A 115343-nucleotide genomic window follows, 5' to 3' on the forward strand; every position below is an offset into this window, starting at 1 on the left:
GGCGGGGCGCTTCAGCGCGCGCGCGGTGGCCTCCCGGAGCGCCGCGGGATCCTGCGCGTCGTCGAGCCCCAGCGTGAGCTCCACCGAAGCGGGCAGCCCACCGGCGCCCACGACGGGACGCGCGGCGGCAGGCCTCCGGGCGGGCTTCGGACGTGGGGGACGGTTCCGCGGTGGCATGAGACAGGGCCGAGCATGAAGATCCGCGCGCGACACGCAAGCCGGACGGGGCGAACCGCGCGTGCGCAGCGCTTCTACGAGCGCGCGGGGTTCACGCTCGAGGGCGAGCCTTTCGTGGAGGACGGCCTCCCCCAACGGGCCATGCGGCGCGTGTCACGGCCGGAGGACGACGACCAGCCCGCCTGATGCCCCGAGCGTCACTTGCAGGCTGTCGGCCGACGTCACGCTCGACGTGCTCTGCGTAAACGCGTCGGGGGTCGCTCCCTGCCCGATGACCTCCATCTGGAAGCTCCCCGCCCCCAGGAAGTCGAGCGGGACGCTCAGGTCCACGCTGTCCTCCGTGCCCGTGATCGCCGCGACGTACCAGGTGTCCCCCTTGCGGCGCGCCAACACGGCGTGCGTGCGCGGGTCCCCCGAGAGCAGGCGCGTCTCGTCCCACGTGGCGGGCACGTCGCGCATGAACGCGCCCACGTACGGGTACGCCGCGAACACGGCGCGGTACCCCTCGGCCGGGTCCGCGTCCGCACGCCCGCCGAAGTGCGTGATGCCGGACTCGAACAGCACGGCCTGCGCCAGGCTGCACACATAGGGCAGCCCCACGTCGGCCAGAGCCTCCTGGAACACCACGGGCGTGTAGTCCATGGAGCCGACCACGTTGCGCGCGAACACGTACATGAGGTGCAGATCGGGGTCGGCGCTGGCGATGGGGAAGCGGTGGGACTCGGCCCCACGCACCGCCTCGGTCGTCATCAGGTGCGGGAAGGTGCGCTGCCAGCCGCGCGGCAGCGTGGCCCCGTGGAAGTTCACCATGATGTGGTGCGCGGCGGCGTCCTCGAGGATGCCGAGGTACTGCTGGATGCGGTCCTGCTTGTCGCTCTCGAAGAAGTCGATCTTGATGCCGGCGACCCCCCACTCCTCGAGCTGCGCCATCTCGGCGCGGCGGATCTCGGGGTCCAGCATGCGGTCGCGCGGCGGCTCGGGGCTCGCGTTGTGGGGTCCGCCCGAGTTGTACCAGAGGTGGACGCTGACCCCGAGCGCGGCGGCGTCCTCGACCAGCTGCGGGATGGCGTTCTCGAACTCCTGCCAGTGCGCGTCGATCAGCAGGTGCTCCCAGCCGAACTCCGCGGCGCTGGCCAGGTACTCGCGCTGCAGCGCCTCGTCCCCCGTGTCCTGCGTGAGCCACGACCACGCCGCACGCCCCGGCCGCACCCAGCTCGTGTCCGTGAGTGTGCTGGGTGGGCTCAAGTCGTCGACCAACGTCGACTCGACCACCGTGTGCAGGTCGCCTGCGATCAGCACGCGCCAGGGCGTGGTCATCGGCAGGGTCGCGGTTGGCTGTACCTCCCCCACGCGCGCCCCCTCGCGCGCGTTCGGGAAGATCATGCTGTACAGGTTGTTCGGCACCGTGCGGTCGAGGCGCGAAGCGCAGTAGCTCCCGTCGAGGTCCGCCTCGGTCAGCAGTACCCAGCCGGCTCCGTCCGGGCTCTCGAAGAGGGCAGGGAAGGCCCAACCCGACGCGCTGGTGCCATCGCCCACCGTCACCTCCTGGAACGGCTGCTCATACACGCCCATGAACAGCACACCGTTCAGGTCGTAGGGCATCATGAAGCCCGCCCCGCCGCCCGGCATCTGGAAGCCCGTGTGCTCGGCCTGGACCGTGACGGCCCCCTCCCCCAGCAGGCGATAACGAAACGCGGCGCCATCGTCCTGCGCGCGCACCACCAGCTCCATCACGGCGCCCCGCGGGTTGCGGAAGCGCAGCGTCTGCTGGTTCGCCTGCGCGTGGCGCGCGAGCCGCTTACCGACGAGGGTCGTGTAGCTGTCGTCCACTGTCTCCGCCTGGTCCGACACGAAGCGCAGGCCATCGACGAACGACTGCTCCGTGGTCTCGAGGCCGAGGGGGCTCTCGGACACCAGCGTCTGCTCACCGCGCAAGAGCGTGAACGTCAGGTGGTCCGCCGCGCGCCCATCCGCCGTGGCCTCGGCCTGCAGCGTGACGCGGAGCTCCAACGACCCATCGGGCGATCGCGTCGACCACTCGCGCGGGCTGGCCGGACCGCCGCAGCTGGGCATGGTCAAGAGACCGAGGGTGAGGAGCAGACCGCGCGACACGCGCGCGGCGCGCGCCTCGAACAGAGGGCGGAATCGTACCATGACGCGACGCTCTCACAGCCACGCCGCCGTGTCTGCGGGTATCGCGAGCGCGGCGGCGGCGTGACGTAACGGCGCGAGCGACTACACTACCAAGCTGTCAGATGAAGGTGACCGGCCGACCCCGTCAGTTCGACGAGAACGAGGCGCTCGAGCGCGCGCTCGAGGTGTTCTCGGAGCGTGGCTATGCGGCCACCAGCATGGCCGATCTGGTCGAGCGCACGGGCGTGTCCAAGCAGAGCCTGTACAACACCTTCGGTGACAAGCGGAGCCTCTTCCTCGCCGCGCTGGACCGCTACTGCGAGCGCACCGACGCAGGGCTGGCCGGCGAGCTCGCGCGCGAAGAGGTCGACGCGTGCGCCCTGCGCGGCCTCTACCGCAAGCTGGCCAAGGCCATCGCGGGCAAGAACCAGAACGCGTGCCTGGTGGCCACGACCTCCATGGAGGTGGGCGCGACCGACTGCGAGATCGCGGCCCGCCTGCGCGCTCACATGGAGCGCACGCGCGGTCGCTTCGAGGCCGCCATCGAGCGCTGCGTCGCGTCGGGCGACCTGACCCGCGTGAAGAGCCCCCGCGCCGTGGCCGGCCACCTCACCAACACGCTCAACGGGCTGGGTGTGCTGCGTGGCGGGGGCGCCACCGACGAAGAGCTGGAGGAGGTCGTCGACGTGGCCCTCTCCGTGCTCGAGTAGCGGTCTCGCGCCGTCCTGCGTGCGGCGGGAACGGCCGTGGATTGGGGGCACCCCGGCCTTCAGGGGCTGTCTCAGAGACACCGCCAGTCCCCATTTATGCGCACGCCGGACTAAAGTACTAAAGTCCGGGGCAGCATCCTTCCGAGCGCCCGGCTACCGCCAGGCACTCGGAAAAGTCCTCCCCACAAGGGGGAGGACTGTCTTGCTCGGCGCCACCATGAATCCAAGAACGCCGCCGTCCCGCCAAACACCCGACTGCCGTTCACGAGACGCAGTCCGCCTCCGCAGGGGGCGGACTTCGAGCGGGCGATCACCTGAGATCGCTGCCCCGGACTTCAGTCCGGGGTGCCCCAAAACAGGGATAACCGACTACTTGGAGACAACCTCTTCAGTCCGGGGCGCCCCCTATCCTGGGACACACCCAGCTCTTCTGAGACCCGGTCCGCTCCGTGCCAGGTATCATGTTGTCTAAGTTTTTTCTTAACAAACGGTTGACACAACGCCGCCAGCTGCGCAGATTCCGTGCATGACACGCCTCGCGATCCTCGATGAGCTCCTGCCCGCCCAGCTGCGCGAACGCCCGGAGGAGCTGAGCCCCGTGGAAGTGGTCTGGAGCGGGACCGACCCGCAGCAGCTGCTGCGAGACGCCCCCGAGGTGAAGCCCACCCTACTGGCGCTCGATCTCAACCTGCTCGGTGGCGAGACGGACGGCGCCCGCCTCGTGAAGCAGCTGGTCGACGAGACGGGCGCCGAGCTGGCCATCGTGCTCTACAACTTCGCCAAGCGGGACGTGCTGCGCGAGGTCACCCAACCCGGCGTGCGCACCGTGCGCGCCCCCATCAGCCTGGCCTCGCTGCGCGCGCAGATGACCAGCGTCATCGTTCGGCACATGCTCAGCGGCGCACCGAGTGAGACGAGGTCGGCGGCCCCGCCTGCGTCTCCTCGGACGGAATCGAACGCGCCGCCCGTGGGCCAACGCACGCCGCGCATGTATTCCCGTGAGCAGCTGGCGCGCCTGCGCGAGATCCAGTCGAGCGTGGACTGCGAGTGTCCCAACCATCTGTCGGAGTTGCTGATCGGGCTCACGTCGTTCGAGGACTATTCGGCCGCGTGCCGGAACAAGAACCAGGCGGACGCGGCCGTGCACGCGGCGCTGTACGAGAGCACGGTGCGGGCGCGCGTCATCATGGAGGAGGCCCTCGCGGGCTTGCTCGTACACGAGAAGATCACGCTCTGACGCATCGAGCTACGGGACCCATCACGCGCGGCGGCCGCGGCGCCGTGAGCGATGCAGCTCGTGTCCGAGGCGAGGGGATCACGCACGAGCTCACCTCGTGCGTGGCGGTGTCAGAACTTCACGCGCCGCATGACGGCCCGCGGTAGGTTGCGGATCACACCCATCACCAGCGCCCAGGGCGCGGGCGCGTAGACCACCGGCGTGCCGCGATCGATGGCGCGCACCACGGTGGCGGCGACGGCCTCGGGCTCTCCCGCGAAGGGCGGCGGGCTGAGCCCCTCGGTCATTCCGGTCTTCACGAAGCCAGGCTTCACGGTGACCACGCGCAGCCCGGACGCGCGGTAGCGGTGGTCGAGCCCCTCCAGGTAGGCGCTGAGCCCGGCCTTGGAGGCCCCGTAGATCACCACGGGCTTGCGGCCGCGCTCTCCAGCCACCGAGCTGAACACGCACAGCGTGCCTCCACCGTTCGCGAGCAGTCGCTTGCGGACGCGCTCGCAGAACGCGACGGTGTTCGCGAAGTTCGCGGTGACCAGGCGCTCCATCAGCGCCTCGTCCTCCTCGAGCTGCTCCTGTGTCGCGAACAACGCCGCCGTGACGATGACGCAGTCCAGCCGGCCCAGCCCGCGCTCGGCTGCGTCCAGGGCTGCGTCGAACGTCGTCGGGTCCTCCAGGTCGCAGGTGGCGCTACCCGTCTCCACCCCCGCCCCGGTGGGGGCGCGCGCGTCGAGGTCGTGTGCGCTGCGGGTCAGCTCGCGCGCGTCCCGACCGAGGAGGAACAGCCGGTCCCCCCGCTCCGCCAGCTGCCGCGCCAGCGCGCGCCCCATACCCTTGGTGCCTCCGAGGATCACGACGTTCATGCGCCGCACCATCGCGTCCCCGGCGCCCCGAGGCAAGCGCCACGTGCCTTGTCGCGGCGGGGCAGGGGCTGCTACACGTGCGTCGATGCGCAGCGCTCGTCGCCCACAACCCGATCCATGGCGCATGCTCGCGCTGGCGGTGGCGGTGGGCTCAGGTGTCCTCGGGGCGCCCAGCGCAGCGCCCAGGGTCCGCTCACAGCCCGCGCTCCGTGCGGAGCTGAGCGACGTCGTGCGCATTCACGGCGGCAGCTTTCATCGCGGCGCCAGCGAACGCGAGCTGCGGGAGGCCTTTCAGCTGTGCTTGCGGGGCACGCGCATCGGGGGCGGCAACGAGTTCCGCTGCTCGGAGCAGGTCTTCGAGCTGGAGGCACCGCGGCGCACCATCCAGCTCACCGCCTACGGCATCGACCGCATGGAGGTGAGCCACGCGAACTACCGCCGCTGCGTCGCGGCCGGCGTGTGCCTCCCCGCGGGCGTCAGCCCCGACGACCCGCGCCTGGGCCGCCCCGAGCTGCCCGTGGCCGGGGTCACGTACACGGACGCCGAGCGCTACTGTGCGTTCGTGGGCGGACGGCTACCCACGGAGAGCGAGTGGGAGCGCGCCGCAGCCGGGCCCAGCGGGCGGCGGCGCTTTCCGTGGGGGCGCCAGTACAACGGCCGGCTCGCCAACCACGGCGACGACGGCCGACCCGACGCCACGGATGGCTACCGCTACGCGGCCCCAGTCGACGCTTACCCGCACGGGCAGAGCGCCGATGGCTTGCTGAACATGGCCGGCAACGTGTGGGAGTGGACGCAGGACCGCTTCGACTACGACGCCTACGGCAACGGCCCCAGCGTGAACCCGCGCGGCGCGGACACGGGCGGCCAGCGCGTGGTGCGTGGCGGGTCGTGGCGCTCCGACGCGTACTCGCTGCGGGTCACGCACCGCGTCCCAGTGGGCGAGGGCTCGCGCTTCCCGGACCTGGGCTTCCGCTGCGCATACGACGTCCCCCCGGACGTGGCCTCTCCGTGAAGCGCCTCGCCTGAAGCACCGCCCTGGGTGGCCGCGCTCGGCCGGACCGGGTCGGGCTGAGCGGGGACGCTGCACATCGACGGGGGCAAGTAGCGTCCGGGCATTGCCCAGCTACACTGCGGCCCATGCCTCGCGCGGACGAAAGCCAAGACGCGACGCCCACCGAGAGCGACCCCGACGCGGTCGTCGCCCGGTCCGGGCGTTGCGCGATCGTGGGGCGGCCCAATGTCGGCAAGTCCACGCTGCTGAACGCGCTCCTGCGCCAGAAGCTGGCCATCGCCACGCCGCGCCCCGGCACCACGCGCTCCGCCATTCTGGGCGTGTACACCCAGGACGACCCTCCCACGCAGATCGCCTTCGTGGACACCCCCGGCCTGCATCGCCCGAAGAGCGCGCTCGGCAAGGTGCTGCTGGAGCAGGCCGAGCTGGGCCTGGCGAACGCGGACGTGGTCGTGTTCATGACCGAGATCCCCAGCAAGCCAGCGCGCTCGGGCGAGGTGGACAACGTGCGCGACGACGACAAGCGCGTGCTGGAGCTCATCGCGTCCACCAAGGCCCCCAAGATCCTGGCCGTGAACAAGGTGGACCTGCTCAAGGACAAGTCGCGCATGCTGCCGCTGCTGCAGTCCTACCAGGACGTGATGAGCTTCGACGCGGTGGTGCCGCTCTCCGCCCGCAAGCGGCTCAACTTCGAGGCGCTGGTGGGCGAGATCCGCAAACACCTGCCCGTCGGCGCCATGTACGACGAGGACTTCTTCACGGACCGGCCCGAGCGCTTCTTCGTCGCCGAGCTCATCCGCGAGGCGGTCATCACGCAGACGCGCCAGGAGGTGCCGCACGGCGCCGCGGCCGTCATCGACGACTACGTGGTGGACGGAGACCTGGTGCGCATCAAGGCCACCATCGTCGTGGAGAAAGCCTCGCACAAGGGCATCGTCATCGGCGCGCGGGGCGCCCGCATCAAGACCATCGGCACGCACGCGCGCCAAGAGATCGAGAAGATGCTCGACCAAAAGGTCTTCTTGGAGCTGTGGGTCAAGGTCATCCCCGGCTGGACGGGCGACCCCAACGAGGCGCGTCGCCTGGCAACGGAAGTGGAGCAGTCGTGAGTCGCAAGAGGAGACCCCAGGGCAAGGAGCTGCCCGCCGGCGCCGCCGGTGCACGCCCCATGGTGGCCATCGTGGGCCGCCCGAACGTGGGCAAGAGCACGCTCTTCAACCGGCTCGCGGGGCAGCGCATCGCCATCGTGGAGGACATCCCGGGCGTCACGCGCGACCGCCACTACGCGGACTGCTGGGTGCTGGGGCACGACTACGTGCTGATCGACACGGGCGGCTTCGACCCCGAGAGCGACGACCCCATGCAGGAGGGCATCGCGCGCCACGTGCGTCTCGCGCTCGACGAGTGCGACGTCGTGCTGTGCGTGGTGGACGCCACCACCGAGCCGCTGCCCGCCGACCGCGAGGCCATGCGCCTCTTGCGCGAGACGGACAAGCCCGTGCTCTACGTGGCCAACAAGGCCGACACGCCGGCCATCGGGCATCACGCCGTCGCGTACTACGAGCTCGGCATCGACCAGCTGTACAACATCTCCGCGCTGCACGGGCGCGGCCTCGGCGAGCTGAGCGACGCGCTGGCGGCGGCCCTGCCCGAGATCGGCGGGCCCACGCTGGAGATCGACGAGGAGACCGCGCGCGTCGCGATCATCGGGCGCCCCAACGCGGGCAAGTCGTCGCTGGTGAACCGGCTGCTGGGCGAGGACCGCCAGTTGGTGGACGACCGCCCCGGCACCACCATCGACACGGTAGACTCGCTGCTCGAGCGCGAGGACGGCACCTTCGTGCTGATCGACACGGCCGGCATCCGGCGCAAGCGCGCCATGCAGAAAGCCAGCACGATCGAGACCATGAGCGTGTTCCAGGCCATCCGCGCCATGGAGCGCGCCGACATCGTGGTGCTCATGATCGACGCCAGCGAGGGCGTGGGCGAGCAGGACGCGAAGATCGCGGGCTTGGCCGAGGACCGCGGCTGCGCCGTGCTCATCGCGCTCAACAAGACCGACCTGATGTCGCAGGACGAGCAGAAGCAGGCCATGGACCGCGCGCGCGAGGTGCTGGCGTTCATCCCCTGGGCGCCGATGGTCACGCTCAGCGCCAAGACGGGCAAGGGCGTCAACGTGCTGCTCTCGCGCGTGGCCGACGCCGTCGCCGAACACAGGAAGCGCGTGCCCACGGCCGAGATCAACCGCTTCTTCGAAGAGGTGCTGGCCACGCACCCGCCGCCCACCATGAAGGGGCGCGCGGCGCGCTTGTACTACGTGACGCAGGCCCGCTCGCGGCCGCCCACCTTCGTCATCAGCTGCAACGATCCCGAGCGCATCCACTTCAGCTACCAGCGCTACGTGCTCAACCAGATCCGCGATCGCTTCGGCTTCCGGGGCACGCCCATCCGCATGCGCTACCGGGGCAAGAAGAAGCGCGAGGAGTAGCTCCGTGTCCGCGGACCCCACGGCGGCGCCGCTCGCGCAGGTGCACGGCTTCACGCCCGAGGGCTTCATCGCCGCTGCGCGTGAGCTCGTCCCGCGTGGCTTCGGCGCGGCGCGCGACCTGTACAAGCAGGCGGTGCTCGAGGGGCGCTTCGAGCCCGAGGCGCTGGGGCTCTCGGCCGAGGCGTGCGGGCTGTACCGCGCGGCCTTCCGCTTTGCCCTGCCCGCCGTGGCCCACACCGTCTCGGAGGACGGCGACACGGGCACCACCGCCAAGGCCGTGCTCCGATTGGACGACGGCTACGAGGTGGAGTGCGTGCTCATCCCGATGGGGCGCGGCAAGCACACGCTGTGCGTGTCCAGCCAGGTGGGCTGCAAGATGGGTTGCACCTTCTGCGAGACGGCACGCATGGGCCTCCTGCGTCATCTGCGGCCGGACGAGATCGTCGGGCAGCTGTTGGTGGCTCGGCACGTGCTCGGCTGGGACTTCAAGAACGTGGTGTTCATGGGGATGGGGGAGGCGCTCGACAACCCGAGCCTGTTCCATGTGCTGCGCCTGCTGAACGACCCGGGCGGGATGAGCATCGCGCAGGAGTGCCTGACCGTCTGCACCGTGGGCTCCATCGACGGCATCGAGCGCTTGAAGGCCGAGGGCTTCACGCGCCTCAACCTCTCCGTGAGCCTCAACTCGGCCGACGACGCCACACGCAGCCGCGTGATGCCGGTGAACCGCAAGAACCCGCTGGTGGACCTGCAAGCCGCGCTCGCCGCGTATCGCCCGCGCCGCAACTTCGCCCTCGGCGTGAACTACTGCCTCATGCCGGGGCTCAACGACACGCGCGAGGACGCCGCGCGCGTCGCCGCGTTCTGCGCGCCCATCGCCCGCACGCTGGTGAACGTCATCCCGTACAACCCGGGCAACGCGCCGCTCACACGCGCCCCCAGCGAGGACGAGGTGGACACGTTCATCGGCTGGCTGCGGGAGGAGGGCCTCGCCGTGCGCCGCCGGGTGACCAAGGGGCGCAGCGTGATGGCCGCGTGCGGCCAGCTGGGCAACGCCGAGCTGCGGCGCGGCAAGTCGCTGCCAGTCGCGCGCTGATTCACCGTGGCGAGCCGGCCCGTGGCGGTCGGGCGGCTGCACAAGTGCGTGCATGTTCGCCCGAACGCCTGCGGCGTGAGGGTCGGCGAGCGGTCTGGGCGACCCTCACGCGTCCCCCGCGGTCGATAGCGCGACACCAAAGAAAAAGCCCCGCCGAAGCGGGGCTCTCTCCTCAGGCGCTCAGCGAGCGATCAGCCCTCGTCGGGGCAGCCCTCGTCCACCATGCCGTCGCAGTCGTTGTCGAGGCCGTCGCAGATCTCGGCCGACTGGTTGCCGTCGCAGGTGACGCAGTTGTCGTCGATCATGCCGTCGCAGTCGTTGTCGATGCCATCGCACAGCTCGATGAACGGCGTGCAGATGGGGCCGCAGCCCTCGTCCACCATGCCGTCGCAGTCGTTGTCGATGTTGTCGTTGCAGACCTCGTTGTAGGGCACGCAGCTCCCGCCACAGCCCTCGTCGATGGACCCGTTGCAGTTGTTGTCGACGCCGTCGCACACCTCGAGCGCCGGAGTGCAACCCGACGTCGGGCAGCCCTCGTCCTCGAGACCGTCGCAGTCATCGTCCATCATGTTGCAGACCTCGGGGCCCGGCGTGCAGCCCGCCATCGGACAGCCCTCGTCGATCATCATGTCCATGTCTTCGTCGGCGCCGAGCGGGTTGCACAGCTCGACCGGGGGCAGGCTGCCCGGACCCTGACAGGTGAAGTCGGCCATCATGTCGCAGTTGGTGTCGATCATCTGGCCCGCCATGGTGCACAGCTGGGGCTGGCAGGTGGTCCCGCCACAGCCCTCGTCCACCATGCCGTCGCAGTCGTTGTCGAACATGTCGTTGCAGACCTCCGTGACGGGGGTCTGACCCGGCATCGGGCACGGGCCGGTCGGGCAGACGCCCGCCTCTTGGTTGTCCGGCGTGCCGTTGCAGTTGTTGTCCTGCGCGTTACACGCCACGGGGCCCGGGATGCAGGCGCTGAAGCAGCCTTCATCGACCTGCATGTCCATGTCGTCGTCCACACCGGGCGGGTTGCACAGCTCGGGCAGCGTCGCGACGCAGTCGTTGTTGAGGCGGCCGTCGCAGTCCTCGTCGATGGTGTCGGAGCCGCAGTCCGTGCCGCCCGTGGGAGTGCAGGAGCAGGCCAGTCGGATGTTCACGTTCGCGGTCGGGTCCGTGTTGACCTTCTGCGTCAGGTAGGTGCACCACGTCCCACGCAGCCACAGGTCCGTGCCGCCCATGCCGTCCGACACGAACTCGTAGCCGTTGGTGGCGTTCTCCGGGATGTTGCAGTTCCCGGTGGGGGAGTCGGCGCAGCTCACCGCGCTGAAGTCCACATCGACGATGCCCAGGTCGGCCCCGGCGGCGTCGGTGTCACCGAGGGGCAGGCGACAGGACACGAGCGTGATGCGGATCGCGTCGAGCGCGTCGATGATGTCCTGGGTGTTGCTGACCTGATACCAGGTCCCGGTGGGCGCAGCGGCCAGCGTCTGCGGGTTGTTCCAGGTCGTGTTGGGGTCGCCGGCGCCCGCGATGGCCGCCATGATCGACGGGTTCACGCCGGTGAAGCCGATGACGTAGACGGGGATCCCCAGATCGGCGAGGTTCTTGGCCTCACGGATCGAGCCGTAGATCTCGTCGCCGTCGCCGGAAGCGCCCGAGGGCTCCCAGTTCGAGTCGTTGCCCGGCGCCTCCCACCCCTGGTCGCAGTTCGTGGGCTGACCGTCGGTCACGAGGACGACCGCGGAGGGTCGACCCGCCTGCGTGTCTCCGGCGAGCGAGTACAGGTTGCGCGTACGCACACCCTGGAGCGCGGCGGGCGTCGGTGTGCCACCACCTGCGTTGTTGCCGATGCTCGCGGCGTTGTGGAAGTTGGTGCCCAGGTTGGCCGTGCCTGCCGCCGTCATCGCGAGCGCGAGGGTGGGCACGGTGTTCGTGGAGGTCGTGCTGCCGCCACACGTTCCCGAGTCGGTGGTGAAGTAGCTGACGCCCAGGTTGAAGTTGGAGGGCAGCGTGTTGCGCAGCGTGTCGACGGCGCCGTCCCAAGCCTCCGCGCGCGTCCCGCAGTTGGTGCACGCGTCGAAGTCCATGGAGCCTGAGAAGTCCACCACGAAGTGGAGGTTGGGGGCGATGGGGTTGGCCTGGGACGACTCGCTGACGCACGCCGCCGCGGTGTCCGGGATGACCACGCTCTGGCAGTGGTCACCGATGCCGTCGCCCGCGCCGTACGCCATGGTCGCCGCGATGTAGCGGTCCTCCTGCGAGGGGTTGGAGACGTTTACGCAGTTGTCGCAGGCGTCGCCCACCCCGTCGCCGTCCACGTCCTCCTGCATGGGGTTGGCGTCGTTCGGGCAGTTGTCAGACGCGGAGGGGATGCCGTCCATGTCGTCGTTCGGGTTGGTGTCACCCAAGTCTGGGCAGCTCATGGCGTCCAGCTGCGGCGGCTGCGCGTAACCCGTGATGGGCGCGCCGGTGGCGCTGGGCACGTCCACACAGTTGTCGCAGAGGTTGCCGATGCCGTCGCCGTCGCCGTCGATCTGCGCCGGGTTCGGCGTGTTGGAGCAGTTGTCCTGGTAGTTCGGGACGCCGTCCATGTCGTCGTCGCCCAGCTGCACCGTGGAGCCGCCGCAGGTGGCGTCGGTCCCCTGCGAGCCCGCGTTCGCGAAGAAGTCGCAGTCGTCACAGGCGTCGCCCAGGCCGTCGCCGTCGCTGTCCAGCTGCACGCCCATCACCGCGGGGTTGGACGTGGTCGGGCAGTTGTCGGTCCCGTTGGTCACCCCGTCGCCGTCGAAGTCGCCGGAGGGGTAGTTCAGGTTCATGTCCGAGCAGGCGAAGGGATCCTGCGTGTTGTTGGCCACGGTCGGGCACACGTCGCACTCGTCGCCCACGCCGTCGCCGTCCACGTCCGACTGACCACCCATGCCCACGATGGGGTTCGCGAGGTTGGGGCAGTTGTCCTGGAACGCGAAGACGTTGTCGCCGTCGAGGTCGTTGTACGCGCAGGTCGCGCCGCACGCGTTGCGCAGGGCGAGGGACGCCATCGGGTGGCAGACGCAGGTGTCGCAGGCGTCGCCGATGCCGTCGAAGTCGAGGTCGATCTGGGCGGCGTTGGACACGCTGTTGCAGTTGTCGATGCCGTTCGCCACTCCGTCGCCGTCGAAGTCGCCGAGCGGGTTGCTGAGGTCCGGGCGGCAGGCGTCGCCGATGCCGTCGTCGTTCGCGTCCGCCTGGCCGAAGTTGGCGATGGTGGGGCAGTTGTCGCACACGTCGCCCACGCCGTCGCTGTCCGCGTCCGCCTGGTTCGTGTTCGGGTCGCTGACGCAGTTGTCGAGCTCGTTGTTGACGCCGTCGTTGTCGCCATCCAGACCCGGCGCGGTGTTGGGGTCACACACCGCCACGTTGGCCTGGTTCGCGTTGGCCGCGTTGGGGCAGGTGTCGCACACGTCACCGTAGCCGTCGCCGTCCGCGTCGGCTTGGTCGTTGTTGGAGATGGTCGGGCAGTTGTCGACGGCGTCGTTGAACCCGTCGCTGTCGCCGTCGGTCGTGGTGCTCGGGAGCATCGCGCACATGCTCGGATCGGTCTGCGTCTGCGCCGCGTTGGCCTGCATCGGGCACACGTCACACACGTCGCCCACGCCGTCGCCATCCGTGTCCGTCTGATCCGCGTCCGGCAGGGCCACGCCATTGTCGTTGCGGCGACCGTTCGGGCAGTTGTCCGCGTTGTTGGGCACGCCGTCCATGTCGTTGTCGGCCGTCGGGTTCCCGTTGTCCGTCGGGCAGGTCACCGGCGGCACCTGCTGATCCGAGTTGGCCGAGTTCGGGCACGTGTCGCACGCGTCGCCGAAGCCGTCCATGTCCGTGTCCAGCTGGTCCGCGTTGCTGACGCGGCGACAGTTGTCCGTGCCGTCCAGCACGCCGTCTCCATCCGTGTCGGCGTTGCTCGGCAGGCCCTCCTGGCACGCATCGCCGATGCCGTCGCCATTGCCGTCGAGCTGGTCGTTGTTGGCGATGTCCACGCAGTTGTCGCACGCGTCCCCGACGAAGTCCTCGTCCTCGTCCGCGTTGGTCGGATCGAAGTCGTCCGGACAGCGGTCGTTGCTGTTGGTGATGCCGTCGCCATCACGGTCGAACGGATCGACGACGCCGTTGTCGGTGTCGTCCCCGAGGTCCACCGGCATGCCGTTGTCCGTTCGGATCACGCCGGTGTCCGACATGTTCATCCCCGTGTCACCACCGACGCCCATGTCGCGGGTGGGGTCTCCGCCTCCGCCGCCGCAGCCACTCGCGACGACAGACAGGACCAACAAAGCACTCAGGCTCGCTCGATTGAACATCATAGCGCTCATCACCATACCCTTGTTTGGGGGCATAAACATCCAAAAGCGGTCTACCCAGCAACGATAAACCAGGTCCACACTAACCGATCGCCTAAGAGATTGGCTAGCGCTGGATGCATTTTTATTCCCGGACCGTCCCGTTTGTGCGGGATACGGACAACGCGAGCGCGAATCGACAGCCGTCTAGCGAGCCGTCGAGCAAGAGCCTGCCCGTGAGAGGGGAGCGAACGCCGGCTGCTACAGAAGCATGGCGATCGGTCGCTCGATGTAGCCGCGCAACGCCTGGAGGAAGCGCGCGCCGATGGCCCCATCGATGACTCGATGGTCAGCACTCAAGGTGGCCTTCATGCGACGTCCGACGACCACCTGACCGTCACGCACGACGGGCTCCTCGCGCAGCGCGCCGACCGCGAGGATGGCTCCCTCGGGCGGGTTGATGACTGCCGCGAACTCCTCGATCCCGTACATCCCCAGGTTGCTGATGGAGAAGGTGCCCTCCGAGATCTCCTCGAGGCGCAGCTTCTTGTCCTTCGCGCGCTGAGCGAGCGAACGGACCTCCTCTGCGATGACGCTCACCCCCTTCTTGTCGGCGTCCCGCACCACGGGTGTAATGAGGCCATCGGGCACGGCCACCGCCACCGAGATGTCGACCACCTGGTGGAAGCGGATGACGTCGCCTCCCCAGCTCGCGTTGCACTCCGGCACGTCGCGCAACGCGAGGGCGCACGCCTTGATCACGAGATCGTTGAAGGACACCTTTCCGGCCCCCGCGAGCGCTTCGTTCAATTGCGTGCGGGCCGCCACCATGGCGTCCATGTCGAAATCCACCGTCAGGTAATAGTGAGGCACCTCACGCTTGGACTCCGTCAGACGTCGCGCGATGGTCTTGCGCGTGCCGCTCGCCTTCTCGACGCGTGGGGGCCTGCGCTCCCACCCTGACCCGGCCGTGCGCGACGGCCCTGCGGCGTCCGTGCTGGCGTGTCCCGCGCTGGAGAGCCCTTCGAGATCACGCTTGATGACTCGCCCCCTGGGCCCGCTGCCACGGACGGTGTGCAGGTCGATGCCTTGCTCGCGGGCCATCTTCCGAACGAGGGGGCTGGAGAGGACGCGCCCCGTTGCAGCCCCCGTGTGCTCGTCTGCGTCGGAGACGGGGCTCGCCAGAGCCGCGGTGCCCGGCTGGGACGCCGTCGTCGTGGTCTCCTGAGCGCCGCTCGCCCCTGCCGCCGCCGACCCTTGCGATGCACCCGCCGCGGGCTTCGCCCCGCCCTTCCCGGCGGCGACCTGCTCGAGCAGGGCCGAGATGTCCTCCCCGGCCTTGCCCAGGATGGCGACGGGGGTGTCGGGGGCCAGCGTCTCGCCGACGGGCACCAGGATCTTGAGCAGCACGCCCTTGTCGAACGAGCGGAACTCCATGGTGGCTTTGTCGGTCTCGACCTCCGCGAGGAGCTCGTCCACGTCGACGCTGTCGCCCTCCTGCTTGGTCCACGCGACGAGCGTGCCCTCCTCCATGGTGGGCGAGAGCTTGGGCAGTCCGATGATCTTGGCCATGTTGACGTTGTCTCTCTCTGCTCGGGATTACTTCGCGTAGCTCACGCGCTCGACCGCCTCGACCACGCGCGCCACGCTCGGCAGCACGTAGTCCTCGAGGTTCAGCGCGTAGGGCATGGGCACCTCGAGGCTGGCGACGCGCAGGATGGGCGCGTCCAGGTAGTCGAAGGCCTCGCGCTGGATGCGGTCCACCAGCTCGGCGCCCGGGCCGCCGTACGGCCAGTGCTCGTGCACGATGACGCAGCGGTTCGTCTTCTTGACGCTCTCGACCACCGTCTCGTGGTCGAAGGGGCGCAGCGTGCGCGGGTCGATCACCTCGCAGGAGATGCCCTTCTTGGCGAGCTCGTCCGCCGCCTCGAGCGCCGTGTAGTACGGGCGCCCCCACGCGACGAGCGTGCAGTCGCTGCCCTCGCGGGCCACGCGCGCCAGGCCGAACGGGATGGTCTCGTCCGCGTCCACCTCGGGCACTTCGCCCTTCACGTTGTAGAGCGTCTCGCCCTCGAGGAACACCACGGGGTTCTCGCAGCGGATAGCCGTCTTGAGCAGGCCCTTCGCGTCGCGCGGCGTGGACGGGATGACCACGTGCAGACCCGGGATGGACGCGTAGAACGGGCTCACCTCGTGGCTGTGCTGCGCGCCCACCTGCTTGGCCGCTCCGTCGGGCCCGCGGAACACCACCGGCGAGCGGTACATGCCCGCGCTCATCGGGTAGATCTTCGCCGCGTTGCTGATGATCTGGTCGAACGCGACGAAGCTGAAGTTCCACGTCATGAACTCGATCACCGGCCGCAGGCCCGTCATGGCCGCGCCGATGCCGATGCCCGCGAAGCCCGCCTCGGCGATGGGCGTGTCGATCACGCGCTTCTCGCCGAACTGCTCGAGCAGCCCCTCGGACACCTTGTAGGCGCCCTGATAGTGGCCCACCTCTTCGCCCATCAGGAACACGCGCTCGTCGCGCTCCATCTCTTCGCGCAGCGCCTCGCGCAGCGCCTCTCGGTAGCGGATCTCACGCATCGCCATGGATGACTCCTGGTGCCTCGGGGGCGACCGCCGTGCTGAACATGACCTCGGCCTTGGCCGGCTCGGACTCGTCTGCGAACTTCACCACCGCGTCGATGCGCGTGTCCACCTCGGCGTCGATGTCGTCGAGCTGGTCCTCGCTGACGCCCAGCTCCATGAGGAAGCGGCGCGCCACCACCACCGGGTCGCGCAGCTTGCGCTCCTCCAGCTCGGCCTGGGAGCGGTACTTGGCCGGGTCGCTCATGGAGTGCCCGCGGAAGCGGTAGGTGCTGATCTCGATGAACGTCGGCCCCTCGCCCTTGCGCGCGCGGTCCACCGCGACGCCGATGCGCTCCGCCGTGACGCGCACGTCGTGCCCGTCGAAGTGGTCGCCGGCCATGCCGTAGCCCTGCGCCTTGAGCGTGAGGTCGGAGATGGCGCTGGTGCGCGACATGGGCGTGCCCATCGCGTACTGGTTGTTCTCGCACACGAACACGATGGGGAGCTTCCACAGCCCCGAGAGGCTCATGGCCTCGTGGAAGCCGCCGATGTTGGTGGCCCCCTCTCCGAAGAAGCAGATGGTGACCCGCCCGTCGCCCGTGTACTTGCTCTTGAACGCGGCGCCGGCCGCGAGCGCCAGGTGGCCGCCGACGATGCCCCAGCCGCCCATGAAGTTGGTCTCGGCGTCGAAGAAGTGCATGGACCCGCCGAGCCCACGCGCGCAGCCCGTGTCCTTGCCGAACAGCTCGGCCATGCCCGCCTCGGGCGCCATCCCGCGAGCCAGCGTGATGCCGTGGTCGCGGTAGGTCTGGAACACGTAGTCCTCGGGCTGCAGCGCCGCGCTGGCTCCGACGGCGATGGCCTCCTGCCCGATGTAGAGGTGCAGAAAGCCCCCGATCTTGCCCTGCGCGTAGGCGCGGGCCGCCTCTTCCTCGAAGCGGCGAATCAACATCATCGTCCGGTATTGCTCGATCAGCGTGTCGGTGTCCGTGGGCACGTTCGGCCTCCTGCTGCCGCGGTGTCAATTTCACAAAAACGTGTAAAGCGCAGCCGAGCGGGTTCTACTCGCACCCGGGGGACAGCGCTACGACGTCTGGACGCAAACACGTCCACCGGCCGTAATGTTTCACCCAAAGCAAGAGCCCGAGCCTATCAGGGGTCCCCAGCGGCACGCAGTGAAATCGCGGTGAAAGGACCGCCGTCGCGGGCTCAGAGCACGCGCTGCAGGAACGCCTCGAAGCTCTTGAGCACGTCCATGGGGATCTCGTGACCGCCACGGAAGGGCACGAACTGGACGCTACAGCCCGCGTTCGTGAGCTCGTCACGCAGCCGCTCGGCGAAGCCGAAGCCCAGCATGGCGTCCGACGTCCCGTGGCTCTGGAAGACGGGTACGGCGCGGCGCGCGGCCATCCCCGGCACCCAGCGCTCGCTGGCAAGCAGCGTCCCGGACAGCACCGCGAGCCCCGCAAAGTCGCGGCCCCCGGCGAAGGTCACGTCGCAGGCCAGCATGGACCCCTGCGAGAACCCACCGAGGACCGTCTGGGCGTCCGTCACGCCGAGCTCCGCCTGCAGCGCATCGAGCATGGCGACGACCGCGTCGTGCGCGCCTGTCAGGCCCGGGGGCAGCTCGTGGGTGAGGTCACGCGGCTGACCGCTGCTCAAGGCGCGCTCCACGGCGGCCATGTCGATCTCCCACCAGGCGCGCGCCCCGAACATGCCGGGCAGCGCGTGAGGCGCCGCAGGGAACGCGAAGCGCACGGCGCGGTCCACGCCGAGGACACGGTAGAGGCCGACGAGGTCGTCCCCCGAGGCCCCGAAGCCGTGCATGAGCACCACCAACGGACCGTCACCCCCACCTTCGCGGTCGGTGCCGCCAGCGAGGACCACGTCAAGGGGACCGAATCGCGCGCGCTTCATGGGTCGGGTTGTAGCAGGCCCGACGCGGGATGCCGGCTGGGGCCCCCAGCGCTCGTGTCGACGCCGCTGCCGCTCGGGCTGCCAGCGCCGTTCGCACCGAGTGATCCGCTGAGGAGTGGCCAGAGCAAGAGCAGCAGCAAGCAAGCCGCCACAGCCAAGAGCAGGCGCAGCTCGAGGCCAGACCGATCCGAGCTGCCGCCCGCGCCTCCGCCCGCCTTGGGGCGGGCGAGGTCCATCACAGCCTCGAGCTCGCGGGTGAGCGCCTCGTGCTCCGGGTGGTCGTCCGGTACGAGCTGGAGCGCGCGTTGGTATGCGCGGGTGGCCATCTCGAAGTCGCGCGACATCTGGCCGATGCGCGCCCGGGTGCGCAGCTCGGCGAGGGTGCTGGCATGCACGAGCGCGCCGCAGTCGCACACGCGGTCGTAAATGCTCAGGGGCGCGCCACACGCTTGGCAGGAGCCGTTGCTCACTGCGAGGTTGTAGCGCGTCACGGCGCGTGCGCGAACCCCGTTGCGCACTCGGAGGGGATGCTTAGCTTGGCAAGGCCTGTGTGACGCGGAGCCGAGAGAACCGCTCGACGCCGCAACGCATGGGACAACCCCGACACACTGGGCACGGCGAGCAGAGGCTCCGCCGTGAGATGGAGACACGAATGCGTATCGACCGCCTGACCACCAAGACCCGCGAAGCCCTCATCGCCGCGCAGCAGAGCGCGGCGCAGCTGCGGCACCCGGAGCTCTACCCCGAGCACTTCCTCGCCGCCCTGCTCGCGCCTGCCGACGGCGTCGCCGCGGCCATCCTCACCAAGGCGGGCAGCGATCCACGCGCCGTCGCCGCGGAGGCCACGCGCGCGCTGAACAACCGCCCCACCGTGCAAGGTGGAGACGAGCCCAGCATGTCCCGCCGCCTGCGCGACGTGCTGACCGAGGCGTGGGCGCAGACGGAGGCGTTCGGCGACGAGTACACCTCGGCCGAGCACGTGCTGCTCGCCATCGCCAAGCTGGAAGGCAAGCTGCTCCCCGTGGACGCGAAGACGCTGCGCGCCGCCATCGACCAGGTGCGCGGCAGCGCGAAGGTCACGGACGCGGACCCCGAGGGCAAGTACCAGGTCCTCGAGAAGTACACGCGCGACCTCACCGCCGCGGCGCGCGCGGGCAAGATCGACCCGGTCATCGGGCGCGACGAAGAGATCCGCCGCGTGCTGCAGGTGCTCAGCCGCCGCACCAAGAACAACCCCGTCATCATTGGTGAGCCGGGCGTGGGCAAGACGGCCATCGTCGAGGGCATCGCGCACCGCATCGCGCAGGGCGACGTGCCCGAGGGGCTGAAGAACAAGTCCGTGCGCGCGCTCGACCTGGGCGCGCTGATCGCGGGCGCCAAGTTCCGCGGCGAGTTCGAGGAGCGCCTGAAGCAGGTGCTGAAGGAGCTGGAGGGGGCCGAGGGCTCCATCATCCTGTTCATCGACGAGCTGCACACGCTGGTGGGCGCGGGCGCGTCCGAGGGCTCGATGGACGCGAGCAACATGCTCAAGCCGGCCCTCGCGCGCGGCGAGCTGCGCTGCATCGGCGCCACCACGCTCAACGAGTACCGCAAGCACATCGAGAAGGACGCCGCGCTGGCGCGCCGCTTCCAGCCCGTGTTCGCGAACGAGCCGAGCGTGTCGGACACCATCGGCATCCTGCGCGGCCTGAAGGAGCGCTACGAGGTGCACCACGGCATCCGCATCCAGGACAGCGCCATCGTGGCCGCCGCGACGCTCAGCAACCGCTACATCACGGACCGCTTCATGCCCGACAAGGCCATCGACCTGGTGGACGAGGCAGCGTCACGGCTGAAGATGGAGATCGACTCGCTGCCCGGGCCCATCGACCAGGTGGAGCGCAAGGTCATGCAGCTCGAGATCGAGCGGCAGGCCCTGAAGAAGGAGAAGGACGACGCCAGCAAGAAGCGGCTCGAGCTGCTGGAGTCCGAGCTGGCCGACCTGCAAGAGCAGCGCAGCGGCATGCGCGCGCAGTGGATGCGCGAGAAGGAGGCCATCAGCGACATCCGCGACAAGAAGGCCGAGGTGGAGCAGCTGCGGCTCGACCTGGAGCGCGCCCAGCGCGTGGCGGACTTCGACCTGGCCGCGCGGCTCCAGTACGGTGAGATCCCGGCCGCCGAGAAGGCGGTGAAGGCCGCGCAGGACGAGCTCAAGCTGGTGCAGAAGGACCAGAGCTTCCTCGAGGAGGAGGTGACCGAGGAGCACATCGCCGCGGTGGTGTCGCGCTGGACGGGCGTGCCCGTGAGCAAGATGCTCGAGAGCGAGAAGGCCAAGCTGCTGCACATGGAGGAGCGGCTGGGGCAGCGCGTGGTCGGTCAGCGCGAGGCCGTGGTGGCCGTGTCGAACGCGGTGCGCCGCTCGCGCGCGGGGCTCGGTGAGCCCAACCGGCCCATCGGGAGCTTCTTGTTCCTGGGACCGACTGGCGTAGGCAAGACCGAGCTGGCGCGCGCGCTGGCGGAGTTCATGTTCGACGACGAGCGGGCCATGGTCCGGCTCGACATGAGCGAGTACATGGAGAAGCACGCGGTGTCGCGCTTGATCGGCGCGCCCCCCGGCTACGTGGGCTACGAGGAGGGCGGTCAGCTGACCGAGCCCGTGCGCCGTCGGCCGTACAGCGTGGTGCTGTTCGACGAGGTCGAGAAGGCGCACCCCGACGTGTGGAACGTGCTGCTGCAGGTGCTCGACGACGGGCGCCTGACCGACGGCCAGGGCCGCACGGTGGACTTCAAGAACGTGGTCATCATCCTGACGAGCAACATCGGCAGCCACCACATCCTCGAGAGCTCCGGCGACGGGGCCGACGAGACCGCCATGCGGGAAGCCGTCACGCGCGAGCTGCGCGCGGCGTTCCGGCCCGAGTTCCTGAACCGCCTGGACGAGACGGTGATCTTCCACCGGCTCGACAAGGAGGAGGTCGGCCACATCATCGACATCCAGCTGAAGCGCTTCGCGGCGCGCCTGGCCGAGCGCGACCTCGGGCTCGAGCTGAGCGACGACGCGCGCGCCTTCCTGCGCAACGTCGGGTTCGACCCGGCCTACGGCGCACGGCCGCTGAAGCGGGCCATCCAGAAGCACCTGGAGAACGGTCTCGCCGAGGCCATCCTGGCGGGCACGTTCAAGCCCGGACAGGTGGTGCACGTCGACGCGAAGGACGGTCGGCTGGTGTTCGAGGGGCGCGCTGGCGCGCCCCGGGAACGCAAGAGCAGCCCGCCAAACGTCGCCCAAGCGTGAGCGCAGCTCGCGCCGCTTCGGACGGGGCGTCAGCTCGGAGGGGGGAGGTTGTCGCGAACGGGAGAGGGGAGCGCCAGGCACGGGCCCGGTCGCGCAGGCGCTCCCTGCGGTGCCTCCCCGTTTTCGGCGCGTCGCTGCGCGACGCTTGAAAACGGGACCCCCCGACACCCGTCGCCTGGCGCTCCCCTCTCCCTTGGTGACGTCCTTGGCCGGGGTTGGCGCGACCAAGTCTCGTGGGGCCTCGAGGTTCGCTCTTTGGGCGAGGAAAGCTCAGCTGAACGCGACGCGGACGGTTGGGGGCCAGGGAAGCCAGACTGAGCGCGACGCGCACGGTGTGGGGTGATCGGGTGCACGACCATGTCCCGCGCGCGGCGGCGCCGCGTGTGGCCTCGACCGGATGGTTGCGCGCGCGCTGGTGGCGGCGCGGTGGTCGACGAGGTGGTGGGGGCCTGATAAGGGGTGGGCGTGAGCGCGGCGCCCCCGAGCCAAGAACGCCCCGACACGGACGACCATGCCCCGACGCTGAGTGTGCCGGCGTCCGTCGGGCTGACGGCGCTGGCGTTCGTGCTGACGCACGGGTTGTTCTACGTAGCGGGGGCGCTGTACGCGCTGCGCGAGGGGGACGCGCTGCCCGAGGGCTTGGCGCATGGGGTCGTGATGGCGCGCGCCGACGCGCTGGTGCATGGGCTCGCGCTCGCGTTCGGGCTCGGGACCGCGACGCTGTTGGCCACGCTGCGTGGGGGCGCTGGGGCCCTCGGTGTGCGGGAGCGAGTCGGGCTCGTTGCCGTCGGGCGGGCCGCCCTGCCCTGGGCCGCATTGCTGGGCGCGAGCGTGCACGTGGCGGGCGCGGAGCTGGTGAACGTGCTGCGTGAGGTCTGGCCGCTCACCCCAGCCGCGGACGTAGCGCAGCAGCACTTGCTGACGCCGCGCACGTGGCAGGACGGCCTGGGTGCCGTGCTGGCCTTCGTCGCGCTCGCTCCGTTGGCGGAGGAGGTGCTCTTCCGCGGAGTGCTGTTCCCGGGGATGACGCGCCACTATGGACACGCGTGGTTCGCGATCGCGCTGTCGTCGCTGCTCTTCGGGGTCACGCACGTGGAGCCCGTCGCCATCTTCTACGCGACGCTGATGGGCGCGGGGCTGGCGTGGCTGACCGTACGCGCACGCTCCGTGGTCCCGGCGCTGGTCGCGCACGCGGCGCACAACGCGGTGCCGCTGCTGCTGCCCGAGCGGGTCGTACGCATCGAAGGGCTCAACACGTTGGCGCAAGCGGGCTACCATCTGCACCCGTTGATCGTCCTGACCGCGACACTGAGCGCCCTGCTCGCCGCGCGCGCCCTGCTCCACAGCCTCACGAGCCCTCCCTGACGCATGTCCGCACCTGACCTCCCCAAGCTCGGCCTGTCCATCCTCGGCGGAGGCGTGACCGGCGCCATGTACAGCGTGGGCGTGCTCGCGGCGCTCGAGGAGCAGCTCGAGGACTTCCGCGCGAGCGAGCTGGACGCCTACGTGGGCGCGGGCACCGGCGCCGTGCTCGCCGTGGGGCTCGCCGGGGGGCTCACGGCGCAGCGACTGTACCGCGCGCTGCTGAACCCGGCCGACGACCTGTTCCCCATGAAGCGGCACCACCTGCTGCGCCTCGAGCGCCGGGAACTGCGGCGTGCCTTCGGGGCCACGGTGGCTGCGACCAAGAAGCTGTTCGGCAGCGTGCGCAAGCACCCCCTGGACGTCGACCTGTGGCACGAGGTGGACCGCTTCTTCGATGCACTCCCCGCGGGCGTGCTCACCATGGATGGCTTCGAGCAGTTCCTGGCCAGCGTCGTGGACCGGCGGGGCATCCCGGCCACGCTGGACGCGTTCGAGCGCCCAGTGCGGCTGATGGCGAACGACCTGGACGCCGGCACGCGCGTGGTCTTGGGCGAGGCGCCGCACGAACACACCAGCGTGGCGCGGGCCATGGTGGCGTCGTGCGCGGCCCCCGTGCTCTTCGCCCCCGTGGAGCTCGATGGGCGCGACTACATCGGCAGCAACGCGGGCGAGATGGGGCACGTGGACGTCGCGGCGCAGCTGGGATGTGCCCACGTGCTGGTGCTGAACCCGCAGGTGCCCATCCGCGTGGGCCCGGACAGCTCGCGCGTGCAGCGCCTGCGCCAGCGCGGCCTCTTGTGGGTGTACTCGCAGAGCTGGCGCATCGTGACCGAGTCGCGCCTGCTGCAGGGGCTCGAGCGCTTCGCCAAGGCGCACCCCGAGGTGGCGCTGCACCTGATCGAGCCCGAACGCGACGACACGACGATGTTCACGCACTCACCGATGAACTTCGCAGCCCGGCGCGAGATCCTGGAGGACGCCTACCGTCGCACCACCCTCGCGCTCCGGAACCCGCAGCACCCCCTGCGGGCGGCGCTCGAGGCGGCCGGGAGACAGGTGCGGGAGTCGCAAGGCGACGCGGGCTGAACCCGACGCGTGCGGCGCGTGCACGCGGTGTGATAGGAACACTCGGTGGGTTCGGCACGATGTCGGCCACGGAGACGGAGAGACATGAAGCGATACAAGTTCGTGGCGGTGTTGATGGCGATGCTGGGGCTCGGGTGTGGCGACGACGCGACGGGGCCTGCTGGTCCGCAGGGACCGGCGGGTCCGACCGGGCCGCAGGGTCCCGCTGGCGCGGCGGGGCAGGCAGGAGCTGCAGGCGCGCAGGGGCCCATGGGCCTCCCGGGGAACAACACCTTGACGATCGAGACGGAGACCTGTGTGACGGCCGGGAGCTTCTCGTGCACGGTCACCTGCTCGGGCGTGGGCGCCATCGCCATCGCAAGCGCGGGCTACGAGACGGCCGCGACGGGCTCCATCTACATCAACTCGCAAGGCCAACCCGAGAGCGATCCCGGCTCGTGGCAGTTCGACTTCGGCACCGAGGGCGCGGAGTTGGACGTCGACCTGGTCGCCTCCGCGGTCTGCTTCACCCCGCCCGAGTGAGCGAGCGCGCACCGAGCTCTGGCCCGTCCACGCCGCTCCAGATCCTGGACGACCTCGCTCCCGAGGCGCTCCGGGCGGCGGTGTGGGGCGCGTGCCTAGCGCCGCGCTGGTCGTTCGGCAACCGCTCCACCACGTCGCAGAGCAGCCGTCCGTTCTGGATGATGGATCTCGACGGGGTCGCGGCAGCGGACCAGCTGTTCGAGCACGCGCGTCCGACGTGCGAGCGACTCGCGGGCGCGCCGTTGCGCGTGTTGCGGCAGTACGCCAACGGGCACACCTATGGCCTGGGTGGGCGCCCGCACCACGACGACATCCGCCCGGGGACGTACACGTTGCTGTACTATCCCATGCCCGCGTGGGAGCCCGCCTGGGAGGGTGAGACGCTGTTCTTCGACGCGCGTGGGAACGTGGCCGCGGGCATCGCCCTCGCGCCCAACCGAGGCGTGTTCTTCGACGCCCGCATGGCGCACTCGGCCCGCGCGCCAAGTCGTGACTGTGCGGAGCTGCGCGTCACCATCGCGTACAAGCTCATCGTGGCCTCTGCGAGCTGAGGCGCGACCTCAGACCTCGGCGCCGGTGCAGGCCGGGTTCGAATTCGGTTCGCGTGCGCGCCGCCGGGCGGCCTCAGACCTCGCCCCACTGCCGCAGCAGGTTGGCGTGGCTCTTGACCAGCAGGTCGTAGGCGCGGCTCTTCCCTTCGGACGCGTGCACCAGCTCCATGGCCACGCTCAGGTCCCACAGGGTCTCGCGCTGCTGCGGGTCGCGCACCAGGCTCTGCACCCAGCCGATGACCACCAGGCGCTCCCCCTCGGTGACCTCGCGCACCTCGTGCAGCTGCCCCGTGGGGTAGCACAGCAGGTGCCGGGCTGGGAGCTTGAAGCGGGCGTCGCCGCTGCCGGTCTCGAGGCTCAGCTCGCCCCCCGCGTAGCTCGCGGGGTCACTGAGGAAGAGCGTGAAGGAGAGATCGGCGCGCGCGTGCACGGCCCCGTCGACCATCACGGCTGCGTCCACGTGCTTGCCGTAGTGCATGCCGGCGGAGTAGCGCGAGAGGCGCAGCGAGTGCATCTGCCGCGGCAGCGTCGCCGCACGGAACGCGGAGTGCCGGCCCAGCGCGACGCCGACGATGCGGGCCACGCGCGCGATGGACGGGTCGCCCTGCGCCATCTGCTCGTTGTGCTTGACCCCCGCGAGGCGCGGGCTGGCGCTACCCACCCCGGACACGAACGCGGTCTCGCGCGCGATGCCGCACAGCTCGGCCTGCTCCTCGGGCGTGATGACGTTGGCGAAGGTCTGCAGCATCGCGCCCATGGTGCAGTGTAGGATGTGCCCATGCCATACCAGAAGCGCCTCGGTCCGCTCGACCTCTCGTTCCTCGCCGCCGAGACGCGCGAGTCGATGATGCACGTGGGCGCGCTGATGCAATTCACGGTACCCGAGGGGGGCGGACACGAAGACTTCCTCGTGCACCTGATGGACGAGATCAAGCGCGACGCGAACATCGCGCACCCGTGGAACCTCAAGCTGCGTTACCCCGAGATGCTCGCGAACCCGCTGCAAGCCTGGGTGGAGGACGAGCGCTTCGACGCGGAGTACCACGTGCGACGCAGCGCGCTGCCGCGGCCAGGGGGCGAGCGTGAGCTGGGCATCCTCGTGTCGCGACTGCACAGCCACTCCATCGACTTCCACCGGCCGCCCTGGGAGGTGCACTTCATCGAGGGCCTCGGCGACAGACGCTTCGCCATGTATTTCAAGGTCCACCACTCGTTGGTCGACGGCTACACCGGCATGAAGCTCCTGTCGCGCTGCCTGTCGAGCGACGCGAGCGAGCGCGACACGCCGATGTTCTTCGAGCGCGGCACCCCCGAGCGCAAGTCGAACCGCGAGGAGGTGGCGCCCACGCTGGCCGCTCTGATGGAGCGCGCGCGTGAAGAGTGGAGCGGCACGCGCGCGGCCGCGAACGCCCTCGGCCGCGTGATCCGCGCGGGGCGCCGCCACGAGCGCGACCTGATCGCGCCGCGCGAGGCGCCGCGCTCGGTGGTGAACCGCGCCATCGGTCGCAACCGACGCTTCGCCACCCAGCAGTTCGAGACCGAGCGCCTGCGCCAGGTCGCGCGGCGGCTGGACGGCACCATGAACGACGTCGTGCTCGCCCTTTGCGCCGGCGCGCTGCGCCGTCTGCTGGTGGACCTCGACATGCTGCCGACCGATCCGATGACGGCCATGATCCCCGTCAACACGCGACCCAAGGACGACCCGGGCGGCGGCAACGCGGTGGGGGCGGTGCTGGCCACGCTCGCGACGGACTTCGACGACGCCCTCGACCGCTTCCGCGCCATCGTCGCGTCCACGCGCGCCGCCAAGGAGCAGCTGGCCGGCCTCTCGCAGAACGCGGTGCTGCAGTACAGCGCGGCCATCATTGCGCCGGTGCTGTTCTCGCAGATCCCCGGGGCCGCCGAGCGCGTACGCCCCGCGTTCAACGTGGTGGTGTCGAACGTGCCCGGCCCGCGCAAGCACCTCTACTTCCGCGGGCACCGGCTGGACGCGTACTACCCCCTGTCGATCCCCTTCCACGGCTACGCGCTGAACATCACCGTGGTGACCTACGTGGACACGCTCAACTTCGGCTTCACCGCGGACCGCGACGCGCTGCCGCACATGCAGCGCCTGGCCCTGTACGCGCGCGACGCCCTCGAAGAGCTGGAGGCGGTCATCGCGCCGCTGCCGGACGATGCGCACGACGCCCCGGCGGTCTCGTAATTTTTCCTAGGGGAGCCCTTCCGCGCAGCGCGTAGGTTGCAGGGATTGGTGAGTGCCAATCCGCGCGTGACCGCGTGCGCCCATGGCCGCTCTCGAAGGACTCCTGCATGACCTCGTCTCGTATCCAGAAGACGTTGCGCGCCGCGTTGCGCGCGTCGCTCATCCTCTCCGCCACAGCGCCCGGCTGTGGCTCTCCCGCGGACAACCCGCCGGGCTCCGACGGCGGTGTGCCCACAGACGCCCAGGTGGACACGGGCTCCGCGATGGACCTCGCCACCGGGCTCGATGCGGGGAACGACCAGGGCGCGAGCGACCACGGCGTCGCACCCGACGCGGGCCCGCCGTGGATGCCCGCGACGTACACCACGTACAACCAGTCCGGCACGCGGCTCGAGGCGCTCGCCGTGACCGACCCCAACGACAACAGCGCCATCGCGTGGTTCCAGGACACGCTGCTGGGCGTGCGTTGTGGCGTGCGTCGTGCGACCGACGGGGAGCACTACTGCATCCCCGAGGTGGTCGACATCGAAGCCGCGGGCGGGTTCGCGTACCTCGACGACGCCTGCACCATGCCCGCCGTGCTGCTGGAGACCGGCTGTAGCGGGGCGAGCTACGCGCAGTTCCGCAGCAACGATCCGTACGAGATGACCGCCGCGGCCCAGCCCGACGTGTGGTACGCGAGCTTCGGCGGAACCTGCGACGCGGCGACGGTCCCCGGGGGCTATGCGCTGCAGCGGCTCACCGCCGTCCCGCTGAGCACGTTCGTGCAGTTCCCGGAGGCCGATGCGACCGTGCACGCCATCGACACGGCCGTGGGCGTGCGCGTGTTGCACGGAACGGACGGAAGCTCCATCGGCGTCGAGCTCTACGACCGCGTCGCCAACCGCCCGGCGCTGGTGGCGTCCATCCCGACCGGCACCGACGGCAACGGCCAGACCACCTACGAGCTGCGCCTCGTGCCGCAGAACCCCTTCAGCGCGAGCATCACGTCCTACGAGCGCTACGACTGCGCCGTTCAGGGCCAGCAGTTCGCGAACGCTTTCGTCGCCGAGCTGGTCGACCCCGCGCCCGCCTTCGTGCAGGTGGTGATCCTCCCGCCCCAGATCCCGCAGAACAGCTCGCACTTCCGCCGCATCACCGCCGTGCAGACACAGTACTGCGACGCAGGTGGCGTGCTGCGGACGGTCGGTCCGAACCAGCGCGTCTACGTGCTGGGCGGGCCCGCCGCGGACCTGTCCGCGCAGCCGTTGCTCACCCTGCGCCCTGGCGTCGGCACCGGGACCCAGCACGAGCACTACCTGACGGCCGCCGAGCTACCCATCATCCCCCGCGGCTCGCTCGAGCCCACCGAGATGTCGGTCGTCGTGGGCGGCGCCGCTGCGCAGGTCGTGGACTTCGACGGCGCGCTGTACGCCGCTCCGCCCAGGAGCGTGCAGCCCGTGTGGGAGCGCATCTTCGCCGATGGGTCGTGCGAGACCCCGCTCGCGCTCGAGGGTTCCTTCGCGGCCGGGGACCTCCTGCTAATCGAGGCGGCGACCGCCTATCGCAGCTGTCCGAGGAGGTTGACCCGCGCGCCCCGCGCGATGCGTGCCGCGTACCGTGTGGCCAACGAGACGCCGAGCCCCCGTGGGACCGTCCACTACCTTCAGGAGATCGGCGGCATGTGGAGCTGCCAGTCGCGCAACGCCTTCGACGAGCACTACCGGAGCACCGCAGCTCCCAGCGGGGCGCTCGACAGCCTCTTTCCGACGCTCTCGACCGAGGCCCTCTGACATGTCGTTCTGGAATACCGAGCTTCCTCCTCACGGCCCCTGCCCCACAGCGCGCGCGCGGAACCATGCCGCGCTCGCCCTGCTCGTCCTCGGCACGGTTGCCGGCTGCGGAGATGATGGCGGTTCGGGCACCCCCGACGCGGGTAGCGTGGACGCAGGCGAACACGACAGCAGCGTGCCTCTCGATGGCGCGCTGCCAGGCGCCGACGCGGACGTCGACGGTGGTGCCGAGCCGCCCTGCGCGCCGAACGGCGCGCCCTTCGGGGGAGGCGCGGGCAGCGCGGCCGACCCATTCACGATCTGCGCGACGAGCCAGTGGATGGCCCTCGACGAAGATCCAGATGCGCACTATCGGCTCACGGCGGACCTCGACTTCAGCGGCGTAACCTATACGCCGATTGCGGACTTCCGTGGCACGCTCGACGGAGGCGGCCACACGCTGAGCCACGTCACCATCGCCCCCGCAGCGGCGGCCGGCGCGCCGTTCGACGAGCTCAACGGCGCCACCCTCACGGACCTGCGCATCACGCAGCTCGAGGTCACGCACGCGGGCCCAGCAGCGGGCTTGGCACTCGAGTTGAGCCTACGGACGATCCCGAGCGGCACGCGGCCCAGCACGGTGCGCGACGTGCACGTCAGCGGCACGGTGACCTCCACCGGCAGCGACACGCCCGCCAGCGGTCTGGTGGGGACGTTCGTGCGGGGGACGGTCGAAGACGTCTCGTTCGAGGGCGCGGTCAGCGGGTTCAACGCGAGCGGCTTCGCCGACTGGGTACAGCAAGCCGGAACCGTACGCCGAGTACGTGTGGACGCGACGCTCGACGCCGCGAAGGACGCCGCGGGCGCCGTGCGCCTGACGCTCGGCACGCTGCGCGAGGTCGCGGTGCACGGGAGCGCCACGGGCGGCCTGCACGTCTCGGGGTTGCTCGGCGCGCTCGCCGGGGGGCTCCTGGCCGACGCCTACGCCGACATGGCGCTCACGCTGGACTTCACGTTCCCCATTGATCCAGGGGGCCTCTTGGCGGACCAGAGCTATCGCGCCGCGGGCGCGGTGACCGAGCCCCGCTACGGGACGCAGGTGCGCTTCGAGCGCGTCTACTTCGGTGGCACCATTACGGCGGACGAGCCGCCCGCGGCGGAGGAGACCGTGACGGATGGCCTGTTCGCCTGCTGGGGCGGCTACACCGGCTGCGGTGGCACGTGGGTAGGCAGCGGCTGCTACTGGGACACGGACACCTCGGGCGAGAGTGCGCCAGGCGGGGGCCGCACCGAGTGCGTGGGGCTCACCTCGGCGCAGCTCACGGTCGGCACCAACACCCCCGAGCTCGTGGCGCCGACGTGGACGCCGGCCAACGGCGCACCACCCCGGCTCGCGTTCGAGGACCTGTAGCCCAATCGCACCACGGCCTGTGGGCAGTGAGCGAGCGCGCCGATGGGGCGCGCCTGCTCTCCCCGCTCGCGCTCAGCCCTGCTTGATGAGCGCGGCCGCCTTCTCGCCGATCATGAAGCACGGAGCGTTGGTGTTGCCGCCCGTGATCTGCGGCATGATCGACGCGTCGGCGACGCGCAGGCCCTCGATGCCGTGCACGCGGCACAGCGGGTCCACGACCGCGTTCTCGTCCTTGCCCATGCGGCACGTGCCGACCGGGTGGTACACGGTGGTCGCGCGCAGGCGCACCTCGTCGGCCAACGCCTCGTCGGTCTGCGCGTGCACGCCGGGCGCCAGCTCCTCGCCGAGCAGGCTCGCCACCTTCGGGCTGCGCATGATCTCGCGGCCGAGGCGGATGGCCCGCACCAGCAGCTTGAGGTCGTCCGGGTGCTCGAGGTAGCGCGGGTCGAAGATGGGCGCGCCCTCGGGGTCGCTGTTGCGCAGCTTCACCTCGCCGCGGCTCTTCGGGTAGATGAGCGTGGGCATGATGGTGAAGCAGTAGCCGTCGTCCACGTGCGGACGGTCGGGGCCGTCCTGGTTGGGGTCGGGGTAGCCCCACGGCAGCGTGTGGAACTGGATGTCGGGGATGGGCTGGTCCGGGCTGCTCTTGAGGAACGCGCCCGACTCGAACACGGTCTTGCCGAACCAGGTGCCACCGCGCCCCACGGCGCCCAGCGCGAGCTCGCGGAACATGCCCGCGAAGAAGTGCCCCGGCGAGCCGCGGTGACCGCTGGTGGGCGCGCGGTAGGTGACGGGCACGAACAGGTGGTCGTGCAGGTTCTGACCGACGCCCGGCAGGTTGTGCAGCACGTCGATGCCGTGCTCCTTGAGGTGCGCGGCGGGCCCGATGCCGCTCAGCAGCAGCAGGTGCGGCGAGCCCACGGCGCCGGCCGAGAGGATCACCTCGCGCGTGGCCCGCGCCGTCAGCAGCGCGCGCTCCTGGCGGTAGCGCACGCCGACGCAGCGCTTGCCCTCGAACACCAGCTTGCGCGCGATGGCGCCGGTCTCGATGGTGAAGTTGGGGCGCTTCTTGGCGGGCTCGACGAAGGCCTCGCCGGTGCCGTAGCGGAGGCCGTCACGGCAGTTCATCTGGTACAGCGAGGGGCCGTGCTGCTCCTTGCCGTTGAAGTCGTCGGTGCGCGGCACACCCGTCACGTCGGTCACGGCGTCGATGAAGGCGCGCGACACGGGGCTGATCGAGCTCTCGTCGTGCTTGCCGATCTTCACGGGGCCGCCCGTGCCGTGCCACGGGTTGGGCCCGTCGGGGTGGTCCTCGAAGGCCTTGTAGTAGGGCAGCACGCCCTCGTAGTCCCAGCCGTCGGCGCCCATCTCGGCCCACTTGTCGTAGTTGGCCTTGTTGCCGCGCAGGTAGAGCATGCCGTTGACCGAGCTGCAGCCGCCCACGACCTTGCCCCGCGTCTGGGGCACCTGGCGGCCGTTCATGAACGGCGAGGGCTCGGCCTTGTAGCCCCAGTCGACCTTCTCCTTCAGCTCCTTCACCTGGTGTAGGAGCGAGATCATGCCGGGCACCTGAATGATCTTCTGCCGGTCCGAACCGCCGGCCTCGAGCAGCAGCACCCGCACGCTGGGGTCCTCCGCGAGGCGAGCGGCGATGACGGCCCCAGCAGACCCAGATCCCACGACGATGTAGTCGAATTCACGCATTTCGGTGCTGTCTCCTCGGCCCGGGCTGCCTGTCCGCCGGGCTCAGTGGGCGGCAATATACAACGTACACGTCGCCCCTCAACCCTTACAGCCACGCACCGACACGGCTGGGATGTGTACTCGTTTGCCGCCCCGTAGTCGCGCGCACAGGTCGCGCACGGAGGGCGCCACGCACGGGCTCACGCTCGCGCTCGCTGGTGAAGCCCGTGTCGTTGGCGCTAGGCTCCCGCCATGGACGAGATCTGGGGCCGCATCGAGGCGTGGTTCGCGGAGCACCTCCCGGACGCGCCCCTCGCGCTGCGTCCGGGGGCGAGCGAAGAAGCGATCCTCGCAGCCGAAGCGCGGCTCGGGCTCCGCTTCCCCGACGCGTTCCGCGAGTCACTGCGCGTGCACGACGGGCAGGACGACGCGTCTCCCGTGTGTTGGCTGCCAGGGGCCACGCGCCTCGCGTCCCTCGCGTCCATCACCGCGTGCTGGGAGCACGACCGGGCGCACTGGGACGCGGAGGACCCGGAGGGGCGGCACGACTGGCTGGACCGGAGCCGCCGCGTCCGTCAGGTGCACTTCCACCCGCGTCAGGTCCCCATCGCGGGGGGTCCGGATTGGGCCTACGACCGTCTCGCCCTGGACCTGGTTCCAGGCCCGGAGGGTCACAGCGGCCAGCTCATCCAACGCGACGACATCGACCTGGTGTTCATCGCGACGGACTTCGCGACCTTCCTCGGGCGCTTCGCCGACGGGCTCGAGCGCGGCACCATCGTGATCGGCGACCGTGAGGAGGAGCAGGTGTCGATGGGGTTCCGGTCGCCACGGGGCAAGAAGTGGGTCCGTCCGTCTCAGTATTTCGCCAGGTGAGCGCTCCCACGCCGACATGAGGACGCCGCGCTACATGAGCGAACGCTGGAGCGGGCGCGGCGCGCCGACCACGAGTTGTGTATGCTGCGCGGCCTCGTGACCCGCTTCGAACGCGCTCGCCTCCCCCTCGCCATCTACGTGCTGTGCGCCGGCGTGTACTGCGCCGTGCTGGGGCCGCGCGTCCTCGAGACGTCACCCGACAACCACTACGCGCACCTGGCGCAGGGCTTCCTCGAGGGCCGGCTCGCGCTCGAAGGGCGCCCCCCCGGGACCAACGACTGGGCCTGCTACGACACCGAGCTGCGCGGGCCGTGTCCGCCGGGCTTCTTCTTCCCGGGCGCCGCACCGGGCCGCTACAAGTGGTACGTCTCGTTCCCGCCCTTCCCGGCCGTGGTCATGCTGCCGGTCGTCGCGGTCGCGGGCGTGGACGCGCCAGACCGACTGTTCTGGGCGCTGATCGCCGCGCTGGGGCCCATGCTGCTGTTCATCACGCTGCGGCGGCTGCGCGAAGACGGTGTCACCGAACGCACCCTGCGCGACGACCTGCTGCTGACCGCGCTGTTCGCGTTCGGCAGCGTGTTCTTCTTTGTGGCCGTGCAGGGCACGGTGTGGTTCGCGGCGCACGTGGTGGCCGTCTCGCTGCTGTGCCTGTACGTCCATTTCGGGTTCGGCGCGCGGCGGCCGGTGCTGGCCGGGCTCATGCTGGGCCTGTGCTTCCTCACGCGCCCGACGACGGCGCTGCTGGCCATCTTCATGGCCCTCGAGATCGTGCGCGTGGCTCAGCGCGAGGCCGGAGCCGGCGCGCCGGAAGCGGACAGGCTCTGGGCCCAGCTGCGCAACGTCGACTGGCCGCGCGCGCTGCGCCTGGGCGCCCTCTTCAGCGCGCCCATCCTCGTGTGTGGCGGGCTCGCCATGTGGATGAACGAGGCGCGCTTCGACGACCCCTTCGAGTTCGGGCACGCGTACCTCCAGATCGGCTGGCGCGGACGCATCGATAAGTGGGGCCTGTTCAACTACCACTACGTCGCGCGCAACCTGGCCATCTTCACCTCGTCACTCCCGTGGCTCTCGGCCGAGCCGCCGCACCTGACCATCAGCCGGCACGGGCTCGCGCTGTGGGTCACCACGCCCGCGCTGCTCATGCTGTTGTCGCCAGCACGCACCAGCCCGGCCCTGCGCGCGCTGACGCTGGCCGTCATCCCCGTCGTGGTGCTGAACCTCATGTACCAGAACAGCGGCTGGGTGCAGTTCGGCTACCGCTTCGCGCTCGACTACATGCCGCTGCTGCTGGTGATGCTGGCGCTGGGCGGCAGGCGCTTCGGGAAGCGCTTCATCGCCCTCGGGGTGGTAGCCGTCGCCATCAACACCTTCGGCGCCATCACGTTCGACCGCGCGCACCAGTTCTACGACAACGACCGCACGCAGACCGTGCTGTTCCAGCCGGACTGAGTCGCGGTGTCCGGCGTCGCGCGCGACGCGGTCGCCAACATCGCCGAGACGGGCGAGCGGCCGACGCGCGGTTCCCGGCGCGCCTACACCCAGGAGACCTTCAAGACCATGCTGTTGTCGGAGGTCTGCCGCGGGTTCACGTACACCTGGCGCGTGACGAGCTGCAGGCCCCCTTGGATGACGCCCGCGAACCCCCAGCGGAAGTAGCGCACGCTGCACAGCGGGACCGCCAGGAACTCGACGACGACGTCCTTCGGCCCCGTCTGCGTGACCTTCAGCCCGCCTCCGCGAAAGATGCGCTGCGAGATGCTCGGCGCGCGCGACATGATGCGCACCGGGTCCACGGCGCCGGTCGCGCGGAGGCCACGAATCAAGGTGGCGATGTAGCTCTTCTGCACTCGGTCCCCGACGGCTCGCCCGATGGCCACGACCTCGTCGTCGTGTGGGACGAGCTTGTCCATGGTCTGGTAGTGAGCCTGCGCCAGCGGCATCTCGACCCACGACTGCGGCGTGAACGTGCGGATGGCTTCGTGGAAGCTGGGGTCGAGCGTGGCGAAGTACGCGTCGTTCAGGTCACGCTCGCGCATGGCCTGCAGCGAAGACCCGATGAGCGTCCCGCGGATGGCGGGGGTCACCGACGTGTCCACGGCGAGGTTGGCGACTTCCTTGGAGATCATGCGCTCGTCGGCGTGACCCGCCCTGCCGCTCGTACAGGCTCGGGGCCGCTTGGCGGGTCACGGGGTTGGGTCGTAGCGAGCCGAACCATGGGCCGACGATACACTGTTCTGGGGACGGAGGCGGCGACCACCTCGCCTCACCCCGACGGACCTTGGAGGAAGCGACGGCTGCGTGGTACCCACGATCTGATGCATCGGCCGCTCCGCCCCTCGTTCGCCCTTTCGCTGGTGGCCGCGACATCGCTGCTCGTGGTCGCCGGCGGCGCGCTCGCGCAGCACACGACCCCGCTGGTGAGCGTGAGCGACATCACATTCACGGTCGGGCGCGAGCCGCTCGACAACGCGTGGCTGCGGTCGCGCACGAGTCAGCTGGGCCCCGTCGTGCGCGAGCGCTGCTACGCGCCCGCCTTCACGCCCGAGGACGCCACGGCAGGCGTCCTCGAGGTGCGCATGTCGCTGGTGCGTACGGGCCGACTCACCGGCGTACGAGTCCGGCGCGCACCCGGGGGCTCCCTTCCCGCAGCAGTAGCGAGATGCGTGCAACGCGAGCTGGCGCGCACGCGGCTCGATGTGCGCCGCCGTCCCAGTGGGACGCCGATCGACGACAGTGACGTGGAGGTCGCGCTCGATGGACAGCCTCCCGAGCTGCAACGACCCATCCGGATCACGCTGCGCCTCACGCTCTCGGCCGCGAGCGCCGCGCCGGCGCCGTCCTCTGGCTCCGGCGTAGCGATACCCGCGACGGAGTGACCGCGCACCCGAGCAGCGGCGGTACCGCACACGACGACGGTTGGCTGCTCGTCCCGGGGCGGTCTCCGAACCGAGCGGATCAGGAGCACGCCCCGAAGCCCAGCGAGTCCAGCGCAGGGGGCGTGACGTCGGCGTGCGTCGTCCCTGCCTCCCCCGCATTCCCGTCCCACGTGGGAGACACGGTGCCGACACCGTAGGAGCCTCCCGACACGTCGACCACGCCGGTGTGACCGGCCGTGTCTCCGAAGCGCTTCACACGTCCACCGCCGCCCCCGCCCGCGCCAAAGCCCCAAGTGCCGTCACCCGGAGAGTCGGCGCCGTCTCCACCGCGCGCGGTGATCGAGCCTCCGCCCGAGATCACCGGCGCAGCGAGGAGCACACCGCCGCCGGCTCCTCCGCCCCCTCCCGTCGCATAGCCCGAGGTGCAGCCGCTCGGGATCGTCGCGGGCGGGGCGTCGCCGCCCGACATCTCGATCGCGCCCTCGAGTGTGACGGCGGTGTCCGCCACCAGGATCAGCGCTGCCCCTCCACGTGCGCCCGACGCGCCATCGATGCACGCGCTCCCGTTGCCCGCGGCACCGCCCCCGGAGCCGGGCGCGAGGTCCACGCCGGTCGCCGTGCCATACACGCTCCCCCCCGGCGCGTGGCAGACAGCCGCTCCCGGCACGTCGCACTGCGCGCATGCATTCCCCGCCTGGGCATAGCCGTCCATCGAGTTGCCGCCAGCTCCGCCATAGGCGCCGCCCCCACCCCCGTTCGGAACCAGTGAGCCGGCCGCTCCGCCGCACCCCGCCCCGGGACCAGCGCCCACGTGACCGCCTACGCCGCGTGCCGGGTACGCGGCCCCTCCCGCGAATCCACGCCCAGCACCATCGATGACTGCGCTGGGTCCCACATGGACATCGGGCGCATGGACGAACAGCCGGCCCGTACCATCGACCGCCGCATCGTGAGGCGTGATGCGCAGCGCACCCAGGATGCGGACCGACGCGGTGTAGCAGCGCGTGCCGTGCGTCTCGTGCTCGGCGCCCAGCGGGACGAACAGCACCGCACTCGAGTCCACGACCTCGTCGTCGCAGAGGTCGCCCCGTCCGTCACCGTCGTCGTCGGACTGCGCCGCGTTGGCGAGGGCGGCGCAGTTGTCACACGCGTTCCCCACGCCGTCAGCGTCGCCGTCCGCTTGGTCCAGGTTGGCGGTGACGGGGCAGTTGTCGGACGTGTCATCCACGCCGTCGTCGTCGTCGTCGTCGTCGCACGCGTCGCCATCGCCGTCATCGTCCGTGTCGACCTGGTCGGTGTTCGCCACGCGCGGGCAGTTGTCGAAGGCGTCGGGCACGGTGTCGGCGTCCTCATCGGGAGGGCCCGCGTCGAGGCCTTCGTCCAGCCCCTGGTCCGAGCCCAGGTCGGGCGAGCCCGCGTCGCCGCCACCGTCCGCGCCTTGGTCCGTCCCGAGGTCGGGCGACACCGACGCGTCTGGCGCGCCACCGTCCGGCGGGCCGCCATCCGCCATGCAGTCGCCGCGTTCGCAGGCGGGTGGCGGGTCATCACAACCGAAGAGGGCGCAGCCGCCCACGAGGGTCAGCGAGATCATGAGAGCACGTTGCATGAGACTCCTTGTCGAGCGCAGCTCGACTCAATAAGGCACTGTGTCTCATTAACAACGAGTCAACACGTCTCACAATTCCTCGCCTTGGTGAATTTCATCCCCGACGGAACGCGCATCGGCGGCGCTCTGCGCGAACACTCTCCCCCAAGCCGTCTACACGGGCGCCACGCTGCCCAGCGGGACAGGCGACGGATCGCCTACTGGCGACGCGTGTACTCCTCCATCGTGGAGGAGATCATCAGCATCATGGCGCTCCGCAGCCGGCGCCTCTCGGCCGCGCTCAGCGCTGGATGGAGCGCCACGTGGAGGCCGACCCCCTGCAAGAGAATGATGAACGAGCGAATGATGGCCTTGTCCTCGCGGAGCCCAGTCCGCTCGCGCCACCACCGGGCGATCTGCGCCACCTGCCGCTCGACGCGTGCGTCCCGGACAGCCAGCGCCGCGCTCCCCGGGCGGACCTCCTCCCGGAACATCGCGATGATGAGGCCTCGCTCCGCCGCGGCATCGTCCATCACCCGCCCGACGATGGCCTCGAGCCAGGGCTCGTCGCTGGACTGGAGGGCTTCCTCGAGACGGCTGGCCACGCGCTCCGCGTAGCGCCGATGGAGCGTGTCGACGATGGCTTCGACTCCGGTGAACGCGCGGTAGAACGTGGCACGCGACACCCCTGCAGCCTCCGCGATGATCTGCGGCGTCAAGTCCTCGGGCCCGTGCTCGCCGAGGAGCTCGAGCGTCGTCGACAGGATCTGCTCTCGTTGAGCCTCGATGCCGGGGCGGGGGGCGCTCACACGGCCGATATCGCTCGCCAGCCGCCGAGGTGTCAACCACTGGGGCCAGCCTGTGCCCGGGACGCGAGTGGGTCTGCCCGCCCCTCGATCCGCACGCGCCGGTGTTGGGACCGAGCCTCGAGGGCTCCCTTCTCCCGAACGCCGTTCCGGATGCGCGGCGACGGGCGGCGCGTTCCACGGAACACCGGTACGCTCGGCCTCGCATCGATGACGGACCACGGCCACCCTTTCCGCCTCGACATCGAGGTCCGCGCCCCGGCACGCTTCGCCGCGCTCCAGCACATGTTCGCCGCGCTCGCGCAACTGAAGCGCGCGCAGTTCCACACCGACGACGAGGACGAAGAGGACGAAGAGGACGAAGAGGTCGTCGAGCCCAACGACCCGCGTTGGCGATCGCTCCTCGACACCGAGGCCCTGGCGCACTTCGCGTCGGCCTTCGACCGGGACGGCGAAGAGGGCCGCACACACCAGCGCTTGTGGGAGCTGACCGAGCCCGCGCGCCGTGGTGACCCCATCTTCCAAGTCCCGGGCCCGTGGCCGTTCGACGCTGTCATCGCCGGGATCTACCGCGCCGAGTACATGCTCGAGAGGCTCACGCGCGTGAGCGAGGAGCACGCCGTGCTCACCTACGACCCCTTCGCGGGCCCGTTCGGTGGGACCGCGCCGCTGGTCGAGCTCGTCGAAGGGTTCGGGCAGCTCGTGCGCTACGACTCGTGGAACGTGGGGCCGCCGCATCGCCCCGTGGTGGGGTGGGACTTCGAGCGAGCCGCGCAGCTCGTCCGTGCGCGTCGCGGCGTGTAGCCCCTCACGGCGTAGACTGCGCGGAGGAGGCCGCCCGAAGCCGATGGACCCGAGAATCGCTCGCTGGCCCCCTCCTCATCCACCGCGAGCAACGCGGCATGGAGCGCCACGTCGCGCTCCGCTGCATCGAGCACCTGCGCAAAGAGGTCGGCAGACAACGCGCGCAGCACCTCGGTCATCAGACCCCACAGGTCGAACTCCTCCGGGTCCAGCTCCTGCATCGCATCGTTGATCGCCGCCGCGAACTCCACGTCCTCGAAAGCCGGACACTGCGCCAAGAACTCCTCGAGCGCGCCGAGCAACTCGTCGAACGCGGCCGCCGCGTCGTCTCGTCCCGCGTCATCGGGGTCCATGCTTGCGAAGCGTAGACCCTGCGGCGGGCACCGCAAAGAGCACCCCCACGACGCATGCGCTAGCGCGGCGTCCTGCGCATCCATGCAACGTTCGGAAGCAAGATGCGTTGTTCCGGGTCCCCGTCCCACGCTACGTCGAGCCCGGCGCGCTCGAGGATGGATACGAGACGTTCCCCCGCGTCGATCACCATCGCGTCGTCGAAGAAGGCGCCGAACGCGATCAGCAAGCCATCCCCTTCGAGGGCACGTTCGAGATCCTGCCCGTGATAGAAGCAGTAGCGGAGTGCCGAGCCACCACGCTCGTTTCGAAGCGCGAGGACCTCCGCGAGACCGTCCGACTGCGTGTAGCCAGCGTTCTGGAGCGTGATGAATCCATCGCGCTCGGCGGATTCGAAGGCGGCGTCGAGCCTGTCGCAGTCGGTCACTGCGGGCCACGCGCGTTCAGCCTGAGCCTTACGTTCGAACTCCAGCGCGACGGCAGATCGCAATGCATCTTCGTCGAGGTCGTCTTCCCAAACCTCGTCTGCGATGTCCCGAAGCTCTTCGGGTGCGTAGAAGCCCGACCAGACGGCAAACCGGATGGACTCGAGGAGGTGTGCACTGGGTTCCTTCATGGGTCCGTCTGAGAAGCAAGCGCTACGCGGCCTCCACCACGAAGCACGCCGTGGTCGTCGCGCTGCCGCCGATGTTCAGCGTCGCGACCCGGCGGGCGCCCTCGACCTGGTAGTCGCCTGCACGGCCCCCGACTTGCTTGGCGGCGTCGAGCAGCATGCGCACGCCGGTGGCGCCGACGGGATGACCGACACCCATCAGGCCGCCACTCGGGTTCAGCGGGACGCGCCCTCCAAAGGCGACGTCGCCGCGCTCGATGGCTTCGAAGCTGCGTCCGGGTGGGGTCAGCCCGAAGTGATCGATGGCCATGTACGCCGTGGGCGTGAAGCAGTCGTGCGTCTCGATGGCGTGCAGCGCGCTCGCGCCGGCGATGCCCGCACGACCGAACGCGTCGAGGATGGCGCCGCGCACGTGCGGGAACACGTAAGGCTCGCTGCGTGAGGCCGCGACCTTGTCCTCGTAGCGCAGCGTGCTGGTGCGGTGTCCGTGCCCCGCGATGCGTGCCGGCCGGCGCGTGCGTCCCAGCAACGAAACGAACGCTCCGTTCGCGAGGACGATGGCCGCGGCGCCGTCGGTGACCTGCGAGCAGTCGTGCTTGCGGATGCGCCCGTGCACCACCGGGTTCTTCTCGTCGGACTCGGCGTAGCTGAGCTCGTCCAGCGACCACCCGCGCGTCTGGGCGTTGGGGTTGCGCTTCGCGTTGGCGAAGAAGCTGGAGGCCAGCGCGACGAGGTGCGCGCGGTCGAGGCCGTAGCGCGCGTCGTACTCGTCCGCGAGCGACGAGAACATGGCGGGCCAGACGTACTTCACGCCCTCGGCTTCGCGACCGACCCACGCGGCTGCGCCAAGATGCGACGCGGCGACGTCGCCGTGTACGTTGCGCATCTGCTCGACGCCGACCACCAGCGCGCAGCGCGCGTCGCCCGCGCGGATGGCGTGCATGGCCCCCAGCGCGGCCATGCTGCCCGACGCGCACGCGGCCTCGTGTCGGCTTCCCGGCTTTCCGTCGAGCCCGGGGTGCAGCGCGGCGACCATCCCGGCCAGCTGTCCCTGCCCGGCGAAGAGCTCGCCCACGAAGTTGCCCACGTGGAACGCGTCGACGTCTTCCGGGTTCACCCCGGCGTCCTCGAGCGCCGCGGGCACGACCGCAGCGAGCATGTCGAACAGGCCGAGCCCCTTGCGCGACCAGTTCATCGCGAAGTCCGTCTGCGCGCCCCCGAGGATGTAGATCGGTTCCATCCCCGGAAGCGTGCATCAGGCGCCCGACGAGCGCGAGCGTCGTCGAGCATGCGTGACGCGCGCCTTGCAGACAGCCGAGCGGAACGCCGTGAACGGGGCGCGCCGCGGCCGAACGCCACGGACGCGCGCTACTCGCTGTCGTCCTCGGGCGTCGGCCCGATGGGCTCGGCCTCCTCCGGGTTCAGGATCTGCAGGTCGTTGCGCAGGTGCGCGTGGAACTCGAACAGGTCGAGCCGCCGGTCCAGGCGCGGGCGCACGCTCCCCGACGAGCGTGAGCGGTAGAGGTCGTGGATGTCCACGTCCGACACCAGCATGGTCTCCACGTTGCTGTCCGCCTCCGCGTGGATGCCGTCGCGCGAGAACTCGAAGTCGCTGGGCGTGAAGATGGCGGCCTGCCCGTAATGAATGTCCATGGCCGGCACGCTCGGGAGGTTGCCGACGATGCCAGCCGTCACCACGTAGATCTGGTTCTCGATGGCGCGCGCGTGTGAGCAGTAGCGCACGCGCGCGTGCCCCTGCCGGTCATCCGTGCAGTACGGCACGAAGAGGATCTCCACGCCCGCGTCGGCCAGGTAGCGGGCGGCTTCCGGGAACTCGGAGTCGTAGCAGATGAGCACGCCGATCTTGGCCTTGGGCGTGCTGATGACGCGCAGCTCGCTGCCGCCGTCGATGCCCCAGAAGCGCTTCTCGGAGGGCGTGATGTGCAGCTTCGGCTGGAACACCACGTAGCCGTCCGGGAACACGATGGGCGCCACGTTGTAGATGGTGCCCTCGCGCCGCACAGGGTGCGTGCCCGCGATGATGTGCAGCCCGAAGCGCTTGGCGAGGTCCTTGAACAGCCCCACCACCTGCTCCTCCATGTCGCACAGGCGGGCGATGCCCTCGAGGGCGGGGAGGTTCTTGAGCGCGTCCATGGAGAGCAGCTGCATGCTGGTGAACTCCGGGAACACCACGAAGTCCGCGCGGTACTCGGCCGCCGTCTCCACGAAGTACGCGATCTGTGCGGCGAACTCCTCGAACGACGCGACCTTGCGCACCTGGTACTGCACGGCGGCCACGCGCACCTTGCGCTGGGCGCTCCCGTCTTGCGGCTCGTAGTCTGGGTTGGTCCACTCGATGAACGTCGCGTGGTTCTTGCTGTTGGGGTCGGTGATGTAGTTGCGCAGCAGGCCCCGGACGATGAAACCCTCGCGCAGCTGGAAGCTCAGCACGAGGTCCTTGATGTCGCCCATCTCCACGGCGCGGACGTACTGAGCCGGGGTCATCTCGGCCGCGCGCTCGGCGTAGCCGTGGATGCGCCCGCCCGCGACGATGCGCCGCAGGTTGCGCGCCTTGCACAACCGCCGCCGAGCCTCGTAGAGATGATGCCCCGCGCCCAGTCCGCGCGCGTCGGGGTCCACGTACACGTCCGCGCCATAGAGCGTGTCGCCCTCGGGATCGTGGCTGTGGAAGTAGCCCCCGTCGGTGATGCCGGAGTACGTGTGCGGCCTGTAGTCGTCGGTCCCCAGGCGCACGATCAGGCTGGCACAGGCGCCGAGGACGACACCGCCGCGCTCGACGACGATCTGGCCCTCGGGAAAGAGGCGGATGTGATTCAGCAGCTGCCCCTTGTTCCAGACCACGTTGTGCTCTGCCATGGTGGGGAAGCACTTCTTGTTCAGCTGGATGAGGGCGGGCACGTCCTCCACGCGCGCGAGGCGCAGCGTGGCGGGGCCGTCGGGAGTGTCATAGGTCCATAGATCCATGGATCCAGTGTGGGGGATCCAGGTGCGCGTTCAAAGCGCGTCAGGCCGCGGACGCGGTAGCCGACGCGCGCGAGACGCCGGTAGGCCCCGTCGTCGCTTGCACCTGCAGCGTGGCCGCGCCGAAGCGCCGTGTGCCCTCGGCCAGCCGCCCGCGTGTGGGCGCACCGTCGAAGGACAGCTGGCTGATGCCGCGCGAGCTCCCCGTAACGACCGCGGGGAACGCGTAGCGGACGTCGTCCATGGGGTCTTCGATCTCCACGAGGACCGCCGTCCCAACCGTCGGCGCGACGCGCATGCGGGCGTCCAGACCGGCGCCGGACACGTTCTTCACGTGGGCGACGTGGAACTTGCCGCCGACCGCGACGCGCACGTTTCCGGGCACCTCGACGTGTGGCGCCGAGAGCGCGTGACGGGACTCCGCGCGCACCCCGCCGAGCAGCTGGGCGAGCCCCACCAGCAGCGCCTGCTCCCCAACCTGCAGCGGCTCACCCGCGCGCTGCTGGGCGCTGAGTCGTTGGTGGTCGTAGATGAGGTCGAAGAGCGAGTGCATGGGGGCTCCTACGTTCGGGGGATGTGCTGAAGTGGGACACAGCAACGCGCGTGCCAGCTCCCTCCTGCGACCACACGAAGCCTGGAATCCTTGGCGTTCTGCGATACGGAGGCCGCCCAGCGCGGCGCGGGCTCCATGACACGGATGTCGCGATCGGCGGGCTGTTGCGTAACGCGCGTTGGTAGGCGTCACGCGCGCTGCTACACCCGCAGCGTGGATCTCTTCGATCACAGCCACGCCAAGAAGGGCCCGCTGGCCGACCGCATGCGGCCGACGCGACTGGCCGAGGTGGAGGGTCAGGCGCACCTCTTCGGGCCCGACAAGCTCCTGTCGCGGCTGATCCGCGCCGACCGCGTTCCGTCGCTGATCCTGTGGGGACCCCCGGGTACCGGGAAGACGACCACGGCGGAGGTCATCGCGCGCGAGACGGCGGCCACGTTCGAGCCGTTCAGCGCGGTGCTCGGAGGCGTGGCCGATCTACGCAAGATCCTCGGCGCGGCCCGCGAGCGCGCGCGCGTGTACGGCAAGCGCACCATCCTGTTCGTCGACGAGATCCACCGCTTCAACAAGGGGCAGCAGGACGCACTGCTGCCCCACGTGGAAGACGGCACGGTGACGCTCATCGGGGCGACCACGGAGAACCCCAGCTTCGCGGTGAACGCCGCGCTCCTGAGCCGCGCGCGCGTGTTCCGGCTGGAGCCGCTGGGCCCTGCCGAGCTGGAGCGGTTGCTGAGCCGTGCGCTGCAGGACGCGACCCGAGGGCTCGGCGAGCTGAACCTCGAGGCCGAGGAGGGCGCGCTCCTGGCCATCGCCGAGCAGGCGCACGGGGACGCGCGGCGGGCGCTGTCGGTGCTCGAGGTGTGCGCCGACCTGGCGCACGCCGCCGGTGGCAAGCTGCGCGTGGCGGACGTCCAACAGGCGCTCTCGAGCAAGACGCTGCTGTACGACAAGAGCGGCGAGGAGCACTACAACGTCGTCAGCGCGTTCATCAAGTCGATGCGCGGCAACGACCCGGACGCGAGCATCTATTGGCTCATGCGCATGCTCGAGGCCGGCGAGGACCCGCGCTTCGTGCTGCGGCGCATGCTGATTTTCGCGAGCGAAGACATCGGCAACGCAGACCCGCGCGCGCTCGAGCTGGCGGTGGCGGCCGATCAGGCCTTCGCTCGTCTGGGTATGCCCGAGGGCATGTTCGCCATCGCGCAGTGCTGCACCTATCTGGCGTCGGCGCCCAAGTCGAACGCCAGCTACGAGGCGTGGACCACCGCGCAGCAGGACGTGCGCGAGCGGGGCGCGCTGCCGGTGCCGTTGAAGCTGCGCAACGCCGCGACGGCCGCGATGAAGTCATGGGGCTATGGCGAGGGCTACCGCTACCCTCACGCCGAGGGCGGTCATGCGGCGGGTGAGAGCTACCTGCCCGACGAGCTGGTGGGGCGGCGCTACTACGAACCACGCCCCGAGGGCTTCGAGACCCGCATCGCAGCGCGCCTGGCGCGCCTTCGCGGGGAGGGCCCGGCAGTCGCCCCTGAGCGCGGCGACGGCGAAGACGCGTAGCCGCACCGGGCGGACGAGGCCGCCCCGTTCGGCGCCGCCCTGTCTCGGGGGGTGCGGTCGCGACGCTCCAACGCTGGCGGGCGGTGGCGTCCGCTGACCATGACGTGGTCGGGCGGCCCTCCGGACGGCGCCTGACCGCGCCCGTACGCTTTTCTTGGAGAGGGACGCAACGTGCGTCGGGGCAGGCCGATGAGGGGGCACACGCGCCGACCCAGGTCGGCCCCGCACCCGAGGACCGATGCCGCCTACCCCGCCCACGCCGCCCCCCACGTCCGCACACGTGCCCATGAGGGACCCCCACCAGGAATCCCGCGAGCGCGCTGAGCGACTCCTTGCCGCCGTCGCGCGTGAGCTGCTTGCGAATCCGTCCCCTGGAATGACGACGCAGACGCTGGGCCCCTCCGAGCCCTCGTCCTCACCACGCCAAGCCACCCGCTCGCACGACAACCCCATCCACCGCATCGCAGGCCTGCGCGCCTGACCTGGAGACCCTCATGTCCAACACAGCCCCTCCCACGTCCACTCGCAGTCCCCAAGCACAAGCCGCCATCGACATCATCGCCAACCGCTTCGCCACGCGGGAGCAAGCCCGCAGCGCCGAGCTCGACGCGCTCGAGGCCGGCGCCACCCCGGAGGAGGCCGTCCGTGCGTTCGTGGACGTCATGCACGGAGCGTCTCCGCCGGCGCAGCGTGTCTACATGGAGCAAGCGTTCGAGATGTTGGACGTCAGTCCCGAGAGCTTCTTGGCGCTGCTCCAGGCGCAGGTGCGGGCGGAAGACGAGAAGGTGATGACGGCCACCAACACCATCCAGAACGCCCTCCAGAGCTCGCGCGAGCTCAGCGAACGCATGCAGGCGCTGCAGATCCTCCACCAGCGTGTGTCGCAGGACAGCGATCAGAGCGTGGACCTGCAGGACGGAGACATCACCGTCAACGGCCGCCAGATGTGCCTCGGCCAGGCGGTCATCGAGTTCGACCTCGTGGATGAGCTCAACCTCACGCGTCACGTGGACGGCGACCCGTTGTGGTACCGCGGTGTGGCGCTGCGCGCGGACGCCATCCAGAGCGCCATCGACGGCCTCCGTCAGAAGCAACAGTCGGTCACGTCCTCGAACGAGCTGAACATGATCAACATGCAGCAAGCGATGCAGCAGCGCGGCCAGCACATCCAGCTGGTGTCCAAGGTGCTCGCCATGATGGGCGACACGGAGCGCGCCATCGTCGGGAACATGCGATGACGTCCGGGCTCACGGCCGTAGCGCACCTCGCCGATCTGCTGCGGCTCCCCCGCGCCCAGCGTGACGCCGTCTTCGCCCTGGGCGAACGAGAGCTCGCCAACGGGCAAACCGAGCAGGCCATCGAGACGCTGCAGATCGCAGCGCAGCTCGACCCACTGAACCCGACGCGCTTCCGCCGCTTGGGAGACGCGCTGCGCGCCGGCGGACGCGTGGCCGAAGCCGACCTCTACACCCAGTTCGCACAGGAGCTCGCACGATGACCGTCATCAGCACCCCAGCCACCCCAGCCACCCCAGCCACCCCATCGACGCCGAGCGTCGACTCCCCGGCAGCCGTCACCACGGGAGACGTCAGCGCGACGGAACGCGCTCGGGCGACGCCCGTGAACACGTCGCCGCAGGCCCTCGCGGCATCGCCCCCGCTGAGTCGTTCGATCCCCTCGGGACAGATCCGGCCAGGCGACCTGGAGGCCGCGGTCACCGCGCTCAACGCGGTCATGGACGGCTTCGGTTCGTTGCTGCTGACGCAACAGCAGCTGCGCCAGGAGGGGGTCGCGCGGGGCACGGACGCGGCCGCCGCAGGAGAACGCACCGCCGAGAGCGCGCTCGAGCGTCAGCGTGAGGCCATGGAAGCCATGCAGCGTGCACAGCGCCGCGCCCGCGGTCTGCTGCGAAGGGCCCCGCGTTGGGTCAAGAAGCTGGTCGCCGGGATCATCACGGCGGCCGGCGCAGTGGCGGGGGCCTTCACGGGCGGTGTCGCCGCGGGGCTGGCCGTCGCAGGCGCGGTCCTCATCCTGGCGGGCGACGCGGTGTCCAAGCTGCTGGTGAAGGCCGGCATGGACCCTGAGAAGGCAGCCTGGGTGGGATTCGCGGTGAAGCTCGTCGGCGCCGCCTTGTCGTTCGGCGCGGGCTTCGCAGGTGGCGCGACGTCGGCGGCCACGTCCGCGATGGCCGTACGTGACGGCATCACGCTCGCCACACGCATCATCAGCACGGCGAACGCGCTGGCAGACCTCGGCACCGGGACGGCTGCCGCCGTGTTCACGTTCCAGGCGAGCGAGGCGAGCGCGGACGCCGACGCTGCCGGGCTCGACATCGAGCTGGCGAACGACGACCAGCAGGACGCCGTGGAGGCGATGCGCGACGCGCATCAGACCTACCAGCGTGTCCTCCAGCGGATGCAGTCGTGGCTGAGCAGCCAACAAGAGACGCGGCAAGCGCTCGTCGCTCAGCTCAGCGCCTGACGCCCGCCAACGCCGGCCGCCGCGGGGGCGGCCCCGCCCAACCGATTGAACCTCACCATCATCCTCACACCGTCCTTGCTCAAAGGCAGCTCATGACCCACATCGCTTCGACCCCTCCTCCGGCTCACCCACCTCGCACCGACACCCCCGTCGCGCCTCTCCCGATCGCCAACGATGGCGGCATCGAGGGGATCCTGATGCAACTCGACGAGCAGGCGCGGCGCGCGCGCGACCTTCGCAACGACGCGCGAGACGCACGACGTGCGGTGCAGGCCAAGGGCATCCGTCAGGCACGCAAGGGCGCGCGCTTGTCGCTCGCGGCGAGCCTCGTGAAGCAAGCTGGCACCGCCGCGGCCCGCCTCGCGCAGAGCGCGTCGAGCCGCGGCGACACGAACGATGCCGGCGCGACGAGTACCGGGAACGGAGGAGCGGCCGTGGGTGGAGCGAGTGGGCCGTCGCGCACGGGAACCGCTTGGGCCGAAGCGGGTGCGGCGGCCGCCGAGGCCAGCGGATCACTTCTCGAGCACGCTGCCACGCGCGCCGAGCTTCGTCGGGACACCTCGGAGCACATCGCGCAGACGTTCGGGGACGTCGCCGACGACGCCGAGAACGGAGCCCAGGACGCGCGCCAGATGCTCGACCGCGCTCGGCAGCACCTCGACGCCGTCCTTGCAGCGCGGCGTGAGGCGGAGGCTGCGATCCTGCGCGGTTGAGAGCCACCACGAGGCGTTCGGGGTGAGAGCCGGATGTGCGTGGAGCGACGCTCGATGCTCAGACCCGCTGTCCCTGGCTCCGCCGGTGGGGAACGCGGCCGACGACTCGTGCGCCAGAGCTGAGCGTACGGATCTGCGGCCCGTAGTAGACCCCGGCGGCGCAGGCGCGCTCGAAGTACCCTGGCGGCAGCGGCTCGAGGTACTCGTCGAGCGTCCCCGCGTGCACGTGTCGCTCGAGCGACGCAAAAGCAGCGCTCCCTTGACGTGCGCTGACGCGCGGCTCCTGACCCGCCCGTGGCGGCAGCGGCGACAAGCCACAGAGCTCCTCCCCCACGAGCACCTCGCGCTCGTCCGAGCGAAACAGGCGAAGCGCGGCGCGCCCGTCGGAGATCCGCGCGAGGGCGTCTGCAATCCGAGCTTCGGCGTCGAGGGTGTCGGAGAGCCAGGGCTCGGGGAGGGCCGCGATGGGCAGCGCTTCGAGACCCAGGCTGGCGACCGAGAGGCGCAGCGCGGGCTCGTCCGAGGCCGACACGAACGGCCTTGGATGGTCCGGCATGGCGCGCGTGGTGAGCCACGAGAAGTGTGCGCCACGCAGCAGGGCCCACTCGCCGCCCGCCCAGACGGCCTGACCAGCGCGCGCGTCGAGCTCGCGTGCGAGCGCCTGGAAGTCGATGGTCCCGGAGTCTTCCTTGCTCATGCACACGTCCTTGCGAAGAGGAGCGGCGTGTTGGAGTGAGTGCGGGCCGCGACCGAGGCTCCGCTATGCCGTGTCCCGCGAGCCCCCGTCAAGACCCAGCATGAGCAGTCGTCTGCCCACGTGCGGGCCGTGCCCAGACGATCGGCAGGAGCGCGGCGTTCCTCGGGGGGCACGCTCACGGAGTGGCACGCCTTGCCGCGACCCGCGCGGTCGCGTAACCCCAGGGCCATGCAACTCAGCGAGCTCAAGTGGGACGCGGCGGGCCTCGTCACCGTCGTGGTCCAAGACCAGGCCACGGGGGAGATCCGCATGGTGGCGCACGCGAACCGCGAGGCGCTGGACGCCACCCTCGCGACCGGACAGGCGCACTTCTACAGCCGCTCGCGCGCATCCCTGTGGCTGAAGGGCGAGACGAGCGGCCACACCATCGCCGTGAGCGAGGTGTGGGCCGACTGCGACGCGGACGCGGTGCTCTACCTGGCAGCTCCAGCGGGCCCCAGCTGCCACACGGGACGTGACACGTGCTTCTTCCGGCGCGTCACGGCAGAGGGAATCCAGGACGAGCCCCACCGACACGGACAGCCCACGTTGCTCGCGTTGGAGGGGGCGCTGGCCCAGCGCGCGTCGTCCACCGCCGACAAGAGCTACACCAAGTCGCTGTTGGTGAAGGGCGCCGCCAAGATCGGCGAGAAGATCCGCGAGGAGGCGGACGAAGTCAGCGTCGCGATCGCCGAGGAGTCCGACGACGCCGTGGCGAGCGAGGCGGCCGACGTGCTCTATCACCTCATGGTGGGCCTGCTGCTCCGCAAGGTGCCGCTACGCCGCGTGCAAGAGGTGCTGGGCGCCCGCTTCGGCGTGTCCGGCCACGTGGAGAAGGCGAGCCGCGTGAAGAGCTGAGGGCCGTCAGGGGGTGCGCGGAGCGAACACCGTCACGCCCTCGATGTCGGGAGGTGCGTCGATCTCGCGCACGGGGTGCTCCCCCGTGAAGGGGCGCAGCCACTGGGGGAGTGGCGTGTCCTCGGCGATGGTCACGTGGAAGTGAAAGTCGTGTAGCGGATTGTGGCGCTGCATGGGCCGCCCGAACGGGGTCACGAGGCCACGCGCGTCGAACCATGTGTGGAAGCGGTCACGCACCACGGTGTCGTTGTAGTAGATGCGCACGCGCCCCTCGGTGCACACGGCCAGGATACGCGCCAGGGCCTCCACGCGGTGCCGCGCATGCTCGATGTTCACGTTCGACATCGTGCGGTAGTTGGGCCGATAGCGACGGGCACCGAGGTTCTCCACCAAGAGCGTGTTCGGCAGGTACAGGTCGACGTCGACGCCCGTCTTGTGCGTCATGTGACGCGGCCCGGGTGCGTCGAGGTCACCGATGAGCAGCTCCTGGTTCGGGAAGCGCTGCCGGAACGCATAGGCGGTCGCCAAGAGGACGCCCACCAAGGCGGGGCGCCCCCAGGTGTGCTCGTCGATCGTGTTGCGCCAGCGCGTGTAGAGCCCCTGCGCGTCCGTCGTGCCGGGCATGGCCCACTTGCACTCGGGGTACGAGGCGCCGGCGGCGCAGGCCGCGGGCCGCGCGATGGCCATGGGCGGGATGCGGCACACGATCTCCGAGTCCCACGCGAGGGGCTCGCCAGGCTCCGCCGTGTCCGTCGCGGCAGGGGTGCCCGCAGGCTCTCCCCCCGCGGCGTGTGGGGTCGCCCCCTCCGCGCTCCGCTCGTCGCGCTCGGTGTCGCTCGTGCCAGCGCCCTCGCCAGCGCCCTCGGCCCCGGGCGCGCCGCTCGCACCCACCTGCTCGCCGCCCCCGAGGGTTCCCTCGCCCGAAGCCTCATCACTTGACGCTCCCGGACCGTGGCCGTTCTCCCCGGGGTCCGTGGAGCGGGCGTCACCGCCACATGCGGCCACCACCAGCAGGGCGCTGATCAGGCAGAGCCACAACGCACTGCGTCGCCCCGGTCTGTCGGCGCGCGGTTGGGCTCTCGTCTCGAACGTACGACGCTGCATGGCTCAGGCCCCGTGATAGCGGTTCATGGCTGCGGTCGCACCCTCGAGCAGCGCAGCCTCCACCATGTCGCAGGCGCGCTCGACGACGTCCCCCAGCTCTGCGCGCTCGCTGGCGTCGAAGTCGCTCAACACATGCGACTCGGTGCGCGCGGATGGTCGACCGATGCCCACGCGCACGCGCACGAAGCCGTTGCCGCCGCAGCGCTGCACCATCGACTTGAGCCCGTTGTGGCCCGCCGTGCCGCCGCCGACCTTGATGCGCACGACCCCGAACGCCAGATCGAGCTCGTCGTGCACGCACAGCACGCGCTCGAGCGGCACCTTGTAGAACGTCATGGCAGGCTGCACCGACTCGCCGCTCAGGTTCATGAAGGTCTGCGGCTTGAGCAGCACCACGTCCTGTTGCTGCAGCAGCCCCTTGGTGGTCTCGGCCTTGAACTTCTCGCGGAAGGCGGGCGCCGACCAGCGCGTGGCGAGCCGGTCCACGACCATGAACCCGACGTTGTGACGATTGCCGCTGTACTTCGGCCCGGGGTTCCCGAGCCCGACCACCAAGTGCATGCCCGCCGTCCTAGCGAAACGGTCTGAAAACGAAGAGGGCGGCGCCGTTCCCAGCCGCCGCCCTCTGGCCTGTCGCGACGGGCTGCCACGCAGCCCGCCGTGGGATCACTTCTTCTTCTTGCCGCCCGCAGCCGCCGCAGCCGCAGCCGCCGCAGCCGCCTCGGCCGCCGCGATCGCGCGACGGTTCTCCTGGATGGAGACCAGCGTGCGGTCCTCGGGCAGGGTGCAGGTCACGCCGTCCGCGAGCTGCAGGTCCTTCACCGTGATGGAGCCGCCCACGTCGAGGTTGGTGACGTCGAGCAGGATCTCCTCGGGGATGATCGTGGGCGGCGCCAAGAGCGGCACCGTGCGCAGGGTCACGTTGAGCAGACCGCCCTTGACCACGCCCTTGGCGCGGCCGGTGGTGGCGAGCGGCACGGAGACCTTGACGGGCACCTCGGCCTTCACGCTCAGGAAGTCCACGTGCAGCAGCTCACGCGACACGGGGTCGACCTCGAGGTCGCGCACCATCACCAGGGCCTGCTTGCCCCCGAAGGTGAGGTCGTACGCGACGTTACGGCCGCGCTTGCTGCGCAGCCCCTTGAGGACTTCCGTGGGGTTCAGCGTGAGCGACGTCGGCTCGATTCCCGGTCCGTAGACGACCGCGGGGATCTTGCCACTTGCACGTAGCCGACGAGCTGGCCCCTTTCCGCTCTCTGTGCGGACCTCAGCCTGCAGCGCCATCGTTTCCATGATTCGATTCTCTCCTGATTTGCGTGAAGCTCGACCGCGCCGAACAACCGGACGCGGCGAAGGTTGGGGTGCGCTCAGACGAAGAGCGAGCTCACCGAGTCGCTATGGTGGATCCGCTTGATGGCCTCGCCAAGCAGACGCGCCATGCTGAGCACCCGGAACTTGCCGGTGGCCACGGCGGCGGCCGACAGCGGGATGGTGTCGGTCACGATCACCTCGTCCAAGCACGAGGCGGCGATGCGCTCGACCGCGGGGCCCGACAGCACCGCGTGGGTGGCCGCCGCGAGCACGCGCTTGGCCCCCTTGTCGGACAGGGCCTTGGCCGCGTTGGTGAGCGTCCCGGCCGTGTCGATCATGTCGTCCAGGATGACGCAGTCGCGGTCGCGCACGTCCCCGATGATGTGCATGACCTCGCTCACCCCGGCGCGCTCACGGCGCTTGTCGATGATGGCCAGGTCCGCACCCAGACGCTTGGCGTAGGCACGGGTGCGCTCCACCCCACCCGCGTCCGGCGAGACGTAGACGGGCGGCTCGTCGAAGCGCGGCCGGAGGTGCTCGAGGAACACCGGCATGGCGAACAGGTGATCGAATGGCACGTCGAAGAAGCCCTGGATCTGGGCTGCGTGCAGGTCGATGGCGACGACGCGGTTGATGCCCGACGCGCTCAGCAGGTCCGCCACGAGCTTGGCGGTGATGGGGGTGCGCGGTGCGGCCTTGCGGTCCTGGCGCGCGTATCCGTAATAAGGAAGCACGGCGGTGATGGAGCCGGCCGAGGCGCGCTTGAGGGCGTCCGCCATGACCAGCAGCTCCATCAGGTGCTCGTTCACCGGGGCGCAGGTGGGCTGGACGACGTACACGTCCACGCCACGGACGTTCTCCTGGATCTCCGCGAAGACCTCGCCGTCGGAGAAGCGCGGCGTGCGGCAGCGCCCCAGCGGGAGGTCCAGATACTTGGCGATCTCCTTCGCGAGCTCCGGATGAGCGCTGCCCGTGAAGACGCACGTGGACTTGAGCATCGGGCTTTCCTTGAAGGTGTTCACGGCGGTCGATTCCTGGGCTGCGCGGCGCGCAGGGGGCACTGCGGGACGCTCGGGGAGACGGGGGGCGGGCGTAGCAACAGCGGCCTTCCGTGTCAACCGCGGGGCCCGCGCGTTGGGACGTGACGCCCCCTCGTTCCTGTGTAACGGTCGCCCCTCATTCGAGCCGCCACCCCCCGGCGGACGACGTGGGTTGAGCCGGAGGGCCACCTGCGGTAGATCTCGCCGTCCCGCTTCCCGGGGTAGATACCCATGACCGTCACCGTCACGCTCCTCACCGACCGAAACGCGTTCCACGAGACATGGCGTGCAGCGCTCGAAGCCGCAGGGTTGAGCGTGAACACGCTGGCCCCCGACGCGCTCGGCTCGCTGACGGCCTCACAGCCTGCCGTGGTCATCGACGCCAGCGCGCAAGGCCTCGATGAAGACGGGTTGCTCGAGGCGGTAGGGTTCGCGCTCGCGTGTCGCTCGGTGCCCTGCGTGGACGCGTCCGCCAGCGAAGGCGCGGTGGACGACGTCGTGGACGAGATGTGCCGCGGGCTCGTCGCGCGTTCCGCGACGGACGTCACGCGCCTGGCCCAGAGCCTGGCGCGCCGCTTGGACGAGATGCGCCAGAACAAGTTCGAGTTCGTGACCATCAGCCCGCGCGAGAGCGAGGTCCTGGCCATCCTCGGCGACGGTGGGTCGGTCCTGTTGAAGCGTCCCCTCTCGCCCGAGGACGACGGAAGCGACGTGGAGTCCATCGACCTCGAGGACAATGCGACGCGCGCCATGCTGGGCCTCTCGTCCGGCATCACCCTCGCGCTCGAGGCGCGGCGTGTGGGCCCGCGTGGCACGCTGACGGACGACACGCCGATGGACGGCGCGCGGTTGGGCGCGCGCCTGCGCTCGCTGCGTCTCGAGGCTGGACTGACTCAAGCCGAGCTCGCCCGCCGCACGGGCATCCACCGCCCGAACATCGCGCGCGTCGAGGCCGGCCGCCACACCCCCTCGCTGGAGACCCTGGCGCGGCTCGCGCAGGCCATCGGGGTGTCCACCAGCCACGTGCTGGTGGAAGAGTGAGCACCACCACCTCGGCCGAGCCCCCCCGCGACGCCGCCACCGTCGTCCTGGTGCGGGACGCGCGGCCCACGCCCAACGCTCCCTCCGCGGCAGGCGTGGAGGCCTTCCTCATGCGACGGCGCGCCCAGGTGGGCTTCCTGGGCGGCATGCACCTGTTCCCGGGCGGCAAGGTGGACGAGGCCGACCTCGACCCGGCCCTGCACGCCTACATCCAGGTGGAAGACGTGGCGGCCGCCCCCAGCCGACTGCGCGAGGACGTCAGCGTGGACACGGCCATCGGCCTGTTCATGACCGCTTTCCGCGAGACCTTCGAGGAGTCGGGGCTGATCCCGGGCGCGCCCCCCTCGCTCGAACCCAGGCGCCTGGCCGCCCGCGAGCAGCTGGCGGAGCGCGGCTTCCTGGCCACGCTCGCCGGGCTGGGCGTGCGGTTGGACCTGGACGCCATGGAACCCTTCAGCCGCTGGATCACCCCCGCCGTAGAGGTGCGCCGCTTCGACGCGCGCTTCTTCCTGGCCGAGGCGCCCGCGCACCAAGAGGGCTTGGCGGACGGCTCCGAGACCGACCGCGCCATCTGGCTGCGTCCGGCCGACGCGCTCGCGCGCCACGCTGCGGGCGAGCTGGCCCTGCTGCCCCCCACGTGGATGACCCTGCACGCGCTCACGGCGTTCGACAGCGCCGCCTCCGCGATGGCCAGAACGCGCAGCACGCCCACACCCCGACTACAGCCCGAGCTGGTCACGGGTGCGGACGGGTTCACGCTCTGCTTCCCGGGCGACTCGGCGCACAGCGTCAGCGCACGTGCGCTGCCTGGCCCCACCCGCCTGCGCGTACACGACGGTCGCTGGGAGCCCGGCTGACGTGACCCAGCGCGGAGGGGTGTCACTCGGCGAGGGTGACCCGATCGCGCCCGCCGCTCTTGCTCTCGTACAGCGCGCGGTCGGCGGCGCGCAACGCCGACTCGACCGTGGCCTGCCCCTCGGCCGGCAACACCGCGACGCCGATCGAGACCGTCACACCGAAGGGCTCGGCGGCGCCCGGCGCGGAGAAGCGCAGCGCCGCCACGTTGGCCCGGACGCGCTCGCTGACGTGCAGCGCGAGCTCGAGTCCGCCGTCCATGAGCACCACGACGAACTCCTCGCCGCCGAGACGCCCGCAGGCGTCTTCGGTGCGGGTGCTGCGGGTCAGCGTGTCGGCCACGCGGGCCAGCACCTCGTCCCCCGTCGCATGCCCGTACGTGTCGTTGACGCGCTTGAAATGATCGATGTCGACCATGAGCACGCTCACGGGCGCTCGGGGCGAGTCCCCTCGGAGCGCGCGCTCGAGGCGCTCGAGGACGTGCGCCCGGCTGAGCAGCTGCGTGAGCGGGTCGGTGCTGACCGCCAGACTCACACGCACGCGCCAGCGCTCGAGGACCTCGGCGTAGACGAGCGCGAACCCGGCGGAGCTCACGGTGAAGAGCGCGAACGCCGTCGTGCGCACGTCGAAGAAGCCGCGTCCCCCCTCGAGGTAGAGCACGCTGTAGAACGTCACGAGGGCGCCCAGGATGGGGAACGCCGCGTAGCGCGCGCCGCCCGGCATGATCAGGCTCCAGCAGAACAGCAGCGTGCAGAAGCTCACGGCGTACGGCCCCTCGGCGCCCCCGGTGTGGTGTCCGGACCACGCCAGGAGCGCGGTGACTGCCACCATCAGCACGTACCCCTCGACGAACGGGTGGCGGCGGCGCGCTGGGACCAGCCGCGACAACGACAGCGCGAGGAAGGCGCAGGCGCCGCCTCCGAGGTAGCGCATGGCGGCGTCGCGCACCGTGTCGTCCGCGAACTCGGGCCACTGCCGCAGCGCCAACTCGGTGAAGAACTGCAACACCAGCCCCACCCCAGCCACCAGGTAGCTCTGCGTGAGCGCCTTCGTCGCGAGCTCGTGCAGCTCGTGCGTCTCGTACGGGGTCCTGCGGCGCCGCTCGGGGACGTTCACGGGCTCACGGTATCGCGACCAGGTCGTGCGGCCTATGGAAAGCGGGCGCGCGTCCGGCCGCCCACACCCAGCCGAGCCTGTCGAGACACAGGTGCGGGATGACGCGATGCGGCGGTCGATGCGGAAGGCGCCTCGCGTCGCTCGACACGCCCACGCACGTCGGGTAGTCCCAAGCGGTGTCCGCCTCCCAAGCGCTCTCGGACCTCAACCTGCGTGACCTCGGCGGGCTCCCCGTCGGTGACGGTCGCGTCGTACGCGCAGGCATCGTGTACCGCGCAGGGGCGCTGTCGAAGGTCAGCGCCAGCGCGCGGGCGGCGCTCGACGCGCTGGCGCTACGCACCGTCGTGGATCTGCGCACCCCCTACGAGCGCGAGCGGCACGGCACGAGCTACACCCCCCCGGGGGCGCACCTGGTGTTGCTCCCGATCGACTCGGGCGACCTCAGCAAGGCCCTGGCTGCGGCCATCCGAGGGGGCCGCTTCGACGAGCTGCCGCTCGACGTGCTGTCCGACATCAACCGCGCGTTCGTGCGTGGCGCCTACCCGCAGCTGAGCGTCCTCCTGCGGCTGCTGGCCAAACCCGAACGCCGGCCGCTGCTGTTCCACTGCACGGCGGGGAAGGACCGCACGGGGCTGGTCGCGGCGCTGCTGCTCAGCGCGCTGGGTGCGAGCTGGCCCACGGTGCTTGCGGACTACCTGCGCTCGAACGAGACCCCCCACGCGCAGAACCTGGTCTATCGGTCGCAGCTCCGACGCGCGGCCCCGTGGCTGACGCGTCGCCCGTGGGCCACGCCGAACGTGGAGCCCGTGCTGCGGCTGCTGTCGGTGGACGCGGCGTATCTCGAGGCGGCGTGGGACGAGATGACGCAGTCGCACGAGAGCGTCGACGGATACCTCGCGGCGCGCCTGGGTGTACGCGCGCAAGAGCGCAGCTCGCTGCAAGCGGCGTTGCTGACCGAGACGGGCTGACGCTTCAGGCCGCTCGGCGTAGTCGGTCGCGTTCCGGCGTCACGCCAGGGCACGCGGGAGCAAGTTCGTCACGCGGCCGGTCAGGCGGTCCGCGGTGGCGCACCGCTCGACGCGTCGGGCGTGCAGCTCCTCAGGAACGCGGCCTCCGTGAGGGGGCGCTGGTCCGCTAGCGCCAACGCGCGACCGAGGCGCGCCGCGGGCTCACGGGCGGCGTGCACCAAGGCCGCGTCGCGCGTCGCGGACGGTGCTCCAGCGGCCGACGTGATGAACTCCCTCAAGGACTCGGGCACCTTCGCGCTCGGGTACAACAGGCTGGCGTGCGCTGCACCGGCCGCGGGCACGGCCCGCAGCGCCTCCACCCACAGCGGCGCGCGCGCTGCACGGAACAGCGCTCCCCCGAGCCCCGCCGACGCGCTCGCCGTCCCCGCATGCAGCGGCTCGCCTCGGCCATCGAGCAGGGCTTCGCGGGCCGCGCCTGCGGCGGCAGCGGCGAGGGCCTCGAGCTCGAGGAGCGCTCCGAGCGCCTCCTGGAACCACGTGGCGTGGAGCGCCGCGACCAACGGCGATGGGGGGACGCCCGCAGCCTGTGGCGCGCTGAGCGCCAGCGCCCGCCATGCACGCCGGATCTGTGCGCGGCTCCCGGCACAGACCTGCGTCCGACCGATCAACCAGCCGCCGGTGTCCAGCAGCGCGTCCAGCGTCTCGACTGGCGGCGTCGGATCGTCGGCGTCCACGCGTTCCTCCAACAAGAGGGCAGCGCACACGTCGCCGAAGCCCAGCGAGAGCTTGTACAGCGCGGCCTCGTAGACGGTCGCTGGGCGCCCCTCACGCAGGGCCACCAGCGGCGCCAGCCGGACGCCGGCGCTCACGCGCTGCAGAGCGCGTCCGGTCGAGTCCTCCTCCGTGGCGTCGAGACCCGAGAGGGCGCCGAGCAGGTCGGGCCACGCGCGGTGCACCTGGGCCAGGGCCGCGAGGTTGCACGGCAGGCTGGTCGCGTCGCGCGCATCGCCGAACGTCAGCTTCTCCTCCTGCCGTGCAGTCGCGTCGTAGAGGGGAGACGCTTGCTCGGCGAGCGGTCGCCCCTCCTCGTCCACGCACGTATCGACGCCCGAACCGAGCAGCCACGCGACCGCCTCGTCGAGGGGGCGCCCCCGCGGACCGTCCTTCACGTCGAGGAAACGACGGGCAGCTCGAAGTGGAGCCCGTCGAGGTCCACCAGACGAGAGCGCGCGTCTTCGTCCAAGCGCTCGACCTCTGGTCGCAGCGCCGTCTCGAGCGCGAGGATGCCGCTCCGGGGCACGCCCGCGGGCCACGTCGCGCTGAAGCGGTCGTAGGGGGTATCGCGTTCGACGCCCGCGACCGCACGGCGGTTCAGGCGGAAGCCGGCGCGCGACCGGCGCTGGGTCTCACGACCTTCCGATGTGAACGACAGCGGATGGCGTGCGTCGCCGATGCGCAGCTCGCCGCGCACCTCCACGGCGTGCAGCACCACCTCGACCGGGCCGCTCAGCGCCGAGCGCACGAAGAGCGTGATCTCGAGACCCTGCGGCGAGAGCTCCCAGCGCGACGCGAGGACGCCCGCGGCGCTCGCGTGGGCTCGCCCCGAGAGGAGCGGTGATGGCAAACACAGAGCAGCCAAGCCCGCGCCCGCGACCTTGGCGAATCCACGACGGGTCAGCGCTGCACTCATGGACACAAGCTAGCGGCCCGGCCGGGACCCGTCCATGTCGCCCTCGACGCGGACGACGATCGCTCCCCGCCCCGGTGCGTCTACGTACCATGACGGGGCCGCGCACCACGGCTGCCAAACCCATGCCCCCACTCCAGGGTGACCAGTCGGTCAGAACGGACGAGCGCATAGCCCCATGCAGGGTATACTATGTCCCAATGCCCAAGTCATCGCGGGAACTGGTAAGCGCGACGGAGCTGGCTCGTTACTGTCAGGTGGACATCAAGACCATCCACAACTGGGCAGCTCGTGGCGACCTCCCGCACTTCCGCACGCCCGGTCGACACCTGCGCTTCCGACGCGCCGACGTGCTGCACTTCCTACGGACATATGGCTACCCCATCCCGGGCTGGATGCTGGACGGGCCACTGCGCGTGGTAGCCCTCGGGACCTCGTCTCAGACAGCTCCGCTAGGGCTCGTGCTCCAGTCGTCGTTTCTCTACGAAGCGTTCTCCGACCCACTGCTGTTCCTGCTCGAGCTCGGGGGCCGGCCGCCCGAAGCCGCGCTGATCTTCGCGCGACCAGCGGACGTCCACCCATCGGCGCAGGACGTCATCGCGGCCTTGCGGGCACACCCACGCACCCAGCGCACGCGCCTGGTCGGCATTGGCAGCAAGGGAGGAAGCCCCTTAGGTTCGGTGTCGGTGCACTTGGCCGACGCCACCCCCACGACCGTGGAGCAGACCTTGGCCGCCCTGCTCGGCACGGGCCGAGTCACGGACTGACTGGCGCCCCAGCCCCTTTTCCGCTATAGAGCGCGTCCTTTCCTCGCTCCGGCACAGGGCCGGGGCCGATTGCCCAGGAGGAAGCATGACCAGCGCAGCAGCGGCGCCCGCCCGGTGGGCCCGCGAATACGAGACCATTTACATCTTGCGTCCCAACGTGGACGCCGCCGAGGCCGAGCGCGTCGCCACCCGTGTCCGTGAGGTCATGGAGCGGCTCGAGGCGAAGCTCACCAAGGTGGACACCTGGGGCAAGCGCCGCCTGGCGTACCCCATCCAGAAGCACACGCGCGGCATCTACGTGTACCTGCGCTACGTGGGCTTCGGGGACATCGTGGCCGAGCTGGAGCGCAACCTGCGCCTCCTCGACGCCGTCATCCGCTTCCAGACCATCGTCCTCGAGGACATGGTCGACCCGAGCACCGTGGCCGTGGACCCGAACGAGGTCGAGTTCGAGGCCGTCGAGCAGAGCGACGACGAGCCCGAGCTGACGTTCGCGCAGCGCCTGGGCCTCGAGGAGCGCGCGCGCCGTGACGACCGCGACATGGACGGGTCGGACGACGATGGCGACGACGACGGGGACAGCGACGGCGACAACAACGACGACAGCGAAGACGAGGAGGCCTGAGATGCACGACAACGACGACAACATGGACTCGCGCGACGGTCGGGACTCGGACGGTCGCCGTCGCCGTGGTGGTGGTGGCATGGGCGCCGGCGGTGGCCGCAAGCGCTCCCCCAACTTCTCCGGCGAGGAAGCCCAGAGCTTCGACTACAAGGACCCGCAGCAGCTGAAGTACTTCATCAGCGACCGCGGCAAGATCACCCCGCGCCGTGTCAGCGGTCTCTCCGCGAAGCAGCAGCGTGCGCTCACCCTGGCGGTGAAGCGCGCCCGCAACATCGCGCTCCTTCCCTACACCACGTCGAAGTGAGGCCATCATGGCATCGAACGTACAAGTTGTTTTGAAGAGCGAGGTCGAGCACCTCGGCAGCTTCGGTCAGATCGTCAAGGTGCGTCGCGGCTACGCCCGCAACTACCTCATCCCGCGTGGCCTGGCCGTCATGGCCACCCGCGCCACGATGAAGCAGGCCGAGCACGAGAAGGCCCTGGCCGAGAAGAAGGCGCAGAAGCTCCGCGAGGAGCAGGAGCGCCTGGCCGAGAGCCTGAAGGGCATCGTGGTCATGGTGGCGAAGGAAGCGAGCCCCGAGGGCAAGCTCTTCGGCTCCGTCACGGCCCAGGACGTCGCCGAGGCGCTCGAGCGCAAGGACGTCAAGGTGGACAAGCGCAAGCTCGTCATGCCCGAGGAGACCATCAAGGACGTGGGCAGCTACGTCGTCGAGGTCAAGTTCGCCTACGGCGTGCGCGCCCAGGTGAAGCTCGAGGTCAAGACCGCTTCCTGATCCGCGCCCAGGGGGTCGCCACACATGGCGCCACCCCATCATGAACAGAGCGAGCCCCACCCGGCTCGCTCTTTTCGTTGGTGGGCTCGGACTCTCGGCCAGCCGCGGCCGACGTGCGGCTTGGGTCGATGGCGCCGGCTCAGGCGCTCGACACGCGCGCAGACATGCGGCCAGGGTCGATCCCGAGCGCGTCGAGAGCCGCCGCCCAGCGCTCTTTGACGGGCGTGGCAAAGATCAGGTCCAGGTCGAGGTCCGCCGGGATCCAAGAGCCCTGCAGCATCTCGCGCTCCAGCTGCCCCGCCGACCAGCCCGAGTAGCCCAGCAGCATGACGCCGCGCTCGGGTCCGTCGCCGTGCGCCATCTGCTCGAGCACGCCCAGCGAGGCGGTGAAGGCCAAGCGCTCACCGATGACCAGCGCGCGGTCTTCGTCCCCCTGCGCGGCGAGGGCCTCCTCCCGGTCGTACACGATCCACCCCGACTCGGGGGAGACGGGCCCGCCCATGAGGACGGGCAGTGAGGTGCTGACCGTGCGCTGGATGTCCAGCTGATCGATCAGCTGGTCCAGCGCCACGCCGGCCAGCTTGTTGATGACGAAGCCGAAGCTGCCCTGCTCGTCGTGGTCGACCACGAGGACGACGCTGTGGTGAAAGAACGGACAACGCAGCGAGGGTGCCGCAACCAGGAGCCCGGGGGCGATGCCGGTGTTCACACGGGAACCATAGCAAGGCCCGGGGTGCAGATGCGAACGCGCACGGGACTTGCCAAGCGAACAATTCACCGGTAGGTGAATTCGAGCTGGGTCCGTGGCGCACCGCGGACTCGGCCATCTCCCCCCGAGCGGAGGCTGCGACGTCCCATGAGTGGTCAAGAACAAGGCACGCAACAGGCGCTCGGACCCGACGGCTTCGTCGAGCGCTACGTTAACCGCGCGCAGGCCCGCCGCCTCTACGGCTCCCTGCCGGACCGCTACGCCCGGTACTATCTGGAGGCGGATCCGGTCGCCGACGCGCTGGCCGTGGCGATCGCCGAGCGCCGGGTGAGCCGCGCCCAGATCGACGGGGCCCTGCGCAACGGGCTCGCGAGCGTGTCCGAGCCGGCCGCCGAGCTGCGCGCGTTCATCGCCGCTCTCGAGGACACCCCGTCGTGGGTGGACTACGCGCTCATGAACGAGGGCGCCCGGGTGTATCAACGGCTCGGGCCCGCCGCGATGTTCATTCTGAGCGCCTGGTCGCTCATGAACGGCTACCACTCCGCGCCGGCCATCAAGCCGCTGGTGTGGACGCGGCAGCTGGACAAGATGGCGCCGCGCCGACTGGCGGAGACGGGGCGCTTCGTGATCGAGACGGTCGAGGTGGACGGTCTGCGGCGCTACCGCGAGGGCTTCCGCATCAACGCCCACGTGCGGGTGATGCACGCCACGGTGCGCCGCATGATCCTCGGCGGCGGCGAGTGGAACACCCCGGCGTGGGGGCTCCCCATCAACCAGGCGGACATGGCCGGCACCACCCTCGAGTTCTCGGCGCTGGTGCTGCGCGGGGCCGAGTCCATGGGCTTCCTGCTGACCGACCGGGAGCGGCGCGCGGTGATGCACCTGTGGCGCTACTCGGGCTTTCTGAGCGGCGTACACCCCGAGCTGCTGGCCGAGCTGGACACGCTGGAACGCACCGAGAACTTCGCGAACATGATCTACGACGTGCAGCCTGGCCCGGACGCGGACTCGGTGGCGTTGGCCGCCGCGCTCCGGCGCGTGCCCGCCTCACGCGCGCGCAACTCCTGGGAGGCCCGTCTGGCGGAGCTGGTCATCCGCTACCACGACGGGCTGACCTACGCGTTCAACGGGCCGGAGGTGGCCTCGGCGCTGCAGATCCCGAACCCCGAGTGGCGGCACGTGATCCACGTCACCCGCGCGATGGTCACGCCCCTCGAGGTGCTGCGGCGCACCACGCCGGGGCTCGAGCGGGTGACGACGCGCCTGGGACGGTTCCTATTGCGCGCGAACGTCGAGGGCATGCTAGCCGGGAAGGAGCCCGGCTTCGAGCCCAAGCGCGCCGCGGCCGCCTGACGGTCGCCGCTGCGAACGACGACGACCGTGGTCGCTCGCGGGCGCGGTGAGGTGAAGGCGGGCCCGCAGGTCGTTGGTGCGATGCGCGCCTCGCGGTGACGTGCGAGCGGCCGCAGCGGTCGTGGGCACCGCGCACACCACGCGGTGACTTGGCATGCGCGTGGAGTCGCGTATCGTGCGCGCATGGTCGACCCCCAGCACGCGCACGACGCCCCTCGCGGCGGGCCCCGTAGCCTGGCGGAGGAGCTGCGCGTCCGGCGCCGGCTGGTGCTGTTCGCGGCGCAGCTGAGCGCGACCCTCGGGCGGCTGCGCGTGGAGCTGGCGCTGGCCAACGGCGACACCGCGAAGGACGCCGTGCGCAGCGCCACCAAGGCGCGCACCAGCCAGCGCTTGTTGGACATCTTCGGGGTGGAGGTGCACTGCCCGCGCACGGCCGCCACGTCGTGCGCGGCCCGGCCCGCCGCCGACCGCGGCCTGCTGATCGTCGCCAACCACCGCACGGCGTTCGACATCGGCGTGATGATGCGCCTGTTCGGTGGCGTGATGCTGTCGCGCGGCGACCTCGCGAGCTGGCCCGTGATCGGTCCCTTGGCGCGCGAAGGGCACACCATCTTCGTGGATCGCGAGAGCGGCCACAGCGGCGCGCGCGCCATCCGCGCCATCCGACGCGCGCTCGCGGCGCTCGAGACCGTCAGCGTCTACCCCGAGGGCACGACGTACATCGGGGACGACGTGCGGCCGTTCTCGCCGGGCGCCTTCGCCGCGGCGCGTGGCCTGCCGGTCGACGTGCTCCCGGTCGGGCTCGCCTACGACCACGGGGTCGAGTACTTCCACACCTCGTTCATGACGCACCTCGAGCAGGTGGCCGCACGCCCTCGCACGCGTGTCGTCGTCGAGGTGGGCCAGCCGTTCCCAGCGGAAGGCAAGAGCGCAGCGCTCGCGGAGCGGGCTCAGCAAGAGGTGCAGGCGCTGGTGACGCGCGCGCGGGCCCGCCACCAGGCGTTGCCCGAGGGACGCGGCGAGGGCTGCCCATGAGCGCGGGCGTGGGCCTCTGGCTGGGCGGCGCGCTGCTGGCGCTGTTCTTCGCGTGGATCCTCGGGCACATGCAGCGCACGGACGCGCGGCTGCGCACGGAGCGGGTGCTGAAGCTGACACAGCGGGGGCTCGGCGAGCTCGTGCCCGGCGAGGTCAACGCCACGCGCGGGGCGCTCCGGGCGCGCGCCGAGCCCCTCACGTGCCCGGTCGACGGCGCGGCGTGCGTCTTCTACGAGCTGTCGCTCACACGCGCGGGGAGCGTGCGCGGGCAGGCGCGCGCGCCCGAGACGGTGCAGCACACGGAGCGCTACGCCGACGCCGTGGTCCGAGACGGTGACGCGGCGGTGGGTGTGGCGCTGCGCGGCGCACGGTTCACGGGGCACGTGCGCGAGATCACCCGCGAGGCCACGTTCCGCGATGGCGAGTGGCTCGCAGACACCTGGGAAGACGGCGGGTGGTCGGGCGACGAGCGCGCGTTCGTGGACGCCCTGGGAGACGGCGCACGCGGCGAGCTCGACGCGGGCACGCTGACGCTGCGCCTGCGCACGCTGCCCCCCGTCGACGACGCGCTGGTCATCGGCGAGGCGCTGCGCAGCTCGAGCGCGGCAGAAGGCCTCACGCTGGGGTCTTCCGCGCGCTTCCAGCTCGAGCTGACGAGCGGATCCCTCGCGCACTACCAGCGCGCGCAGCAGCACGCGCTCACCACCATGCAGGGGGCCTCCCGCGCGTTCGTCGCGCTCGCGGTGGTGCTGGCGCTGTTGGCTGGGCTGACCTACGCGGGTGTGCTTGGCTAGCGCATGAGCGAAGACACACCCCCGCGCAGCCCGAGCACGCCCACCGACGCCCACGCCGCGTCGCCCTCGCCCACGGGGCGCCCTCCGAGCGACTCGTACACCGAGATGACGGAGATGGTGCTCCCCCAGCACACCAACGTCGTGGGCACGGCGTTCGGCGGCGTGATCATGAGCTGGGTGGACATCTGCGCGGCCATCGCGGCCCAGCGTCACTGCGGGGAGGTGGCCGTCACCGCGCGGGTGGACGCGATGGAGTTCCACGCGCCCATCCGCTTGGGCGACGTGGTGTGCCTGCGCGCGCAGGTCAACGCCGCGTTCGGGTCGTCGATGGAGGTGGGGGTCCTGGTGGAGCGGGAGGACCGGCGCACGCGTGAGCGGACCAAGTGTGTGGAGTCCTTCCTGACGTTCGTGAACGTCATCGAAGGCCGGCCCCGCGCGGTGCCCCGACTGCTGCTGAGCACGGAGGACGAGCGCCGGCGCGAGCAGGAAGCCCACGCGCGCCGGGCGCAGCGGTTGGCGGCGCGCTGACCGTCTGGCGCGCCTGGGACCGCAACCGTCATCCAAGGCGCCTGGGGCGACGGCGGCGGGTCGCCCGAACCTCCGTGGCGCGCCCCCGACCCGGGTTCCACGGTCCCAGAGTTGCGGGCTGGGCGCTGAGTTGCATAATTCCAGCGTGTTCACTCAAAAATCCCACATCGCCCTACGGGTAGTCGCCGGACTCCTCGCTCTGCTGTCGCTGGGGCCCGTCGAGCGCGCGGACGCTCAGGCGCCGCTCCTGCCCGAGCTGCAGCGCACCGCGCGGCGCGCGCGCACGGACCCGGCGCCGCACCGCGACTACGCGCGGGCGCTGCTGCGCGCGGGACAGTTCCGTGCCGCGGAGCGTGAGTTCAAGGTGGCCGCGCGCTTGTCGCGCAACGACCCGGCGGCGCTGCTCGAGGTGGCCGACGCCGTCTTCGCCACGGGCGACTGGAACGCCTCGCGACGCGCGTGCACCGCGCTCGAGCGGGCCACCGAGCAGAACTCGGCGTGGTCACGGGTGTGCCGGGCCAAGGCCTACCTGGTGGGGCAGCGCAGCGCGCGCGCGTTCGAAGAGCTCGAGATCGTGCTGCGCGAGATGCCCGATCTGCCTCAGGCACACCTGGCCCTCGGGGACGCGCACCGCTTCCGCGCGGACACGGAGAACGCGCTCTCGGCCTACCGCCGTGCGGCTGCGCTGGACCCGAGCTCGGCCGCTCCACACCTGGGCATGGGGCTCTTGTACGAAGCCACGGGGCGCCGGGCCGAGGCGATCGCCGCGCTGCGCGAGGCCCAGCGCCTCGAGGGAACGTGGCCCGAGGTGCAGCGCGCGCTGGGTCACATCGTGGGCGGTGAAGAGGGGCTCGCGCTGCTGCGCGCTGCGGCCGAGGGATACCCCACCTGGGCCCTCGCGCAGGCCGAGCTCGGCCGCGCCGAGCAACGCGCTGGACACCTGGCCGAGGCGCGCGCCGCGCTGACGCGCGCCCTCGCGCTCGACGCCGACCTCGCTCCCGCGCACGCCACGCTGGGCCGCGTGCAGTTCGCGGAAGGCGACAACCCCGCCGCAGAGGCGAGCTTCCGCCGCGCGCTCGAGCTGGTGCCCAACGACGCGGAGACCGCGGTGGCGCTGGCCGACCTGTTCGCCGCGACCGAGCGCTACGAAGAGGCCCTCGAGGGCTACCGCTCGGCCGCCGACATGAGCCCCAGTGACCCCAGCCCGCTGCTGGCGGGGGCCCGCTTGGCCGCGCGCTTGAACCGCACACTCTTCGCCACCGCGTACTTGGATCGCGCGCTCGAGCAGCACCCGGGTCACCTGGCGACGCTCGAGCTGTACGGCGACGTGATGCTCGCCCGCAACGACCGCACTCGCGCCCGCGCTTACTACACCGAGGCGCTGCAGCGCGCGACCGACGAGGACCTGGTGCGCATCCGGGCCAAGCTGGCGGGGCTGTAGCGGACTCTCGCCACCTACCGCGTGCATCCGGGTCGTTCAGTGGCATCCGTATTCGCACGCCTAGCCCGTAGGCGCGAGGAGGGGCCAGCAGCCTAGGGCGCGACGAACGTCCAACGCACGTTGCGGGTGTACTCCGGCGACGTCGCGTTCACTTGGATGGAGATACCCGATGGGCTGCCGTCGTACCACTGCAGCGGCACACGCCCGTGACTCTCGCGCACGAAGCCACCTCGACCACGCAGGGGCCGGAGCCGCTCGAGCGTGGGGTTGCGGTCGTTGGCGTCGACGCCGACGTAGGTCAGGCCGAGGCCGTCAGTGCAGTACTCGCCGTGGTTCACGTGCGGCACGAGGTTGCCCTGCTCGTCGTTCCACACGTGCCAGACGACGATGCCGCTGTCGTGCACGTCCGCGTCGTAGCTCTCGGCGCGCCTGTGCTCGATCAAGAAGTACTCCCCACGGCCGCTCAGCACGTCGTAGCGCGTGCGGTCGAAGAGCAGCAGCGGGCGGTCGCCGTCCCGCGTCGCGGCCGTGAGCCGTGCGGAGCCCGCCAACTCGGAGCGCACCTCGTGAATGTCGGGTTCGAGCCAGCCCGCGCGCAGCTTGTGCCACGCGTCGAGGTGATACACGCGCCGCAGGTCGGGGACGCCGGGGATGATGGTGGGACCCATCAACGTCGCGTAGGTCGGGATGGCGCAGTAGACGTCGAGCGTGCGGGCGACCACATGCGAGATCTCGTGCGTCATCGTCGCGAGGCTCGTGTGCTCGGGATAGATGGCGAACGTGCGCTCGCCGAACCGGTAGCCACCGATGGTCAGGGGCTGGAGCAGGCGAGCCGCCCCACCGTAGTCCTGGTGGATGCTCGGCCCGTTGGTGCGCGCCGCGGTCACCACCAGCACGACGAGCTCGTCGTGCGCGATGACGCCGTCGTCGTTCGCATCGTACTGGCTGAAGTCGTGGCCCGCGGCCACCGCCGCGCGGAGGGCGGCCGCCGCCACGAACTGAGGCACCGCGGGTGCCCTGTCCCAGTAGAACACCGCGCGCTCGGAGGCCGAGACCCGGAGCGCGCCGCTGTCGTCCCAGTAGAGATAGCGGCCGTCCACGGTGCGCAGCTGCACGGCGTCGCCGAGGGCGACGTCGGTGGTCCGGGTGGTGTACGGATGGTGGAGGACCTCGAACTGCCCGACGAGTGGCGGCCAGCCCCCCTCGGTCGTCGCGACCACGCGGTCGCCCTCGACCGTGAGCCAGCGCCCACCCACCGTGCGGAACCCCACGCGATCCAGCCCCCGCAGCGGCGCGCCGTTCACGTCGCCGACGAAGAAGCTCTCGAAGCTGTCCGCTCCCACGCTGTTCATGGAGACCTCGTCCGTCGCGGGGTCCACCTTCAGGTAGCGAAACCCTCCGCCGATGCGCGCGCGCAGCGACACGAACGGTGGTGGCGGCTCGGTCGCGGGCCACGGTCGGCCCGCCTCGGTGCGTTGCTGGTCGAGGTACGTCGGGTGAAACAGCCCCTGCGCGTTGCGGAGTGGGCCGAGCACCTCCCCGGGGTGAATGGCGAAGCGCCCGTCCGACATCTCGAGGAAGAACTGCCCGACGCTCAGGCTCGGGCCGCCCCCGAAGGTCAGCTGGCTGAGCGCGGCGTTCGTGTAGCTCATCGGCTCGTCGTCGAAGTCGACCGCCAGCGCCAACGTGGGGCGGTCACCCACGAGCGGCATCCCACCATTGGCCGTGCCGTAGTGGAAGTCATGGAGCGACACCGGACGAGGAGGCTCGTCGTCGGTCGGGTCGTCGAAGACGAGCGGCGGGCAGCCCGTCATGCCGAGCAGGGGCACCACCGAAAGGCAGAGCAGCACGTTGCGGACGGCGAGGACGACGCTCGCGGCCCGCCGACGAAGGAGAGGATCGACCCACATGCCGCCTACGTTAGCGCACATGGACCCATGTGCGAGCCTGCAGCCCGCCGTCCGCCCTCTCCCGCGCCATGACGACGCACGGCAGCTCCGGGATGGCCCAGCGGACCGCTGCCGCGCGCGCCCGCAGGACAGGCGCGAGCACGGCGCGGTCCACCCATGGCGACTGGTACGTGCCCGTCATGCGCCGCGCCCACTCCGGCATGAGCGCCATCGCGGCCACCAGACCCAGCTCGGCGTCGACGCGCTCGGCGCGCGTCGGTGCGGGGAGGTCGCCCTCGCCGTCGTAGGTGCGCCCCACGAGGAACCCCAGGAAGTCGACGGTCTGCTCGTTCATCGCCAGGTGGGGCCGCATGCGCGCGACGTAGTCCTCGAGCTCACTCACGGTCTCCGGCACCCACGCCGCCCCGCCCATGCGCCCCACACGCGCCTGCTCCGTGAGGTAGCGGTCTTTCTCGGCACGCGAGAGCGGGCGGCGCGTGCGCTCGTACGCGGTCATGATCGCCCAGGGGATGCATGTGTGCACCCAGCCGATCAGCTCCGGGTCGAGCGCGCGGTAGCCCACACCATCTGCCCGGGTGCCGGACACGCGCCCGTGCATGCTCTTGACCCGCTCGACCAGCTGGGTCGCCCCCGGGGTGCTGCCGAAGGTGGTCCCCAGCACGAAGCCGAGCGTGGCTCGCGCTCGGCGCGCTGGCTGCGTGCGGTAGGACGACTGCGTGTACACCCCGTGCATCACCGAGGGGTGCAGCACCTCCATCAACACCGCCGCCGGTCCCGCCACGGCGACGCTCGCGAGGTCGGCGTGGATCATCCAGGAGACGCTGCCTGGGCCACCGCACAGCCCGGGGTCGCCGGGCTCGCCTCCGTAGAGGCGCGGGTCGTCGTGGCGCCCCCCGACGGTCTCGAGTTCCGCCCTGAGGCGCGCGCGGAGCTTCTCGGTCTGGGCGATGGCGGTGAACGAGCGGTCCATGGGATCTCCTCGGGCGGGCGCGTTCAGCGTAGTTCAGGCCGTCCCCCCCCGATACCCCCTCCACCCATGACCCCCAAGCGGCAGCGTCGATGCCTCCACCGGCGGCGGAGAGGAACCCCATTCCGGGTGACCCCACCAGGTGCGTTGGAGCGACGCGGAGGATGCGCAGCGTCATGGCGGGCGAGCATCGGCGCACCGAGCAACTGAGGCAGGTCGATGCGTGCGGCGTGCCTGTGGCACCACGGCGCGGCCTGCCTGTGGCACCACGGCGTTCGGGGGGCTTGTGTGGCCGGGCAGGGGGCGCTACGAAGCCGCATGCGTTCGGCTCGTCGCCCAAGCCCTTTCCTCGCGCTCGGCGCGCTCGCGCTGCTCACGGCGTGTAGCACCACGACGACGGCGTCCACCCACGTCACGCTCGCCGGCGAAGAAGCCGCGGAGGGCGCCGACGGCGAAGGGCGCGACGCGCGTAGCCGATACAACGTCGCGTTGGCCGAGTTCCGCGACGGCAACTGCCTGTCGGCGGAGCCGAAGTTCGCCGCCATCCGCACCGAGTTTCGGTTCACGCGCTTCGCCCCGCTCGCAGAGCTGCGCATCGCAGACTGCAAGTTCGAGCAGAAGCAGTACGCCGAGGCCATCGCGGGGTTCCGAGAGTTCATCCGTTTCCGCCCCTCCCACGTGGAGGTGGTCTACGCGCGCTACCGCATCGCCGAGAGCTACTACGCGCAGATCCCGGCGGACTGGTTCCTGGTGCCGCCCTCCTGGGAGCGCGACCAAGGGTCCACGCGCGAGGCGCTGAGCCAGCTGCGGCGCTTCATCCTGGACTTCCCCGAGGACACCCGCGTCCCAGAAGCCCGGCGCATGGAGCAGCGCTGCCTCGCGCTGCTGGCCGAGCACGAGCTCTACGCGGCCGAGTTCTACCGCTCGCGGCGCGCCTACCGCGCCACCATCGCGCGCGTCCAGACGCTGCTCGCCACCTACCACGGCAGCGGGGTCGAACCACGCGCGCTGTTGCTGCTGGGGCGCACCTTCCTGGACACCCGCGAGCCGGAGCGCGCGCGGCAGGCCTTCGAGGAGCTGGTCGCGAGCTATCCGGAGTCGGAGCAGGCGGCCGCCGCGCGGGACGAGCTGCGCGATCTGTGAGCGCCTGGGCGAGCCAATCGACACCGCACCGCACCCCCACGGACATCCTCGCAGCTGTGTGCGACGCGCTCAGCGCGGGCGACGAGGCCAACGCTGAGCACACGCTGACCGAGGGGTACCCGCGTATGCCTGCCGAGCGCGGCAAGCGCAGCTACTCGGAGCGCGAGTCGTTGAAGCTCTTCCTGCGCGACGGCTTCATCGACCGATACGGCGGCGCGCGGTTGGTGAACCCAGGCGTGCTCCGGCTGCTCTCCGTGCTGTTGCCCGACGCGTTCCCCGCCCATCCGAACTGGAAGATGTCGGAGTCTCACCAGGGGTTCTGGGAGCTCTTCCCCACCGTCGACCACGTCGTCCCCATCGCCCGAGGAGGCACCGACGACGAATCGAACTGGATGACCTGTTCCATGCTGCGCAATTCCGCGAAGGCACATTGGACCCTCGACGAACTCGGTTGGCATGTGGTCCCATCTGGAGACCTCGCGACGTGGGACGGCCTGACCTCATGGTTCGTACGCTTCGTATCGCCAGCGATGGAGACGAGTGGCGACACAGCTCTAGCCGCTCGATTGTCTTCGGCGGGGCGGTCGGGCGAGTACATTCGACGGTGGTGGCGCGCGAGCCGCGACGTGGCGCCACACACCCTCCGCTGACGCTTCAAATCGGTGATGTCGCGCTTTGCAGCCTGCCGATAGCGACGGCGTCGTTGTTGCTCAGCCGCTCTGCTGCGCGTCCAGCATGCGCAGGTACATCTGCGCGGCCTTGTGACCGGGGTCGAGCTCCACCGCGCGCGCCCACGCGCGCCGTGCGGCCGCGGTCTCTCCGAGCCCGAGCTGCACCACGCCCAGCGCCACGTGCGCGGGCACGTAGGACTCGCGGTGCTTGATGGCCTCCTTCAGCTCGTGCACGGCCGCGGCTGGGTCGCCCTGCTGCTGGTAGAGGTTCGCGAGCTTCACGCGCACGTCCGCGAAGTGCGGGCACAACAAGAGGGCCTTGCGCAGCTCGTGCATGGCCTCCGAGATGAGCCCGACGTCGGTGTAGCCCTGCGCGGTCTCGACGTGCAGGTTCGCGATCTTGCCCATCACGAACGGGTCGAGCTTGCCTGGCGACTCCTCGCCGTGCTCCATCGCGGCCTGATAGATGCGCTTCGCGTCGTCGTAGCGCCCGACGTCGTTGTACGTGACGCTCAGATTGAGCGCGGCCTCGGTGTAGTTCGGGTTCACGCGCAGCGCCTCTTCGAAGTGCTGCTGCGCCTCCTCGAGCTGCCCGCGGTCATGCGCGATGACGCCCATCATGTTGAGCACGTCGGCGAAGCGCACGTCGCGCTCGAGACACTGACGCAGGAAGTGCTCGGCCTTGTCGAACTCACGCTTCTCGTAGTGCTCGCGGCCGAGGGCCAGGATCTGCTTGCTGCGTTCGTCCATGGATGGCCAAGGTATCCCGCCCGCGCCCCGCGGGGCAACCAAGTGACGTGAGCGCGGTTGGCCCCGCGTCCAGCCGCACGCTATCCCGGGGTATGGCCACGCTCCGCTTCGAGCCCGCTTCCGTGACCCTCGAGCTGCCCGTCGACGCGCAGCACGGGCTGCGCGTGCTCGACGTGTGCGACGATCACGCGGAGACACAGCTGCCCTACTCGTGTCGCTCGGCCAACTGCGGCACCTGCCGCGTGCGTGTGCTGACCGGCGCCGAACACTTCGCGCCGCCGGGCGAGGAGGAGCTGGCCGTGCTCGACCTCTTCGGCAACCTCCCGCACGAGCGGCTGGCGTGTCAGCTGGTGATGGTGACCGACGGGAGCGCCACCCTCGAGGCCTGCGAGGGATGACGTGACCCCTGCGCGCACCTTGCGATTCCGCGCCGCGGCCCCAGGTTCCGCGCGCGCCAGCAGAGCGCATGAGGTAACATCGTGACTATGACATCCACCGCAGCCCCCCTCGTGCCGCCCACCACCGTGGACGTCGAGGTCGGCGAGCCCGAGCTCCTGCTGAAGCTGACGGGCCCCAACGGCGCGCACCTGCGCAGCCTGGGCGAGGAGTACCGCGTCACCCTCGGGCAGCGCGGCACCACCCTTCGCATCCACGGCGCCGCGGACGACGTGGCGTCCATGGAGCGCACGCTGGTGCAGCTGTTGGACGTGCTGGGAGACCGCAACCTCTCCAGCCTCGAGCTGGCGCGCGCCGCGCGCACGCTGCGCACCCACCCGCAGGTCAACCTGCGTCGCCTGTTCGACGACGTCGTCGTGTCCGCGCAGGGCCGCCGCGCGATCGCGCCCAAGGGTCTGACGCAGCAGCTCTACCTGCAGGCCATCCGCGATCACGACGTGGTCTTCGGTCTCGGTCCTGCCGGCACGGGCAAGACGTACCTCGCCATGGCCATGGCCGTACAGGCACTGCAGGAGAAGCGCGTCAAGCGCATCATCCTCACGCGCCCCGCGGTCGAGGCGGGCGAGAAGCTGGGCTTCCTGCCGGGCGACCTGGCGGAGAAGATCAACCCGTACCTGCGGCCGCTGTACGACGCGCTGCACGACATGATGGACCCCGACAAGGTGCTGACGCTGATCGAGCGCGGCACCATCGAGGTGGCGCCGCTCGCGTTCATGCGCGGGCGCACGCTCAACGCCAGCTTCGTCGTGCTGGACGAGGCGCAGAACACCACGTCCGAGCAGATGAAGATGTTCCTCACGCGCCTCGGCTTCGACTCGAAGGCGGTCATCACGGGAGACATCACGCAGGTGGACCTCCCACACTCCACGCGCAGCGGCCTGCGTGACGCTGAGCACCTTCTGAAGAACGTCGAGGGCATCGGCTTCGTGCGCTTCAACGACGCTGACGTCGTGCGCCACCCGCTGGTGCAACGCATCGTGCGCGCATACGACGAGCGCGACGCGCGTCGCGAGGCCGCGCGCCAGGAGCGCCAGCGCGAGGACCGTGAGCAGCGCGCGGTCCACGCGCACGATGAGGCGGAGCACGTGGCGTCTGCAGAAGGGCGAGGAGGCCGCGCGGAGCTGCGAGGCGCCGGTGGCGACCCGGGAGCGCCTCGATCGTGAGCCTCGCCCGCCGCGCGGCCCTTGCGCGCGCCCTCGCACTCACCCTGCTGACGAGCTGCGGGGGCGAACCCGACGAGCTCGAGCCCCCGATCGCGCCAACCCTCGCCTCGGGCGCCGCCGCAGACGTGGCCCTCTGCGCCGGTGCGTCGCACACGTGCGTCATCACCCCCGACCGACACGTGGCATGCACTGGGCTGGGGCTCGACGGGCAGCTGGGCGCCGCCGCGCACCGCACCCGCCGCGGCTTCGCGCAGGTCCCGCACGTGACGGACGCGACCGGCCTCGCCTGCGGTAGCCGGCACACGTGCGCGACCACGGCGTCCGGCGTGCTCTTCTGTTGGGGCGAAGCTGCCCGCGAGCAGCTCGGCGTCGACGACGCGACCCTCGGCCCCATCCAGGTCCCCGACGTGCAGGACGCCGTGCAGGTCGTCGCGGGAGACGCGTTCACGTGCGTGCGAACGCGCTCGCGTGAGCTCTACTGCCTCGGCGCGCTGCCCGAGCCGAGCGTCCAGACGGCAGACGATGCGCAGACCCCTGCCGACGACGGTGAGATCGTCACGAGCGACCTCGCGCTGCGTGGCGTGGTGGACATCGCCGCGGGCTCGGCGCACGTGTGCGCGCTCCTCGCGTCGGGCAAGCTGCGCTGCAGAGGAGACAACCGCGCGGGGCAGCTCGGGCTCGCGCCGACGCACGCCGAGGGGTGGACGGAGCTGGCGCTGACCGACGTCGTGGACGTCGAGGCCGGTGGAGCGCTCACCTGCGTGCGCGGAGGAGGCGAGGGGCGCGTGCGCTGCTTCGGCGCAGGATCGCAGGGGCAACTCGGAGATGGCGCGCGCTCCGCTGCGAGCTTCATGCCGGTGACCGTGAACGACGTGAGCGACGCGCGCGCGATGTCGGTGGGCACGGCGCACGCGTGCGCCGTCGTCGGCGCGGCACAGGAGGTGGCGTGCTGGGGCGACCGAAGCGATGACCGGCTGGGCGCTCCAGGCGTCCAGGGTCACGGCCCCGCGCGGGCACGCGGCTTGAGCGGCGTCATCCGCATCGCATCTGGAGGCGCGCACACCTGCGCGGTCACTGGGGACCAGACGCTGTGGTGCTGGGGGCGCGCGCGTGAGGGGCAGCTAGGCCTCGAGAGCTACGAACCCCTCCGCACGGCCCACCGCGTCGCTCCGCTGTCCGAGCTGGGGGGTCGAGCGACGGCAGCATCACGAGCCGCGCTCAGCGCCCCCCTCACAGGGCCCGTCGCGCGGCAGATCGCCACTGGCGTAGAGCACGTGTGCGCGCTCGCGGCGGACGGAAGCGTCTGGTGCTGGGGCGGCGGCGCGCTGGGACAGCTCGGTCACGGACGCTCGGGGAACTCGTACGAGCGTGGCGTCCAGGTGCTCGGTCTGTCCGGCGTCACAGCGCTGAGCGCGGGTGCGAACCACACTTGTGCCCTCCTCGCGGACGGCCGGGTCGCCTGCTGGGGCGCACAAGAAGGGGGCTTCGGCGACGGCTCCGGGGACCCGTCGTCACTGCCCGTGGAGGTCCCCGCCTTGCGTGGCGCGGAGGCCATCGCCGCAGGAGAACGGATGACCTGCGCCTTGGTGCGCGGCGGGGAGGTACGCTGCAGCGGGGCGGCGATGTTCGAAGCCACCGAGCGCCTCGCGGCGCGCACCGCGGGGCACGGATTGGGCGTCCGGACCATCACGGGACTCACCCACCCGAGCGCGATCGCGGTGGGCACGGCGCTGGGCTGCGCCATCGTCGACGAGGGCCGAGTGGCGTGCTGGGGCCCCCAACCAGGCCGCGTCGCCACGGAGGCGCGCGGCGTGCGCGGCGTCGCGGGTGGGGTGCACCTCGACGCGGGTCAGCGCACGGGCTGCGCAGCGTCCCGCGGTGGACGGGTCACGTGCTGGGACATCCCCATGGGGAGCACCGTCAGCGCCGAGGCCGAGCTCGTCACGGGCCTGACGTTCGTGAACAGTATGGTCGTCGGCGAGGGCGTGCGCTGCGCCAAGCCGCGGCGCGGGGGCTACCTGTGCTGGGGACAGAACCGCAGCGGCCAGACGGGCACGGGGCTCACCGCGCAGTCGGTCCGCAGCCCGACGCCCATCGCCGACACCGCGGTGATGGATCAAGGACGGCGCGTGTCGCTCGACTGCAGCCAGGACTATTGCTGCGGCATCCACCAAGGGGGCGCGGTCAGCTGCGCGGGCGCGGGCCCCGTGAGCCACCTGAGCAGCACCGACGCGGCTCATCCCCGCACGCCTGTGATGATCCCCCTGCGCGTGGCCCCAGAGCCCGCGGATGAACAGGGTCCCGCGTCTCCAGAGCCGGCACCCGAGCCGACGGATCCGCCCGCTGGGACCGCAGCTGCCGGGAGCGCGGAGCACGACCCACGCGGCGCCCCCTGACGCGCAGGTAGGGCGCGTCAGACGCTGCTGCGAGCCCGGAACGCGACGCATGGAGCGCCCTCTGCCGCGCGCACACTGGAAGCGCACGGCCTCCCGGCGGCCCGCGTGATATCCTCGTCCGCGTATGACCCACCGCATCTACGACGGCGCGCTCGATCTCGTTGGCATGACCCCCCTCGTGCGGCTCAAGCGGCTGAGCGGCCACGTGGGAGCCCAAGTGTGCGCCAAGCTGGAGTCCCAGAATCCTGGCGGCTCGGTGAAGGACAGGCCCGCGCTGGCCATGGTGGAGGCCGAGGAGCGCGCGGGGCGGCTCGGCGCTGGAGCGACCCTGGTGGAGGCGACCAGCGGCAACACGGGCATCAGCCTGGCCATGATCGCGGCGGTGCGCGGCTACCAGTGCATCATCGTGATGCCCGAGGACATGAGCCTCGCGCGCCGCAACATCCTGGCCTCGTATGGGGCCACGGTCATGCTGACGTCCGCGGAAGACGGCATGGCGGGCGCCGTCGAGGAAGCCGAGCGCATCGCGGCCCAGACGCCCAACTCGTTCATGCCCCGGCAGTTCGAGAACGCGGCCAACCCGGACGTGCACGCGCGCACCACCGCCGAAGAGATCTGGGAGGCCACCGAGGGCGCCATCGACGCGTTCGTGGCGGGCGTGGGCACGGGCGGAACCCTCACCGGCATCGCGCGCGTGCTGAAGGAGCGCCGTCCGTCCGTGCGCATCGTCGCCGTGGAGCCACGCGCCAGCGCGGTGCTCTCGGGCGGGCAGCCGGGCCTGCACGGCATCCAGGGGCTCGGCGCTGGCTTCATCCCGGCCGTGCTGGACACGGACCTGATCGACGACGTGGTGACCGTCACGGACCTCGCCGCGGAGCGCATGGCAGGCCGCCTGGCGCGCGAAGAGGGCCTGCTCACGGGGCCGTCCGCAGGTGCCAACGTGCATGCCGCGCTGGAGGTCGCGCGCCGCATGGACAAGGGGCAGCGCGTGGTCACCATCCTGTGCGACGGAGGCGAGCGCTACCTCTGCTGAACACCTGCGGCGCGTGCTGGATCAGCTCGATGCCTGCAGGCACCGTGCGTCGCGGCGATCACGTAGCGCGTCGCGATGACCCCGGCTGCATGCCGGGGCCCCGCGCGCCACGTCAGCGGTCGTTCATCGGCACGAAGTCGCGGCGGTCCTCGCCCAAGTACACCTGGCGCGGGCGCGCGATCTTCTGCTCCGGGTCGGTGAGCATCTCTTCCCACTGCGCCAGCCAGCCGGGCGTGCGCCCGATGGCGAAGAGCACGGGGAAGAGGTCCATCGGCAGCCCCATGCTCTGGTAGATGAGGCCCGAGTAGAAGTCCACGTTGGGGTAGAGCTTGCGCGACACGAAGTACTCGTCCTCGAGCGCGATCTTCTCGAGCTCCACCGCGATGTCGACGAGCGGGTTCTTGCCCACCTCGTTGAACACCTCGTACGCGAGCTCCTTGATGACCTTGGCGCGCGGGTCGTAGTTCTTGTAGACGCGGTGACCAAAGCCCATCAGGCGCACCTCGCCGGCCTTGGCGCGCTCCACGTAGGACGCGATGTTCTTCACGCTGCCGATCTCGGTCAGCATGCGCACCACCGCCTCGTTCGCGCCACCGTGCAGCGGCCCGTAGAGCGCTGCGCAGCTGGCCGCCAGCGCCGAGTACGGATCGACGTGCGACGAGCCCACGCCGCGCATGGCGGTGGTGGAGCAGTTCTGCTCGTGGTCGGCGTGCAGGATGAAGAGCACGTCGAGCGCCTTCTCGATCACCGGGTTCGGGCGGTACTTCACCTCGGTCATCTTGAAGAGCATGTTGAGGAAGTTGCCCGAGTAGCTCAGGTCGTTGTCCGGGTAGACGTAGGGCAGGCCACGCCGGTGCCGGTACGCGTACGCCGCGAGCGTCGGCATCTTCGCGATGATGCGCAGGATCTGTAGGCGCCGCACGGCCGGATCGTCGAGGTCCTTGGCGTCCGGGTAGAACGTCGAGAGGGCCGCGACCGTGCTCGTGAGGATGCCCATCGGGTGCGCGTCGTAGCGGAACGCGTCGATGAACTCACGGATGTTCTCGTGCACCATGGTGTGCATGGTGATCTGGTGCGTGAACGCATCGAGGGCCGCGCGCTTGGGCAGCTCACCGTCCAGCAAGAGACTCGCGCACTCGAGGAAGGAGGACTGCTCGGCCAGCTGCTCGATGGGGTAGCCGCGATAGCGCAGGATGCCCTGCTCGCCGTTGATGAACGTGATCCGGCTGCGCGTGGACGCCGTGTTCATGTAGGCCGGGTCGTAGGTCATCAGCCCGAAGTCGGTGTCCTTGACCTTGATGGCGCGCAGGTCCATCGCGCGGATGGTGTCGTGCGTGATGGGCACCTGATAGGTCTTGCCGGTGCGGTTGTCGGTGATGGTGAGCGACTGGTTGTCGGGGGCCGACGACGAATCCTGCGTCATGGGGGAGTCCTTGGTGGTGCGGCTGCGGCGCCGCGCGGTGAGAGAATAACCAGCAACGCCCGCTCAAGGCGAGAGTTCGTGAGGCATCAGATCACGCGGACTACGGAAGTAGTGCGTGGGGGAATAGGCGGCCAGGTTGGACACGCGCGACGTGTAGAGACAGGCGAAGACCTCCACCTGGTGCCCGAAGCTGGACAGCTCCGTGCCCTCCTTGAAGAGTGAGCCCCAGCCCGGGTGGAACTCCTGGGCGATGCGCGCCTCGAGGTCGTCCTGGTCCAGCTCGAGCCCGCGCAGGCGGGCGCGCAGCTTGTCGGCGGACTTGCGCAGGCGAGCACGGTTGGCGGCGAGCTCGGGCGCGGCCACGTCCTCGGGCAGCTCGGCCAGCTGCTGCTCCAGCGTCTTGATGCGCGCCTGGTGCTCGCGGATGGCGTCCAACAGCCCCTCGCGTTGCGCCGTCTGCTCGGCCAGGCGCTCCGCCCAGGGCCCCACCTTGGCCAGCGTGAGCAGCTCGGCGTCCATCTCCTGGATGACCATCATGGTGCGCCAGGCGCTCTCCTTCTTGGCGCGCAGGACGTCGCCGTGGATGTGATCCCCGACGTACAGCACGCGGTCCTCGGCCACCTCGATGGCGCGCTCGAACCCTGCCAGGTTGCCCCCGGCGTAGACGTGCCCGCGCTGCAACGCGTCGACGGGCGGCCCGAGCACTCCGCCAGCGAGCACCTCGCGAAAGGGCGACTGTCCCGTGAAGAACGCGGGCTTGCGCGCATCGGTCACGATCCAGTCGAAGTAGCGGTGGTAGCTGGGGAAGTCGGCCGAGCTCCCCAACAGGTGGTTCATGACCGCCTCGGTGTACGCGGCGTCCGTGTCGGTCAGCAGGAAGAGCCGCTTTCCGGCGCCCCGCAAGCGCTCCAGCGCGGACGCGAGCTGCGGGTCGGGGTCGAGGAAGTCCGCCGGTTCTCGGACGATGCGCTTGTGGAGCGTCCCATCGCGGGTCACGGCGTCCACGGCCGCGCGGATGTCCCGGTAGAGGCTGGCGTAGTCCCGACGTGGGCTACCCGGCCCGGCGTGGCCCTTGTCCACCGCGTCCACGGCGGCGGCGAAGAGGCTCACCTCCGGGAGGGCATGCAGCGTGTCCACCCACACGTAGCGGCCCGAGGAAGGACGCAGGCGTCGCGTGTGGTACGCCACGCGCCGCTCTTCCCGGCTGAGCTCCACCCGCCCGTGGAACGCCCTCTTGACGTACTTGTAGCGGTCCATCTTGAGCAGATTGCCGAGGCGCAGGTCCACGAGCAGGCCGCGGATCGGGAACGTGTGGTCCACCGGGAGCGCCCGGAAGCTGTCGGGGTAGCCGCGGTCCACAAGGCGCTCGATGGCCAGCTCGATGATCAGGGCGCCGAGCGCCTCACGCCGGTAGTGCGCCAGCGTGAAGTCCATGTCGAAGCCGACCACCTCGATGCGGTCCAGACGCAGGTTGCGGTTGCAGAAGATGCGCCTCTCGAGGACGGGCAGACGCACCGAGGCCGGCAGCAAGTTCAGCTCCGGCAGAGGGAGCGCGAGCTGCGCCGCAGGCCCTTCGGGGCGAGGCGCCTGGCTGGCGTCGGAGCGAACGTCGGGGGGCGGCGACATGCGGGCGAGATGGTAGCAGCGTGCGCGCTGGACGGGCCGCGAAAGCTCCCTTTCTTCCTGCGAGCGCAGACTCCGGGCTCTCATCGCAGGAGGCCGCGTCGAGCGCCGGCGCACCAAGAGAAACAGCGAGCCGGGGCTCGCTGTGAATCTCTCTCTTGGGAGGTGGTGGGTGGAGTAGAGGGGGATCGAACCCCTGACCTCCGCACTGCCAGTGCGGCGCTCTCCCAGCTGAGCTACTACCCCTGGGACGGGGGGCTTTCTGAAGGCTGCGGCGGGGGTTGTCAACGGGATTTCTGCAACCCACCGAAATTTTGACGACTTTGCCCGGTTTGGCCACGGTCTGGAGAGCCTCGGCGCGCGCTGCGTCGGAGGCCGAGCTCCCCGTGGACGACACCTCCGTGACACCGCTCCCTCGCGCCCAGCCACACGCGCCCTCCCCGCCTCGTCTTGGGTGCGTCGCACCACGTCGCCCACGCGCTCACGCGCTCGTCGTAGTGCTCCGCGTGGGCGTGTGCGTCGCTGCGTTGGGCTGCTCGCCGACGCGCGCTCCCGCCATGCTGCTGGACGTGGACGAGGTGGAGCCGGAGACGCTCGAGCCGGGCTCGACGCTCCGCATCACCGGCCGCGGGTTCCCCGTGGCGCGGGATGCGCAGGTCTTGCTGACCGGTGAGCTCGCCCGCCCGGGCGACACCGCCCTCGGCGTGGAGCACGTCTTGCGCGGCTTCGCCCAGTCCGATGCGTTGATCGAGGTGCCTCTGCGCGAACGAGACCTGCGCGACCTGGGTGGACGGGGCACGTTCTCCGGGACCATCACGGTGACCTTCTCGGGGGTCGCCTCCCGCCGAGCGGTGAGCGGTCGGCTCGCCGACGTGGAGCTGGACTTCCGCTCCAGCACCGACACGGGACTGCAGCTGGCCCTGGAGCGCGGCGAGAGAGCCGAGGCCGCACTGGACGAGCTCGGCCTCGCTCCTGCCGACGAGCAGCCGACGAGCGGTGGCTTGCGCGTTGGCGAGGTGCGCCCGGACAGCCCGGCGGCGCGCGCCACGCTGATGCCCGGCGATGTCATCGTCCGGTTCGACGGGGTGCGGGTGCTCGAGCTCAGCGACCTGGCGCCGCGACCCGGCGCGCTGCGCGTCACGCTGGAGGTCGAGCGGCCCGGGGTGAGCCACGCGTCGACGCTGCACATGCCGCTGCGGGGACCACCGGAGGGACAGCAGGGGCGCGTGCTGGTGCTGCTGATCTTGCTCGGACTGCTCATCGTCTTCGCTGCCAGCATCCCGGCGACGTCGGGACCCTTGACCCACTTCGCCCGCGACGCAGTGAATGTGCAGGCCCCGCACGCGATCGACTGGCTGCTCGGATACGCGCCCGGCACGCGCGTCAACACCTCTCGTCGCGCGCTCTTCACCTCACGCGCCTTGGCGCTGCTGGCGGTGAGCGGTGCCTTCGCCGGCATGGCGGTCGCCGGGCGCGTCTACGATCGGCTGCTGGACACCGGGGCGCTGACGGGCCTGGCCCTGATGCTGCGCCTTGCGATCCAGGTCTTCGGGCCGCGCTCGTCCACACGCCGCCCCCTGTTGGGGTCTGCGTTCGTGCTACGTGGCGCGCCCATGGCGCTCAGCGTCTTCGCGGTCCTCGTCTTGGGCGGTACGAACCAGCTGCGCGGCCTGCAGGTGGTGCAGGGGGGTGCCCTGTGGGACTTCATGGTCTTCCGCCATCCCATCGCGTTCCTGCTGTTCCCCGTGTTCGCGGTCGCGGCCCTGGGGGGTCCCAGCGCCGCCATCTCGGACCCCCACACGCCCCCGTTCGTCGCTGCCGCGGCGCGGGCGCACCTGCTGGTGGTCGCGTGCCTCGGGTCGGTGGTGTTCCTGGGAGGCTGGCACCCCATCTCGTTCGGCGGCGCGGTGACGGGAGCGGGCGCGGCCTCGCTGGGGATTGCGTTCTTCGTGCTCAAGTGCTGGGCGCTCATGTTGCTGGGTCTTCGCCTGCGGATCCAGAGCGGCGCCGTCGGCGACCGCGCGCCAGCGTTCTTGCTGCCCGCCGCCTTCTCGGGCCTCGTGGCTGCGTGCGCGTGGATCGCACTGGGTGTCCCGGTCGACGTGGAGGCCCTGAGCGGCCCCGTCCTGCTCGCCACCAGCGTGCTGGTGGTGTTCGTCACGGTCCTGCGGCGTCATCAGGCCACGGGGAGCAACGACGTGTACCTGCACCCATTCCTGTGAAGTCCCAGGCGTTCACGGCTCGTCGGCCGCGGCTTGGGCCGCGCGCAAGCGCTCGCCGAAGCGCCCCCCGGTGAGCCCATCCAAGGTCGCCTCGATCTCGACCAGGCGCACTAACGTGGGCAGATCGCGAGCGCCGAGCTCGCGTTCCAGCTGGAGGCGCCGTCGCTCGAAGTAGAGGCCAACCACCAAGCGCACGAGCTGCGTGCGCGCTGCAGCCTGCGCGCGGGCCTCGCGTGACCATGTGGCCTCCTCTCCCGAATACACGGTGCGCGGGAGGTCGAACACCAGCGCTCCCTCCACGATGGCGTCGTCGTCCGTGCTGAGGTTCGTCCCAGACTGGGTCGCGTTCGCGTCTCGCTGCCGGCCACGACGGGCCCGCAAGCGAAGCTCGGGCAGCCACGCGCTCCTCCGGCTGCGACGCGCCGCGCGTGTGGGATCCGCCAGCCCCTGCGCGTGATAGGCGAGCGCATCCTGTAGCACCTCGGCGACGGTGGGTTCGTGGTCGAAGCGCGCGGCGAGGGCGTCGAGGTCTGCTGCGGCGGACGCACCTGCCGCCCCCGCGGCAGAGGCGGGCGCGGCTGCACCGGTGCTCGCACCAGGGGCGCCGCTCGTCGTCCCCCCACGCGCCTGGGCCATGACGTGCCCCGGACCTCGCGGCGACAGCACCGCCAGCACCACCACCAACATGCCACGTCCCACGCTCCTCATCGGCCGACGCCCCAAGCGGCGAGCACGCGGGCGGCGCGGACGCGCTCCCATGCGCATGTGTCGACTCGGCGGCACGCGGAGCCAGCTGGCGTTGGCGACGGTGGCCTGAGCGCATCCGCGGGGACGGCGGCGCTCCGAGCGCCTGCCACCTGCCGCGGCGCCGCGCCCGACAGCTCGTCCAAGAACGCGGTGGGAGCGAGATCGTCCATGAACGCGCTCTGTGGCAGTTCGTCGAGGAACGCCCCTGGCGGGATGCCATGGGCGCGCCCCGACAGCGGGAACGAGGCGTTGGCGCTCACCACCGTCGCGTCTGGTCCACGGCTGCGACGCACCTGCACCGTCAGCCGGGGCAATAACCGCGCCCTCCCGGACGGGCCGATGGCGCACCCGAGCGAGAGCGGGGCGAGCGACACACAAAGGGCGAGACAGAGCGCGGACTCCGGACGGTCGAACAGGGGCATGCGCTCCTTGTCGCGTCGACGGGGCACGACTTGCGCGCGCCGCGCCTCTTTGCGCGCGTCAGCCGCTCCGTTGCGCAAGACGCTCGGAGCTCAGACCTCGAGCACGGGCGCCGAGGCCACCGAGGTGAAGCGCTCGCCATCCCGGAAGCCCACCGCCGCCGCCACGTAGGAGCCGCTGACGACGGGACCCACGGCCCACTCGCCGGTGGCCGTGACCTCGCGATCCGTGAGCGTCCGAGCCAGCGTCCCACCGCCGCTCGGGGCGTGGACCAACACACGGGCGACCAATGTCCCGGTGGCGCCCATGCTCTTCGCGCTCGCCAGCGAGGCCTCGCTCAGGCCCCAGGCGAGCAGCACGCGGGCGTCCGGGAGTCGCATGGTGACGAGCTCGGCGCGGGCCTGTGGATCGTGCTTGGCGCCTTGCGCGGGTTCCGTCAGACCGAGCGCCTTCCGCACGGACGTGAGATCCGCGTGCAGCGCGGGATCCTCGGGGTGCCGCTCCACCAAGCCCTCGAGGATGGCGAGCGCCCGTCGGTGATGTCCCTGCTCGTGGAGCAGGCGCGCCATGGTCCTCGTCGGGATGGGCTCGTCGGTGTCCCCGGCGCCCGACACCCGCAGCGGCACGGTCGTCGCCACGGCGCGACGTTGAGCGGCCATGGCCAGCGCGTCGGCGGTGTCGAGCGGCCTAAGGACCTCGTCCCGCAGCGGGCCGAGATCCATCGTGACAGCCGTCGCGCGCAGGTCATGGGGGGGCGGCTCGTCCGCAGCCTGCGTGGTGCCCGCGGGACTCGCGACCACCTGCACGGCCTCGTCCGAGGACGACAGCTTCATGCGCCGCGTGGGCTCCGTGCGCCCACGCGTCGGGCGGGGCTCGGACTCCGCCGCCGATGCCGCGACGAACCCAGGGCTGGACTCCCCAGGGTCCGCGCGGGGCACGGCGGGCAGGCCCGCGGGGGTCTCCGAGACGCGCAGGCGTTGGGTGTCACCCGCTCCGCTGCGCCCCGCCCCGGGGCCAGGGTCGGGAGTGACCGCCGCCGGCGAACGCGTTGCCGACGCAGGGGCTGGCGAGGTGACGCTGCCGTCGCCGACGCCTGCAGGAGAGCGGGGCGCCCCGAGGTCCGCTTTCCGTGGTGCGGGAGCGACCGGAGGAGGCGGTGGGCTCGACGGACGGCCACGGAGCGTACGAGCCACCCCCAGCACCCCGCGGAAGATCGCCTTGGCCGTGTCGATGGCCCCAGGGGTCGGCGGGGCCTCGATGGCGCGGATCAGCTGCGCGCGCGTGAGGTTCGCCACGTCGCGCACCCCTCGCCGGGTCGCCTCGCGCTCCAGGTCGTCACGCGTCATCCGGGTCAAATCCACCGCAGTAGCTCCTCGTCTGTGGCCACCAGCGCCGCCCGCGCGCGCTCGCAGTCCAGCTGGATCTGCGCCACGAGCGCCTCCACTCCCGAGAACCGCTGCTCGGGGCGCACCCGCGCGACGAAGCCGACGCGCAGCGTCCGACCGTAGAGGTCGCCGTCGAAGTCGAAGAGGTGGACCTCCACGGAGCGGCCCGCGGCGAAGGTCGGGCGCTTCCCCAGGTTGGCCACGCCGAGCAGACGCTCACCAGGCCGCCCCTGGATGGAGACAGCCACCGCGTACACACCGTCGGCCGGCAGCTGCACCTCCGGCAGCGAAAGGTTCGCCGTCGGAAACCCGATGGTGCGTCCGCGTTGGTCGCCCTGCACCACCACGCCGTCGACGTCGTGCACGCGCGTGAGCATGCGTGCGACCGAGGCCACGTCCCCTTCTTCGGCCAAGAGCCGTCGCAGACGGGTGGACGACACGGACTCCCCCTCGAAGAGCACCGGACGAACCACGTCGACGCTGAAGCCGTGCTCGCGCCCGAGCGCGCGGAGGGTGTCGACGTTGCCGGCCCGCTTGCGCCCGAAGTGGAAGTCGGGGCCAACGACCACCGCGCGGGCGCGGCAGCGCTCCACCAGGACCCGCTGCACGAACACCTCCGGGGACGTCTGTGCGAACGCGTGGTCGAACGCGAGCACCGCGACGTCGTCGCAGCCCGCGCCGCGCATGAGCTCCACACGGCGCGTCATGGGCGTGAGCAGCACGGGAGCCCGGTCGGGGGCGAGCACCGCGGTGGGGTGGGGGTCGAAGCACATGCCCATGGTCGCGAGCCCCGCGCGCGCAGCGAGGTCGCGGGCCGTGGAGATGAGCGCACGGTGTCCGAGGTGCACCCCGTCGTGGTTGCCGGGGGTCACGACCGTGGGCGAAGCGTCCGAGAGAATCATAGGGGCTGCGCGAGCATACCAGGCCCACGCAAGTTTGCGGCGAACCTGCGGGCCCAACCGCGCGTAGGCGGTTGGGACAGCGAGGTGGCGTCAGTCGCAGCTGACCGACGGCGAGTCGCCAGCGACCGCTGCGCAGCAAGCCTCGGGCATGTCGAAGGGCACGCAGTCCGGCACGCCGTTCGCGTCCACCGTACGGGGTGAGCCGTTCATGACGTTCCCGCTGCCGTCCGGCACGGGGATGGGGGCGCACAGCGGGAGGCCACACAGGTGGGCGATGCCACAGCAGCAGCTCGCGGTGACCTCTGCACGCATCTCGTCGTACTCGTCGAAGTCGCGGTAGTTCACCGTGCGCACGTCCATCCCGATCGGGTCGAAGGCCATCTCGCACTCGGCGCGGCCACCCTGGCGGGAGCGCGCGTTGGTGGGGTTGGAGTCGAACACGGGGAACGCGGCGACGGCGCTCTGAGAGACCACGATGTCATCGATCTGGCCCGGCGTACCGAGCGCGTTGGGCAACGCCCACACCTGTCCCACGAACTGGCCAGGTGGGTTCAGGCGGATGCCGGTCTGCGAGATGCCGGCGCCAATCAGGCCCGGGTTCTCCTGGAACACGCCGAGCGCGTCGCCCTGGAGCACGTTCATGCCGTACATCCCGGTCGGGATCTCCTGACACTCGACCGTGGCCGCCTCGTAGAACGCGGTCGAGCCGGCGGGCGGCAGGATGGGGATCTGGCAGCGCTCGTCGTTGGGGTTTGTCGTCATCGCGCCCAGTGGGACGATCGCGATCGGAATGTTCGGATAGAACACCAACGAGCGCGTGGTTCCATCCAGCTGGCCACTGGCGCCGAAGCCTACCCACATGCGGGGGTCCACGCTCGGCACCATCGCGATGGAGGGAATGCCAGCGGCCGCTTCACGCGCGACGGCCCCCGCGTCGGGCACCGGGGCACCGTCCACGATGAGGATGTCTCCGCTGGCGTCCCGCACGTAGTCGAACGCGAAACGCTGCATGAAGACCAGGGGGCTGATCCAGGGGACGAAGCCCGGGTCGGTCGGGAACGGCGACTGCGCGCTCAGCGTCGGGTGGGGGTCGGCCAGACCGTCACGGTTGACGTCCAGCGTGCGCGCGTACCAGGCGTAGGCGCTAGCGTCGTCCACGTCAATGGAGACCCCGCCCTCGCAGGCGGCGATCGCGAACGCCTTGCCCGAGAAGCGGGCGCGGCAGCACGCGGCGTGCTCGTCCACGTCCGTGGTGGCGAGCACGTCGACCACGCCAGCGCAGTCCGTGGCGCCTTCGGGGGCGGGGTCCGCCACGGGGTCGAGCGCAGTACGCCCGAGCATGGTGAGGGTGGTGTTGGTGTAGGCGAGCAGGGTGGCGGGATCGGTGGAGAGCGGGAGCTCGCTGTCCAGGCCGTCCGTGGTCATCGTGAACGCCGGCAGCTCGGTGTTGATGGGCGCCCCGAGCGACACGGAGATACCCGTCAGGCGCTGCCCGTCGGGGCGGAACTCGAGGTCCCCGAAGACGACCGGAAAGAACTCGGGGACGGCGGCGGTCGCGTCGACGAGCGCGGCGCCCGTGATGTCGCCGCGCGTAGGGGACGTGCGCACCGTGAAGAACGGGTTGAAGTCCCCATCCATGTCGTAGAAGCCCTGGATGCGATACGTGATCGGATCCTCCGCGTCCGGCGTACCGACCTGGTCCGGGATGGCCAATGGGATCTCGGGCCAGGTGAACGCGACGGAGCGCATCACCACCTCCGCCAGATCCTCCGGGGTCGGGTTCTGCGGCATGCACACGCTCGACGGGTCCCCGAAGAAGCGCTCGCCCGGAACCGTCAGGAGGCTCGCGGCGCCCGTGCCCGTGCCCTCCGGCGGGGGCAGGAGGCGCACGTCGAACAGGGTGAGGATGATCCGCCCTTGGATGCGCGTGGGGTTCCCGTCGGCGTCGAAGTCGCACGTCGGGCGCGGACCCGAGTAGAGCACGGTGCCCTCGACGACACCCGTCGGATCCGGAGAGTTACCCCCCAGCCAGCGCGGCAGGTCGATGGGCGGGCTGTCGCAGGCGGCGGCTCCCAGTGCGCAGAACGCGGTGAGTGCGGCGAGGCAGGCGCGGGTCTTGGTGTGTCGGATACGCATTCTAATTCTCCTAGAAGCGGTAGGTCGCGGAGGCGACGACGCGAGCTTCGAGCTGCTGCCCACGGGGATGCTGACGATGACGGTTGTTGGTGATGTTGAAGCCCGTGACGCCGAGCTCGAGGGCGTCGTCCAACAGGCGATAGCCGATGCGGGCGTTGAGCAGGTAGTAGGCCGGCTGGGCGAACAGCTGGCTGACCAGGTTCGACTCCGCGTCGAACGTCTCCTCGAGCCACTTCTGGCCGCTCGCGTAGTGGAAGTCCACCGACAGGTCGAGCCCGATGCCGAGGCGGTACTGGACGCCCGCGTTGAACTTGTGAGCGCTGGTGCGCTCCTCCTCCGGACGACGCGGGTTGTCCACCGACCACGTCTGGTTGTACGTGTAGTTGGCGTAGATATCGAGGCCGTCCACGGGATAGAGGCGACCACCCACCTCCGTGCCGAACACGTGGAACAGACCAGGCTCGTTGCTGAAGACCGTGGTGCCGATCGGGAACGACGCGGTGCTGTCGATGTACCCGAGCGAGCCGCTGCCGAACTGCGAGAGGGTGGTGGGGAGCAGGTCACCGATGGAGATGATGCGCTCGACGCGGTTGTAGAAGACCGACACTTCCATGTCGAAGCTGTCGGAGGACGCGTTGCGGTAACCGAGCTCGACCGACTGGATGAACTCGGGGCGCAGCGCAGGCTGGCCCAGCTGTTGGCGCGCGATCTCCGAGCCGAAGTTGCGAGCGGTGACACCCGGCGCGGGCGTCGGGAAGTCGAGCTCCATGTACGTCTCGAGCAACGTCTGGTTGCGGAACGCGTTGGAGTACGAGGCGCGGATGGCATGCCCCTCTGCGGGCTGCAACACCATCGCGATACGCGGTGAGAACTGGAGGTTCTCGAGGATGGGGTGCCGGTCGAGGCGGAAGCCGACGACGAGCTGGAGCGGCTCGGCCAGCTGCATGGCGTCCTGGAACACCACGCGGAAGTGGTCCTCCGTGGGAGTCTGCGTGAAGAACGTCCAGTCGATGCGCTTCCAACGGTAGCCGACGCCGAGCGTGACGTTGTGCCGCGTGCTGCCGAGCTGCAGCTCGTGAGCGAAGCGCGCGTCCACATCGAGCGTGTCGCTCACGAAGGTCCCCAGCAGGGGGTCCGGTCCGATCACGCCGTGCTCGATGCTCAACCGGTTCCACCAGACACGGACGGATCCCCAATTGCTGTCGAGGGTGCCCATGAGGTGGGTGCTGGGTCCCTCTGCCTGCCAGTCCACGAAGGACCCGAACGCCTGGAACCCGAAGCGCCCGTCGTTGACACCAGCCTCGAGGTTGAGTGAGACGTTCTCGCTCGCGCGGAACGAGAACGAGCCAAAGGCGCGCTTGCTGCGGATGGCGGTGCTGGGCCCGATGATGGGCTCCCCGAAGTCCAGTCGGTTGGGCCCGATGATGCGCTCCCAGCGGTCATACTGCTCGTAGCCCGCGGAGACACGGTAAGACATGCGGCCGCTGCGTCCACTCGACCAAGCCTGCGCGCGCAGCGTCCCGCCCATGCCGCCACCGAGGGTGACACCCGTCTCGGCGCGATCACCCGGCGCGACGGTGATGATGTTGATGATACCGCTGAAGCCGTTGGCGCCGTAGAGAGCAGAGGCCGGACCGCGCAGGATCTCCACGCGCTCGATGTCCTCCACCGCCACGGGCAGATAGGCGAAGAGGTTGGCGCCGAGCGCGTCGACGTACGCCTGACGGCCGTTGATGAGCACGAGCACGCGAGGGCTCAACTGTTGGTTGAAGCCGCGGATGCCGACCTGCACGTCCGCGCCCGTGATGTTCATCACGTCGACACCCACGACGCGCCGGAACAGCTCGCCGATGTGCGTGATGCCCGTGAGGCGGATGTCCTGCGCCGTGATGATCGTGATGGCGTTGGGCGCGTCGAGGGGGTTCTGTGCGGCACCGGTCGACGACACGACGCTCTCGTCATAGAGGTCCTGACCACCCTCGGCGATGCCGATGCGGCCCTCCGCACCTGGCCCGCTCTCCGGGCCCGGCTCCGTCCCGGGCTCCGTCGCAGGTCCCGGCTCGGTCCCGGGCTCCGTCCCGGGTTCGGCCTGACCGCGGGTGTTGCGCAGCTCCTGGGCCATGGCACGGAGCCGCTCTGCGCGCGCGATCAACGAGGGGTCGTTGGCCGTGATGCCCAGCGTCTCGATCTGGGTCGCGGTGTCCTCGAGCGCGACGATGTCCTCCTCGCTGGCAGCTGGCGTGCTCGGCCCCGGTTCCGTCGGACCCGTCGTGGGATCCTGGACCTCCGCCACAGCAGGGCCCGCCGACTCCGCGATGCGCGCCTCGATCGCGGCGATGAACTGACGCACCTCCTCGCGGTCCGGAGGGTCGGACTCCATGTACTGCTCGAAGTACTCGAGCGACTCTTCGTAGCGCCCAGCCTCCGCGTACGCGCGCCCGATGTTGTAGAGCACGTTCGGGTGCGGGAGGATGTCGTACGCCACCTGCAGCTCCGCCACGCCGGCGTCGACCTGCCCCTCTTGGATCAGCGCCATGCCCGCACGGAAGTGGCGCCGCGCCTCCGTACGCACGTCGGCCAGAGCAGGAGCGGCGGGCACGGCGGCCAGCAGCGCCGCGAGGGCTCCCATGAGGAGCGCCCGGCGTGCGCGCTGCGGCGCACCCTGGGGGGCCGCGCGTCGGGGAGAGGTCGTGTTTTCGTTGGTTTTTGTCACGGTTCTCTCCTGGCCTCAGAAGCGGACGGTCACCTGGCCGATGAAGCGGGTGTCGATGCGCTGCCCGAGGGGGTGCATGCGGACATCGGAGAAGAGGAGGTTCCAGCCCGAGACGGCGAGCTCGAGTTTGTCGTCGAGCAAGCGCCATCCGACACGCGCGTTGAGCAGCGTGTAGGCGGGCACGTCGGCCAAGCGGTACTCGACGCCCGTCTCGAGGTTGTCGAACTGCTCTGCCCAGCGCTGCGAGCTGGTCCAGTGGATGTCGAACGAGAGGTCGAGTCCGATGTCGCTACGGAACTGCACACCCATGTTCACCTGATGCAGCGAGGTGCGCTGGTCTTGGAAGAAGACCTCGAGGCCGGGCGTGGGGTCGTCCAACGGCGTCACGTCACTGATGGCGTAGTTCGCGTAGACGTCGAGACCGTCGACGGGGAACACGCGCGCGCCGAGCTCGCCGCCGATCTGCCGGAAGCGGCCCTGCTGGTTGTTGAAGCGCGTGGACCCGAGCGCGAACGCCTCGACCTCCTCGTCGTAGAACGTCTGCGAGATCGGCAGGGCCGTGATCTGGTTGAGGCCGATCAGGTCGTCGATGAAGTTCAGGTAGACGTTGGCCTCGAGCGCGAAGTAGTCCGAGTCCTGGTTCGTATAGCCGAGCTCCATCGAGAGCATGCGCTCCGGGCGCAGGTTCTGGTTGCCGAGGGCCAGGGCGGTGCCTCCACGGATCGGGGTGCGGTTCTCGAAGTCGATGTACGACTCGATGAACGACGGGCTGCGGAAGGCGGTGCCCACCGAGGCGCGAATCGAGGACCCCTCCGTGACACGCGCGACGAGCGCGGCGCGCGGCGAGAAGCGCACGTGGGAGAGGAGGGGGTGCCGGTCGATGCGCGCGCTGAGCGTCAAGCGCAGGCGCTCGTGCAGCGTGAGCACGTCCTGCAGGTAGGCGTTGTAGTGGTTCTCGGTGCCGTCCCGACCCCAGTCCCAGTCCAGCTGCTTGAAGCGGTAACCCACGCCGAGCGACAGGTTGTGATCCACCAGGAAGTGGAAGCGACGCGAGAAGCTCGCCTCCACGTCGACGACGTTCGACTCGAACCCACCGCTGGTCGGGAGGCCTCCAGGCACCGTCTCGGCCGAGTCCACCCGCGCCGAGAAATTGTTCCAGTAGGCGCGCAGCTGGATGCCCTGGGGCGTGTTCAGCTGAAAGTGCGACTGGGCGAAGCGGATGTCCGAGCCGTAGAGCTCGCGGAGGCGGGCGATGCCCTGAAAGGAGTTCTCGGGGCCGCTCGTGACGGCCGTTCCGAACTGCATCAAGTAGTTCTGGTCCTCACCGAGTGCCGCGCGCACGTCCGCGTTGAAGCGCAAGGCGGAGAACCCGACGTTGGGGTTGGACGCGGTCGGAGCGAGATCCTGGCGGTTCGGGTTGACGAACAACTCGAAGTTGTCGCGCCGCTCGTAGCTGGCACCGAAGCGATAGCTGAGACGCCCCTCACGACCCGACGCAGACGCCGCGAGACCCATGGTCCCGGCGCTGCCGGCGATGGCCGCGACGTAGCTCTCGGCGTCGGCCGGGTTCTTCAAGATGATGTTGATGATGCCGCTGAACGCGTCGGCGCCGTAGAGGGCCGCCGCGGGGCCACGGATGATCTCGATGCGCTCGATGTCGTTGATGTGGAACGGGACGAGCTGGAAGAACGGCGTGGCCAGGAAGTCGAGTCGGATGGTGCGGCCGTTGATGAGGACGAGCGTCTTGTTCGACTGACGCTGGTTGAAGCCCCGCACGTTGACGTCCGTGTGTCCAGGCGTCGTCGACATGACGGCCATACCGGCCGCGCGCCGGAGGATCTCACCGAGGGCCACCTGGCCGGAGAGGCGCAAGTCCTGCGCCGTGATCGTCGTGGTGGAGTTGGGGGCGTCGATGGGGGACTCGGCGAAGCGCGAAGCCGACACGACCTCTTCCTCGAACACGGTGCGCTGCTGACCGAGCTGCTGGCCGGGGAGCGTCCCGCGCTCGGGGGTCGTCCCGGGGCCCGTGGTGCCCGGCTCGCCAGGTGTCCCCGTCTCGCCCGGTTCGGTGGCGGGGGTGCCCTCGCCCCCCTCGCGCAACGATTCGGCGAGCGCGCGCAGGCGCTGAGCTCGCTCCTGGAGCGCGGGGTTGCCCGTGGTCTCGTAGAGCACCTCGACCTGCACGGCGGCGTCCTCGATCGCGCGGATGTCGTCCTCGGAGACATCCACCTGGGGCGTCGCAACCTGGGGCTCGGTGGTGGTGCCAGGGGACACGGTCGTCTCAGCCGGGGGCGCCGACTCCGCGAGACGCGCCTCGATCGCGGCGATGAACTGAGAGACCTCCTCGCGGTCGGGGGGGTCGGACTCCATGTACTGCTCGAAGTACTCGAGCGACTCCTCGTAGCGCCCAGCCTCCGCGTACGCGCGCCCGATGTTGTAGAGCACGTTCGGGTGCGGGAGGATGTCGTACGCCACCTGCAGCTCCGCCACGCCGGCGTCGACCTGCCCCTCTTGGATCAGCGCCATGCCCGCGCGGAAGTGGCGCCGCGCCTCCGTACGCACGTCGGCCAGAGCCGGAGAGGCGACGAGCGCGAACATCGACGCGGAGAGCGCTACGACAAGGTTCCATCTGGCGCGGCGCATGCGTCCTCCCGTGCTGGCGGATGTGGGCTGGTTCATGGCTTAGTACGGCTCGAGTTTGTATCCCATGAGCCCCACGGAGGACTCGCTCCCCTCCATACTGCCGGAGGTGGACGTGCTTCGGGAAGTGGTTGGTGGGCGGCGAGCGCGTTCCTGCTCGCTGTCGATCGGCTGGAGGCGGCCGCTGACGTGCATCTCGCGACCGACGACGGTGCGCACTGCGTTGAGGTCGCGGTAGCCCTCGAGCTGGAAGCGGAAGGTCACGCTGCGTCCGCGCCGCGCGTCGTCTCCCGTCCAGGTGAAGCTCACAGGCGTCGTGTGGACCTCCTCGGAGTCGCCGATGCGCACCTGCGCCCCGGGGGGCTCCGACACGATGGTCACCTCCGTCGTGAGCGCCCCGGGGGACGAGGGGGTCACGTCGTCGACGTGCTCTGGCTCGGTGGGAGCGGCGGGGGTGGCCACGACGGGCGCTGGCGCCTCGTCTCCCGAACGGCCGGAGCGCACGAGCGCGAACGCGACAGCGAGCACGGAGAGCAACAGGAGCGCGACCAGCAGCACCCACTTGGCGCTGCCACGACGCGCTTGGGCGTCAGAGCTGGAGGTCAACCCACCGAGGCTGTCCAAGCCCCCATCGGAGCTGGGGACGATCAGGTCCGCGCGGGACAATGTCGTGGAGCCCGAGCCCCCAGCGAACTCCCCGCTGATCCCCAGGTCGCCGCTGCGTGACACCGCGAGCCCCTGCTCACTGGCGACGTTCGTCAGCGCGGAGAGCATCTCGTCCATGCTGGAGAAGCGGTCCCCCGGTGCCTTCGCGAGGGCTCGCCGCACCAGCCCCTCGAGCGCGGGGTGCACCTCGACGTGGTGCGTCGCCATCGGCGGGACGTCCTCGTGGACGTGCGCCATGAGGATGTTGACGGAGTTGGGACGCTCGAAGGGCGCGCGTCCCGTGAGCATCTCGTAGAGCAGCACCCCCAGCGCGTAGATGTCCGCACGACCGTCGACGCGGTCGCCGCGGATCTGCTCGGGCGACATGTACTTGGGAGAGCCCATGAAGAGTCCCGTCTGCGTGAGGTCCTCCCCTTTGTCCCCGAGATCCTTCACCAGGCCGAAGTCCAGCACCTTCACGAAGTCGGCCTGCTCGCCGTGCTGCACCAGGAACACGTTCGCCGGCTTCAGGTCGCGGTGGATGATGCCCAGCGAGTGGGCCTCGCGCAGGCTGCGGCAGATCTGCCGAGCGATGTGCGTCGCCTTCGACGCCGAGAGCGGCGCCTCGTCGCGCAGATAGCGATGCAGCGTCCGCCCCTCGAGGAGCTCCATGGCGATGAAGTAGACGTCGTCCTCGGTCTTGCCGTAGTCGAAGATCGTCACCGTATTGGGGTGCGTCAGCTTCGACTGCGTGGAGGCCTCGAGGAAGAAGCGCTTGTGGAACTCGGGGTCGCTGTCGCCCTCGTACGTGGCCTCCAGCACCTTGAGCGCGATCTGGCGACCGAGCGGCGCCTGCTCCGCTCGGTAGACCTTCCCCATCCCCCCGCGCGCGATCACCGAAACGATCCGGAAACGATCGTTGATGACGCGCCCGATCATCGGGTCGGGCGTAGCGCTCCGCGTTTCGCTCGCTGTTGCTGTCTCGTCCGCCACGAGTCTCCACCGCCCTGGTCACCGAATTGTGACGCAGGCATATCCGGATTGATCCGGGAGGTAGACCAGGAAGTCAATGTTCTTGGACGGCCCCCCCGTCCGCCGAGGGATGTGGCACGGAGTGTCGCCAGCACCTCGCCCGAGCGGGCAACATTGGCTTGTGTCGCCCCAGCCGGTACCATGCCGCGTGCCCCACGACGCCCCCCGCTCGGTGTTGCAGCATGCCCCCGCGCTCTTGGCGCGCTGGACCGTCGCGCTCGGCCTGGCGGCCCTGACGCTGGTCCGCACTGCAGAGGCCCAGGCGCCGTGGTGGGCCCCACGCTATGGCGAACCCCTCGAGGCCACCACGGTCGCCGAGCGGACCCGCGCTGCAGAACACCTCGGGCGTGAGACCGTCCGCTCCCGGGTGACCGCCGCGAACGCCCGCCTGGTCCTCGCGCTCCCGGCCGAACGTCACCCCGTCGTGCGGGACGCGATCATCGTCGCGCTGGGCAGGCTGGCGCATCCCGACGCGCTCGAGGCCTTGGTGAGCGAGCTCGCGACCAGTCGCTCGCGCGAGGCGCAGCGCCTGCTCTGGGCCATCGCGGCCGTGGCAGAGGCAGGCTCCGCGCGGGCGTCGTCGGTGCTGGTGGACCAGCTCGCGACGCGCGGGCGCACGGAGTACGCGCGCGAAGCGCTCCAGAGGGCTGGCGTCGCCGCGCTGCCGGCGCTGCTCCGGGCGCTGCGAGACGCGACCGACGGCCGCACGGAGATCGCCCGTGCCATCGGCGCGCTGCGGTCTCATCAAGCCACGCCAAGCCTGCTGCGCGCCCTGGACGGCGAGTGGCAGAGCGTCGAGGGTGTGGCGCTGCTGGAAGCCATCGCCTCCGTCGCGGACCCGCGGGCGCGCGGCGGCGCGCTGCGAGCGCTCGCCCGATCGGACGACCTGCGAGTCCAGCGCGCGGCCCTGCACGCGCTCTCGACGCTCGGAGTGGGGGCCGGCGCCGAGGCCATCGAGCCCCTGCTGGACAGCGAGGATGGAGCACTCGCCAGCCAGGCGCTGGAGACGCTGCTGCAGATCGACCCGCCCCGGGGCGCGGAGGCGCTGACGGCCTCCGTCGCGGCGAGCGATCCCACTCGAGTGCAGCAAGCGGCCGAGCTCGCGCTGGCGTGGCGTCACCCGCGCGTCGTGCCCGTGCTGTTCGGGCTCGTGAACGAGGGGACCCGCGCGGAGCGAGCGCTCAGCGCGCTCGCCGAGCTCGACGACGGCGCAGGGGTCGGCGTGCTCCTCCACGTGGCGCGCGAGAGCCCGCAGCACGCGTCCGCCGCGCGCACGGGTCTCTCGCTTGCGCTGCGCCGCTACGCGGCCGCCCTCCCGCGTGGCCAGCGGCGCGACGCCCTCGACGAGATCGCTCGCGAGCCCGGCGACCGCGCGGCGCTGCTGCGTGCCCTCGCACGGGACGCCTCCGTCATCCCGGATCTACGCCAGGCCCTCGGGGATGCCGCGCCCATCACTCGCCTGCGCGCCGCTCACGCCCTGATGGCCCTGGGCGACGCGGGAGAGGGGCTGGGCCCCCCCCTCTTCGAAGCCGCCCGCCGTGAGACGAGCGACGCCGTGTTCCAAGAGCTCGTGTACGCCTACGTGCATACGAGGTCCTCGTGTCCCCAGCAGATCGCCGGCGTGCGTGACCGCCTGCGCGCCGCGAGCACGCGCGATGCCGCGCTGCTGCTGCTCTCGGGGTGTGGCGCGGAGCTCCCCGCGTCGCTCGGACGCGAGGTCGCCCACGAGGCTCGCCGGCAGCTGCGGTCCCGGTCCACGTCGTCACGGGCGACCGCCGCCTGGTCCCTGTCTCGGCTCGGCGACCCGCAAGCCACCCGCACGTTGCTCAGCCACCTGGAGGCGGAGAGCGACCCGTGGGTGAGGCGCGCGCTGGCCCGGGCCGTGTGGGTCCTCGCGGAACCCGAGCACGCCGCCCACGCTCGCAACGCATCCAGGATGGAGACGGACGCGCGGGCGGCCGCATGGCTGCGCGAAGCCGGCCGCGGTCCCCGTGGGGGGCGGCGGTTCGAGAGCCACGGCGAAGAGGTCCTGCGGGTGCAGCTCCGGCCGGTGGACCCGGTCCCCGAGGGTCTGACGGTGGACGTACGCCTCGACGACGGCCGCGCCCTGCGCATCACCACGTACTCGGACGCGCTGCTGCTGCTCCCCGACCTGGCCGCAGGCGTCGCGGACGTCGAGGTGGCCCCCACCCCGGCGCTGGCGCCGCGCTGAACGGGATTGACCCCTGACCATTCGCTGCGGCACCCTTGGCGCTCCCTCTGTCATGCCTCCCCCCCCGAAACGCCCCCGCGCCGAGCCCCTCTCGGACACCCGCCGAGGCCCCGCCGACGAGCACGGCGCGGATCTCCGCGCGGCGTCCTTCGAGTCGGTCATGGACGAGCTGCAGACCGTGGTCGGTCGGCTCGAGGAAGGCGAGCTGTCCCTCGAAGAGTCGCTCGCCGCCTTCGAGCTCGGCGTGCGGCTGTCCCGTGAAGGGAGCCGGCGACTGGAAGCCGCGGAGCGTCGTGTCGAGGCGTTGCTCGACAACGGGCCGCCGGACGCCGACCGGCCTGGCGGCCCCGAGATTTCGTCCCCCTGATTGCACCCCTAGGAGCCCGAGAAGCCGATGAGCGAAGCCCTCACCGTACCCACCCACTTCCAAGACGTCGCCGAGCTCGCCGCGGGCCTGGCGGACCGCGTGGAAGAAGGCCGTGTCATCCTCTACGGGCCCAACCACTACGAGTCGGGCGAGACCATCCCCTTCGCCATCCTGCTGGCGGACGGCAGCCCGCTGATCGAAGGGCACGGGGTCGTGGCCGCCGCGATCGACGGTGGCGAGGACCGTGACGCCGCGTTCCGCTACGACGTCGTGCTGACCGAGCTGCAGATGGACGCGCGCTCGGAGATCATGTTCGCCCGCATCCTGATGAGCGGAGACGACGCCAGCCGTGAGACCGCCATGCCCGACGAAGGGGGCTTCGAGCAGGTCGACGTGTCGTCCGACCCGGCCGAAGACCTCGGCGGTTTCCAGGACGAGTCCACGGCGGTCGCCGACCTCAGCGCACACGCGGCTGCGATGATGCCCGCTGCGAAGGAGCCTGGACCCGACGAGTCGTCGGAGGACGTGCCCGTCGAAGACGAGGATGTCCCGGCCTCCACCGAGGTCGAGCCGGAGGCCTTCAGCGTCACCACTGGCGAGTTCGTGGAGCGCGACGCAGAGGTCGCCAACGACGACGAAGACCGCTTCGGCGCGAGCGACCCGTACACGGACGACTACGCGACCCCGGCGGAGGGAGCCGGGTCGGTCATCGTCGATGGCGCCATGGCGCCGCCCTCGTTCCCTGCCGCACCGCCCGGCTTCACCGTCGCCCGACTCGCGGACGTCGGTCTATCGCGCCCGGTCCACGCAGCCACGTGGTGGCCCGAGCCCTCGCCCCGCCCCGAGCCTGAGCCGTCCACTGGCGCGTTCGAGTACAGCGGCGCGCTGCCCATCCCGGCACAGCCCCCGCGCCCCGAGCTCGATCCGAGCCAACGGGTCGCGCCCGCGCCGCACCCCATCGCCGAGGGGCAGGCCGTGGTCGCGGCCGCACCCGCGGTGAGCGCCCACGCGACGGTGGACGAGCACGCCGCGACGTACGCTGCCGAGGACGAGGGCGCCTACGCGGACAACGCGGACGACGTGGAAGACGACTACGCCGACGCCGGCGCCGACGCGGCCGACGTGAGCGCCGACGACGACCTGGACGTGGACCTGGAGTAGCGCCGGCCCCGGACCCCAGCGCCGAACGCCTCTTGGAAGAGGGCCAGTCGGCGCGTCGCTCCAGCCTCGGGTCCGCTCAGTCGATCAGATAGCCCAGGGCGCGCAGCTGTTCGCGCGTCTCGGCGTCGATCGTCGTCGACTGCGGCCTGTGCCGTGGTGGGCGGGACCGTCGCGCCGCACCAGACAACACGGGCTCGGCCTCGGCCAGTCGTAGTCCGAGCATGGCGCGCAGGTGCACCACAGCCAGTGGCTGCTCCGCGGCGATGTCGTGTTCTTCCCGCGGGTCACGCGACAAGTCGAACAAGCGGTGCTGCCCGTTCGCGCGGAGAATGAGCTTGAGGTCCGCGCTGGTCACCGCGCGCCAGTTCTCCATGAAGCCGCTGACGGTGACCTGTGGAACGCCGCTCGACTCCCCGAGCAGCGCAGGCAAGAACGAGCGGCCCGCCACTCCGCTGGGGATGGGCAGCCCGAGCGCGTCGAAGATCGTCGGCAGCACGTCCACCAAGCCCACGTCGGCCCCGACCTCTCGCGCGATGCGGCCCTGCGGAAGCCCAGGGTGACGCACGAACATGGGCACGTGCAGCAACTCCTCATAGAGGCTGTGACCGTGCCCGACGGACCCGTGGTCCCAAAACTCCTCGCCGTGGTCCGAGGTCACGATGACGAGCGTGTCGTCGGCAAGGTGCCTCCGCTCGAGCCCGTCCATGATCGCTTGAAAGTGCACGTCGTGGTACGTGATCTCTCCGTCGTAGAGCGCCTCGAGGTGCGCGCGGTCGGCGTCGCCCAAGGACACGCGTCCCAGCTTCACGCGCCCCAGCAGATCGGCGTTGTTCGCGACGGAGGCGGGCCCGTCGTAGCGCAGGTCCCCGTACAGCGCGAGCGTGTCCTCCCTGCGTCGGTAGGGGACGTGCGGGTCGATGGTGTGCACGTAGAGTAGGAACGGGCGCGTATCCTCCCTGTCGTCGAGCCACTGGAGCACGTCGGCGGCGACGAACTCGGCCTGCGTCCGGCGGCCTTCGCGCACGTAGTTGCGGTAGGTGTGCCAGCCCTGCGCGAACCCGAACCGGTCCGACACGTAGCCATTCGCGATGAACGACCCCGTGAAGAAGCCGTGCTCGCGCAGCAACTCGGGGAGGAGCGCCACCGACTCGGGAACCACGGAGGCGTCCTGCACCGCCGTGTGCTCCCACGGCATGAGCGACGACAGCAAGGTCGCCACACTTGGCTTGGTCCAGTTCTCCTGCGCGTGCGCGCGTCGCATGGTCTGGGCCTCGCGCACGAAGGCCGCAAGCCCAGGCGTCCGCACGCGCGTCTGGTCGTTGTACGGGCTGAGGTGGTCCGCCCGCAGCGTGTCGACGAGGTAGAGCAGCACGTTGCGAGGCGGACGCACCGCCGTAGCGCGCGTCGGACGCGGCTCGAGCACCACGACGCTCGGTCGCACGAGCTCCGCGCCACGGTCGTCGGCGGACAGCTCGAGACGCACGAGCTCGCCCGCGAACGCGGCGAGGTCGACGTCGAAGGCCCCCTCGGCGACCGGGGAGAGGGTCTCCTCGGCTCGCCCGTCACGCGCGACGCGCAGCCCTAGCGCCCCGGATCGCAGCACGCCGCGCAAGCGGGCGCCGGGCGGGACGCGCAGCACGTAGCCCACGCGCTCACCGACCGACAGACGCAAGCCGGGCTGCTCGCCGACGAGCACGCTCAGCGGCGCTGGCGCCGCTCGCCCCGCGACCAGGTCGCCAGGATCACCCACCCGCATCCAGTCGAGCGCGAGCGTGGCGGTCTGACCCGCGAAGGTCCCCGCCCCACCTCGGACTCGGAGCGTGAGGCTGTGGTGTCCCGCGCTCGCTTGCGGCACCTGCACCGCAAGGCGTGCGAACGAGCCGTCGGTCGGCAGGCGCCCCAGCGTCTCGCCGGAGGTGTCCGCGAGCACGCGCACGGGCACGGACTCACCGTCCCACGCGGCGAACACTTGGTCACCACGGAAGGCGCGTGCCCGCAGCGTGATGCCCAGGGGGCCGGCGTGATCCACTGGGACGTTCAACGTCGCCCGATTCCCTGCGGCGAGCGCCACCCCGGGTCCGCCCTCACCCAGCGAGGCGGCGCGCAGGCCAGTGTGCCACCCGCCCCCCGTGTACTGCGCACCCTCAGGGGCGCCGAGATCGACCACGCGTGCGCCGCCCAGCCAACGCTCCGCGCGTTCGTCACACTCGGCCAGGCTCAGCACCACGCGCGCCACCCGGTCGTCCGGCACCTGCGCTTCGTGTGCGTCGTCCGGCAGTTGATCTTCATGTGCCTCGTCCGGCGTGCGTACGTCGGTCGCCGACCTGTCGTCCGACCCTGCCCGCAACGCCTCGGGCCGGTCGGGGGTCGACTCGACGGGCCCGCCCGCAGCTCCCGACCCGCAGCCAAGCCCCCAGCCCGCCACCGAAGCGACGAGCCACAACCACACGGACCGGCGATACACGCGAGACATCGTCGAGGACCGTAGCAGGCCGGCCGCGGAGTGGCCTTTTTCCCGTGGCGACGACCCTGACCCGCACGGCTCGGAGCGAGCGCGCCAGGCCCGACGTGGCTCGGCCTCGTTCCGCACCCTTCACGCGGAGGGCCAAGTGCGCTAGCGTTGAATCGAGCCTCGCACCGCGACGTCCGACACGGCGGAGCTCACTACCGTCTCATGCCCATCCTCGACGCCCCTCCCCCTCGACTCCCTACGCAGCCGCTTGCCACGGGACGCCTGCCGCAGCGTGGTGGCCGACCGCAGCGCCTCCGGCGGTCCCTGGGCGCCTGCGCTCTCGTCCTCTGCGTCATGCTTCCGGCAGCCTTCGCCGCGGCGGACGCGCTGGTGAACGTGGAGGTCCGCTCCGCGGCGGGGCAGCCGGTCGACGGGGTGGTGGTCCTTCAGGCGCGTGGTGGCGAAGCCCGCTACCAGTGCACGACCTCCAGTGGCAATTGTCACATCGACGACGTCCCCGGGGGTCAGTACACGGCGACGTTCACGCCCACTGGCGGAGCCGCCCAGGCGCCGCGGTCGGTGATGATCCCGCCCGCCGGTACGGTCAGCCTACGCGTCGCCGCACGCTGAGGGACGCCGGACGTCCGGTCGGTTCGTCCACGAAGCACGGATCGGCCGCGCTTCCAAATGGCGACCCCAGCGAACTCACTCGCTTATTGGATCTTCGCCGGACGGGCGTGGCATGCTTCTCGGGGCCCTCACCGGGTCGACAGGAGCATTCATGCGTTTCGTCCGCTTGGCCGTACTTTCTTTCCTCGCTCTCACGCCCATCTTCGCCGCAGCCCCCGCTGCGCATGCGCAAGGAGACTTCGGAGACGAGTTCGACGACGAGTTCGGACCGCCGCGTACCGCGCCCGCTCCCGCGCCGGCCCCAGCGCCGGCCCCAGCCCCACGCGCCACCCCCACCCCAACGCCCGCTCCGACCCCCGCGCCTCGGCCAGCGCCCGCGGCCGACGAGTTCGACGACGAATTCGGCGCAGGGACCAGCCCGACCCCCGCCCCCGAGGCCAGCCCGGAGGCGACCGCCGTGGACGCCCCGGCGCCCCCGCCTCCCAGCGAGCGCGAGCAAGCCGACGCGGAGCGCGAGCTGCGTCTGCGCCTGTTCCGTTCGCACAACACCTACCTCGGCCCCACCGGTGGCATCCACGTGGTCGGCGCGGACAGTGGCCCGCGTGGCACCTTCCGCGTGGCCTTGGGCGGCGAGTTCTTCCGCAGCAACGGCTTTCTCACCGCGGGTGACGGGGCGCAACGCTTCGGTGGCGCGCTCTCGCTGAGCTGGACGGCCCACGAGAACATCGAGGTGTTTGCGTCGCTCCTGAGCTACGCGACGACCAACGCGGGCAGCAACCCCAACCTCATCCAGGTGTTGGGCGACACGCACCTCGGCATCAAGGGCTTCCACTGGGTCACCCCCTTTCTGGCGGTTGGTGGCGACGTGGACCTCAACCTCCTCAACCACGTCGGTGACATCGGGGTGGTGCTGCGCAGCACCAGCTTGGGCATCCGAGCCAACCTCACCGCCGACCTGCGGGGCCTCGCGAGCGCCATCCCGTTCATCGTGCGCTTCAACGCACGCTACTGGATGGACAACTCCGACGAGCTCATCGAGCACACCGAGCAGCAGCGCTACGCCGGCTTGGCCGACCCGCTCCCCATCCAGGATGAGCGGCGCCACTTGCTGACCGCAGCGGAGCGCTTCGCGCTCGAGGTCAACCGCACCGACTTCATGGACCTGTCGCTGGGCTTCGAGGCGCCGCTGCAGGCCGCGAAGGACTTCTACATCCACCCGCTCCTCGAGTGGAACTGGCGTATCCCCATCAACCGGCAAGGGTACGACTGCGTGTTCGTGCCGGACCCGAGCAGCCCGGGCAGCCCCGAACCCGGCGACGACGGATGCCTCGATGTCGAGGGCGTCTCGTCCTTCCCCATGACGCTCTCTCTGGGTGTCCGCGTACTCCCGCCCGTGCGAGGACTGGCGTTGACCGTGGCCGCGGACATCGGGTTGACGGGCGTGAACACGCTCGTGCGCGAGCTGGCGCCGACGCAGCCCTACAACATCTTGTTCGCCGCCAGCTACGCATACGAGACTGCGGCCCCGGTGCCCGAGATCCGCGAGGTCGAGGTCGTTCGGGAGGTGCCCGTCGGACCTCCGCCCCGCGGGCGCATCGCAGGCACGGCCGTGGAGCAAGGCAGCGGCGCGCCCATCTCCGGGGCCGTCGTGCGCTTCACGGGTCGCTCGGAGACTGCGCTGCTGACCGGTCCAGACGGAACCTTCGTGACGTATTTGTTCGACCCCGGCACCATCGAGATGGCGCTGGAGCACGAGGAGTATCGCCCCGGCAGCTGCTCGGCCACGATCCCCGAGCCCGCCTCGGGCGCCACGGAGGACATGCGCGTCGAGGTGCGCTGCGAGCTCGAGGCGCTGCCGCGTCGTGGCCACATCGACGGGCGGGTGCTCTCCGAGGATGGCCCCGTCGGCGGGGCCACCATGGAACTGAGCGGGCCGTCTTCCCACACGCTCACCACCGACGCCTCGGGAGCGTTCCGCCTCCAGGACGTCCCCCCAGGTGTGTATGACGCGCGCGTCGAGGCCGACGGGCACCTCATCAAGCTCGCGCAGTTCGAGGTCGTGGCTCGGGAGACCGCGCGGCCCGAGATCACGCTCCTGCGCCGCCCACGCCGGTCGCTGGTGCGCGTGACGGCGCGCGCCATCGTCATTCGTCGTCAGATCAACTTCGCGACCGACAGCGACGAGATCCTGGAGCAGAGCTTCGGGCTGATGGAGGAGATCGCAGACGTGATCCTCCGCAATCCCCAGCTCGCCTCGATCGAGATCCAGGGCCACACGGATGATCGTGGCGGCCGGGAGCACAACGAGGAGCTGTCGCAGCGCCGCGCGGACGCCGTGCGCGTCTGGCTCATCCAGCACGGCGTCGAGGCGCACCGCCTGCAGGCGGTCGGATATGGCCAGACGCGCCCGCTCGTGCCGAACATCACGTCCTCGAACCGCGCGCGCAACCGCCGCGTGCAGTTCGTCGTCCAAGAGTGACGAGGGCGTGACCCGACGCGCTTCCGTCGTTCGAACGGGTTGCGCGACGCCCGCTGGCTGGCCAGCATGAGGGCGATGCCTAACCGCTTGATTGGACTCCTCGGCGCCGCGCTCGGGCTGGTGGCCGTGGCGCTCGCCCTGACGCCGGCCCTCCCGGCCCGTGCGTCGGTGCTCCAGGCCCTCGAGCTGCGCGATCTCGTGCGTGAATCTCACGAGATCGTGGTCGGCTCGACGCGCGCTGCCCACAGTCGCTACGACGGGGAGCGCATCGTCACCGAGAGCCTCGTCACGGTGCACCAGCGGATGCGTGGTGGCGCCGAGGGCGAGCTGCGCGTCGTCACACTCGGAGGGACGGTTGGAAACATCGGGATGCGCGTCGAAGGCGCAGCGAGCCTCCCGGTCGGAGGCCGAGCTGTGCTCTTCCTGCGCCGCGGCGACCACGCGCTCCGCCCGGTGGGGATGGCGCAAGGTGTGCTCCCCATCCAAGCCGACGCGCGAGGCAACGACATGGCGATGCCTGGCGGGATGGGGCTCGCCCTGATGCAGCGGGTCGGAGGTGGGCGGTTGGTGCCCGCCCCGGCGGCGCTGATGGCCCCGCGCCCGCTCGACGAGCTCTGTGCCGAGATCGACGCCCTCGTGGCCGCGGACGAGGGTCGATGAGCGTGCGGCAGCAGCTTCTACACGCCTCGCTCGCGCTGATGCTCGTCGTCGTTTGGGCGCCGGCGCGGTCGCGCGCGTGGTGTCAGATGACCACCAGCTCCATGGCGCCCACCCTCGCGATGCCGTGCGTCACCGACGGGGTGCCGCTCAGCTGGCGCAACGGATGCATGGCGTACGCGGTCGACTACCGCGGGGGCATCGACCTCAGCGCCGCGCAGATCGAGGGCGTGCTGGACGCTAGCTTTAGGACCTGGATGGACGTCACGTGCGACGGTGGCTCGCCGGGGTTCGACGTGCGCGGATACTCGGAGCGGGCCACGTGCCAGGACGCCCAGTTTCGCTCCAGCCGGGGCAACGTGAACGTCGTGGCGATGGTCACCGATTGGGAAGAGCGCGACTACGACCCGGACGCGTTCGCGATCAGCACCGTCTGGCACAATACGGACACGGGGTCGATCCTCGACGTGGACATCCTCGTGAACGAGCAGCTCGGGCCCTACGCGCTTTGTCCGGCGACGGGCTGCCCCCCCGCGCTGCCCCGCGACCAGGTGGTGGACTTCCAAAACGTCATCACCCACGAAGTCGGACACTTCTTCGGGATCGCACACTCGGACGTACCCAACGCCACGATGTACGTGTCGGCCGCACGTGGGGAGACACTCAAGCGCACCCTGGCCGACGACGACATCGAGGCCATGTGCACCATCTACGCCCCTGGGACGTTGAACGCGTGCACGGACCACACGCCACGGGGCGGGCTCGATCTGAACTGTGAAGACGACGCGCGAGGGAGTAGCTGCAGCGTGGGCCGCCCGGACTCGCCGGTGGGCGCGTGGGGGGTGCTCGTCCTCGCAGTGCTGACCCTTTGTCGGGGCCGCAAGCGCCAGAGGCGCGTGATTCGACGGCGTTGACAAGCGGCGGCTCGGGTGCGTACACCATCCAGGATGAACGCCACCAGCGACCGAAACCTCGGCCACGCCGCCGCCTGTCCACCCCCCTCCGGAGGTCGTGCGGCGACCGAACGGACCGCGCGCGCGCCCGAGCAACCGGCCTGGGGGCGCTCGCTCGACGGGGCGCTCGTGCTGGCCGTGCTCGGTGTACTGTCGTGTGGGTACGCGTGTGACACCACGGTCCTTGCGGCCAACTCCACGGCCAAGGTGTTCGACCGGGCGGCCCCTGCGTTCGAGGAATACTTCGACTACGACCTCGCCGGGGCGGCCGCGCCCGGCAGCATCCTGCAGCTCGAGGGCGTACTGCGGGTCGTGCCCGAGAACAAGCTCGTCATCGAGCGCCTCTGCCGTGCCTACGTGGGATACACATTCGGCTTCGTCGAGGACGCCATCGAAGTGGCGGAGCTGGCCGGTGACTTCGAGGAGGCCGACCGTCAGCGAGCCCGGGCCCGCATGTTCTACCGACGCGCGAACGACCTCGCGGTGCACTGGATCTCCCTCGATCACGACGGCTTCCGTGATGCCGTGCGGGGCGGCGCCGAGGAATTCGAGCGTTGGGTCGCGCAGCACTTCACGGAGCGCGAGGACGCCGGGATCCTACTGTGGACGGGGTACTCGTGGGGCTCCTACATCAACATGTCCAAGGACGACATGGCGGCGGTGGCGGACCTCCCCTTCGCCCGCATCTTGGTGGAGCGCTCGCGCGAGCTCGACCCCTCGCACTACAACGCCGCCGCGACGACGTTCCTGGCGGTGGTGCAGACCAACATGATGGGAGGAGACCTCGACCGCGCCCAGGAGCTCTTCGACGAGGCATTCTCGCTGACCGAGCGCCGCGCCCTCTTGGTGCACGTCAACATGGCGCGCCACTACGCCGTCAAGCGTGGTGATCGCGAGCTGTTTCTCCGGCTGCTGCGCGAGGTGCTGGAGGCTGGCGATCCGCTCCCCGCCGCGCGCCTGTCGAACCGCATCTCGCGTCGCCGGGCCGAGCGCTACCTCGCCAACGTCGACCGATACTTCTGAGCATCAGGCCCCTCGGCCTGCTTTGCCCGGGTTGCCCGGGCGGCCACGTGATTGAATCATCTGCGACCCGAGGCGTCTGTTTGCCGTCTCTCGGGGCGCCCACGTCGGGATCCCCTCGACACAACTGCTACGAGGAACGACATGAAGACGCGAATCCTACTCCCCCTCATCGTCGCCGCGGTGGCCCTCGCGCTGCCCGGCAGCAGCACGCCCACCGTCGAAGCTCAGACGGCGCGCAACGTGGAGCTGCGCATCGCGACGCTGGCGCCCGACGGCTCGTCCTGGATGCGCGTGTTCAACGCGTGGAACCAGAGCCTGCAAGAGGCCACGGGCGACGCCACGGGTGGCCGAGTGAGCCTGCGCATCTACCCGGGCGGCAGCCAGGGCGATGAGCGCGACTTCGTTCGGAAGATGCGTGACGGTCAGCTCGACGGCGCCGCCGTCACCACCACCGGGCTCGGGCAGGTCGCGCGCTCCACGCTCGTGCTCGCCGTCCCCGGCGTCATCACCGACTACGCGCAAATGGACCGCGTGCGTCGCCGCCTGGACCGTCAGCTGATGGCCGGCTTCGCCGAGGGCAATGTCACGCTGCTCGGCTGGGGCGACGTCGGCAAGTCCCGCCTGTTCTCCACGCAGAGCATCGCCCGTCCCTCCGACCTGCGCAGCACCCGCCCGTGGCACTGGCGCGACGAGCCCATCTTCGGCGAGTTCCTCTCGGTCGTGGGCGCCACGCCAGTCCAGCTCGGGGTGAACGAGGTGTACCCCTCGCTCCAGACCGGCGTCGTGAACACCGTGCCCGCGTCGGCTCTGGCCGCCGTCTCGCTGCAGTGGCACACGCGGCTGCGCTACGTCACCCAGCAGAACTCGGGCCTCATCGTCGGCGGAACGATCCTCAACAAGAGCGCGTTCGACGCGCTGACCGAGGCTCAGCGCGCTGCCCTCACCAGCACCGCAGACCGTGCCCACTCCGCGCTGCGCCGTGCGATCCGCCGCGACGACGACCGCGCCTATCAGACGGTCTTGCGGCGCGGTATCACCGAGGTCGACCTCACCCCGAACCAGGGCGAGTGGTCGACCGCCCAGGCCACCACCCGTCAGCGCCTGACCGGGCGCCTGTACTCCGCGGCGCTCCTGCGGAGCGTGGAGTCGGCGGCCGCCGCTCAGTGATCCGAACTCCGAGCGTCCCGCGAGGACGCGCGGACATGACGAAGGCAACGAGGGCCCCGCGAGGGGCCCTTTGCCGTTGCGCACGCAGTCGTCTCGATCACTCCGCCTGCGGCCCTTCCACTCCCACCGTCGGCTCACGCGGGATGCCGACTGGCTCCCCGGCGACCGCGCGCAGGCTCCCCGCAATGGAGCAGTCCTGCGCGCCGCTTCGGCTCAAGTCGGCCTCACTCGGCCAGGGACCTCGGCCCTCGCCGATGCGCACTGGGAGGAGCCGACCCGACGCACGCGTCCTCGTCGACATCAGCAGCGTGTCACGCTGGAGATCGTAGACGTAGGCGTCCACCGTGCCACTCCAACGCCCCTCACGCGTAACGAGCAAGAGGAGGTAGTCGCTCCGGAGCATCGAGCGCACCAGGGGCACGTCACGGAGCAGGCGGCGGTTCATTTCGTCCTCGAGGACGCGCAGCCGCATCGTGTCTTCTTCGTCGCGGATGGCGTGTACCCACGCGGGCGCGAGGAACTGCGCGAGGTCGTAGAGACCCCGCGCGCTGACCGGGCTCACACCCAAGCAGCGCGTGATGGCATCGCGCTCCATCTGGCGCACGCTGGTGGCAATCGCATCAGGGTCGGCGGCGTCTGCCGCTTCGATGCGCAGGTAAAGCCCGCGCCAGTCGTGCATCTCGGACCAACGAAAGCCCTCGGCGGCAAAGGTGTCGGGCCCGGCTTCACGGCCCGCTGCGTCCATCACCCAGCCATCGAGGCGTCTCACGAAGGCGTTGACCTCCGCCGCCGTCGGCTGGGCCTCCGACTCGTAGCGGGCCAGGAGCTCCGCTCGTAGAGACTCGCGCGCCCGCACGCGACCGTAGATCTGGACCAGGAAGAAACCCGCCACGGCGAGGAGGCCCAGCGCGAACACGCCCCAGCGCCGGTTCGGGGCGAACGCGCGTCGGGGCTCGGCTTGGTAGCGGGCCGGCCTCAGATCCTCGGGCAGGTCCGCGCGCTCGCTCGCTCGCGTGACGTCTTGGTCGTCGGACATCGGACTACCTCAAACGAAACGGGCGCCCCTCGGCGGACCGGGGTGCGCCCGTGTGGGTCGCTCTGACAGGGTGCCTGTGCGACAGGGTCAGTGCTCGGGAGCGGGCGGGGGGCCCTCCTCACCGGAGCCGTTCACGGCGAAGCTGATGTTCGGGAAGCCCGCCTGAGCGATCGAGAACATCACCTTCTTGATGACACGGAAGTCCACGTTGAGGTCGCACTGGATGATGACCATGCCCGGGAAGTCTTGACCGGGGTGGAGCACCTGCCAGTTCTGCTTCACCGTGTTGAGGTTCTGGATGAGCTGCTCGATGCGGCTCACGTCGGCGTTGGCCGCCAGGGTGGCCGCGTCCGCCACACGAGTTCCGTCGAGGGTCACGGCGCGGTCATCGATGGCGATGATGGGCGCGACCTCGAGCGGCGTGGCGTGCTGCGCGGTGGGCAGCGTGATGCTGGCCTGCTGCGCGACGAGCTCACCCGAAGCCGAGAACGACATGAGCAAGAAGACGACGAGCGTGATCAAGAAGTCGATGAAGGGTACGAGCGGGATGCTCTGGTCGACACCCTTCTTGCCGCCACCGGCCACCTTCTCGTGCACGAAGTGGAGCGGGATCTTGTGGAGCAGGACCTTGCCGGGCTTTGCGATCGCCATGTTGATTCCTCAGAAGCTGGCGGCACCGAGGGAGATCTCGGTCCACTCCTCACCGCGCGCGGTGTCCATCGCTTCGATGACGTGCTGGTACAGAACGCCATCCTCGGGGGTGACGGTGATGTCGTGACGGTTGGGGTACGCCTGGCGCCACGCCTGCAGCTTGTTGCGCAGCTCGTCCACGTTGTACGAGTCGCCGTTGCGCGGGACGTTGTGCGAGTCACCCGCCGTGGAGGACAGGGTGTACCCGGTGGAGGTGATGCTGATGGTCAGCTTGTCGCGCTCGTCGGGCGGCGGGTCGTCCGAGGGCGCCGACGTGCTGGGCACGTTCTGGTTCGCCTCGATGCGCGCCAGCTGGTTCCAGACGGCAGTCACCAGCAGGAACATCACGCAGCACAGGAGCAAGTCGATGAATGGGACCAGGGGGATCTCTTGGTCGACGGTCTTCTTTCCGCCGTGTCCGCCGCCTGAATCGATGCTTGCCATCTTCTTGCTCCTGTCGCTGTTTCAGTGAGTCCGACGCCAGAGGCGGATCAGGCCTCGTCGCCCACGCCCGTCAGGTTGACCTTCGAGCGGTTGTTGACGACCAGGTTCATCACCTGGACGGTCGCGGCGTTGATGTCATCCAGCAAGCCCTGGGTCTTACCGTTGAGGATACCCATGCCGATCAGGGCCGAGATGGCCGCGATGAGGCCGAAGGCGGTGCAGTTCATGGCCTCGGAGATGCCCTTCGCGAGCATGGTGGCCTTCGATGCAGAGTCTGCGCCGGCGACGGCGGCGAACGCGCCGATGAGACCGACGACGGTGCCGAACAGGCCGGAGAGCATGGCGAGGTTGGCGAGCAGGCCGAGGTAGGCGGTGCGATGCTCGATCAGCGGCAGCTCACGCAGGGCGGCTTCGTCCATGGCTGCCTGGACCTCTTCGTCCGGACGGTTGACGCGCATCAGACCCGCCTTGACGATACGGGCGAGGGGCGCATTGGCGGCCGAGCAGAGCTTGATGGCGCGCGCGATGTCGCCGGCCAAGATGCACTTCTGCATGGTCGACAAGAACACGTCTTTGTTGATTGAGCACTTGTACAAGTACACGGAGCGCTCGGCGATGATCGAGATCGCTATGATCAGCCAGAAGAGGATGATCCACATGGCCCAGCCGCCCTCTTGGTAGTGTTCCCAAAGTTTTGCCATGATCGTCTCCTGAGCCTTTCTGCGTTCCAGTGTTCGACGTTGGAACGAGGTCTGTGTCGGGTGCGGGTGCGCCTCAGTGCAGGGACCCACGCCATGTGGGCTCTTCAAGAGTGCGCCTAAGAGGTTGATAACTCACGGAAAAAGAGACCTCTCCATGAGGACTTTGATCGAGAAGGGCCGATGATACCGACTGCCCCCTGCAAGTCAACATCGATCCGCGCGGGGTCATCGAATGAAAAATGGGACGCAGAAAGAGCACCCCGTTTGGACACCAAAGGGGCGCCGAGGTTCCGTGCCGAGCAGAACACCACGCGCGTGCGCGCTTCGCGTTGACAACCTTCGGGGCGCTGCGGTAGCGTCCTCCCGGTTCTCAGCAGTCGCTGAGTCTTCACTTCTATCCCACGTATAAAAAACGCCGTCGGCCGAGACTCTCGGGGCGGTGTCGCGGTAAGGGGGGCATGAGACGAGACGCTCTCATCGCTTCCGACCTCGAAGGAGCCTGACTGATGCAAGAGGTTGGCCACGCACTAGTGGAGGGCGCGCCGTTCTCGTTCATCAACATCGCGGTGCTTGCCCTGGTACTCGCCATCGTTGCCGAGCGCTTCGTTTTCATCCTGAGCAAGTACCGCGTGAACGCGACCGAGTTCATGGCGCAGGTGCGCAAGCTGGTGCAGGCGGGGAACATCGACCGCGCGATCAAGCTGTGTGAGGCGGCTCCGCTGCCCCTCCTGCAGGTGATCAAGGCGGGTCTCACGCAGGTGAACCGCGGCGAGGACGCCGTCATCGCCAACATGGAGGAGAAGCTCTCCGAGGTGCTCCCCGCCCTCGAGAAGCGCATCGCCTCCTTGTGGACGTTCGCGAACCTCGCGACCCTGATCGGCCTGCTCGGCACCATCCGCGGTCTGATCCGCGCGTTCGCGGCCGTCGGTACCATCGACGACCCCTCGCAGAAGACGGCCATGCTCTCGGCCGGTATCTCCGAGGCCATGTGGAACACCTTCCTCGGGCTGCTCATCGCCGTGATCGCGATGTTCTTCCACCTCATCCTGAACGGCATGGCCAAGCGCCAGAAGCACGAGATGGAGAAGGCGACGATGAAGCTCGAGAACCTGCTCACGCTGAAGCGTCAGGGCTGAGCGCGGCGTCATGGCCAAGCAGCTGACCGGCCGACAGCGTGCCTATGTCAAGAAGCACGCGAAGCAGCATGAGCTGGACGCGTCCGAGCTCGACTCCGAGCTCAACATCGTCCCGTTCCTGGACATCGTGATCAACTTGATCATGTTCTTGCTCATGACGGTGTCGACCGTGGCCTTCTTCTCGCAGGTCGAGGCGACGCTGCCCCAATACAGCTCGGGCAGCGTCGGCACGCGCTCCACCGCCAACGAGAACTCGCTCAACTTGATGGTCACCATCACCGAGTCGGGGATCATCGTGACGGGAAGCTCCGGCAAGCTCGCGCCAGGATGCGAGAGCACGGCCTCGGGTCGTGTCATCACCGTGCCCCGCGCGGGCAACAGCTACGACTGGCGCGCCCTCACGGCGTGCGCCGAGAAGATCAAGGAGACCTTCGCAGACGAGCATCGTGTGACGGTCGGGGCCGACCCCACGATCCACTACGAGCACGTCATCCACGCGATGGACGCGATGCGTAGCAACGCGGCCGGAACCGAGCTGTTCCCCGAGGTGCTGCTGTCGGCGGGAGTGCGCTGAGCATGAGCGAAGACACCCAGAACCAAGAGTTTACGCCAGGTGGCGACGGCGAGGCGACGCCCGCGACCTACGCGGACTTGAAGCGCATGGTCCGCTCCAAGCGCCGCAAGCACGAAGAACACGGCGCCCATGGCCTCAACATCTACCCGATGATGGACATGATGACGATCTTGCTCGTCTTCATGGTCATGCAGCTGGCCTCCTCGTCAGCCGTCGCCGTGCAGCAATCAGAAGAGCTCACGATCCCCTACTCTACCTCCACGGTGGACATGGAGGACGCCGTGGCGGTGCAGATCTCCCGCAGCGCGATCGTCGTCGACGGTCAGATGGTGGTGGAGCTGCGCAACGGGCTGGTCGACCCGAGCCAGAAGCAGGGCGGGGCCAACGGCTTCCTGATCACCCGCATGAACCGCGAGATGAACCGCATCCGCGATCTCCGGAAGCTCATCGCGGCCTCCAACCCGCGCCGCCCATTCACAGGCACCGTGTCGATCGTGGCCGACAAGCGGACGCCGTACCGCACGCTGACCGAGGTCATCTACACACTCGGTCAGTCGGAGTTCAACAACCTGCGCTTCGTCGTGAACCGCCAGACTCCGGGTCGCACCGGCAACTGAACGTCCCTTCCCGCGGTGCACACCGCATCTCAATTGCCAAGAGGGCTCCCGTTGGGAGCCCTCTTTCGTTGGTCACGAGCGCCGTCGGCGGGCTGGGGAACATGACGCCCCCTGCCCTGCTCGAACCCCGCTCACTCCTTGCCGACGCGCTTCGGACGCCGATTGCAGTCCAGGATCTTCTTGCGCAGGCGGATGGCGTCGGGCGTGATCTCCACGAGCTCGTCCGAGTCGATCCAGTCGAGGCCCGACTCGATCGTGAGCGCGCGGGGCGGCGTGAGCACGACGTTCTCGTCCTTGCCCGCGGCGCGGATGTTGGTGAGCTTCTTCTCCCGCACTGCGTTCACGTCCAGGTCGTTCGGGCGTGCGTGCTCACCGCAGATCATGCCCTCGTAGACAGGCACGGCCGCACCGATGAAGAGCTCGCCACGCGGCTGCAGGTTGAACAGGGCGTACGGCGTGGTCACCCCCTTGCGGTCGGAGACGATCGCGCCGTTCTTGCGGCGCATCATCGGTCCCGCGTAGGGCTCCCAGCCCGCGTGCAGCGTGTTGAGCAGACCCGTGCCCCGCGTCTCCGTCAGGAACAGAGAGCGAAAGCCGATCAGGCCGCGGGAGGGCACCGTGAACTCCATGCGCGTACGCCCAAAGCCCAGGCTGCCCAGCTTGGTCATGCGACCACGGCGCTCGCCCATGGCCTGGGTGACCGAGCCCACGTGCTCGTCCTGCACGTCGACGACGACCGTCTCGAGCGGCTCGCTGAGCACCCCGTCGATCTCCTTGGTCACGACCTCGGGCATACCGAGCGACAGCTCGTAGCCCTCGCGGCGCATGGTCTCCGCCAGGATGGAGAGCATCAGCTCGCCGCGCCCGTAGACGTCGAACGACTCGGTGTCGTCGGTGTCCTCGACGCGGAGGGCGATGTTGCGCTGCGCCTCCTTGTACAGGCGGTCGCGCAGGTGGCGCGACGTGACGAACTTGCCCGACTGCCCCGCGAAGGGCGAGCTGTTGATCAAGAAACGCACGCGGATGGTGGGCTCCTCGACCTCGATGCGCGGGAGCGCCACGGGGTTGGCAGGGTCCGCCAGGGTGTCGCCGATCTCGACCGCGTCGATGCCCGAGAGGGCGATGATGTCGCCCGCGAAGGCCCCGTCGCTCACGACGCGCTCCATCTTCTCGAACGTGAAGAGGTTGCTGACCTTGGCCTGGATGTTCTTCTCAGCGCCCATCAGCATGACCTGCTGGTTGCGCTCGACCCGGCCGGCGCGGACGCGCCCGATGGCCACCTTGCCGATGTACTCGTCGTGCACCGTGTTGTGCACCAGGATCTGGAGGGGGGCGTCGACGGGCTCGGAGGGGGCCGGCACACGTTCGACGATCGTCTCGAACA

100 protein-coding genes, 1 tRNA gene and 1 pseudogene (2 of these 102 cut by a window edge) are annotated in these 115343 nt (G+C 70.3%); 54 read left to right on the forward strand and 48 right to left on the reverse strand.

Annotated elements, in window-relative coordinates:
- Positions 1–177, reverse strand: partial view of an FAD-dependent oxidoreductase gene (locus H6726_07780; protein MCB9657529.1) — the 5' portion only. Its footprint begins 1467 nt before the window's first position; the window shows 177 of its 1644 coding nt (coding positions 1–177); the start codon lies at positions 175–177; its stop codon lies off the left edge, out of view.
- A gap of 153 nt (positions 178–330) precedes the next feature.
- Positions 331–2331: a glycoside hydrolase family 97 catalytic domain-containing protein gene (locus H6726_07785; protein MCB9657530.1), complete on the reverse strand. Its 2001-nt coding sequence runs from the start codon at positions 2329–2331 to the stop codon at positions 331–333.
- A 101-nt stretch (positions 2332–2432) separates the two neighbouring features.
- On the opposite strand from H6726_07785, the gene H6726_07790 reads away from it, so the two are divergent.
- On the forward strand, positions 2433–3020 hold the full coding sequence (locus H6726_07790) for a TetR/AcrR family transcriptional regulator (protein ID MCB9657531.1): 588 nt from the start codon (positions 2433–2435) through the stop codon (positions 3018–3020).
- A gap of 526 nt (positions 3021–3546) precedes the next feature.
- Entirely contained in the window at positions 3547–4257 is a 711-nt protein-coding gene (locus H6726_07795) for a hypothetical protein (GenBank protein MCB9657532.1), read from the forward strand.
- Between the two features lie 110 nt (positions 4258–4367).
- Here H6726_07795 and H6726_07800 read toward each other — a convergent pair whose 3' ends face one another.
- Complete coding sequence (locus tag H6726_07800; protein ID MCB9657533.1) at positions 4368–5114, reverse strand: SDR family NAD(P)-dependent oxidoreductase; 747 nt, start codon at positions 5112–5114, stop codon at positions 4368–4370.
- Positions 5115–5238: 124 nt separating this feature from the next.
- Between H6726_07800 and H6726_07805 the strand changes: the two genes are divergently transcribed.
- From H6726_07805 to H6726_07815, 3 genes are all read left to right on the forward strand, one after another.
- Positions 5239–6129, forward strand: coding sequence for an SUMF1/EgtB/PvdO family nonheme iron enzyme (locus H6726_07805; GenBank protein ID MCB9657534.1), 891 nt, complete (start codon positions 5239–5241; stop codon positions 6127–6129).
- A gap of 202 nt (positions 6130–6331) precedes the next feature.
- Positions 6332–8617, forward strand: a complete 2286-nt coding sequence (der, locus tag H6726_07810; protein MCB9657535.1) for a ribosome biogenesis GTPase Der — start codon at positions 6332–6334, stop codon at positions 8615–8617.
- Between the two features lie 4 nt (positions 8618–8621).
- Positions 8622–9713, forward strand: a complete 1092-nt coding sequence (locus H6726_07815) for a radical SAM protein (GenBank protein MCB9657536.1) — start codon at positions 8622–8624, stop codon at positions 9711–9713.
- A gap of 191 nt (positions 9714–9904) precedes the next feature.
- Here the strand turns inward: H6726_07815 and H6726_07820 are convergent, their stop codons facing one another.
- From H6726_07820 to H6726_07845, 6 genes are all read right to left on the reverse strand, one after another.
- Positions 9905–14038 carry a thrombospondin type 3 repeat-containing protein gene (locus H6726_07820; protein MCB9657537.1) on the reverse strand — a complete coding sequence of 1378 codons (4134 nt, stop codon included), beginning with the start codon at positions 14036–14038 and terminating at the stop codon, positions 9905–9907.
- A 237-nt stretch (positions 14039–14275) separates the two neighbouring features.
- The gene (locus tag H6726_07825; protein ID MCB9657538.1) at positions 14276–15586 is read right to left on the reverse strand and encodes a pyruvate dehydrogenase complex dihydrolipoamide acetyltransferase; all 1311 of its coding nucleotides are present in this window, start codon (positions 15584–15586) and stop codon (positions 14276–14278) included.
- 27 nt (positions 15587–15613) lie between these two features.
- A complete protein-coding gene (locus H6726_07830) occupies positions 15614–16606 on the reverse strand; it encodes a pyruvate dehydrogenase complex E1 component subunit beta (protein MCB9657539.1) in 993 nt (330 codons plus the stop codon).
- On the reverse strand, positions 16593–17540 hold the full coding sequence (gene pdhA, locus H6726_07835; protein MCB9657540.1) for a pyruvate dehydrogenase (acetyl-transferring) E1 component subunit alpha: 948 nt from the start codon (positions 17538–17540) through the stop codon (positions 16593–16595). Before pdhA ends, H6726_07830 begins: the two co-directional genes overlap by 14 nt.
- A gap of 254 nt (positions 17541–17794) precedes the next feature.
- Positions 17795–18502, reverse strand: coding sequence for a phospholipase (locus tag H6726_07840; protein MCB9657541.1), 708 nt, complete (start codon positions 18500–18502; stop codon positions 17795–17797).
- A complete protein-coding gene (locus tag H6726_07845; GenBank protein ID MCB9657542.1) occupies positions 18499–18972 on the reverse strand; it encodes a hypothetical protein in 474 nt (157 codons plus the stop codon). Before H6726_07845 ends, H6726_07840 begins: the two co-directional genes overlap by 4 nt.
- Positions 18973–19154: 182 nt before the next feature.
- On the opposite strand from H6726_07845, the gene clpB reads away from it, so the two are divergent.
- The 5 genes from clpB to H6726_07870 all read left to right on the forward strand — a co-directional run bounded on the left by clpB (position 19155) and on the right by H6726_07870 (position 25297).
- Positions 19155–21773 carry an ATP-dependent chaperone ClpB gene (clpB, locus tag H6726_07850; GenBank protein MCB9657543.1) on the forward strand — a complete coding sequence of 873 codons (2619 nt, stop codon included), beginning with the start codon at positions 19155–19157 and terminating at the stop codon, positions 21771–21773.
- Between the two features lie 465 nt (positions 21774–22238).
- Positions 22239–23138, forward strand: coding sequence for a CPBP family intramembrane metalloprotease (locus H6726_07855; GenBank protein MCB9657544.1), 900 nt, complete (start codon positions 22239–22241; stop codon positions 23136–23138).
- A gap of 3 nt (positions 23139–23141) precedes the next feature.
- Positions 23142–24224: a patatin-like phospholipase family protein gene (locus H6726_07860; protein MCB9657545.1), complete on the forward strand. Its 1083-nt coding sequence runs from the start codon at positions 23142–23144 to the stop codon at positions 24222–24224.
- An 84-nt stretch (positions 24225–24308) separates the two neighbouring features.
- The gene (locus H6726_07865) at positions 24309–24746 is read left to right on the forward strand and encodes a hypothetical protein (GenBank protein MCB9657546.1); all 438 of its coding nucleotides are present in this window, start codon (positions 24309–24311) and stop codon (positions 24744–24746) included.
- Positions 24743–25297 (forward strand): hypothetical protein, encoded by a 555-nt coding sequence (locus tag H6726_07870; GenBank protein MCB9657547.1) that lies wholly within the window; start codon positions 24743–24745, stop codon positions 25295–25297. Before H6726_07865 ends, H6726_07870 begins: the two co-directional genes overlap by 4 nt.
- A 73-nt stretch (positions 25298–25370) precedes the next feature.
- Here the strand turns inward: H6726_07870 and H6726_07875 are convergent, their stop codons facing one another.
- Positions 25371–26054 (reverse strand): Fe2+-dependent dioxygenase, encoded by a 684-nt coding sequence (locus H6726_07875; protein MCB9657548.1) that lies wholly within the window; start codon positions 26052–26054, stop codon positions 25371–25373.
- Positions 26055–26075: 21 nt separating this feature from the next.
- Between H6726_07875 and H6726_07880 the strand changes: the two genes are divergently transcribed.
- From H6726_07880 to H6726_07890, 3 genes are all read left to right on the forward strand, one after another.
- Positions 26076–27503, forward strand: a complete 1428-nt coding sequence (locus tag H6726_07880; GenBank protein MCB9657549.1) for a wax ester/triacylglycerol synthase family O-acyltransferase — start codon at positions 26076–26078, stop codon at positions 27501–27503.
- Between the two features lie 107 nt (positions 27504–27610).
- Positions 27611–29275: a hypothetical protein gene (locus H6726_07885; GenBank protein MCB9657550.1), complete on the forward strand. Its 1665-nt coding sequence runs from the start codon at positions 27611–27613 to the stop codon at positions 29273–29275.
- 1 nt (position 29276) lies between these two features.
- The gene (locus H6726_07890; GenBank protein MCB9657551.1) at positions 29277–30665 is read left to right on the forward strand and encodes a hypothetical protein; all 1389 of its coding nucleotides are present in this window, start codon (positions 29277–29279) and stop codon (positions 30663–30665) included.
- Positions 30666–30737: 72 nt separating this feature from the next.
- On the opposite strand, the gene H6726_07895 is transcribed toward H6726_07890, so the two are convergent.
- On the reverse strand, positions 30738–32369 hold the full coding sequence (locus H6726_07895; protein ID MCB9657552.1) for a GMC family oxidoreductase N-terminal domain-containing protein: 1632 nt from the start codon (positions 32367–32369) through the stop codon (positions 30738–30740).
- A gap of 231 nt (positions 32370–32600) precedes the next feature.
- Here H6726_07895 and H6726_07900 point away from each other — a divergent pair, with 231 nt between their 5' ends.
- Positions 32601–33224, forward strand: a complete 624-nt coding sequence (locus H6726_07900; protein MCB9657553.1) for an SMI1/KNR4 family protein — start codon at positions 32601–32603, stop codon at positions 33222–33224.
- 96 nt (positions 33225–33320) lie between these two features.
- Positions 33321–34673, forward strand: a complete 1353-nt coding sequence (locus H6726_07905) for a hypothetical protein (protein MCB9657554.1) — start codon at positions 33321–33323, stop codon at positions 34671–34673.
- Between the two features lie 83 nt (positions 34674–34756).
- Here the strand turns inward: H6726_07905 and H6726_07910 are convergent, their stop codons facing one another.
- Positions 34757–35350 carry a DUF2378 family protein gene (locus H6726_07910; protein ID MCB9657555.1) on the reverse strand — a complete coding sequence of 198 codons (594 nt, stop codon included), beginning with the start codon at positions 35348–35350 and terminating at the stop codon, positions 34757–34759.
- A 189-nt stretch (positions 35351–35539) separates the two neighbouring features.
- On the opposite strand from H6726_07910, the gene H6726_07915 reads away from it, so the two are divergent.
- Positions 35540–36100 (forward strand): hypothetical protein, encoded by a 561-nt coding sequence (locus H6726_07915; protein MCB9657556.1) that lies wholly within the window; start codon positions 35540–35542, stop codon positions 36098–36100.
- 1066 nt (positions 36101–37166) lie between these two features.
- On the opposite strand, the pseudogene H6726_07920 reads toward H6726_07915, so the two are convergent.
- Both H6726_07920 and H6726_07925 read right to left on the reverse strand, forming a co-directional pair.
- Positions 37167–37706, reverse strand: a pseudogene (locus H6726_07920) (thrombospondin type 3 repeat-containing protein).
- Between the two features lie 197 nt (positions 37707–37903).
- Entirely contained in the window at positions 37904–38494 is a 591-nt protein-coding gene (locus H6726_07925) for a TetR/AcrR family transcriptional regulator (GenBank protein ID MCB9657557.1), read from the reverse strand.
- A 207-nt stretch (positions 38495–38701) separates the two neighbouring features.
- Between H6726_07925 and H6726_07930 the strand changes: the two genes are divergently transcribed.
- A complete protein-coding gene (locus H6726_07930; GenBank protein ID MCB9657558.1) occupies positions 38702–39295 on the forward strand; it encodes a hypothetical protein in 594 nt (197 codons plus the stop codon).
- On the opposite strand, the gene H6726_07935 is transcribed toward H6726_07930, so the two are convergent.
- The 5 genes from H6726_07935 to H6726_07955 form a co-directional block, all read right to left on the reverse strand.
- On the reverse strand, positions 39199–39648 hold the full coding sequence (locus tag H6726_07935) for a hypothetical protein (protein ID MCB9657559.1): 450 nt from the start codon (positions 39646–39648) through the stop codon (positions 39199–39201). The two genes, H6726_07930 and H6726_07935, sit on opposite strands and share 97 nt — an antisense overlap.
- A gap of 59 nt (positions 39649–39707) precedes the next feature.
- Complete coding sequence (locus H6726_07940; protein MCB9657560.1) at positions 39708–40262, reverse strand: hypothetical protein; 555 nt, start codon at positions 40260–40262, stop codon at positions 39708–39710.
- Positions 40263–40284: 22 nt separating this feature from the next.
- Positions 40285–41499 (reverse strand): thiolase domain-containing protein, encoded by a 1215-nt coding sequence (locus tag H6726_07945; protein ID MCB9657561.1) that lies wholly within the window; start codon positions 41497–41499, stop codon positions 40285–40287.
- Between the two features lie 128 nt (positions 41500–41627).
- A complete protein-coding gene (locus tag H6726_07950; GenBank protein MCB9657562.1) occupies positions 41628–43136 on the reverse strand; it encodes a GNAT family N-acetyltransferase in 1509 nt (502 codons plus the stop codon).
- Between the two features lie 148 nt (positions 43137–43284).
- Entirely contained in the window at positions 43285–43794 is a 510-nt protein-coding gene (locus H6726_07955; GenBank protein ID MCB9657563.1) for a hypothetical protein, read from the reverse strand.
- Between the two features lie 144 nt (positions 43795–43938).
- Between H6726_07955 and H6726_07960 the strand changes: the two genes are divergently transcribed.
- From H6726_07960 to H6726_07980, 5 genes are all read left to right on the forward strand, one after another.
- A complete protein-coding gene (locus H6726_07960; GenBank protein MCB9657564.1) occupies positions 43939–45348 on the forward strand; it encodes a replication-associated recombination protein A in 1410 nt (469 codons plus the stop codon).
- 494 nt (positions 45349–45842) lie between these two features.
- Positions 45843–46586 carry a hypothetical protein gene (locus H6726_07965; protein ID MCB9657565.1) on the forward strand — a complete coding sequence of 248 codons (744 nt, stop codon included), beginning with the start codon at positions 45843–45845 and terminating at the stop codon, positions 46584–46586.
- Positions 46583–46846 carry a hypothetical protein gene (locus tag H6726_07970; protein ID MCB9657566.1) on the forward strand — a complete coding sequence of 88 codons (264 nt, stop codon included), beginning with the start codon at positions 46583–46585 and terminating at the stop codon, positions 46844–46846. Before H6726_07965 ends, H6726_07970 begins: the two co-directional genes overlap by 4 nt.
- Positions 46843–47829: a hypothetical protein gene (locus tag H6726_07975; GenBank protein ID MCB9657567.1), complete on the forward strand. Its 987-nt coding sequence runs from the start codon at positions 46843–46845 to the stop codon at positions 47827–47829. The genes H6726_07970 and H6726_07975 overlap by 4 nt, the downstream gene beginning before the upstream one ends.
- Positions 47830–47921: 92 nt before the next feature.
- Complete coding sequence (locus tag H6726_07980; GenBank protein MCB9657568.1) at positions 47922–48542, forward strand: hypothetical protein; 621 nt, start codon at positions 47922–47924, stop codon at positions 48540–48542.
- Between the two features lie 58 nt (positions 48543–48600).
- Here the strand turns inward: H6726_07980 and H6726_07985 are convergent, their stop codons facing one another.
- Complete coding sequence (locus tag H6726_07985; GenBank protein ID MCB9657569.1) at positions 48601–49239, reverse strand: hypothetical protein; 639 nt, start codon at positions 49237–49239, stop codon at positions 48601–48603.
- Between the two features lie 228 nt (positions 49240–49467).
- Between H6726_07985 and H6726_07990 the strand changes: the two genes are divergently transcribed.
- A complete protein-coding gene (locus H6726_07990; GenBank protein MCB9657570.1) occupies positions 49468–50136 on the forward strand; it encodes a bifunctional phosphoribosyl-AMP cyclohydrolase/phosphoribosyl-ATP diphosphatase HisIE in 669 nt (222 codons plus the stop codon).
- 6 nt (positions 50137–50142) lie between these two features.
- Here the strand turns inward: H6726_07990 and H6726_07995 are convergent, their stop codons facing one another.
- From H6726_07995 to H6726_08010, 4 genes are all read right to left on the reverse strand, one after another.
- Positions 50143–51174, reverse strand: a complete 1032-nt coding sequence (locus H6726_07995; protein ID MCB9657571.1) for a penicillin-insensitive murein endopeptidase — start codon at positions 51172–51174, stop codon at positions 50143–50145.
- A 69-nt stretch (positions 51175–51243) separates the two neighbouring features.
- Positions 51244–51801 (reverse strand): aminoacyl-tRNA hydrolase, encoded by a 558-nt coding sequence (locus tag H6726_08000; GenBank protein MCB9657572.1) that lies wholly within the window; start codon positions 51799–51801, stop codon positions 51244–51246.
- Between the two features lie 105 nt (positions 51802–51906).
- Complete coding sequence (locus H6726_08005; GenBank protein ID MCB9657573.1) at positions 51907–52524, reverse strand: 50S ribosomal protein L25; 618 nt, start codon at positions 52522–52524, stop codon at positions 51907–51909.
- Positions 52525–52607: 83 nt separating this feature from the next.
- Positions 52608–53549, reverse strand: coding sequence for a ribose-phosphate pyrophosphokinase (locus tag H6726_08010; protein MCB9657574.1), 942 nt, complete (start codon positions 53547–53549; stop codon positions 52608–52610).
- Positions 53550–54425: 876 nt separating this feature from the next.
- Here H6726_08010 and H6726_08015 point away from each other — a divergent pair.
- Together H6726_08015 and H6726_08020 are read left to right on the forward strand one after the other, a co-directional pair.
- Entirely contained in the window at positions 54426–54632 is a 207-nt protein-coding gene (locus H6726_08015; protein ID MCB9657575.1) for a helix-turn-helix transcriptional regulator, read from the forward strand.
- Entirely contained in the window at positions 54629–55489 is an 861-nt protein-coding gene (locus H6726_08020) for an NUDIX hydrolase (GenBank protein ID MCB9657576.1), read from the forward strand. Before H6726_08015 ends, H6726_08020 begins: the two co-directional genes overlap by 4 nt.
- 22 nt (positions 55490–55511) lie before the next feature.
- On the opposite strand, the gene H6726_08025 is transcribed toward H6726_08020, so the two are convergent.
- Positions 55512–56603: a GGDEF domain-containing protein gene (locus H6726_08025; GenBank protein MCB9657577.1), complete on the reverse strand. Its 1092-nt coding sequence runs from the start codon at positions 56601–56603 to the stop codon at positions 55512–55514.
- Positions 56604–56779: 176 nt separating this feature from the next.
- Here H6726_08025 and H6726_08030 point away from each other — a divergent pair, with 176 nt between their 5' ends.
- Positions 56780–57571: a tyrosine-protein phosphatase gene (locus tag H6726_08030; GenBank protein MCB9657578.1), complete on the forward strand. Its 792-nt coding sequence runs from the start codon at positions 56780–56782 to the stop codon at positions 57569–57571.
- Between the two features lie 80 nt (positions 57572–57651).
- Here H6726_08030 and H6726_08035 read toward each other — a convergent pair whose 3' ends face one another.
- Together H6726_08035 and H6726_08040 are read right to left on the reverse strand one after the other, a co-directional pair.
- Entirely contained in the window at positions 57652–58740 is a 1089-nt protein-coding gene (locus tag H6726_08035) for a hypothetical protein (GenBank protein MCB9657579.1), read from the reverse strand.
- Positions 58737–59261, reverse strand: coding sequence for a hypothetical protein (locus tag H6726_08040; protein ID MCB9657580.1), 525 nt, complete (start codon positions 59259–59261; stop codon positions 58737–58739). The genes H6726_08035 and H6726_08040 overlap by 4 nt, the downstream gene beginning before the upstream one ends.
- A 197-nt stretch (positions 59262–59458) precedes the next feature.
- Here H6726_08040 and H6726_08045 point away from each other — a divergent pair, with 197 nt between their 5' ends.
- From H6726_08045 to H6726_08060, 4 genes are all read left to right on the forward strand, one after another.
- Positions 59459–60025, forward strand: a complete 567-nt coding sequence (locus H6726_08045; GenBank protein MCB9657581.1) for a helix-turn-helix domain-containing protein — start codon at positions 59459–59461, stop codon at positions 60023–60025.
- Between the two features lie 85 nt (positions 60026–60110).
- Positions 60111–60650, forward strand: coding sequence for a 30S ribosomal protein S6 (rpsF, locus tag H6726_08050; protein ID MCB9657582.1), 540 nt, complete (start codon positions 60111–60113; stop codon positions 60648–60650).
- Positions 60651–60672: 22 nt separating this feature from the next.
- Positions 60673–60954 carry a 30S ribosomal protein S18 gene (locus H6726_08055; GenBank protein ID MCB9657583.1) on the forward strand — a complete coding sequence of 94 codons (282 nt, stop codon included), beginning with the start codon at positions 60673–60675 and terminating at the stop codon, positions 60952–60954.
- Between the two features lie 7 nt (positions 60955–60961).
- Complete coding sequence (locus H6726_08060; protein MCB9657584.1) at positions 60962–61423, forward strand: 50S ribosomal protein L9; 462 nt, start codon at positions 60962–60964, stop codon at positions 61421–61423.
- A gap of 139 nt (positions 61424–61562) precedes the next feature.
- Here H6726_08060 and H6726_08065 read toward each other — a convergent pair whose 3' ends face one another.
- Entirely contained in the window at positions 61563–62132 is a 570-nt protein-coding gene (locus tag H6726_08065; GenBank protein MCB9657585.1) for a YqgE/AlgH family protein, read from the reverse strand.
- A 147-nt stretch (positions 62133–62279) separates the two neighbouring features.
- Between H6726_08065 and H6726_08070 the strand changes: the two genes are divergently transcribed.
- From H6726_08070 to H6726_08090, 5 genes are all read left to right on the forward strand, one after another.
- On the forward strand, positions 62280–63485 hold the full coding sequence (locus H6726_08070; GenBank protein MCB9657586.1) for a DUF2236 domain-containing protein: 1206 nt from the start codon (positions 62280–62282) through the stop codon (positions 63483–63485).
- A 183-nt stretch (positions 63486–63668) separates the two neighbouring features.
- On the forward strand, positions 63669–64520 hold the full coding sequence (locus H6726_08075; protein MCB9657587.1) for a 1-acyl-sn-glycerol-3-phosphate acyltransferase: 852 nt from the start codon (positions 63669–63671) through the stop codon (positions 64518–64520).
- Entirely contained in the window at positions 64517–65314 is a 798-nt protein-coding gene (locus H6726_08080; GenBank protein ID MCB9657588.1) for a hypothetical protein, read from the forward strand. Before H6726_08075 ends, H6726_08080 begins: the two co-directional genes overlap by 4 nt.
- 3 nt (positions 65315–65317) lie before the next feature.
- Positions 65318–65842, forward strand: a complete 525-nt coding sequence (locus H6726_08085) for an acyl-CoA thioesterase (protein MCB9657589.1) — start codon at positions 65318–65320, stop codon at positions 65840–65842.
- A gap of 145 nt (positions 65843–65987) precedes the next feature.
- Positions 65988–67283, forward strand: coding sequence for a tetratricopeptide repeat protein (locus H6726_08090; protein MCB9657590.1), 1296 nt, complete (start codon positions 65988–65990; stop codon positions 67281–67283).
- A gap of 92 nt (positions 67284–67375) precedes the next feature.
- On the opposite strand, the gene H6726_08095 is transcribed toward H6726_08090, so the two are convergent.
- Positions 67376–69193, reverse strand: a complete 1818-nt coding sequence (locus tag H6726_08095) for a hypothetical protein (GenBank protein MCB9657591.1) — start codon at positions 69191–69193, stop codon at positions 67376–67378.
- A gap of 10 nt (positions 69194–69203) precedes the next feature.
- Complete coding sequence (locus tag H6726_08100; protein MCB9657592.1) at positions 69204–70163, reverse strand: DUF2236 domain-containing protein; 960 nt, start codon at positions 70161–70163, stop codon at positions 69204–69206.
- 315 nt (positions 70164–70478) lie between these two features.
- Here H6726_08100 and bamD point away from each other — a divergent pair, with 315 nt between their 5' ends.
- Positions 70479–71303, forward strand: coding sequence for an outer membrane protein assembly factor BamD (bamD, locus tag H6726_08105; GenBank protein ID MCB9657593.1), 825 nt, complete (start codon positions 70479–70481; stop codon positions 71301–71303).
- Positions 71304–71359: 56 nt separating this feature from the next.
- A complete protein-coding gene (locus tag H6726_08110) occupies positions 71360–71953 on the forward strand; it encodes an HNH endonuclease (protein ID MCB9657594.1) in 594 nt (197 codons plus the stop codon).
- Positions 71954–72013: 60 nt separating this feature from the next.
- Here the strand turns inward: H6726_08110 and H6726_08115 are convergent, their stop codons facing one another.
- Entirely contained in the window at positions 72014–72724 is a 711-nt protein-coding gene (locus tag H6726_08115) for a tetratricopeptide repeat protein (GenBank protein MCB9657595.1), read from the reverse strand.
- A 92-nt stretch (positions 72725–72816) separates the two neighbouring features.
- Between H6726_08115 and H6726_08120 the strand changes: the two genes are divergently transcribed.
- The 4 genes from H6726_08120 to cysK all read left to right on the forward strand — a co-directional run bounded on the left by H6726_08120 (position 72817) and on the right by cysK (position 77772).
- Positions 72817–73122: a (2Fe-2S)-binding protein gene (locus H6726_08120; protein ID MCB9657596.1), complete on the forward strand. Its 306-nt coding sequence runs from the start codon at positions 72817–72819 to the stop codon at positions 73120–73122.
- Positions 73123–73209: 87 nt separating this feature from the next.
- The gene (locus tag H6726_08125) at positions 73210–74343 is read left to right on the forward strand and encodes a PhoH family protein (GenBank protein ID MCB9657597.1); all 1134 of its coding nucleotides are present in this window, start codon (positions 73210–73212) and stop codon (positions 74341–74343) included.
- On the forward strand, positions 74340–76739 hold the full coding sequence (locus H6726_08130; protein ID MCB9657598.1) for a hypothetical protein: 2400 nt from the start codon (positions 74340–74342) through the stop codon (positions 76737–76739). The genes H6726_08125 and H6726_08130 overlap by 4 nt, the downstream gene beginning before the upstream one ends.
- 124 nt (positions 76740–76863) lie before the next feature.
- On the forward strand, positions 76864–77772 hold the full coding sequence (cysK, locus tag H6726_08135) for a cysteine synthase A (protein MCB9657599.1): 909 nt from the start codon (positions 76864–76866) through the stop codon (positions 77770–77772).
- Between the two features lie 112 nt (positions 77773–77884).
- Here the strand turns inward: cysK and H6726_08140 are convergent, their stop codons facing one another.
- The 3 genes from H6726_08140 to H6726_08150 all read right to left on the reverse strand — a co-directional run bounded on the left by H6726_08140 (position 77885) and on the right by H6726_08150 (position 81064).
- The gene (locus H6726_08140; protein MCB9657600.1) at positions 77885–79195 is read right to left on the reverse strand and encodes a citrate synthase; all 1311 of its coding nucleotides are present in this window, start codon (positions 79193–79195) and stop codon (positions 77885–77887) included.
- A 63-nt stretch (positions 79196–79258) separates the two neighbouring features.
- Complete coding sequence (locus H6726_08145) at positions 79259–80821, reverse strand: HAD-IG family 5'-nucleotidase (GenBank protein MCB9657601.1); 1563 nt, start codon at positions 80819–80821, stop codon at positions 79259–79261.
- A gap of 170 nt (positions 80822–80991) precedes the next feature.
- Positions 80992–81064 (reverse strand) — tRNA-Ala (locus H6726_08150).
- A gap of 260 nt (positions 81065–81324) precedes the next feature.
- Here H6726_08150 and H6726_08155 point away from each other — a divergent pair.
- Complete coding sequence (locus H6726_08155; protein ID MCB9657602.1) at positions 81325–83040, forward strand: PDZ domain-containing protein; 1716 nt, start codon at positions 81325–81327, stop codon at positions 83038–83040.
- 12 nt (positions 83041–83052) lie between these two features.
- Here the strand turns inward: H6726_08155 and H6726_08160 are convergent, their stop codons facing one another.
- The 8 genes from H6726_08160 to H6726_08195 form a co-directional block, all read right to left on the reverse strand.
- Positions 83053–83727 carry a hypothetical protein gene (locus H6726_08160; protein MCB9657603.1) on the reverse strand — a complete coding sequence of 225 codons (675 nt, stop codon included), beginning with the start codon at positions 83725–83727 and terminating at the stop codon, positions 83053–83055.
- A 17-nt stretch (positions 83728–83744) separates the two neighbouring features.
- Positions 83745–84209 (reverse strand): hypothetical protein, encoded by a 465-nt coding sequence (locus H6726_08165; GenBank protein MCB9657604.1) that lies wholly within the window; start codon positions 84207–84209, stop codon positions 83745–83747.
- A gap of 90 nt (positions 84210–84299) precedes the next feature.
- Positions 84300–85553 (reverse strand): hypothetical protein, encoded by a 1254-nt coding sequence (locus H6726_08170; GenBank protein MCB9657605.1) that lies wholly within the window; start codon positions 85551–85553, stop codon positions 84300–84302.
- Positions 85554–85558: 5 nt separating this feature from the next.
- Positions 85559–86494, reverse strand: a complete 936-nt coding sequence (locus tag H6726_08175; GenBank protein ID MCB9657606.1) for a bifunctional riboflavin kinase/FAD synthetase — start codon at positions 86492–86494, stop codon at positions 85559–85561.
- A gap of 90 nt (positions 86495–86584) precedes the next feature.
- Positions 86585–88630, reverse strand: a complete 2046-nt coding sequence (locus tag H6726_08180) for a hypothetical protein (protein ID MCB9657607.1) — start codon at positions 88628–88630, stop codon at positions 86585–86587.
- A gap of 10 nt (positions 88631–88640) precedes the next feature.
- Positions 88641–91343 carry a TonB-dependent receptor gene (locus H6726_08185; protein ID MCB9657608.1) on the reverse strand — a complete coding sequence of 901 codons (2703 nt, stop codon included), beginning with the start codon at positions 91341–91343 and terminating at the stop codon, positions 88641–88643.
- Between the two features lie 15 nt (positions 91344–91358).
- Positions 91359–93986: a TonB-dependent receptor gene (locus H6726_08190; GenBank protein ID MCB9657609.1), complete on the reverse strand. Its 2628-nt coding sequence runs from the start codon at positions 93984–93986 to the stop codon at positions 91359–91361.
- Between the two features lie 39 nt (positions 93987–94025).
- Positions 94026–95567 (reverse strand): serine/threonine protein kinase, encoded by a 1542-nt coding sequence (locus tag H6726_08195; GenBank protein ID MCB9657610.1) that lies wholly within the window; start codon positions 95565–95567, stop codon positions 94026–94028.
- Positions 95568–95808: 241 nt separating this feature from the next.
- On the opposite strand from H6726_08195, the gene H6726_08200 reads away from it, so the two are divergent.
- The 3 genes from H6726_08200 to H6726_08210 are packed head-to-tail and all read left to right on the forward strand — an operon-like array spanning position 95809 to position 99400.
- The gene (locus H6726_08200; GenBank protein ID MCB9657611.1) at positions 95809–97872 is read left to right on the forward strand and encodes a HEAT repeat domain-containing protein; all 2064 of its coding nucleotides are present in this window, start codon (positions 95809–95811) and stop codon (positions 97870–97872) included.
- 52 nt (positions 97873–97924) lie between these two features.
- Entirely contained in the window at positions 97925–98239 is a 315-nt protein-coding gene (xseB, locus tag H6726_08205) for an exodeoxyribonuclease VII small subunit (GenBank protein ID MCB9657612.1), read from the forward strand.
- A gap of 27 nt (positions 98240–98266) precedes the next feature.
- Complete coding sequence (locus tag H6726_08210) at positions 98267–99400, forward strand: hypothetical protein (protein MCB9657613.1); 1134 nt, start codon at positions 98267–98269, stop codon at positions 99398–99400.
- A gap of 76 nt (positions 99401–99476) precedes the next feature.
- Here H6726_08210 and H6726_08215 read toward each other — a convergent pair whose 3' ends face one another.
- A complete protein-coding gene (locus H6726_08215) occupies positions 99477–101873 on the reverse strand; it encodes a sulfatase (GenBank protein MCB9657614.1) in 2397 nt (798 codons plus the stop codon).
- Positions 101874–102206: 333 nt separating this feature from the next.
- Between H6726_08215 and H6726_08220 the strand changes: the two genes are divergently transcribed.
- The 6 genes from H6726_08220 to dctP all read left to right on the forward strand — a co-directional run bounded on the left by H6726_08220 (position 102207) and on the right by dctP (position 108761).
- Positions 102207–102482 (forward strand): carboxypeptidase regulatory-like domain-containing protein, encoded by a 276-nt coding sequence (locus H6726_08220; protein ID MCB9657615.1) that lies wholly within the window; start codon positions 102207–102209, stop codon positions 102480–102482.
- 151 nt (positions 102483–102633) lie between these two features.
- Positions 102634–104961 (forward strand): OmpA family protein, encoded by a 2328-nt coding sequence (locus H6726_08225; protein ID MCB9657616.1) that lies wholly within the window; start codon positions 102634–102636, stop codon positions 104959–104961.
- Positions 104962–105036: 75 nt separating this feature from the next.
- The gene (locus tag H6726_08230; GenBank protein ID MCB9657617.1) at positions 105037–105621 is read left to right on the forward strand and encodes a hypothetical protein; all 585 of its coding nucleotides are present in this window, start codon (positions 105037–105039) and stop codon (positions 105619–105621) included.
- 86 nt (positions 105622–105707) lie between these two features.
- Positions 105708–106532 (forward strand): matrixin family metalloprotease, encoded by an 825-nt coding sequence (locus H6726_08235; GenBank protein MCB9657618.1) that lies wholly within the window; start codon positions 105708–105710, stop codon positions 106530–106532.
- Positions 106533–106565: 33 nt separating this feature from the next.
- Entirely contained in the window at positions 106566–107594 is a 1029-nt protein-coding gene (locus H6726_08240; GenBank protein ID MCB9657619.1) for a hypothetical protein, read from the forward strand.
- Between the two features lie 141 nt (positions 107595–107735).
- The gene (dctP, locus tag H6726_08245) at positions 107736–108761 is read left to right on the forward strand and encodes a TRAP transporter substrate-binding protein DctP (protein MCB9657620.1); all 1026 of its coding nucleotides are present in this window, start codon (positions 107736–107738) and stop codon (positions 108759–108761) included.
- Positions 108762–108858: 97 nt separating this feature from the next.
- Here dctP and H6726_08250 read toward each other — a convergent pair whose 3' ends face one another.
- The 4 genes from H6726_08250 to H6726_08265 all read right to left on the reverse strand — a co-directional run bounded on the left by H6726_08250 (position 108859) and on the right by H6726_08265 (position 111632).
- On the reverse strand, positions 108859–109797 hold the full coding sequence (locus tag H6726_08250; protein MCB9657621.1) for a hypothetical protein: 939 nt from the start codon (positions 109795–109797) through the stop codon (positions 108859–108861).
- Positions 109798–109884: 87 nt separating this feature from the next.
- Positions 109885–110448, reverse strand: coding sequence for a biopolymer transporter ExbD (locus H6726_08255; GenBank protein ID MCB9657622.1), 564 nt, complete (start codon positions 110446–110448; stop codon positions 109885–109887).
- Positions 110449–110457: 9 nt separating this feature from the next.
- Positions 110458–110931 (reverse strand): biopolymer transporter ExbD, encoded by a 474-nt coding sequence (locus H6726_08260; GenBank protein ID MCB9657623.1) that lies wholly within the window; start codon positions 110929–110931, stop codon positions 110458–110460.
- A 47-nt stretch (positions 110932–110978) separates the two neighbouring features.
- The gene (locus H6726_08265) at positions 110979–111632 is read right to left on the reverse strand and encodes a MotA/TolQ/ExbB proton channel family protein (protein ID MCB9657624.1); all 654 of its coding nucleotides are present in this window, start codon (positions 111630–111632) and stop codon (positions 110979–110981) included.
- 506 nt (positions 111633–112138) lie between these two features.
- Between H6726_08265 and H6726_08270 the strand changes: the two genes are divergently transcribed.
- From H6726_08270 to H6726_08280, 3 genes are read left to right on the forward strand one after another with little or no spacing between them, the layout of a single operon-like run.
- A complete protein-coding gene (locus H6726_08270; GenBank protein MCB9657625.1) occupies positions 112139–112768 on the forward strand; it encodes a MotA/TolQ/ExbB proton channel family protein in 630 nt (209 codons plus the stop codon).
- Between the two features lie 10 nt (positions 112769–112778).
- A complete protein-coding gene (locus H6726_08275; protein MCB9657626.1) occupies positions 112779–113342 on the forward strand; it encodes a biopolymer transporter ExbD in 564 nt (187 codons plus the stop codon).
- Between the two features lie 2 nt (positions 113343–113344).
- Entirely contained in the window at positions 113345–113959 is a 615-nt protein-coding gene (locus H6726_08280; GenBank protein ID MCB9657627.1) for a biopolymer transporter ExbD, read from the forward strand.
- 131 nt (positions 113960–114090) lie between these two features.
- Here H6726_08280 and typA read toward each other — a convergent pair whose 3' ends face one another.
- A protein-coding gene (typA, locus tag H6726_08285) for a translational GTPase TypA (protein MCB9657628.1) crosses the window boundary here: on the reverse strand, positions 114091–115343 show its 3' portion. It continues 568 nt past the right edge of the window; 1253 of the gene's 1821 nt are visible here — the last part of the coding sequence; its start codon lies beyond the right edge, outside the window — the gene reads right to left on this strand; it ends in the stop codon at positions 114091–114093.

This window comes from Sandaracinaceae bacterium, assembly GCA_020633055.1.
GTDB lineage: Bacteria > Myxococcota_A > Polyangia > Polyangiales > Houyiibacteriaceae > JADJJE01.

Bases quoted from the DNA above. Each gene is read 5' to 3' on its own strand.
- H6726_07930 (MCB9657558.1), top strand. From the start codon at position 38,702: ATGACGGACCACGGCCACCCTTTCCGCCTCGACATCGAGGTCCGCGCC.
- H6726_08215 (MCB9657614.1), bottom strand. From the start codon at position 101,873: ATGTCTCGCGTGTATCGCCGGTCCGTGTGGTTGTGGCTCGTCGCTTCG.
- H6726_08280 (MCB9657627.1), top strand. From the start codon at position 113,345: ATGAGCGAAGACACCCAGAACCAAGAGTTTACGCCAGGTGGCGACGGC.
- H6726_07840 (MCB9657541.1), bottom strand. From the start codon at position 18,502: ATGAAGCGCGCGCGATTCGGTCCCCTTGACGTGGTCCTCGCTGGCGGC.
- H6726_07790 (MCB9657531.1), top strand. From the start codon at position 2,433: ATGAAGGTGACCGGCCGACCCCGTCAGTTCGACGAGAACGAGGCGCTC.
- H6726_08095 (MCB9657591.1), bottom strand. From the start codon at position 69,193: ATGTGGGTCGATCCTCTCCTTCGTCGGCGGGCCGCGAGCGTCGTCCTC.
- H6726_08195 (MCB9657610.1), bottom strand. From the start codon at position 95,567: ATGATCGGGCGCGTCATCAACGATCGTTTCCGGATCGTTTCGGTGATC.
- H6726_08015 (MCB9657575.1), top strand. From the start codon at position 54,426: ATGGACGGCGCGCGGTTGGGCGCGCGCCTGCGCTCGCTGCGTCTCGAG.
- pdhA (MCB9657540.1), bottom strand. From the start codon at position 17,540: ATGATGTTGATTCGCCGCTTCGAGGAAGAGGCGGCCCGCGCCTACGCG.
- H6726_08115 (MCB9657595.1), bottom strand. From the start codon at position 72,724: ATGGACGAACGCAGCAAGCAGATCCTGGCCCTCGGCCGCGAGCACTAC.
- H6726_08085 (MCB9657589.1), top strand. From the start codon at position 65,318: ATGAGCGAAGACACACCCCCGCGCAGCCCGAGCACGCCCACCGACGCC.
- H6726_08190 (MCB9657609.1), bottom strand. From the start codon at position 93,986: ATGCGCCGCGCCAGATGGAACCTTGTCGTAGCGCTCTCCGCGTCGATG.
- H6726_08145 (MCB9657601.1), bottom strand. From the start codon at position 80,821: ATGTCGCCGCCCCCCGACGTTCGCTCCGACGCCAGCCAGGCGCCTCGC.
- H6726_08005 (MCB9657573.1), bottom strand. From the start codon at position 52,524: ATGGCGCTGCAGGCTGAGGTCCGCACAGAGAGCGGAAAGGGGCCAGCT.
- H6726_07970 (MCB9657566.1), top strand. From the start codon at position 46,583: ATGACGTCCGGGCTCACGGCCGTAGCGCACCTCGCCGATCTGCTGCGG.
- H6726_08100 (MCB9657592.1), bottom strand. From the start codon at position 70,163: ATGGACCGCTCGTTCACCGCCATCGCCCAGACCGAGAAGCTCCGCGCG.
- H6726_07955 (MCB9657563.1), bottom strand. From the start codon at position 43,794: ATGCACTCGCTCTTCGACCTCATCTACGACCACCAACGACTCAGCGCC.
- H6726_08120 (MCB9657596.1), top strand. From the start codon at position 72,817: ATGGCCACGCTCCGCTTCGAGCCCGCTTCCGTGACCCTCGAGCTGCCC.
- H6726_08270 (MCB9657625.1), top strand. From the start codon at position 112,139: ATGCAAGAGGTTGGCCACGCACTAGTGGAGGGCGCGCCGTTCTCGTTC.
- H6726_07885 (MCB9657550.1), top strand. From the start codon at position 27,611: ATGACCTCGTCTCGTATCCAGAAGACGTTGCGCGCCGCGTTGCGCGCG.
- clpB (MCB9657543.1), top strand. From the start codon at position 19,155: ATGCGTATCGACCGCCTGACCACCAAGACCCGCGAAGCCCTCATCGCC.
- H6726_07825 (MCB9657538.1), bottom strand. From the start codon at position 15,586: ATGGCCAAGATCATCGGACTGCCCAAGCTCTCGCCCACCATGGAGGAG.
- H6726_08265 (MCB9657624.1), bottom strand. From the start codon at position 111,632: ATGGCAAAACTTTGGGAACACTACCAAGAGGGCGGCTGGGCCATGTGG.
- H6726_07795 (MCB9657532.1), top strand. From the start codon at position 3,547: ATGACACGCCTCGCGATCCTCGATGAGCTCCTGCCCGCCCAGCTGCGC.
- H6726_08010 (MCB9657574.1), bottom strand. From the start codon at position 53,549: ATGCTCAAGTCCACGTGCGTCTTCACGGGCAGCGCTCATCCGGAGCTC.
- H6726_07820 (MCB9657537.1), bottom strand. From the start codon at position 14,038: ATGATGTTCAATCGAGCGAGCCTGAGTGCTTTGTTGGTCCTGTCTGTC.
- cysK (MCB9657599.1), top strand. From the start codon at position 76,864: ATGACCCACCGCATCTACGACGGCGCGCTCGATCTCGTTGGCATGACC.
- H6726_07950 (MCB9657562.1), bottom strand. From the start codon at position 43,136: ATGGCAGAGCACAACGTGGTCTGGAACAAGGGGCAGCTGCTGAATCAC.
- H6726_07800 (MCB9657533.1), bottom strand. From the start codon at position 5,114: ATGAACGTCGTGATCCTCGGAGGCACCAAGGGTATGGGGCGCGCGCTG.
- H6726_08220 (MCB9657615.1), top strand. From the start codon at position 102,207: ATGCTTCCGGCAGCCTTCGCCGCGGCGGACGCGCTGGTGAACGTGGAG.
- H6726_07985 (MCB9657569.1), bottom strand. From the start codon at position 49,239: ATGAGCAAGGAAGACTCCGGGACCATCGACTTCCAGGCGCTCGCACGC.
- H6726_08250 (MCB9657621.1), bottom strand. From the start codon at position 109,797: ATGTCCGACGACCAAGACGTCACGCGAGCGAGCGAGCGCGCGGACCTG.
- H6726_08000 (MCB9657572.1), bottom strand. From the start codon at position 51,801: ATGCACTTGGTGGTCGGGCTCGGGAACCCCGGGCCGAAGTACAGCGGC.
- H6726_08240 (MCB9657619.1), top strand. From the start codon at position 106,566: ATGAACGCCACCAGCGACCGAAACCTCGGCCACGCCGCCGCCTGTCCA.
- H6726_07940 (MCB9657560.1), bottom strand. From the start codon at position 40,262: ATGAAGGAACCCAGTGCACACCTCCTCGAGTCCATCCGGTTTGCCGTC.
- H6726_07975 (MCB9657567.1), top strand. From the start codon at position 46,843: ATGACCGTCATCAGCACCCCAGCCACCCCAGCCACCCCAGCCACCCCA.
- H6726_07890 (MCB9657551.1), top strand. From the start codon at position 29,277: ATGTCGTTCTGGAATACCGAGCTTCCTCCTCACGGCCCCTGCCCCACA.
- H6726_07945 (MCB9657561.1), bottom strand. From the start codon at position 41,499: ATGGAACCGATCTACATCCTCGGGGGCGCGCAGACGGACTTCGCGATG.
- H6726_07960 (MCB9657564.1), top strand. From the start codon at position 43,939: ATGTCGCGATCGGCGGGCTGTTGCGTAACGCGCGTTGGTAGGCGTCAC.
- H6726_08235 (MCB9657618.1), top strand. From the start codon at position 105,708: ATGACCACCAGCTCCATGGCGCCCACCCTCGCGATGCCGTGCGTCACC.
- H6726_08260 (MCB9657623.1), bottom strand. From the start codon at position 110,931: ATGGCAAGCATCGATTCAGGCGGCGGACACGGCGGAAAGAAGACCGTC.
- H6726_07900 (MCB9657553.1), top strand. From the start codon at position 32,601: ATGGACGAGATCTGGGGCCGCATCGAGGCGTGGTTCGCGGAGCACCTC.
- H6726_08225 (MCB9657616.1), top strand. From the start codon at position 102,634: ATGCGTTTCGTCCGCTTGGCCGTACTTTCTTTCCTCGCTCTCACGCCC.
- H6726_08140 (MCB9657600.1), bottom strand. From the start codon at position 79,195: ATGACGCAGGATTCGTCGTCGGCCCCCGACAACCAGTCGCTCACCATC.
- H6726_08175 (MCB9657606.1), bottom strand. From the start codon at position 86,494: ATGATTCTCTCGGACGCTTCGCCCACGGTCGTGACCCCCGGCAACCAC.
- H6726_07785 (MCB9657530.1), bottom strand. From the start codon at position 2,331: ATGGTACGATTCCGCCCTCTGTTCGAGGCGCGCGCCGCGCGCGTGTCG.
- xseB (MCB9657612.1), top strand. From the start codon at position 97,925: ATGCCTCCCCCCCCGAAACGCCCCCGCGCCGAGCCCCTCTCGGACACC.
- H6726_07860 (MCB9657545.1), top strand. From the start codon at position 23,142: ATGTCCGCACCTGACCTCCCCAAGCTCGGCCTGTCCATCCTCGGCGGA.
- H6726_07880 (MCB9657549.1), top strand. From the start codon at position 26,076: ATGCCATACCAGAAGCGCCTCGGTCCGCTCGACCTCTCGTTCCTCGCC.
- H6726_07875 (MCB9657548.1), bottom strand. From the start codon at position 26,054: ATGGGCGCGATGCTGCAGACCTTCGCCAACGTCATCACGCCCGAGGAG.
- H6726_08165 (MCB9657604.1), bottom strand. From the start codon at position 84,209: ATGCCCCTGTTCGACCGTCCGGAGTCCGCGCTCTGTCTCGCCCTTTGT.
- H6726_08070 (MCB9657586.1), top strand. From the start codon at position 62,280: ATGAGTGGTCAAGAACAAGGCACGCAACAGGCGCTCGGACCCGACGGC.
- H6726_07965 (MCB9657565.1), top strand. From the start codon at position 45,843: ATGTCCAACACAGCCCCTCCCACGTCCACTCGCAGTCCCCAAGCACAA.
- H6726_08060 (MCB9657584.1), top strand. From the start codon at position 60,962: ATGGCATCGAACGTACAAGTTGTTTTGAAGAGCGAGGTCGAGCACCTC.
- H6726_07865 (MCB9657546.1), top strand. From the start codon at position 24,309: ATGAAGCGATACAAGTTCGTGGCGGTGTTGATGGCGATGCTGGGGCTC.
- H6726_08055 (MCB9657583.1), top strand. From the start codon at position 60,673: ATGGACTCGCGCGACGGTCGGGACTCGGACGGTCGCCGTCGCCGTGGT.
- H6726_08230 (MCB9657617.1), top strand. From the start codon at position 105,037: ATGCCTAACCGCTTGATTGGACTCCTCGGCGCCGCGCTCGGGCTGGTG.
- H6726_08160 (MCB9657603.1), bottom strand. From the start codon at position 83,727: ATGTTGGTGGTGGTGCTGGCGGTGCTGTCGCCGCGAGGTCCGGGGCAC.
- H6726_08040 (MCB9657580.1), bottom strand. From the start codon at position 59,261: ATGAGTGCAGCGCTGACCCGTCGTGGATTCGCCAAGGTCGCGGGCGCG.
- H6726_07910 (MCB9657555.1), bottom strand. From the start codon at position 35,350: ATGATCTCCAAGGAAGTCGCCAACCTCGCCGTGGACACGTCGGTGACC.
- H6726_07895 (MCB9657552.1), bottom strand. From the start codon at position 32,369: ATGCGTGAATTCGACTACATCGTCGTGGGATCTGGGTCTGCTGGGGCC.
- H6726_07935 (MCB9657559.1), bottom strand. From the start codon at position 39,648: ATGGACCCCGATGACGCGGGACGAGACGACGCGGCGGCCGCGTTCGAC.
- H6726_08255 (MCB9657622.1), bottom strand. From the start codon at position 110,448: ATGGCGATCGCAAAGCCCGGCAAGGTCCTGCTCCACAAGATCCCGCTC.
- H6726_07830 (MCB9657539.1), bottom strand. From the start codon at position 16,606: ATGGCGATGCGTGAGATCCGCTACCGAGAGGCGCTGCGCGAGGCGCTG.
- H6726_08075 (MCB9657587.1), top strand. From the start codon at position 63,669: ATGGTCGACCCCCAGCACGCGCACGACGCCCCTCGCGGCGGGCCCCGT.
- H6726_08080 (MCB9657588.1), top strand. From the start codon at position 64,517: ATGAGCGCGGGCGTGGGCCTCTGGCTGGGCGGCGCGCTGCTGGCGCTG.
- H6726_08180 (MCB9657607.1), bottom strand. From the start codon at position 88,630: ATGCGTATCCGACACACCAAGACCCGCGCCTGCCTCGCCGCACTCACC.
- bamD (MCB9657593.1), top strand. From the start codon at position 70,479: ATGCGTTCGGCTCGTCGCCCAAGCCCTTTCCTCGCGCTCGGCGCGCTC.
- H6726_08125 (MCB9657597.1), top strand. From the start codon at position 73,210: ATGACATCCACCGCAGCCCCCCTCGTGCCGCCCACCACCGTGGACGTC.
- H6726_07990 (MCB9657570.1), top strand. From the start codon at position 49,468: ATGCAACTCAGCGAGCTCAAGTGGGACGCGGCGGGCCTCGTCACCGTC.
- H6726_08045 (MCB9657581.1), top strand. From the start codon at position 59,459: ATGCCCAAGTCATCGCGGGAACTGGTAAGCGCGACGGAGCTGGCTCGT.
- H6726_07805 (MCB9657534.1), top strand. From the start codon at position 5,239: ATGCTCGCGCTGGCGGTGGCGGTGGGCTCAGGTGTCCTCGGGGCGCCC.
- H6726_08275 (MCB9657626.1), top strand. From the start codon at position 112,779: ATGGCCAAGCAGCTGACCGGCCGACAGCGTGCCTATGTCAAGAAGCAC.
- rpsF (MCB9657582.1), top strand. From the start codon at position 60,111: ATGACCAGCGCAGCAGCGGCGCCCGCCCGGTGGGCCCGCGAATACGAG.
- dctP (MCB9657620.1), top strand. From the start codon at position 107,736: ATGAAGACGCGAATCCTACTCCCCCTCATCGTCGCCGCGGTGGCCCTC.
- H6726_08170 (MCB9657605.1), bottom strand. From the start codon at position 85,553: ATGACGCGTGACGACCTGGAGCGCGAGGCGACCCGGCGAGGGGTGCGC.
- H6726_08210 (MCB9657613.1), top strand. From the start codon at position 98,267: ATGAGCGAAGCCCTCACCGTACCCACCCACTTCCAAGACGTCGCCGAG.
- H6726_07915 (MCB9657556.1), top strand. From the start codon at position 35,540: ATGCATCGGCCGCTCCGCCCCTCGTTCGCCCTTTCGCTGGTGGCCGCG.
- H6726_07980 (MCB9657568.1), top strand. From the start codon at position 47,922: ATGACCCACATCGCTTCGACCCCTCCTCCGGCTCACCCACCTCGCACC.